105 protein-coding genes and 1 tRNA gene (2 of these 106 cut by a window edge) are annotated in these 115,343 nt (G+C 62.2%); 47 read left to right on the top strand and 59 right to left on the bottom strand.

The features are described from left to right. The 3 genes from leuA to LDN85_RS11875 form a co-directional block, all read left to right on the top strand. Nucleotides 1-902 carry the 3' portion of a 2-isopropylmalate synthase gene (leuA, locus tag LDN85_RS11885; protein WP_026540766.1) on the top strand. It extends 838 nt beyond the left edge of the window, so the window shows 902 of its 1,740 coding nt (coding positions 839-1,740); the start codon falls outside the window, past its left edge; the stop codon is at nt 900-902. Between the two features lie 87 nt (nt 903-989). After that, nucleotides 990-1,742: a DNA repair protein RecO gene (gene recO / locus LDN85_RS11880; protein WP_026540765.1), complete on the top strand. Its 753-nt coding sequence runs from the start codon at nt 990-992 to the stop codon at nt 1,740-1,742. Nucleotides 1,743-1,744: 2 nt separating this feature from the next. Then, entirely contained in the window at nt 1,745-2,569 is an 825-nt protein-coding gene (locus LDN85_RS11875) for an isoprenyl transferase (protein ID WP_026546861.1), read from the top strand. A 15-nt stretch (nt 2,570-2,584) separates the two neighbouring features. Here LDN85_RS11875 and LDN85_RS11870 read toward each other — a convergent pair whose 3' ends face one another. The 3 genes from LDN85_RS11870 to LDN85_RS11860 are packed head-to-tail and all read right to left on the bottom strand — an operon-like array spanning nt 2,585 to nt 6,381. Next, the gene (locus LDN85_RS11870) at nt 2,585-3,658 is read right to left on the bottom strand and encodes an alpha/beta hydrolase (RefSeq protein ID WP_223943177.1); all 1,074 of its coding nucleotides are present in this window, start codon (nt 3,656-3,658) and stop codon (nt 2,585-2,587) included. Continuing rightward, nucleotides 3,655-4,674 carry an alpha/beta hydrolase gene (locus LDN85_RS11865; protein ID WP_026546859.1) on the bottom strand — a complete coding sequence of 340 codons (1,020 nt, stop codon included), beginning with the start codon at nt 4,672-4,674 and terminating at the stop codon, nt 3,655-3,657. Before LDN85_RS11865 ends, LDN85_RS11870 begins: the two co-directional genes overlap by 4 nt. A 9-nt stretch (nt 4,675-4,683) precedes the next feature. Next, nucleotides 4,684-6,381 (bottom strand): FAD-binding dehydrogenase, encoded by a 1,698-nt coding sequence (locus LDN85_RS11860; RefSeq protein ID WP_223943176.1) that lies wholly within the window; start codon nt 6,379-6,381, stop codon nt 4,684-4,686. A 68-nt stretch (nt 6,382-6,449) separates the two neighbouring features. On the opposite strand from LDN85_RS11860, the gene LDN85_RS11855 reads away from it, so the two are divergent. Next, nucleotides 6,450-7,529, top strand: coding sequence for a quinone-dependent dihydroorotate dehydrogenase (locus tag LDN85_RS11855; protein ID WP_223943175.1), 1,080 nt, complete (start codon nt 6,450-6,452; stop codon nt 7,527-7,529). Between the two features lie 135 nt (nt 7,530-7,664). Here the strand turns inward: LDN85_RS11855 and LDN85_RS11850 are convergent, their stop codons facing one another. Further along, nucleotides 7,665-8,258 carry a DUF3043 domain-containing protein gene (locus tag LDN85_RS11850; RefSeq protein ID WP_026540759.1) on the bottom strand — a complete coding sequence of 198 codons (594 nt, stop codon included), beginning with the start codon at nt 8,256-8,258 and terminating at the stop codon, nt 7,665-7,667. A gap of 115 nt (nt 8,259-8,373) precedes the next feature. Here LDN85_RS11850 and LDN85_RS11845 point away from each other — a divergent pair, with 115 nt between their 5' ends. The 5 genes from LDN85_RS11845 (at nt 8,374) to LDN85_RS11825 (ending at nt 13,561) form a co-directional block, all read left to right on the top strand. Continuing rightward, on the top strand, nt 8,374-9,807 hold the full coding sequence (locus LDN85_RS11845) for a dipeptidase (RefSeq protein ID WP_223943174.1): 1,434 nt from the start codon (nt 8,374-8,376) through the stop codon (nt 9,805-9,807). A 175-nt stretch (nt 9,808-9,982) separates the two neighbouring features. Next, entirely contained in the window at nt 9,983-10,372 is a 390-nt protein-coding gene (locus tag LDN85_RS11840) for an iron-sulfur cluster assembly accessory protein (RefSeq protein ID WP_026540757.1), read from the top strand. A gap of 183 nt (nt 10,373-10,555) precedes the next feature. Continuing rightward, nucleotides 10,556-11,428, top strand: a complete 873-nt coding sequence (gene coxB, locus LDN85_RS11835; RefSeq protein WP_026540756.1) for a cytochrome c oxidase subunit II — start codon at nt 10,556-10,558, stop codon at nt 11,426-11,428. A gap of 10 nt (nt 11,429-11,438) precedes the next feature. Continuing rightward, nucleotides 11,439-13,163 (top strand): cytochrome c oxidase subunit I, encoded by a 1,725-nt coding sequence (ctaD, locus tag LDN85_RS11830; protein WP_011774899.1) that lies wholly within the window; start codon nt 11,439-11,441, stop codon nt 13,161-13,163. Further along, nucleotides 13,160-13,561 carry a cytochrome c oxidase subunit 4 gene (locus LDN85_RS11825; protein WP_026540755.1) on the top strand — a complete coding sequence of 134 codons (402 nt, stop codon included), beginning with the start codon at nt 13,160-13,162 and terminating at the stop codon, nt 13,559-13,561. Before ctaD ends, LDN85_RS11825 begins: the two co-directional genes overlap by 4 nt. Before the next feature lie 99 nt (nt 13,562-13,660). On the opposite strand, the gene LDN85_RS11820 is transcribed toward LDN85_RS11825, so the two are convergent. Continuing rightward, nucleotides 13,661-13,954, bottom strand: coding sequence for an HPr family phosphocarrier protein (locus LDN85_RS11820; protein WP_026546854.1), 294 nt, complete (start codon nt 13,952-13,954; stop codon nt 13,661-13,663). Nucleotides 13,955-14,112: 158 nt separating this feature from the next. On the opposite strand from LDN85_RS11820, the gene LDN85_RS11815 reads away from it, so the two are divergent. Further along, entirely contained in the window at nt 14,113-14,904 is a 792-nt protein-coding gene (locus LDN85_RS11815; protein WP_026540753.1) for a GntR family transcriptional regulator, read from the top strand. A 150-nt stretch (nt 14,905-15,054) separates the two neighbouring features. Here the strand turns inward: LDN85_RS11815 and LDN85_RS11810 are convergent, their stop codons facing one another. From LDN85_RS11810 to LDN85_RS11795, 4 genes are all read right to left on the bottom strand, one after another. Continuing rightward, the gene (locus LDN85_RS11810; protein WP_026540752.1) at nt 15,055-16,728 is read right to left on the bottom strand and encodes a ubiquinol-cytochrome c reductase cytochrome b subunit; all 1,674 of its coding nucleotides are present in this window, start codon (nt 16,726-16,728) and stop codon (nt 15,055-15,057) included. Beyond that, nucleotides 16,706-17,776 (bottom strand): Rieske 2Fe-2S domain-containing protein, encoded by a 1,071-nt coding sequence (locus tag LDN85_RS11805; RefSeq protein ID WP_026540751.1) that lies wholly within the window; start codon nt 17,774-17,776, stop codon nt 16,706-16,708. The genes LDN85_RS11810 and LDN85_RS11805 overlap by 23 nt, the downstream gene beginning before the upstream one ends. 97 nt (nt 17,777-17,873) lie before the next feature. Beyond that, nucleotides 17,874-18,662 carry a c-type cytochrome gene (locus LDN85_RS11800; protein WP_026540750.1) on the bottom strand — a complete coding sequence of 263 codons (789 nt, stop codon included), beginning with the start codon at nt 18,660-18,662 and terminating at the stop codon, nt 17,874-17,876. A gap of 88 nt (nt 18,663-18,750) precedes the next feature. Further along, nucleotides 18,751-19,389, bottom strand: a complete 639-nt coding sequence (locus tag LDN85_RS11795) for a heme-copper oxidase subunit III (RefSeq protein WP_035760670.1) — start codon at nt 19,387-19,389, stop codon at nt 18,751-18,753. A gap of 148 nt (nt 19,390-19,537) precedes the next feature. On the opposite strand from LDN85_RS11795, the gene trpD reads away from it, so the two are divergent. Next, entirely contained in the window at nt 19,538-20,602 is a 1,065-nt protein-coding gene (gene trpD, locus LDN85_RS11790; protein ID WP_026540748.1) for an anthranilate phosphoribosyltransferase, read from the top strand. Between the two features lie 12 nt (nt 20,603-20,614). Here the strand turns inward: trpD and LDN85_RS11785 are convergent, their stop codons facing one another. After that, the gene (locus LDN85_RS11785; protein WP_026540747.1) at nt 20,615-20,893 is read right to left on the bottom strand and encodes an Lrp/AsnC ligand binding domain-containing protein; all 279 of its coding nucleotides are present in this window, start codon (nt 20,891-20,893) and stop codon (nt 20,615-20,617) included. A gap of 71 nt (nt 20,894-20,964) precedes the next feature. Further along, nucleotides 20,965-21,354, bottom strand: a complete 390-nt coding sequence (locus LDN85_RS11780) for a DUF3054 domain-containing protein (protein ID WP_026540746.1) — start codon at nt 21,352-21,354, stop codon at nt 20,965-20,967. Between the two features lie 191 nt (nt 21,355-21,545). Here LDN85_RS11780 and LDN85_RS11775 point away from each other — a divergent pair, with 191 nt between their 5' ends. After that, entirely contained in the window at nt 21,546-21,986 is a 441-nt protein-coding gene (locus LDN85_RS11775; RefSeq protein WP_026540745.1) for a VOC family protein, read from the top strand. 64 nt (nt 21,987-22,050) lie between these two features. Here the strand turns inward: LDN85_RS11775 and LDN85_RS11770 are convergent, their stop codons facing one another. Continuing rightward, nucleotides 22,051-23,034 (bottom strand): Lrp/AsnC family transcriptional regulator, encoded by a 984-nt coding sequence (locus LDN85_RS11770; protein ID WP_091551870.1) that lies wholly within the window; start codon nt 23,032-23,034, stop codon nt 22,051-22,053. 227 nt (nt 23,035-23,261) lie between these two features. Between LDN85_RS11770 and LDN85_RS11765 the strand changes: the two genes are divergently transcribed. The 16 genes from LDN85_RS11765 (at nt 23,262) to LDN85_RS11690 (ending at nt 41,110) form a co-directional block, all read left to right on the top strand. Further along, nucleotides 23,262-23,981, top strand: coding sequence for a sigma-70 family RNA polymerase sigma factor (locus LDN85_RS11765; RefSeq protein WP_175493421.1), 720 nt, complete (start codon nt 23,262-23,264; stop codon nt 23,979-23,981). A gap of 78 nt (nt 23,982-24,059) precedes the next feature. Continuing rightward, on the top strand, nt 24,060-24,464 hold the full coding sequence (locus LDN85_RS11760) for a tautomerase family protein (RefSeq protein WP_026540743.1): 405 nt from the start codon (nt 24,060-24,062) through the stop codon (nt 24,462-24,464). Between the two features lie 233 nt (nt 24,465-24,697). Next, nucleotides 24,698-25,714, top strand: a complete 1,017-nt coding sequence (gene iolC, locus LDN85_RS11755) for a 5-dehydro-2-deoxygluconokinase (protein ID WP_026540742.1) — start codon at nt 24,698-24,700, stop codon at nt 25,712-25,714. After that, on the top strand, nt 25,711-26,673 hold the full coding sequence (locus LDN85_RS11750) for a deoxyribose-phosphate aldolase (RefSeq protein WP_091551865.1): 963 nt from the start codon (nt 25,711-25,713) through the stop codon (nt 26,671-26,673). Before iolC ends, LDN85_RS11750 begins: the two co-directional genes overlap by 4 nt. A gap of 6 nt (nt 26,674-26,679) precedes the next feature. Next, nucleotides 26,680-28,626 carry a 3D-(3,5/4)-trihydroxycyclohexane-1,2-dione acylhydrolase (decyclizing) gene (gene iolD / locus LDN85_RS11745; protein ID WP_223943173.1) on the top strand — a complete coding sequence of 649 codons (1,947 nt, stop codon included), beginning with the start codon at nt 26,680-26,682 and terminating at the stop codon, nt 28,624-28,626. Between the two features lie 40 nt (nt 28,627-28,666). After that, entirely contained in the window at nt 28,667-30,178 is a 1,512-nt protein-coding gene (locus LDN85_RS11740) for a CoA-acylating methylmalonate-semialdehyde dehydrogenase (RefSeq protein ID WP_223943172.1), read from the top strand. Between the two features lie 87 nt (nt 30,179-30,265). Beyond that, nucleotides 30,266-31,183, top strand: a complete 918-nt coding sequence (locus tag LDN85_RS11735) for a sugar phosphate isomerase/epimerase (protein WP_223943171.1) — start codon at nt 30,266-30,268, stop codon at nt 31,181-31,183. A gap of 88 nt (nt 31,184-31,271) precedes the next feature. Next, a complete protein-coding gene (locus LDN85_RS11730) occupies nt 31,272-32,285 on the top strand; it encodes a Gfo/Idh/MocA family oxidoreductase (RefSeq protein WP_026540737.1) in 1,014 nt (337 codons plus the stop codon). A gap of 9 nt (nt 32,286-32,294) precedes the next feature. Continuing rightward, entirely contained in the window at nt 32,295-33,170 is an 876-nt protein-coding gene (locus LDN85_RS11725) for a sugar phosphate isomerase/epimerase family protein (protein ID WP_223943170.1), read from the top strand. Continuing rightward, complete coding sequence (locus tag LDN85_RS11720) at nt 33,167-34,603, top strand: sugar porter family MFS transporter (RefSeq protein WP_223943169.1); 1,437 nt, start codon at nt 33,167-33,169, stop codon at nt 34,601-34,603. Before LDN85_RS11725 ends, LDN85_RS11720 begins: the two co-directional genes overlap by 4 nt. Before the next feature lie 236 nt (nt 34,604-34,839). Beyond that, nucleotides 34,840-35,841: a substrate-binding domain-containing protein gene (locus tag LDN85_RS11715; RefSeq protein WP_026540734.1), complete on the top strand. Its 1,002-nt coding sequence runs from the start codon at nt 34,840-34,842 to the stop codon at nt 35,839-35,841. 61 nt (nt 35,842-35,902) lie between these two features. Beyond that, nucleotides 35,903-36,952, top strand: a complete 1,050-nt coding sequence (locus LDN85_RS11710; protein ID WP_026540733.1) for an ABC transporter permease — start codon at nt 35,903-35,905, stop codon at nt 36,950-36,952. A 13-nt stretch (nt 36,953-36,965) separates the two neighbouring features. Further along, nucleotides 36,966-37,892 carry an ATP-binding cassette domain-containing protein gene (locus tag LDN85_RS11705; protein WP_026540732.1) on the top strand — a complete coding sequence of 309 codons (927 nt, stop codon included), beginning with the start codon at nt 36,966-36,968 and terminating at the stop codon, nt 37,890-37,892. A 100-nt stretch (nt 37,893-37,992) separates the two neighbouring features. Then, nucleotides 37,993-38,991: a Gfo/Idh/MocA family oxidoreductase gene (locus LDN85_RS11700; protein ID WP_223943168.1), complete on the top strand. Its 999-nt coding sequence runs from the start codon at nt 37,993-37,995 to the stop codon at nt 38,989-38,991. Continuing rightward, entirely contained in the window at nt 38,988-40,025 is a 1,038-nt protein-coding gene (locus tag LDN85_RS11695) for a Gfo/Idh/MocA family oxidoreductase (protein WP_091551859.1), read from the top strand. The genes LDN85_RS11700 and LDN85_RS11695 overlap by 4 nt, the downstream gene beginning before the upstream one ends. Nucleotides 40,026-40,075: 50 nt before the next feature. Further along, nucleotides 40,076-41,110, top strand: coding sequence for a Gfo/Idh/MocA family oxidoreductase (locus tag LDN85_RS11690; protein WP_223943167.1), 1,035 nt, complete (start codon nt 40,076-40,078; stop codon nt 41,108-41,110). Nucleotides 41,111-41,189: 79 nt separating this feature from the next. Here the strand turns inward: LDN85_RS11690 and iolB are convergent, their stop codons facing one another. From iolB to LDN85_RS11675, 3 genes are all read right to left on the bottom strand, one after another. Beyond that, nucleotides 41,190-42,083: a 5-deoxy-glucuronate isomerase gene (gene iolB / locus LDN85_RS11685; protein ID WP_026540728.1), complete on the bottom strand. Its 894-nt coding sequence runs from the start codon at nt 42,081-42,083 to the stop codon at nt 41,190-41,192. Nucleotides 42,084-42,103: 20 nt separating this feature from the next. Further along, nucleotides 42,104-42,844: a GntR family transcriptional regulator gene (locus tag LDN85_RS11680; RefSeq protein ID WP_026540727.1), complete on the bottom strand. Its 741-nt coding sequence runs from the start codon at nt 42,842-42,844 to the stop codon at nt 42,104-42,106. A 442-nt stretch (nt 42,845-43,286) separates the two neighbouring features. Then, nucleotides 43,287-43,769 (bottom strand): MarR family transcriptional regulator, encoded by a 483-nt coding sequence (locus LDN85_RS11675; protein ID WP_026540726.1) that lies wholly within the window; start codon nt 43,767-43,769, stop codon nt 43,287-43,289. Nucleotides 43,770-43,872: 103 nt separating this feature from the next. Between LDN85_RS11675 and LDN85_RS11670 the strand changes: the two genes are divergently transcribed. Continuing rightward, the gene (locus tag LDN85_RS11670) at nt 43,873-44,859 is read left to right on the top strand and encodes an NAD(P)/FAD-dependent oxidoreductase (protein ID WP_223943166.1); all 987 of its coding nucleotides are present in this window, start codon (nt 43,873-43,875) and stop codon (nt 44,857-44,859) included. Between the two features lie 57 nt (nt 44,860-44,916). After that, nucleotides 44,917-45,093 carry a hypothetical protein gene (locus LDN85_RS11665; protein WP_223943165.1) on the top strand — a complete coding sequence of 59 codons (177 nt, stop codon included), beginning with the start codon at nt 44,917-44,919 and terminating at the stop codon, nt 45,091-45,093. Nucleotides 45,094-45,173: 80 nt separating this feature from the next. Here LDN85_RS11665 and LDN85_RS11660 read toward each other — a convergent pair whose 3' ends face one another. Further along, nucleotides 45,174-47,567 (bottom strand): excinuclease ABC subunit UvrA, encoded by a 2,394-nt coding sequence (locus LDN85_RS11660; RefSeq protein WP_223945462.1) that lies wholly within the window; start codon nt 47,565-47,567, stop codon nt 45,174-45,176. Nucleotides 47,568-47,698: 131 nt separating this feature from the next. Between LDN85_RS11660 and LDN85_RS11655 the strand changes: the two genes are divergently transcribed. From LDN85_RS11655 to LDN85_RS11645, 3 genes are read left to right on the top strand one after another with little or no spacing between them, the layout of a single operon-like run. Further along, nucleotides 47,699-48,835 (top strand): type III polyketide synthase, encoded by a 1,137-nt coding sequence (locus LDN85_RS11655; protein WP_223943164.1) that lies wholly within the window; start codon nt 47,699-47,701, stop codon nt 48,833-48,835. Beyond that, nucleotides 48,832-49,539, top strand: a complete 708-nt coding sequence (locus LDN85_RS11650) for a class I SAM-dependent methyltransferase (RefSeq protein WP_223943163.1) — start codon at nt 48,832-48,834, stop codon at nt 49,537-49,539. Before LDN85_RS11655 ends, LDN85_RS11650 begins: the two co-directional genes overlap by 4 nt. Before the next feature lie 14 nt (nt 49,540-49,553). Continuing rightward, on the top strand, nt 49,554-50,684 hold the full coding sequence (locus LDN85_RS11645; RefSeq protein ID WP_223943162.1) for an NAD(P)/FAD-dependent oxidoreductase: 1,131 nt from the start codon (nt 49,554-49,556) through the stop codon (nt 50,682-50,684). Here the strand turns inward: LDN85_RS11645 and LDN85_RS11640 are convergent, their stop codons facing one another. Continuing rightward, nucleotides 50,685-51,092: a nuclear transport factor 2 family protein gene (locus LDN85_RS11640; protein ID WP_223943161.1), complete on the bottom strand. Its 408-nt coding sequence runs from the start codon at nt 51,090-51,092 to the stop codon at nt 50,685-50,687. 51 nt (nt 51,093-51,143) lie between these two features. Here LDN85_RS11640 and LDN85_RS11635 point away from each other — a divergent pair, with 51 nt between their 5' ends. Next, nucleotides 51,144-51,818, top strand: a complete 675-nt coding sequence (locus tag LDN85_RS11635; protein ID WP_091551849.1) for a peptide deformylase — start codon at nt 51,144-51,146, stop codon at nt 51,816-51,818. A 33-nt stretch (nt 51,819-51,851) separates the two neighbouring features. Here LDN85_RS11635 and LDN85_RS11630 read toward each other — a convergent pair whose 3' ends face one another. After that, nucleotides 51,852-53,867 carry a S9 family peptidase gene (locus LDN85_RS11630; RefSeq protein ID WP_223943160.1) on the bottom strand — a complete coding sequence of 672 codons (2,016 nt, stop codon included), beginning with the start codon at nt 53,865-53,867 and terminating at the stop codon, nt 51,852-51,854. Between the two features lie 69 nt (nt 53,868-53,936). Here LDN85_RS11630 and LDN85_RS11625 point away from each other — a divergent pair, with 69 nt between their 5' ends. From LDN85_RS11625 to LDN85_RS11610, 4 genes are all read left to right on the top strand, one after another. Next, entirely contained in the window at nt 53,937-54,773 is an 837-nt protein-coding gene (locus tag LDN85_RS11625) for a methyltransferase domain-containing protein (RefSeq protein ID WP_026546834.1), read from the top strand. Between the two features lie 80 nt (nt 54,774-54,853). Beyond that, entirely contained in the window at nt 54,854-55,315 is a 462-nt protein-coding gene (locus LDN85_RS11620) for an NfeD family protein (protein ID WP_026540716.1), read from the top strand. Between the two features lie 82 nt (nt 55,316-55,397). After that, nucleotides 55,398-56,372, top strand: a complete 975-nt coding sequence (locus LDN85_RS11615; protein ID WP_223943159.1) for an SPFH domain-containing protein — start codon at nt 55,398-55,400, stop codon at nt 56,370-56,372. A 255-nt stretch (nt 56,373-56,627) separates the two neighbouring features. Continuing rightward, nucleotides 56,628-56,975, top strand: coding sequence for an RNA polymerase-binding protein RbpA (locus tag LDN85_RS11610; RefSeq protein ID WP_011774875.1), 348 nt, complete (start codon nt 56,628-56,630; stop codon nt 56,973-56,975). Nucleotides 56,976-57,118: 143 nt separating this feature from the next. On the opposite strand, the gene LDN85_RS11605 is transcribed toward LDN85_RS11610, so the two are convergent. The 18 genes from LDN85_RS11605 to LDN85_RS11520 form a co-directional block, all read right to left on the bottom strand. After that, on the bottom strand, nt 57,119-57,862 hold the full coding sequence (locus LDN85_RS11605; RefSeq protein ID WP_223943158.1) for a polyprenol monophosphomannose synthase: 744 nt from the start codon (nt 57,860-57,862) through the stop codon (nt 57,119-57,121). Nucleotides 57,863-58,299: 437 nt separating this feature from the next. Beyond that, on the bottom strand, nt 58,300-59,958 hold the full coding sequence (locus LDN85_RS11600) for an amidohydrolase family protein (protein ID WP_223943157.1): 1,659 nt from the start codon (nt 59,956-59,958) through the stop codon (nt 58,300-58,302). A 48-nt stretch (nt 59,959-60,006) separates the two neighbouring features. Continuing rightward, entirely contained in the window at nt 60,007-62,982 is a 2,976-nt protein-coding gene (locus LDN85_RS11595; protein WP_223943156.1) for a DEAD/DEAH box helicase, read from the bottom strand. A 24-nt stretch (nt 62,983-63,006) separates the two neighbouring features. After that, nucleotides 63,007-63,843: a twin-arginine translocase subunit TatC gene (tatC, locus tag LDN85_RS11590; RefSeq protein ID WP_035760665.1), complete on the bottom strand. Its 837-nt coding sequence runs from the start codon at nt 63,841-63,843 to the stop codon at nt 63,007-63,009. 6 nt (nt 63,844-63,849) lie between these two features. Next, nucleotides 63,850-64,119, bottom strand: a complete 270-nt coding sequence (tatA, locus tag LDN85_RS11585; RefSeq protein WP_026540710.1) for a Sec-independent protein translocase subunit TatA — start codon at nt 64,117-64,119, stop codon at nt 63,850-63,852. 36 nt (nt 64,120-64,155) lie between these two features. Further along, nucleotides 64,156-64,506 carry a hypothetical protein gene (locus LDN85_RS11580; protein WP_026540709.1) on the bottom strand — a complete coding sequence of 117 codons (351 nt, stop codon included), beginning with the start codon at nt 64,504-64,506 and terminating at the stop codon, nt 64,156-64,158. A 9-nt stretch (nt 64,507-64,515) separates the two neighbouring features. Further along, nucleotides 64,516-66,528 (bottom strand): WYL domain-containing protein, encoded by a 2,013-nt coding sequence (locus LDN85_RS11575; protein ID WP_223943155.1) that lies wholly within the window; start codon nt 66,526-66,528, stop codon nt 64,516-64,518. A gap of 94 nt (nt 66,529-66,622) precedes the next feature. After that, nucleotides 66,623-67,018, bottom strand: a complete 396-nt coding sequence (locus tag LDN85_RS11570; RefSeq protein ID WP_011774867.1) for an FKBP-type peptidyl-prolyl cis-trans isomerase — start codon at nt 67,016-67,018, stop codon at nt 66,623-66,625. Nucleotides 67,019-67,102: 84 nt separating this feature from the next. Next, entirely contained in the window at nt 67,103-68,029 is a 927-nt protein-coding gene (locus tag LDN85_RS11565; RefSeq protein ID WP_223943154.1) for an FKBP-type peptidyl-prolyl cis-trans isomerase, read from the bottom strand. A 112-nt stretch (nt 68,030-68,141) separates the two neighbouring features. Next, nucleotides 68,142-69,506: a Pup--protein ligase gene (pafA, locus tag LDN85_RS11560; protein WP_026540705.1), complete on the bottom strand. Its 1,365-nt coding sequence runs from the start codon at nt 69,504-69,506 to the stop codon at nt 68,142-68,144. 1 nt (nt 69,507) lies between these two features. Beyond that, nucleotides 69,508-70,215: a proteasome subunit alpha gene (gene prcA, locus LDN85_RS11555; RefSeq protein ID WP_026540704.1), complete on the bottom strand. Its 708-nt coding sequence runs from the start codon at nt 70,213-70,215 to the stop codon at nt 69,508-69,510. A gap of 1 nt (nt 70,216) precedes the next feature. Next, entirely contained in the window at nt 70,217-71,026 is an 810-nt protein-coding gene (gene prcB / locus LDN85_RS11550; protein ID WP_026540703.1) for a proteasome subunit beta, read from the bottom strand. 81 nt (nt 71,027-71,107) lie between these two features. Further along, nucleotides 71,108-71,311, bottom strand: coding sequence for a ubiquitin-like protein Pup (locus tag LDN85_RS11545; RefSeq protein WP_026540702.1), 204 nt, complete (start codon nt 71,309-71,311; stop codon nt 71,108-71,110). Nucleotides 71,312-71,430: 119 nt separating this feature from the next. After that, nucleotides 71,431-73,104: a depupylase/deamidase Dop gene (gene dop, locus LDN85_RS11540; RefSeq protein ID WP_223943153.1), complete on the bottom strand. Its 1,674-nt coding sequence runs from the start codon at nt 73,102-73,104 to the stop codon at nt 71,431-71,433. Then, nucleotides 73,101-74,909, bottom strand: a complete 1,809-nt coding sequence (gene arc, locus LDN85_RS11535; protein WP_223943152.1) for a proteasome ATPase — start codon at nt 74,907-74,909, stop codon at nt 73,101-73,103. The genes dop and arc overlap by 4 nt, the downstream gene beginning before the upstream one ends. Before the next feature lie 97 nt (nt 74,910-75,006). Further along, nucleotides 75,007-76,101 carry a tRNA (adenine-N1)-methyltransferase gene (locus LDN85_RS11530; protein WP_223943151.1) on the bottom strand — a complete coding sequence of 365 codons (1,095 nt, stop codon included), beginning with the start codon at nt 76,099-76,101 and terminating at the stop codon, nt 75,007-75,009. 116 nt (nt 76,102-76,217) lie between these two features. Next, nucleotides 76,218-77,381 (bottom strand): site-2 protease family protein, encoded by a 1,164-nt coding sequence (locus LDN85_RS11525; RefSeq protein WP_223943150.1) that lies wholly within the window; start codon nt 77,379-77,381, stop codon nt 76,218-76,220. Beyond that, the gene (locus LDN85_RS11520) at nt 77,382-78,194 is read right to left on the bottom strand and encodes an HAD family phosphatase (RefSeq protein WP_223943149.1); all 813 of its coding nucleotides are present in this window, start codon (nt 78,192-78,194) and stop codon (nt 77,382-77,384) included. A gap of 30 nt (nt 78,195-78,224) precedes the next feature. Between LDN85_RS11520 and LDN85_RS11515 the strand changes: the two genes are divergently transcribed. Continuing rightward, a complete protein-coding gene (locus LDN85_RS11515; protein ID WP_026540696.1) occupies nt 78,225-79,130 on the top strand; it encodes a PAC2 family protein in 906 nt (301 codons plus the stop codon). 82 nt (nt 79,131-79,212) lie between these two features. Here the strand turns inward: LDN85_RS11515 and mshC are convergent, their stop codons facing one another. After that, a complete protein-coding gene (gene mshC / locus LDN85_RS11510) occupies nt 79,213-80,490 on the bottom strand; it encodes a cysteine--1-D-myo-inosityl 2-amino-2-deoxy-alpha-D-glucopyranoside ligase (RefSeq protein ID WP_223943148.1) in 1,278 nt (425 codons plus the stop codon). Between the two features lie 15 nt (nt 80,491-80,505). After that, nucleotides 80,506-81,339, bottom strand: a complete 834-nt coding sequence (locus LDN85_RS11505; RefSeq protein ID WP_026540694.1) for an undecaprenyl-diphosphate phosphatase — start codon at nt 81,337-81,339, stop codon at nt 80,506-80,508. A 52-nt stretch (nt 81,340-81,391) separates the two neighbouring features. Between LDN85_RS11505 and LDN85_RS11500 the strand changes: the two genes are divergently transcribed. Further along, nucleotides 81,392-82,324, top strand: coding sequence for an aldo/keto reductase (locus tag LDN85_RS11500; RefSeq protein ID WP_026546820.1), 933 nt, complete (start codon nt 81,392-81,394; stop codon nt 82,322-82,324). A 7-nt stretch (nt 82,325-82,331) separates the two neighbouring features. On the opposite strand, the gene rfbA is transcribed toward LDN85_RS11500, so the two are convergent. Beyond that, complete coding sequence (gene rfbA, locus LDN85_RS11495) at nt 82,332-83,198, bottom strand: glucose-1-phosphate thymidylyltransferase RfbA (protein ID WP_026540692.1); 867 nt, start codon at nt 83,196-83,198, stop codon at nt 82,332-82,334. A gap of 53 nt (nt 83,199-83,251) precedes the next feature. Here rfbA and rfbB point away from each other — a divergent pair, with 53 nt between their 5' ends. From rfbB to LDN85_RS11480, 3 genes are all read left to right on the top strand, one after another. After that, nucleotides 83,252-84,250: a dTDP-glucose 4,6-dehydratase gene (rfbB, locus tag LDN85_RS11490; RefSeq protein ID WP_026540691.1), complete on the top strand. Its 999-nt coding sequence runs from the start codon at nt 83,252-83,254 to the stop codon at nt 84,248-84,250. Nucleotides 84,251-84,253: 3 nt separating this feature from the next. Continuing rightward, on the top strand, nt 84,254-85,663 hold the full coding sequence (locus LDN85_RS11485) for a bifunctional dTDP-4-dehydrorhamnose 3,5-epimerase family protein/NAD(P)-dependent oxidoreductase (RefSeq protein WP_026540690.1): 1,410 nt from the start codon (nt 84,254-84,256) through the stop codon (nt 85,661-85,663). 189 nt (nt 85,664-85,852) lie between these two features. Then, the gene (locus LDN85_RS11480; protein ID WP_223943147.1) at nt 85,853-88,705 is read left to right on the top strand and encodes a WecB/TagA/CpsF family glycosyltransferase; all 2,853 of its coding nucleotides are present in this window, start codon (nt 85,853-85,855) and stop codon (nt 88,703-88,705) included. Here LDN85_RS11480 and LDN85_RS11475 read toward each other — a convergent pair whose 3' ends face one another. The 14 genes from LDN85_RS11475 to LDN85_RS11410 form a co-directional block, all read right to left on the bottom strand. After that, nucleotides 88,706-90,046, bottom strand: a complete 1,341-nt coding sequence (locus tag LDN85_RS11475; protein WP_223943146.1) for a hypothetical protein — start codon at nt 90,044-90,046, stop codon at nt 88,706-88,708. Continuing rightward, the gene (gene epsE, locus LDN85_RS11470; protein ID WP_223943145.1) at nt 90,043-91,284 is read right to left on the bottom strand and encodes an exopolysaccharide biosynthesis GT4 family glycosyltransferase EpsE; all 1,242 of its coding nucleotides are present in this window, start codon (nt 91,282-91,284) and stop codon (nt 90,043-90,045) included. Before epsE ends, LDN85_RS11475 begins: the two co-directional genes overlap by 4 nt. Nucleotides 91,285-91,304: 20 nt before the next feature. Continuing rightward, nucleotides 91,305-92,144, bottom strand: a complete 840-nt coding sequence (locus tag LDN85_RS11465; protein WP_223943144.1) for a chain-length determining protein — start codon at nt 92,142-92,144, stop codon at nt 91,305-91,307. Beyond that, entirely contained in the window at nt 92,132-93,580 is a 1,449-nt protein-coding gene (locus tag LDN85_RS11460) for an O-antigen ligase family protein (protein ID WP_223943143.1), read from the bottom strand. The genes LDN85_RS11465 and LDN85_RS11460 overlap by 13 nt, the downstream gene beginning before the upstream one ends. After that, a complete protein-coding gene (locus LDN85_RS11455; protein WP_223943142.1) occupies nt 93,577-94,818 on the bottom strand; it encodes a glycosyltransferase family 1 protein in 1,242 nt (413 codons plus the stop codon). The genes LDN85_RS11460 and LDN85_RS11455 overlap by 4 nt, the downstream gene beginning before the upstream one ends. Beyond that, nucleotides 94,815-95,750: a DUF6492 family protein gene (locus tag LDN85_RS11450; protein ID WP_223943141.1), complete on the bottom strand. Its 936-nt coding sequence runs from the start codon at nt 95,748-95,750 to the stop codon at nt 94,815-94,817. The genes LDN85_RS11455 and LDN85_RS11450 overlap by 4 nt, the downstream gene beginning before the upstream one ends. Then, nucleotides 95,747-97,243: an oligosaccharide flippase family protein gene (locus tag LDN85_RS11445; protein ID WP_223943140.1), complete on the bottom strand. Its 1,497-nt coding sequence runs from the start codon at nt 97,241-97,243 to the stop codon at nt 95,747-95,749. The genes LDN85_RS11450 and LDN85_RS11445 overlap by 4 nt, the downstream gene beginning before the upstream one ends. Then, a complete protein-coding gene (locus tag LDN85_RS11440; RefSeq protein WP_223945461.1) occupies nt 97,240-98,304 on the bottom strand; it encodes a glycosyltransferase in 1,065 nt (354 codons plus the stop codon). Before LDN85_RS11440 ends, LDN85_RS11445 begins: the two co-directional genes overlap by 4 nt. A 5-nt stretch (nt 98,305-98,309) precedes the next feature. Continuing rightward, nucleotides 98,310-98,972 carry an acetyltransferase gene (locus tag LDN85_RS11435; protein ID WP_026540685.1) on the bottom strand — a complete coding sequence of 221 codons (663 nt, stop codon included), beginning with the start codon at nt 98,970-98,972 and terminating at the stop codon, nt 98,310-98,312. Then, nucleotides 98,969-100,135 carry a DegT/DnrJ/EryC1/StrS family aminotransferase gene (locus tag LDN85_RS11430; protein ID WP_223943139.1) on the bottom strand — a complete coding sequence of 389 codons (1,167 nt, stop codon included), beginning with the start codon at nt 100,133-100,135 and terminating at the stop codon, nt 98,969-98,971. Before LDN85_RS11430 ends, LDN85_RS11435 begins: the two co-directional genes overlap by 4 nt. Continuing rightward, nucleotides 100,132-101,151, bottom strand: coding sequence for an NAD-dependent epimerase/dehydratase family protein (locus LDN85_RS11425; RefSeq protein WP_026540683.1), 1,020 nt, complete (start codon nt 101,149-101,151; stop codon nt 100,132-100,134). Before LDN85_RS11425 ends, LDN85_RS11430 begins: the two co-directional genes overlap by 4 nt. After that, entirely contained in the window at nt 101,148-102,257 is a 1,110-nt protein-coding gene (locus tag LDN85_RS11420; RefSeq protein WP_026546810.1) for a Gfo/Idh/MocA family oxidoreductase, read from the bottom strand. Before LDN85_RS11420 ends, LDN85_RS11425 begins: the two co-directional genes overlap by 4 nt. 58 nt (nt 102,258-102,315) lie before the next feature. Beyond that, nucleotides 102,316-104,010 (bottom strand): sugar transferase, encoded by a 1,695-nt coding sequence (locus LDN85_RS11415; protein WP_026540681.1) that lies wholly within the window; start codon nt 104,008-104,010, stop codon nt 102,316-102,318. A 253-nt stretch (nt 104,011-104,263) separates the two neighbouring features. Beyond that, entirely contained in the window at nt 104,264-104,521 is a 258-nt protein-coding gene (locus LDN85_RS11410) for a hypothetical protein (RefSeq protein ID WP_026546808.1), read from the bottom strand. A 39-nt stretch (nt 104,522-104,560) separates the two neighbouring features. Between LDN85_RS11410 and LDN85_RS11405 the strand changes: the two genes are divergently transcribed. Next, complete coding sequence (locus LDN85_RS11405; protein ID WP_223943138.1) at nt 104,561-104,794, top strand: DUF5703 family protein; 234 nt, start codon at nt 104,561-104,563, stop codon at nt 104,792-104,794. A gap of 4 nt (nt 104,795-104,798) precedes the next feature. On the opposite strand, the gene LDN85_RS11400 is transcribed toward LDN85_RS11405, so the two are convergent. Beyond that, the gene (locus LDN85_RS11400) at nt 104,799-105,962 is read right to left on the bottom strand and encodes an acyl-CoA dehydrogenase family protein (protein WP_223943137.1); all 1,164 of its coding nucleotides are present in this window, start codon (nt 105,960-105,962) and stop codon (nt 104,799-104,801) included. A 25-nt stretch (nt 105,963-105,987) separates the two neighbouring features. Beyond that, nucleotides 105,988-107,292 carry a M20/M25/M40 family metallo-hydrolase gene (locus LDN85_RS11395; protein WP_026546806.1) on the bottom strand — a complete coding sequence of 435 codons (1,305 nt, stop codon included), beginning with the start codon at nt 107,290-107,292 and terminating at the stop codon, nt 105,988-105,990. A gap of 268 nt (nt 107,293-107,560) precedes the next feature. Between LDN85_RS11395 and LDN85_RS11390 the strand changes: the two genes are divergently transcribed. Beyond that, nucleotides 107,561-107,646 (top strand) — tRNA-Leu (locus LDN85_RS11390). Nucleotides 107,647-107,846: 200 nt separating this feature from the next. Here the strand turns inward: LDN85_RS11390 and LDN85_RS11385 are convergent. The 3 genes from LDN85_RS11385 to LDN85_RS11375 are packed head-to-tail and all read right to left on the bottom strand — an operon-like array spanning nt 107,847 to nt 111,472. Beyond that, the gene (locus LDN85_RS11385; protein WP_026540677.1) at nt 107,847-108,773 is read right to left on the bottom strand and encodes a MaoC/PaaZ C-terminal domain-containing protein; all 927 of its coding nucleotides are present in this window, start codon (nt 108,771-108,773) and stop codon (nt 107,847-107,849) included. Beyond that, nucleotides 108,770-110,110: a 3-oxoacyl-ACP reductase gene (locus tag LDN85_RS11380; protein WP_026540676.1), complete on the bottom strand. Its 1,341-nt coding sequence runs from the start codon at nt 110,108-110,110 to the stop codon at nt 108,770-108,772. Before LDN85_RS11380 ends, LDN85_RS11385 begins: the two co-directional genes overlap by 4 nt. Before the next feature lie 9 nt (nt 110,111-110,119). Further along, nucleotides 110,120-111,472 (bottom strand): acetyl-CoA C-acetyltransferase, encoded by a 1,353-nt coding sequence (locus LDN85_RS11375; protein ID WP_026546804.1) that lies wholly within the window; start codon nt 111,470-111,472, stop codon nt 110,120-110,122. On the opposite strand from LDN85_RS11375, the gene LDN85_RS11370 reads away from it, so the two are divergent. Both LDN85_RS11370 and LDN85_RS11365 read left to right on the top strand, forming a co-directional pair. Further along, the gene (locus LDN85_RS11370; protein WP_026546803.1) at nt 111,471-112,226 is read left to right on the top strand and encodes a TetR/AcrR family transcriptional regulator; all 756 of its coding nucleotides are present in this window, start codon (nt 111,471-111,473) and stop codon (nt 112,224-112,226) included. The genes LDN85_RS11375 and LDN85_RS11370 overlap by 2 nt on opposite strands. A gap of 46 nt (nt 112,227-112,272) precedes the next feature. Further along, nucleotides 112,273-114,375, top strand: coding sequence for an acyl-CoA dehydrogenase (locus LDN85_RS11365; RefSeq protein ID WP_223943136.1), 2,103 nt, complete (start codon nt 112,273-112,275; stop codon nt 114,373-114,375). A gap of 114 nt (nt 114,376-114,489) precedes the next feature. Here LDN85_RS11365 and glgA read toward each other — a convergent pair whose 3' ends face one another. Further along, on the bottom strand, nt 114,490-115,343 hold the 3' portion of the coding sequence (gene glgA / locus LDN85_RS11360; RefSeq protein WP_035760663.1) for a glycogen synthase. It continues 343 nt past the right edge of the window; the window shows 854 of its 1,197 coding nt (coding positions 344-1,197); its start codon lies off the right edge, out of view; the stop codon is at nt 114,490-114,492.

The raw sequence follows: 115,343 nt of genomic DNA, 5'->3' as shown, positions 1-115,343 counted from the left end.
TGTTCGGCAACGGTGAGCGCACCGGCAACGTTGACCTGGTAACGCTGGGCTTGAACATGTTCGTCCAGGGCGTGGACCCCATGATCGATTTCTCCGACATCGATGAAGTCCGCCGTACGGTGGAGTACTGCAACCAGTTGCCGGTTCCGGAACGTTCGCCATACGGTGGCGACCTAGTCTTCACCGCGTTCTCCGGTTCTCACCAGGACGCCATCAAGAAGGGTTTTGAGGCCCTGGAGAAAGACGCCGCTGCAGCCGGCAAAACCGTGGATGAGTTCACCTGGCAGGTCCCGTACCTGCCCGTTGATCCCAAGGACCTCGGACGCAGCTACGAAGCCGTTATCCGTGTCAACTCGCAATCAGGCAAGGGCGGGGTTGCCTACCTGTTGAAGAATGAGCACAACCTGGACCTGCCGCGACGGGCCCAGATTGAATTTTCCGGAGTCATCCAGCGGCGCACCGATGCCGTGGGTGGCGAAGTCAGCGGCGCGCAACTGTGGCAGGTCTTCCAGGATGAATACCTGCCCTCCGATGAGGAACAGGCCCAGTGGGGCCGTTACGCGTTGGGCAGCGTGAGCACCGAGACCGATGAATCCGGCGCCATGACAATGAACGCCAGCCTGCGGATCGACGGTGTGGAGGTTCGACGGACCGGGCACGGCAATGGTCCCATCGCTGCACTGCTGGACATCCTCCACCATGACGGCGTTGATGTCCGAGTGCTGGATTACAGCGAACACGCGCTGTCCGAAGGCGGCAGTGCCAGCGCCGCAGCCTACGTTGAGTGTGCCGTTGGCGAACGGGTCCTGTGGGGTGTGGGTATCGACCCCAGCACCACCACTTCGTCCCTCAAGGCCCTGATTTCGGCCGTGAACCGGGCTGTGCGGGACGCCCGGGCGTAAGGTATCCCACCGTGTGGTGACGGGAAATACCGTCACCACACGGTTCGGCAGTCGCCCAGCGGTCCAGTCATAGTGCGAAGATTAGTTGTGGCCAATCCGTCGTTTGCAGCACGGTCCTACAGGGACGATGCCGTGGTGCTCCGCACCCACAAGCTGGGCGAGGCGGATCGCATCATCACCCTCCTGACCAAACACCATGGGCAAGTGCGTGCCGTTGCCAAGGGCGTGCGGAGGACCAGCAGCCGTTTCGGAGCCCGCCTTGAGCCTTTCATGGTGGCGGATCTGCAGCTTGTCTCAGGACGCACTCTGGACATCGTCACGCAGGCCGTGGCCAAGGGTGCGTACGGCAGCAGTATTGCTGCCGACTATGGCCGGTTCACCGTAGCTGCAGCCATGACGGAAACCGCCGAGAAACTCACCGATGCCGATACCGAATCCGGGACCGCGCAGTACAACCTGCTGGTGGGCGCACTGGCCGCTTTGAGCCGTTCAGACCATCCACCCGAACTGATCCTGGACTCGTACCTGCTCAGGGCTTTGGCCACTGGAGGTTGGGCTCCCAGCTTTACTGATTGCGCCCGGTGCGGCCGGCCGGGTCCGCACACCGCCTTTGCCGCTCCTGTTGGTGGCATGGTGTGCAGCGACTGCCGCCCGCCGGGCTCGCCGGCGCCGGCTGCGGAGACTGTGGTGTTGCTTGGTGCTTTGCTGACCGGCAACTGGGGGGTTGCCGATGCCTCCGATCCGCGGCATCGACGCGAAGCTGCCGGACTGGTGGCCTCCTATCTGCAATGGCATTTGGAACGGGCGTTGAAATCACTCAAACACGTGGAGCGAAGCTGACAGTGGCACTTGGAAAGAAGAGCACGACGACGACGGCCAGGACGGCACCGGTTCTGGCCCCATACAAGCATTCCTCCGGTGCGGTGCCGCCCCGTATCCCGGAAGAACTCATTCCGCAGCACGTGGCAATTGTCATGGACGGCAACGGGCGCTGGGCAAACCAGCGCGGGCTGCCACGCATTGAGGGGCACAAAGCCGGAGAGCCGGCACTTCTTGATGTGATGGCCGGCGCGATCGAACTCGGAATCAAGTATGTCAGCGTGTATGCCTTTTCAACCGAGAATTGGAGGCGTTCGCCCGAGGAAATCCGTTTCCTGATGGGATTTAACAAAGATGTACTAAGACGCCAGCGAAACCAGCTTGACGAGTGGGGAGTGCGCATCCGTTGGGCCGGCCGGCGTCCAAAACTGTGGGGGTCGGTCATCAAGGAACTCGAGGAAGCCGAGGAATATACCAAGGCCAACGACACCTGCACGTTGACCATGTGTGTTAATTACGGCGGACGCGCCGAGATTGCCGATGCCGTCTCCGCCATCGCCCACGATGTCGCAGCGGGTCGCTTGAAACCAGGATCGGTGTCGGAGAAAACCATCCAGAAATACCTGGATGAGCCTGACCTGCCTGATGTTGACCTTTTCCTCCGCAGTTCCGGAGAGCAGCGGCTCTCCAATTTCCTGCTGTGGCAGTCGGCCTACGCTGAGTTCGTCTTCATGGACACGTTGTGGCCGGATGTCGACCGGCGGACGTTGTGGGACGCCGTCGAGATTTATGCCAAGCGCGACAGGCGCTATGGCGGTGCCGTGGATGCCGCCGCCGCGGGCAAGTAGCACGCCCCTGCTACATCAATAGGGGTACGCGGCCAGCCAGACAGCTACATCGCGATACGCCTGCTGCCGCACAGTGCGCCTTGACAGGAACACATCATGGAGTGCCCCCGGGTACCGGAAGACGGCGGTGCGGCGGGCCAAACCAAGCGCCCTCCGCGAGGTTTCCTCGACGTCGATGACCGCATCGGCACGCATCAAGTCAGGCGTCCATTCAGCTTGGATGCGTGTCCGGCCTGACAACAGGACCAAGACGGGTGCGTCGATATTGAGCTTTCGTTCCACGGCAGCGTGCCCGGCCAGGACGGCCTTGGTCCACCCGGCACGAATAGGGAACGAAGCCCGCGGGCGCCACAGGGGATCCAGGATCCATTCGCCATGTGCTTCATTGCTGACGCTCTCCCAATAAGCCGGCATCTCAGGAAAGCGGAACGGGCGCTTGGGGTCGGTGCGTGCAAATGGTTCCACCAAGTGCATTGCGATGCTGCGGACAAGGCTGCTGCCCTGAAGCTCAAGCCATGGCGAATTCAAGACCAAAGTACCCAGACGGCCCGGGTTGCGATCAGCCCAGAGCGCCGCTATGAGTCCGCCCAGGGAATGGGCCAGCATGTGGATGGTCGGCGGCGTGGCGTTGCCGGTCCGAACAGCTACGTCCCTTTCAACCTCCAGCAGCCCCGCAGCCAGGTCCTCGTCGTAGGCATTGAGGTCCGTGACGTAGCCCGGGGTCTGCCCGGGCAAAAGGCTGCGGCCGAATTTCCGAAGGTCCAGTGCGTAGAAGTGAAAGCCCGACGCCGTGAGGTACTCCGCCAGCTCGGTCTGGAGGAAGTAGTCCGCCCAACCGTGCAGATAGAGGACAACCCGGGGTGCTCCGCCTGGGTCGGCCGCAACTGCCCGGCGCTTTCTTTTGGTGAAAGTTGACAGGAAGTCCAGGATGCCATTCTGGGAAGCCTGGGGTGCGGGTGGGGCGTACCGGATGAGGGTGGCATGGACGGGGCCTTCGTCGTCAGGCTTCAGTGGAAGGTCAAGGCATTCGTAACCGTGGCCCAGGACGTCCCGTCGCCATTGGGTCGGGCTCTCCTCTGTGGTGTTCATTCGTCCCCCTGATGAATGTCCGCCGGCACATCGGCCTGCATGAAACCTTTGATCCAGCGCGCGAGCCTGGCGTACGCGTCCTTCCGCACAGCAGGTGCCGAAAGGAAAACGTCGTGGAGGCCGCCGTCGATGCGTTCCAAAGTTACGCTCCGGCCCAGTGCCATGGCCCTGAGCGCAATGACGCTGACATCCAGCACGGCATCCGAACGGCGCATGGATTCGCGCCACACCATTCCATTGGCGCTGGCCGAAGATGTCAGGACAAGGACCGGAATATCCAGGTTCAGCCCGCGGGCAACCTGTGCATGCCCGGCGAATACGGCGCTGAGCCAGCCGGCGCGGACCGGGAAAGCCAGCGGCGGACGGTACTTTTCATCCAACGCCCATTCACCCTCCGCAGTGCTGCTGATGCTCCGGAAGTAAAAACCCCTCTCCGGCAGCCTCAGGACGGTTTCGGGCCGTAGTTTGGCAAGGGGAGCCACCATTGCCTGCGCCGTCCGCCGCACCAGCGAACTGCCGTGCATTTCCAACCAAGGGCTGTCAAGGATCAGGAACTGGACGGACTTCGGATGGCGGCTGGCCCACAGTGCGGCTATCAGTCCCCCCGTCGAGTGCCCCATCAGGGTCACTTTGCCCGAAAGCGAAGAACCGGCGTCGGCCTTGATGACGGCAAGCGCCTGGTCAATTTCGGCATCGTAGTCCATCAGGTTTGCCACGTAGCCGCCGGGCATGTCGCTCTGCAGGCTTCGGCCGTGATTGTGCATGTCCAGGGCGTAGAAATCGTAGCCTTGCCCGGCCCAGAACCTGGCAAGTTCGGTGTTGAAGAAGTAGTCGCTCCAGCCATGCAGAAACAGGACGGCGCCGTAGGAACGCGGAACGATGTCAGTTGGTTCAGTTGGGTGTTCTTCGGCCCTGTGCCGGATCAGGGTGGCATGGCGGATCACACCGTCAGGTCCTGAGGCATCAATGCCGCAGGATTGGAAGTCTGTTCCCAGGATGTCAGCCGTCCACTCCATGGCTTTAGCTTAGACACTGGCGGCCGCGTCCCGCCCGGCTGCCCTCCCTGTGAACAGGCAGCCGCCAAGGAACGTGCCTTCAAGTGCCCTGTAACCGTGGATGCCACCACCGCCGAACCCTGCGGCCTCACCTGCCGCATAAAGCCCCGGGATGGGCAGTCCGTCGGCATCAAGGACCCGGGAGCGCAAGTCAGTTGCGAGGCCGCCCAGGCTCTTCCTCGTCACCACGGAAAGCCGGATTGCCATAAGGGGGCCATGGGAAGGGTCTGTGAGGCGATGAGGGGGAGCGACCCGCATCAGTTTGTCCGTGGCGAACCGGCGTGCTGCCCGGATCGCGGCAAGTTGGGGATCTTTACCAAGGCCGCTGGTAACTTGGCGGTCGCGGGCTTCGATCAATGATTCGAGCTTCGTCGCTTCAATGAAGGAGTTTCCCGCGAGGTGGTTCATTCGGGAGGCCAGTTCCGCCGGCGATGATGCCTGGATGAAGTCGATGCCTTGATCGATGAAGCGCTGTATGGGCGTGTCGCTTGTTGGTCGTAAACGGGATGCGAGCAGCCGGAGGTCTTTTCCTGTGAGATCGGGGTTCTGTTCCGACCCGGAGAGCGCAAGTTCCTTCAACGCGATGGTTCGGTTCAAGACGAACCATGAATATCCATGTCCCGTTCCCACGATGTGGCGCAGTGCTCCCAGTGAGTCAAAGCCAGGGAAGAGCGGCGCCGGCAATTGGCGGCCTTGGGCATCCAGCCACAGGGACGAAGGCCCGGGCAATATCCGGATTCCGTGCGCGGGCCAGACGGGGTCATAGTTGTAGATGCCTTCGGGGTAGTGCCACATTCGGTCGCCATTTATCAGGGCAGCTCCAACGGCCTCGACTTCCGGGAGGAACCGGCCGTCAACGGAGGCGGGCACTCCGCTCAACATGTCAGCAGGGGCGTTGCCACCGGGCCATTGGCGGCGGACCGCTTCGTGGTTGCCGCCGATGCCTCCCGTGGTGACCACCACAGCTCCGCCATGTGCCGTGAAGGCACCGACAGGCAGCCGCGAGGATGCCTGGCCCCGCACCGCCGTCGAGCTTTCAAGAATCTCGCCCGTCACGCCGGTGACCCGGCCTGCGGTCATGTCCACGGCAAGGGCGCGGTGCCTGAAGTGCAGGCTGATGCGGCCGGCTCGAACGCCCTCCATCACCTTCGCGAGGAAGGGTTCCACCAACGCCGGGCCCGTTCCCCAGGTGACATGGAAGCGGGGGACAGTGTTGCCATGGCCCTGGGCTCCATAGCCTCCGCGTTCAGCCCACTGGACCAAGGGAAAGATACCCACTCCAAGGCTCTTGAGCCAGGCCCGCTTCTCGCCCGCTGCGAAGTGGACATAAGACTCTGCCCACTGGCGGGCATTATTGTCCTGAACCCGGTCGAAGGCAGCTGAGGCAAACCAATCGGAGAGGGCAAGCTCGGCGCTGTCCCTTACGCCAAGCCGCCGTTGTTCGGGGGTGTCCACCAAGAAAAGGCCTCCGAAGGACCAATGGGCCTGGCCTCCCACTGAGGCCTCGGGTTCCTGGTCCAGCACGGCCACCGTCTTGCCGGCGGCATAGGCTGTGGCTGCGGACACCAGGCCCGATAAACCGGCACCCACCACCACGACATCGGCGGTGATGCCGGCAGTGGTCCTGTTGCTGCTCACATGATCTGCGTCACTATTAGTCGGCGGCATGCGTACATGCTAGCGGCATCGTCGGTCACGGGTTTGGTGAGTCGTCCGGAAACCGGAAAACTAGGACCATGCGTGTTTACCCCACATTCTTCAAGCTGGCCTTCTCCTGGATGGATGCCGAAAAGGCCCACAAAATCGGCTTCCAAGGGATCCGGGCGGCCCACCGCTCCGGCGCAGGCCGAATCCTTGCCCGGCTGACGGCACCTGAAGCCTCACTCCGGACAGAGGCGTTGGGCCTGACCTTTCCCTCGCCGTTCGGCCTGGCAGCAGGCTTTGACAAGGAGGGCCACGGCATCGAGGCCCTGGCTGAGCTCGGTTTTGGACACGTAGAGGTGGGCACCATCACCGGGCAGGCGCAGCCGGGCAACGAGCAGCCCCGGTTGTTCCGCCTTATTGAGGACCGCGCAGTGGTGAACCGCATGGGATTCAACAACGACGGCGCCGCGGCCGTTGCGCCGCGGCTCAAGTCCGCGCGGGCCGCCCTGCAAAGAAAACACCCGGACATCCGCCCGGTCATCGGTGTCAACATCGGCAAGACCAAAGCGGTTGAGCTCGAGGACGCCATTGAGGACTACCTCGTAAGTGCGCGCACCCTGGCACCCGCGGCCGACTACCTGGTAGTCAATGTCAGCTCTCCCAACACCCCTGGTCTCCGCCTGCTGCAGAACGTGGAAACCCTCCGCCCCCTCCTGCGGGCCGTGGGAGACGCCGCGGATGAAGCCGCAGGGCGGCACATTCCGTTGCTGGTGAAGATCGCCCCTGACCTGTCCAACGAGGACATTGACGACGTCGCCCGGCTGGCGCTGGATCTTAGGCTGGACGGAATCATCGCCACGAACACCACCATTTCACGCGAGGGACTTGTTTCGGATGCGGCCAAGGTTCAGTCGCTGGGTGCCGGTGGCTTGTCGGGCGCTCCCCTTAAGCAGCGTTCCCTCGAGGTACTGCGCAGGCTCAAGGACGCGGTCGGTGATCAGCTTGTTCTCATCGCGGTAGGGGGAGTGGAGAGCGCCGCTGACGTCCAGGATCGCCTGAATGCAGGCGCGACCCTCGTCCAGGGCTACACAGCCTTCCTTTACGAGGGCCCCTTCTGGGCGTCCCGCATCAACAAGGGCCTCGCTAAAATCCGTTCGAACGCGGGACGGTAGGTCCCCGTGTACGGGCCGGCGGGTCCCTAACGCGGCGGCGAACGTCCACGCGTCCCTGCAGAGCAGGAGCCCAACGTAAAGGAAGACCCCGGACCAATGGTCCGGGGTCTTCCTGTTTCTGTTGGAGTGGGGGCGCTAGGCCGGGTATTGCCCGCGTTTCACCTGGGGCTTGGGAAGCCGGAGCTTACGGAACTGAAGGGCGCGCATGCAGCCGTACCAGACGGACCCGCGTTCCACCTCGCCGAACTTCGCGGTGAGCCGCTTCCGCAGCTGACGGGAAAGAATGAAGACGTCAACGAAGACCGCCAGGAACATGATCCAGAACCCAATGAGGACGTAGCTGATGCCGGCGCTCGTGGGAGGAATGATCAGGGAAATCACCACGAACAGCAATGCCCCGAACATGAGGTACTCGCCCAGGCTGAACCGTGCGTCTACGTAGTCACGTGTGTAACGCTTCTGGGGTCCCTTGTCGCGAAGGGGCAGGAATTTCTCGTCGCCTGTATCCAAGGCCTGCCGCATTTTCTGGCGCTGGTCCTGGATGGCTACCCGCTCCGCAGCCTTGGAGGCCTTGCGGTCATTGGGAACCAGCGGGCGCTTGCGTGCTGCTTCCTGGTCCTTCCGCTTGGGGGTGGGGGTGCCCTTTCCGGCACCTGCCTCCGTGGCGGTGGCGTAGGCCTGGTCTACTACTGATTGAGCGCTGGGCTCTTCCTTTTTGCGTCCGAACACCCCTACAGAATACCCCTCGCGGAGGTGGCGCAGGTTACGTGGACCGCTTGCCCGGACCGACGGCGGCTGGCCGCGCCTGCCATCGCCGCCGAAACCACGGCGGTAAAGTGTGGCCATGACTTCAGCACATGCGGAGATCCCGCAGAACAAGCAAGGGCACGCCGGCACTACTGAAGTGGAGGCACTTACCGTAGCGGTCAACGATTCCTTCAACACCACTTTGGAATCCCTGAAACACCTCGTCAGCATTCCGGGCATTGCCTGGGCAAGCTTCGACCCCAAGGAACTGGACCGCAGCGCCGAGGCTGTGGCCGCATTGGTCAAAGCGACGGGCATGGACGACGTCCGGGTACTGCGTTGCAACAAGGCCGACGGCACCCCAGGTGGCCCGGCCGTCGTCGCGCGCCGTCCGGCCGCGGAGGGTAAGCCGACCATCCTGCTGTATGCCCACCACGATGTCCAGCCTCCGGGGGACAGCAGCCTGTGGAACTCCGAGCCCTTTGTGGCCGAGGAGCGTGAGGGCAGGCTGTACGGTCGCGGTGCGGCAGATGACAAGGCTGGAATCATGGCGCATCTGGCTGCCTACAGTGCCGTGACCAAAGTCCTGGGCGACGGATTTGGGCTGGGTGTGACTTTCTTCTTCGAAGGTGAAGAAGAAGCCGGCTCGCCCACCTTCCGGACCTTCCTGGAGGAACACCAGGAGCTTCTGCGTGCCGATGTCATCGTGGTGGCGGACTCCAGCAACTGGAAAGTCGGTGTTCCCGCGCTGACAACCAGCCTCCGGGGGCTCGTGGATGGCACCTTCGAGGTACGTGTCCTGGACCACGCAGTCCATTCCGGAATGTTCGGCGGACCCGTGCTCGATGCTCCGACCTTGATCTCGCGGCTTATCGCCACCCTGCATGATGACGACGGCAATGTTGCAGTTGATGGCCTGGTGGCCCGCGACGACGTAGCAGTGGATCTGGCCGAAGAGGACTACCGCGCGGACGCTTCAGTGCTCGACGGCGTGAAGCTCGCCGGCAGCGGGACCATCGCTTCCCGCCTGTGGACCAAGCCTGCTCTGTCCATCATCGGCATGGACGTACCGTCAGTCGATGTTGCCTCCAATACCCTGATTCCGGCCGCGCGGGCAAAGTTCAGCATGCGCTTGGCTCCGGGCCAGGATCCGGAGCTTGCCATGGAGGCGCTTAAGGCACACCTTGAGTCCCATGCGCCATTTGGGGCCAAAGTGACGTTCACTCCGGGGGAGCGGGGGAATGCCTTCTCCACCGATACTTCCTCGGCAGCTGCAAAGGTAGCCCTGTGGGCACTTGGCGAGTCATGGGGTGTCCAGCCTGTGGAAATGGGCATTGGCGGTTCCATTCCGTTCATTTCAGATCTCACGGACCTCTATCCGGACGTCCAGATTCTGGTGACGGGAGTGGAAGATCCCGATTCCCGGGCACACAGCGCCAACGAGTCCCTGCACATCGGAGACTTCCGGCACGCAGTACTGGCTGAAGCGTTGATGCTGGCCAGGCTTAATGCTGAGGGACTCGGGGACTGACCACTGCTCTCCCAAGGGAGGCAGGCAGGGAACAACACAATGCTGGGCGTGGTTACGTCAAGAGTTATAGCTAAGCGTCTGTGCGACGTAGCATTAGGTATAACCCGTATGTAATTGGGTAAGGGCGTGCAGCGTTCCGGCGCCGCCGCCAGGAGCTTCATAAGAAGGTAGGCCAATGAGCACTGCAACCAACGAAAACAGCACCGGAGAACAGCTCGTCGCCAACGACGAACTGGCCACGCACGAGGTCAATCTGACCGACGTCGCCGCAGGCAAGGTCCGCAGCCTCCTGGAACAGGAAGGGCGCACCGACCTTCGGCTGCGCGTTGCAGTCCAGCCTGGCGGTTGCTCCGGTCTGATCTACCAGCTCTACTTCGATGAGCGACTGCTTGATGGAGACGCTGTACGTGACTACGACGGCGTTGAGGTCGTAGTGGACAAGATGAGCGTTCCCTACCTCAGTGGTGCCAGCATCGACTTCGAGGACACCATTTCGAAGCAGGGCTTCACCATCGACAACCCGAATGCCGGCGGGTCTTGCGCCTGCGGTGATTCGTTCCACTGATGTGAGCCATCGCCGCATGTCGGCGCCACTTCGGATGGGTTTAAAACCATTCGGAGCCACGGCGCTGACATGTGCGCGAAAACCGCCTGATAGCGGTAAGCTCTACATCGGGTAGTAAAACTTTTAGTGTGCCCGGTGAGCCTTCGGCCTGCCGGGAGACAGCAACAAGAGGAAGGGCCGTCTGTGAGTTCGCAGAACCGAACCGGCAGCCGACGCATAAAGATCACATCGATCACTGGCTTGGCACTAGCCGGCGCGTTGGTTTTGACCGGATGTTCACCAGAGGTAGAGAAGGGTTGGCTGCCTACAGAGCGCGGCACGACCAACCACACTGACCGGATCATGGACCTCTGGGTCAACTCATGGATCGCCGCCTTGGCAGTCGGTATTATCACGTGGGGCCTCCTGGTCTGGTGCATCATCGCTTACCGTCGCCGCAAGGGCACCACGGGATTCCCGAAGCAGCTCAGCTACAACCTGCCGCTTGAGGTCTTCTACTTGACCATCCCGCTGTTCATGGTGCTGGTGTTCTTCTACTTCACCGACCAGGACCAGCGTGCGATCGATGACCGCTCCCAGCCGGCCGACGTCGTTGTTGACGTCCGCGGCAAGCAGTGGGCCTGGGACTTCAACTACAAAAAGGGTGAGGTCGTCAACGAGGACCTCCACGAAGCCGGCGTTCAGGCCCACCTGACCGGCAACGAGGTCGACAAGGAACTGCTCCCCACGCTGTACTTGCCTGTTGGCAAGTCCGTGGACCTGGAGCTGAACTCCCGCGACGTCATCCACTCATTCTGGGTTCCCGCCTTCCTTCAGAAGCGCGACATGATCCCCGGCAAGACGAACTACATCAGGTTCACCCCCACTAAGGAGGGCACCTTCGATGGCAAGTGTGCCGAACTCTGTGGCGAGTACCACTCCGAAATGCTTTTCCGCGTCAAGGTTGTCTCCGAGTCTGAGTTCCAGGCACACATGGACAAGCTTCGCCAGGAAGGCAACACGGGCCTCCTCGGTGCGGAATACGACCGCAACCCGAACCTGAACGAAACCAAGTAAGGGGAGCGACGTGGCTACGTACACTCAATCCGCACCGGGGGTCCTAGAAGCTCCCGTAGTTCCTAAATCCAAGGGACGCATTGTCGTCAACTGGATTACCTCCACCGACCACAAGACCATCGGGTACATGTACCTGATCGCGTCCTTCGTGTTCTTCTGCCTCGGTGGCGTCATGGCGCTGCTGATCCGCGCTGAACTGTTCGAACCCGGAATGCAGATCCTGCAGACCAAAGAGCAGTACAACCAGATGTTCACCATGCACGGCACCGTGATGCTCCTGATGTTTGCGACACCGCTGTTTGCCGGCTTCGCCAACGTGATCATGCCGCTCCAGATCGGTGCCCCCGATGTCGCCTTCCCGCGACTGAACGCCTTGGCCTTCTGGTTCTTCCTGTTCGGTTCCACCATCGCGGTGTCCGGTTTCATCACCCCGCAGGGTGCAGCCTCCTTTGGCTGGTTCGCCTATGCGCCGTTGTCGAATACCACATTCAGCCCAGGAGTCGGTGGAGACCTTTGGGTGTTCGGCCTGGCGCTGTCCGGCTTTGGCACCATCCTTGGTGCTGTCAACTTCATCACCACCATCATCTGCATGCGTGCCCCTGGCATGACCATGTGGCGCATGCCGATCTTCACCTGGAACACGCTTGTTACCGCGATCCTGGTGCTGATGGCCTTCCCGCCGCTGGCCGCCGCACTGTTCGCACTTGGTGCAGACCGCCGCTTTGGTGCCCACATCTTCGATCCCGAGAATGGCGGTGCAGTCCTCTGGCAGCACCTGTTCTGGTTCTTCGGCCACCCCGAGGTGTACATCATCGCCCTGCCGTTCTTCGGCATCGTTTCGGAGATCTTCCCGGTCTTCAGCCGTAAGCCGATCTTCGGTTACAAGGGTCTTGTATACGCGACCATTGCCATCGCGGCGCTGTCCGTCACCGTATGGGCACACCACATGTATGTGACCGGCTCCGTACTGCTGCCGTTCTTCGCCTTCATGACCATGCTGATCGCAGTGCCTACCGGCGTGAAGTTCTTCAACTGGATCGGTACGTTGTGGCAGGGTTCCATCACCTTTGAGACCCCCATGCTCTGGAGCATCGGCTTCCTGGTGACGTTCCTCTTCGGTGGCTTGACGGGTATCATCCTGGCCTCGCCCCCGCTGGACTTCCACGTTTCGGACTCCTACTTCGTGGTGGCCCACTTCCACTACGTGGTCTTCGGCACGGTGGTCTTCGCGATGTTCGCTGGGTTCTACTTCTGGTGGCCCAAATGGACTGGAAAGATGCTCAACGAGCGACTTGGCAAGATCCACTTCTGGCTGCTGTTCCTCGGCTTCCACGGCACCTTCCTGATCCAGCACTGGTTGGGTGTAGAGGGCATGCCGCGCCGTTACGCCGACTACATGCCACAGGACAACTTCACCTGGATGAACCAGTTCTCCACGATTTCCTCCTTCGTTCTGGGAGCTTCGCTCCTGCCGTTCTTCTGGAACGTCTACATCACCTGGCGCAGCAACAAGAAGGTAGAAGTGGATGACCCGTGGGGCTTCGGTGCTTCCCTGGAATGGGCAACATCCTGCCCGCCGCCGCGCCACAACTTCACCTCCTTGCCCCGCATCCGCTCTGAGCGCCCGGCACTGGACCTTCACCACCCTGAGTTGGCCCAGGTCCACACCGCCGAGGCCCCGTCACCCGCAGCAGCTGTTTTGGGTAATGCCGACCAAAGGGACGTCAGCAAATGAAAATTGAATCGTGGCTCTTCGGAGCCGGAGTCTTCTTCTTCGTCCCGGTAGCCATCGCTTACGGCTTCCTGACGGAATGGAACGAATGGGTTGGTGTCCTTGGCATCCTCCTGGTCGGTGGCCTTGCCGGCATGATCGGCGCCTACCTGGGCTTCACTGGCAAGAGGATTGGGCTGCGTCCTGAAGACCGCCCTGACGCAGAGGTGCACGAAGGTGCCGGAGAGCAGGGACACTTCAGCCCCTGGAGCTGGTGGCCCTTGGTTCTTGGTCTGGCGTGTGCCGGTGGATTCCTCGGCCTCGCAATTGGTTTCTGGGTGACCTACGTCGCGGGCGGCCTTGCCATCGTGGCATTGATTGGTTGGGTCTTCGAATACAGCCGTGGAGACCACGCGCACTAGTTCGCATCAGCACCAGTAAGTTTTATAAGAAATGGGCCCCGCCATCCGGCGGGGCCCATTTTGCATACCTGCGATCGACTGCGGCTGCCAGATACGAGCTCAGCGGGCTTCTGTGGCCTCCAGGACGGCCGAAAGAGCTGTCAGTGCGTTCTCGGCTGCTGCAACGCTTTGCCCCGCTGCGAGGGAGTCTGGGGCGACCTCGAGTAGGACCTCACACCCGTGCCCGAAGTCCTCAGTCATGACTTCCAGCAGGGAACGCGCGTCAACCGGCCGACCATCGTGTTTGCGTATGGTGACCGCCAGCCCCGTGTCAGTCACAGCACGCACGAACACTGCTGCTGCCCGGGCATGTAATCCAACTTCCGCGGCAACGATGGCCCTCGACTCCGGCAACCTGGCTCCTTTGGTGAGTTGACGGATGGTCCGTCGCAAAATTGTCCATCCAAGCCTAGCTTCCAAGAACCGCCTGCTCCATACAGGGCTTACGTGGTCTAGACCTGAAGCACCGCTGAATTATCCTTGAAGCATGACTCAATTGTCGGACTGCTGCAGTGCCTGAGGCAGCAAGCATCGCGGGCGAGATTGATCGAACCAGCGGTACTCCAATTTATGTTCAGCTCCGTGAAATCCTTCGGGCGTTCATCGCGCAATCCTGCCCTCCGGGTTCTGCGCTCCCATCAGAGCGGGATCTCTCGGACCGTTTCGGTCTGGCACGGATGACGGTGCGTCAAGCCATTGACGCCCTCGTGGGTGAGGAGGTCCTCGAACGCGTAGTGGGGTTGGGAACTTTCGTCAGGAAGCCAAAACTGGACCTCCAAGTAAAACTGACATCATACAGCGAGGAAATGCAGCGGCGTGGCATGGTCCCTGCGGCGAAAGTCCTGAGCTTCGAGCAGATCTCGGCGAGTGCATTTCTTGCCCGGGAGCTTCAGCTGGAGGAAGGCACCCCACTGGTCCGGTTCAGGAGATTGCTGCTTGCAGACAATGAACCGATGAGCGTGGATGAGAATTTTATTCCGGCGCACCGGGTTCCGGGCCTGTTGGACGAAGCACCTCCAACGTCCCTCTACAACGTACTGAGCGAACGCTTTGGTTTGGTGATGGAGTGGGGCGAAGACATGATCGAGGCCACGGCGGCCTCCCCTTCCACTGCACGGCTGCTCAACGTCGACGTCGGAGCTCCCTTGTTGAAGATCCAACGCCATGCATTCGTGGCACGGGCGATGGTGGACTATTCCGTGTCCTACTACCGGGCCGACCGATACAAGCTCTGGGTGCCCCTGCAGCGCCCAGGCGTCAGGCCCACCCGCAATTACTCCTCCGGGTACCGTACACAGCCCTAGCAGGCACCGGAACGTTCCCAGGGCAAAACCAAGGCCGCGTTAGAGATCCTGACTGCAGTAACACGATGGCTATAAAGAACACCATGGCTATAAAGCAAATGGGAAGGGCCCGGTCCAATGGACCGGGCCCTTCCCATATTTACCCAAGCGTTAGTGGCTCAGGCTCTTTTGGTCTTCGCCAGCTTCAATGGCTTCATGGTGGCCATGCGCGTGGGCGGCTTCGAGCTCTGCCGGTGTTGCCGGAGCAACACGGTCCTCGAAGAACCACTTGGACAGCGCCGCACGCCGTTTTTCCTTGCGGGTGACAACGCCATGCTCGTTCGGTTCTGCCGGCAAGGGAGCCGGTGACTCGAACCCAACAAGCTTGTAGCGCTTGTACTCGTCCAGCGGAGCGTGGACCTCAATGAACTCACCGTGGGGGAGACGGACAATGCGTCCCGTTTCCCGGCCGTGCAGGGCAATCTCACGGTCCTTGCGCTGGAGAGCGAGGGCGATGCGCTTGGTCACTACGAAGGCGATGATCGGGCCAATGAAGAACAGTGTCCGCAGCCAGTAGGTCACATCGTTGAGCGAGACGTGGAAGTGCGTGGCGATGAGGTCCGAACCAGCAGCCGCCCACATCACGCAGTACCAGGTGAAACCTGCAACGCCGATCGCCGTACGGGTGGGGGCGTTGCGGGGACGGTCGAGAACGTGGTGCTCGCGGTTGTCCTTGGTGATCCAACGTTCGATCCACGGGTACATGAACAGAACGGTGAAGATGATGCCTGCGGGTACAAGGGCAGGAAGGAGGACGTTCAAGGTCAGCACACGGCCGAAGATGATCCATTCGAAGTGGAAGTCATTGACGACGCCAGGCATCAAGCGCAGAGCACCGTCAACGAAACCGATGTACCAGTCAGGCTGGGTACCTGCCGACACAGGGGAGGGATCGTAAGGGCCGTAGTTCCAGATCGGGTTGATCGTGAACGCCGCAGCCATCAGTGCCAGAACGCCGAAGACGATGAAGAAGAATCCACCGGCTTTGGCAGCGTAAACCGGGCCAAGCGGGTAGCCCACGACGTTGCCGTCGTTGCGTCCCGGGCCGGGGTACTGGGTGTGCTTGTGGACAACCACCATGAACAGGTGGATCACGATCATCAGGAGGATGAGCGCAGGAACAAGCAGGATGTGCAGCACGTAGAGACGGCCAATGATGGCTGTGCCGGGGAATTCGCCTCCAAAGAGGAAGAACGAGATGTACGTTCCGATCACCGGAATGGACTTGATAACGCCATCGATGATGCGCAGGCCGTTGCCGGAAAGCAGGTCATCGGGGAGCGAGTAGCCAGTGAAGCCGGCTGCCATTGCCAGGATGAGCAGCACACCGCCGACTACCCAGTTCATTTCACGCGGCTTGCGGAAAGCACCCGTAAAGAACACGCGCAGCATGTGGACACCCAGGGAGGCCACGAACAGCAGTGCCGCCCAGTGGTGTACCTGACGCATGAACAGACCGCCGCGGACATCGAAGGAGATGTTCAGGGACGAGCTGTATGCCACGGACATTTCTACGTTGTACAGCGGAGTGTACGAACCCTGGTAGTGGGTTTCCGCCATGGACGGATCGAAGAAGAAGGTCAGGAAGGTACCTGACATCAGCAAGATGACGAAGGAGTACAGCGCCACCTCACCGAACATGAATGACCAGTGGTCGGGGAAGACCTTCCGGCCGAACTCACGCAGGATGCCGGAGCCACCCACACGCTCGTCCACGAAGTTGGTGAAACTACCAACCTTGGTCTTCGGAACGAAGGGGGCTTCAGCTGTTGATGAGGCGCTCATGCTCGTCACGCTCCCAGTAACTCGGTCCTACAGGTTCTCTGAAGTCGCTGGTGGCGACGAGGTAGCCCTCTGCGTCAACTGCGATCGGCAGCTGGGGGAGCGGACGGCTGGCCGGCCCAAAGATGACCTTGCATTCCTGCGTGAGGTCAAATGTGGACTGGTGGCACGGGCACAGAAGGTGGTGCGTCTGCTGCTCGTAGAGAGCAACGGGGCAGCCAACGTGCGTGCAGATCTTGGAGTAGGCAACGATTCCGTTGTAGCTCCAGTTTTCGCGGCCCTCGGAGGGGTTCAAGGAGTTCGGGTCAAGGCGCATCAGCAGGACGACGGCCTTGGCCTTTTCGTTCAGCTTGCCCTCGTGGAGCTCGTTGAGACCTTCAGGGATGACGTGGAACGCTGAACCAATGGTGACATCGGAGGCCTTGATGGGGGTGCCATCAGGGTCGCGGGTCAGGCGCTTGAGCTTTCCGCCCTCCGGAGCCCACATGGTGTGTGCCAAAGCGTCGTCCGGGCGGGGGCCCAGGTCGCCGAAAATGGCGAGAGCAGGCAGCGGGGCAAGCGCAACGGCACCAAGAAGGGTGTTGCGGATCAGCGGGCGGCGCTTGATGCCGGTTTCCTCGACGATGTCGTCGACGATCCGGACAGCTGCCTGGCGATCCTCTTCCGTACGAATGGCGTGGCGTTCTTCAGAGACTTCGTGATCGGGCATGAGGGCCTTGGCCCAGTGCACGATGCCGGTGCCGATGCCAAGCATGGCAAAGGCCGTACCCAGTCCCAGAAGAAGGTTCTGGGTACGGATGGTCGCAATGGTGGTGTCGTCGCCCAGGTCGATGGCGAAATACGCCACCAGGAAGACCAGCGTGCCAATGACGGAGGTGCCAAACAGAATGGCTACCTGACGCTCGGCTCGCTTTGCGGCTACCGGGTCCGTGTCAGCCAGGCGCAAACGATGCGGAGGAAGCCCAGGATCCTGGAACTTCTCCACCTCATTCTGACCAGCCGTAGCTACGGTGCCCGAGTGGTTCGGACTGCCGTCACTATGGTTGCCCATAATTCGCCTCATCCTTCTCTCGTTGTCTCGGCCGGGGCCGAGTTATTTTCAGTTTCAAACTGCTGACAGTGCAGCAGAAGTTTTTGTCGTGTCCGGATCAGGACGTGCGGGACGTCAACCAGATGGTGAATGCGATGATGACACCCAGGCCGGCAATCCAGACGAACAAACCTTCGGATACGGGACCAAGCGATCCAAGATCCGCTCCACCGGGAGAACCGTTGGCTTCGATGGTCGTCAGGAAGGTGATGATGTCGCGCTTGTCTTCAGGGGTGATGTTGGAGTCATTGAAGACAGGCATGTTCTGCGGGCCGGTGACCATGGCCTCGTAGATGTGCTCCGGGCTGACACCTGCAAGTGCAGGAGCGAACTTGCCTCGGGTCAAGGCACCGCCGGCAGCGGCTGCGTTGTGGCACATGGCGCAGTTCACGCGGAAGAGTTCGCCACCGTTGGCGGCATCTCCCTTGCCGTCGAGAAGGTGCTCTTCGGGAATGGCCGGTCCGGCGCCAAGGGAAGCAACGTAAGCGGACAGCTGCTTGGTCTGCTCTGCGTTGAACTGGGCGGGCTTCTGCTGGGCCTGCGGTCCACTCATCTGCATGGGCATACGACCGGTGCCAACCTGGAAGTCAACGGCTGCAGCACCCACGCCGACCAGCGAGGGGCCGTCCTGGGTTCCGGACGCACCCATGCCGTGGCAGGTGGCGCAGTTGGCGGCAAAGAGCTTGCCGCCTTCTTCTACGTCACTGGCGCTGAAGCTTGTGGTGTCGGCCTTGGCCTGATTGACAGTTGTGGCAACGGCGTAGAGCCCACCAGTGAGGAGGAGGCCCATCAACAGCAGCGCAATGGCTGCCAGTGGGTGACGTCGCTTCTGCGATAGTGCCTTCACGTGGTGGTTCCTTTATTCGATCCTGCGTCGGCTCCGCGAGCCGCTTCTTGAAATTCTGCCTCTTGTAGAAAAAGAGTCAAAGCCGGGCTTACTTGAGGACGTAGATGACCAGGAAGAGGCCGATCCACACAACGTCGACAAAGTGCCAGTAGTACGAGGTGACGATCGCCGACGTCGCTTCAAAGTGTCCGAACTTCTTGGCTGCGAATGCGCGTCCAATGATGAACAGGAAGGCGATCAGGCCGCCAATGACGTGCAGGCCGTGGAAGCCCGTCGTCATGTAGAAGGCGGAGCCGTAGGCGTTGGAGGACAGGGATACGTGCTCGGAGACGAGCATGGCGTATTCCGTGGTCTGTCCGGCCACGAAGAAGGCACCCATAATGAAGGTCAGGACAAACCATTCAGACATGCCCCAGCGGGTGAATTGGAGTGGCCGTCCGGTGCGGCGCGGCTCCAGCCGCTCGGCGGCAAAAACGCCCATCTGGCAAGTAAACGAACTTGCCACAAGGACGATCGTGTTGACGAGCGCAAACGGGAAGTTGAGCTTGGCCGTCTCCTCGGCCCACATCAGTCCGGATGTGGAGCGCAGGGTGAAGTACATGGCAAAGAGGCCGGCGAAGAACATCAACTCACTGGACAGCCAAACAACGGTTCCAACAGAAACCAGGTTGGGGCGGTTCAGCGTCGGGTGCGCCGGGGTACTGGGGGCATGGGTCGCAGATGTCACAAGGACATTATGTCTGTAAAAGTCCAGAGTTCCCAATGCAAACCACCGATTCGGGAGACTTTTTCTACAAAGACGCGAAATCGCGCGGAAAAGTTCCCGGCTGTGTTCACATTGGTCATCGGCGTGGCAGGGTCGATAGCATCAGTGGGTGACTTCTCCGGCATCGGCACCTGCAGCCAGCAATACCTGGCCAGGGCTCATCTCAGCATTGATCAATGGCGACGACCTTGCTGCGGGCAATACAGAGTGGGCCATGAACATGATCATGTCCGGGGAAGCGACTCCGGCACAGATTGCAGGCTTCCTTGTGGCCCTGAGATCCAAGGGCGAAACAGTCGAAGAACTCGCCGGCCTGGTCGAAGCCATGGTCCAGCACGCCAACCCCATTGGGATTTCCGGGGAGAAACTGGACATCGTAGGGACTGGTGGCGACCGGCTCAATACCGTCAACATCTCCACGATGGCAGCGCTTGTTGCGGCAGGTGCCGGCGCCAAGGTGGTCAAGCACGGAAACAGGGCAGCATCCTCGACCTCCGGTTCGGCCGATGTGTTGGAGGCCCTGGGCGTTCGCCTGGATCTTTCCATCGAGCAGGTCGCCCGGAACGCAGAAGAGGCAGGAATCACATTCTGCTTCGCGCAGGTTTTCCATCCTTCTTTCCGGCACACAGCTGTGCCGCGCCGCGAGTTGGCCGTACCAACGGCCTTTAACTTCTTGGGACCCTTGACCAACCCCGCGCACGTTCAGGCCTCGGCCGTCGGAGTGGCAAATGTGCGGATGGCTCCGCTGGTGGCCGGCGTGCTGGCCCGCCGGGGGAGCCGTGGACTGGTGTTCCGTGGTGATGACGGGCTCGATGAACTCACACCAACCGGGCCGTCCACTGTATGGGAAATCCGGAACGGCGTCGTCACGGAACAGGTATTTTATCCAGCCGACCTTGGCATCGGCCCTTCCACGGTTGCCGATCTGCGCGGAGGCGATGCTGCGGCGAACGCCGGAGTTGTCCGCGACATCCTTGAGGGAAAGACAGGTCCTGTGCGGGACGCCGTGCTCCTCAACGCGGCCGCGGGCTTGGTTTCCTTTGACCTGCAGGCCGAGGGGACACTCACCGAGCGCATGCGCAAGGCCTTCGCCAGTGCTGCTGAGTCGGTTGACTCCGGCAAGGCTTCCGAAGTCCTCGCACAATGGACTGAACTCAGCCGGAGTGAAGGCTAGGCAGGCGCGCGCCTACTCGAACCCGAGGGCAAACGCCGCGTCGAGGTCGTGCTGCGAATACGCCCGGAAGGCGATGTGGGTGGTGGTGTGGACCACGGAACCCACTTTGGACAGTTTGTCCGCGATAACGTCCGCCAACTCTTCGTGCTTGGTAACTCTGGCCACGGCTATGAGGTCCCATTCGCCCGTGACGGAGTAGACCTCACTGATGCCTTGGATGGCAGAGATCTGCTCGGCGGTCTCCGGGATGCGTGAGGCATCTGTTTTGATCAGGACGAAAGCGGTGATCACGTGGGGCCTTTCCGAAAATGCATCATTGCGGACTGCTTCAGCCTAGTGCATTTGCAGGTGGCAGGCCCTGTTCAGGGGCGGCGTTGCCGCGTTCGGGCCACCCTCGCCGCGAAAGCCACGATGAGCCGGTAGCCGAGCAGGAAAACCGCAAGGCTGACCAACGCGACGAGCACGAAAGGCAGCACCACCGTTTGGCCGGTCACAGCCCTGAGCAGCATTCCCACCAGTACTGTACTGACCCACACCAGGACGCCAGTCGGCCATGCGGCCAAGGGTGAGCGCCAGGCGCGGGCTGCGAGCCAGGCCAGCGCTGCTCCGGCCAGGAAGGGCCACGCTGTGGTGAAGGCGCCGGCAAGAATATCCCCGCGCGCATGCGCGTCCCTGCCAATGGCTGCGAAGACAAGGATCAACAGGACGTCTGCAATGGCCGCGGGAATCCACAGCCGTGATGGTGAGAGCATGCCTATGACATTATCCGGGCTTGCACCCGGGAGCGAAGCCGGGCCCGTTTGCGTGGTGCGGGCATTTACCCCCCTGTAAATGGTGTACGACGGCGGCTGAAGGATTTGGGGGACAGGTGCCACCTGCCGCTGTTAGCATTGCGGCACTGTGACCAAACCAACACCATCAGCCGTCCAGAAGGAGACCGTCCATGACAACCCGACTCAATCCCTACATCTCATTCCGGGATAACGCCCGGGAAGCGATCACCTTTTATGAATCCGTTTTCGGTGGCGAACTGAATATCAGCACCTTCGGCGACTACCAGGCGAGCCAGGATCCTGCCGAAGCCGACAAAGTCATGCATGCCATGTTGGAAACCCCGGGCGGATTGACCCTCATGGCGGCAGACACACCCAACGGCATGTCTTTCAATCCTGGAGACAACATCTCAGTGTCATTGAGCGGCGAAGCGTCTGACGAAGGTGAACTCCGGGGCTTCTGGGACAAGCTGGTCGACGGCGGCACTGTCACTGTTCCCCTTGAGGCGGCGCCCTGGGGCGATACGTTCGGGATGTGTATCGACAAATTCGGTATCGGCTGGCTGGTCAACATTGCCGGCACCCAGCAGGGGGAGCCGCAGACTGCATAGTGTCCGGTGGGGCAAAAATGCTTGCCCCACCCACCGCGGGGAGCCGGGCATGTTGCCGAACAGTTCATGCGGTCCGCTTCCCGCTGGGATCAAGCCGGTGGCCCATGTGTTTTGGGGTCCGAAGGACGATTGACCGGTCCATGATTTCGGCAAAGGGCAGTCGCTCTCCCAATTGCCGCTCAAGAAGGGTCATGTCTTCGACCCGGCGAAGCCACACCGTCATGATGATGGAGTACATACCGCCCGTAGTTGTGACCATCCGCACCTCTTCCAGGGTCGACAACCTCCGGGCCACTACTTCCACCTTGGTGGCGGGGACCCGCATGAAGTACCACACGTTCACTGGCCAAGGGGTGTAGGACCTGGCGACTTCCAGCCGCAAGGTCAAGCGGTTTTCGGCAACGACCGCGGCCAGGGCGTTCCTCGCCTTCGCAGGACTTATCCCAAGCGTGTTGGAAATGTCTGCAACGGGAATGCGGCCATCGAGCTTGAGAAGCAGTGCCAATTGTTTCTCGTGTTCGGCAGTGATCCCGCGGCCCGTCGATGTGGGCTCCGGGAGGTTACGTTCCAACAGCCGGGATTCCGTGTCGTGGAGTGACCGGAGCCGCCACTGCTTGGCGTCGGACAAAAGCTTGATGGCCCTGTGCGTCCGGGTGCTGCGGATCCCCTCAACGGTGCAAAGCCGTTCGAGCAGAAAGTAGCTCAGCTCGGCCTCTGTGGAGCACAGCAAGGTAACAAGCAGGTCCCTTCCCCCGGCGGTTTGGTGGATGGTCATCACCTGTGGATCGCCGGCAAGTTCTTCTGTGGCGCGGAGGATGCTGGCTGGCGCACAGTCGATCTCTACGACGGCCCCGGAGTATTTGGTCCCCAATCCAGGGTAGGACGTCACCCACGCCAATCCGGCGTCCTTCAGTGCGGTCCACCGCCTCGAAAGCGTTGCGGCATCGGCCCCGACTATAGGAGCAAGCGCTGCCCATGGGGCGCGGGGACGGATCTGCAGTGCGTGCAACAAGCGGAAATCCCGCTCGTCGAGTTCATATTCCTGCATTGACTCCCTAATTCTCGCTAGAAACGTGCATTCTGTGCGTATCTAATCATTGACTGCCTAGTTTGGGTGCGCTCAACACTCCATTCCGAAAGGCAGAAATGTCGCACCAACCCGCAACTCCGGCAGTGCAACCCCCAGCGCCGGGGGTTGGTACATCCGCCGGGCGGGTTGGACGGGCAGGCCGGACTGCGACGACGCCACATCGCGGGGATCCGCATGAGTTTCACTTGGTTGACCTGGTCCGCCGCGGGGATCTCGCCGCGTTCAGCGAACTGTATGAATCCCATCTTGCGGTGGCCGGCTATGTAGCTCGTGCGGAGACTGACAACGCCAGCGACGCGGAGGATGTGGTGGCCGAGGCGTTCGCCTCGGTACTGGAGGCTTTGCTCGCCGGCAAAGGGCCAAGGGAGTCCTTTCAGGCCTACCTGACCACTACGGTCAGGCGGATGGCCCACCGCAGGAATGTCCGCAGCAGGCGGAATGCGACCCTGGGCTACGGCAGCGCCATGGATGATCTGGTCCTGGACGACAACTCGACCATCAGGGCCTTTGAGGCTACCGTCCTGATGCGCGCATTCCGTTCCCTGCCCACGCGCTGGCAGGCCGTTCTCTGGTGCGTCGAAGTTGAAGGCCTGAAACCTGCGGCTACCGGCCGGGTGATGGAGTTGAGCCCCAACGGAGTTTCCTCATTGCTGATCAGGGCAAGGGAGGGTTTGCGCCAGGCGTACCTGCAGGAACACGTGGCACAGACTCCCGATGACCCCTGCATCGATTATTCCCGGCACTTCGGCAAATACGTGCGGAACGCAGTCCGTAAGGCCGCGCGGCAACGCATAGCCAGTCACGTGGTTGCGTGTGCCCGCTGTGCTGATGTTCTGGTTTACCTCAAAGAGATCGACGAAGCCATGAACGAGCGGCCCAAGGGTGATGCCGCGACGGTGAGCTGACGCGGGAGAAAGCAACGCATCTTGTCCCACCCTTCGTAGTTTGTTAGTATGACAGGACAAACTTCCAGAGGGGTAAAAATGCCATTGGTTCGAATCGACCTCAACGCCGGCAGGAGCCCGGAAGAGCTGGGGCAAATCAGTAGAAGCATCCATGAGGCAATACTCGCCGAGTATCGCATTCCGGAGCGCGACTACTTCCATATCGTCACCGAGCATGCGCCGGGTCAAATTTTCGCCCAGGATGCGGGGCTCGGGTTTGAGCGTTCGTCGAATGTCGTCATGATCCAGATCTTCACCCAGGAAGGCCGCAGCCGTGAGGCCAAGCAGTCCCTTTTTGCGGCCATAGCGGCGCGATTGGGTGAGGTTGGCGTTGCGGGCGAGGATGTCTTCCTTGGCTATGTCGAAAACACGGCTGGTGATTGGTCCTTCGGCTTTGGCCGCGCCCAGTACCTCACGGGGGAGCTTGCGGTTCCCGCCAAATAGCCGGCCCACCCAAGCCAGGCCGCCGGAACCATATTCCGGGGGTCGGGGGGTTTGGCCTGCGGTCACTTTATGGAGCGACCAGGTTTCGTTGTAAATATGTCAGTACAAACCTTTGACAGGACATAAAATCTGGTGCAAAGTAGTCATGTGGCCCCGCTCACTGAGGGGTGGCAAGGCATTGGGGCCCAGCGCTCAAAGGTTCAGAGCTCACAAGAGAAAGGTCAACGATCATCGTGACCCACGAACTGCTTACGATCGGGCGCATCAGCGTTGATATCTACCCGAACGACATTGGCGTCGACCTGGAGGATGTTACGTCCTTCGGCAAATACCTTGGGGGGTCACCTTCCAACGTGGCCGTCGCCGCCGCACGTCATGGTCGCCGGGCGGGAATCATCACCCGAACCGGCGATGACGCTTTCGGCAACTACCTTCACAGGGAGCTGCATAAGTTCAAGGTGGATGATTCCTTCGTCTCGCCGGTCAAGGAGTACCCCACGGCCGTCACGTTCTGTGCAATCAAGCCGCCGGAAGACTTTCCCCTCTACTTCTACGGCCGATTTCCCACGGCTCCGGACCTGCAGATCAAAGCTGATGAGCTTGATCTCCAGGCCATCCGGGATGCCGGGATTTTCTGGTCAACCGTCACAGGGCTGTGCCAGGAGCCAAGCCGCGGGGCGCACCTGGCAGCGCACCAGGCCCGCCCGCGGGCAGGACTCAAGGATGGCCAATTCACCATCCTGGATCTTGACTACCGTCCCATGTTCTGGGCCTCGGAAGAGGAGGCCCGGGCGGAGGTTTCCAAGATTCTTCCGCACGTCACCGTTGCTATCGGTAACGACAAGGAATGTGCTGTTGCCGTGGGAGAAGGCACCCCCGATGAGCAAGCCGACCGCCTGTTGGCGGCCGGCGTCGAAATTGCCGTGGTCAAGCTTGGGCCGGAGGGTGTTATGGCCAAGACGCGCACCGAACGCGTCGTTTCGGCTCCTGTCCCCGTGGAAACCCTGAACGGCCTGGGCGCAGGCGATTCCTTCGGGGGCGCTTTCTGCCATGGATTGTTGTCAGGCTGGCCGCTTTCGGAAGTCCTGGATTATGCCAATGCCTCGGGCGCGATCGTGGCATCACGCCTTTCCTGTGCCGATGCCATGCCGACGCCGGATGAAGTCACCTCGCTGCTGGCCGACCGTGGCCGGCCTGTACCCGGCACAGGTCTTTCGGCGTCCAGCCTTGCAGAAGGAGCAGTGCGATGAGCCTGAATGAGGACCCCCGCCGTTATGAACACTTGAGCCGTGTCCGGTTGGAAGATCCGGAGGCGGTAGCCCGGGCTGCGGCCACCCGACGCAGACACCCAGGCCTCAAGCACGGTAAGCAGAATTTCATCGTTGCCGCTGATCACCCGGCCCGGGGTGCCTTGGCCGTTGGTACCCAGCCTATGGCCATGGCCGATCGGCGCGATCTGTTGGATCGGCTGCAGGTTGCCCTGGCGAACCCTGCCGTTGATGGCATTTTGGCCTCACCTGACATCATGGATGACCTCCTGCTGCTCGGCGCTTTGGAGGGAAAACTCGTCTTCGGGTCCATGAACCGCGGGGGACTGGCCGGACTGGTCAATGAATTTGATGACCGCTTTACCGGGCATACCGCTGCAGCGCTGGAAGCACTCGGAGCCGATGGCGGCAAAATGCTGACACGCATCTGCCTGGGTGACCCGGACACCGTGGCCACCTTGGAAGCAACGGCCAAGGCGATCGACTCTTTGGCTGAGCGGAAGCTCATTGCCATGGTTGAGCCCTTCCTTTCGGTGCGTGATTCCCATGGCAAAGTACGTAACGACCTCCGCGCAGATGCGGTTATCAAGTCAGTGGGCATAGCAGAAGGATTGGGTTCAACCAGCGCCTATACCTGGATGAAGCTGCCTGTGGTCGATGAGATGGAACGCGTCATGGCCTCCACCACGCTGCCCACCGTGCTTTTGGGCGGGGACCCTGCGGGAACGCAGGACGAGATTTTCGCCAGTTGGCAGGCTGCCCTCGCCCTGCCAGGCGTTCAGGGGCTCACCGTTGGGCGGACACTTCTCTACCCGGCCGACGGCGACGTCGCCGGTGCCGTGGCGACGGCCGCCTCGCTGCTGAACCACAGCGGGGCAGAGGCCAGCGCCCCAGGAGATCGAGGCATATCAGACCGTATCCCAGTGAAAGTATCGGAGTAGCCAGCAATGGGTACAGCAACCCGTCGAATGACTGTGGCGCAGGCCGTAGTCGAATTCCTGTCCAAGCAATACACCGTGGATTCCATTAACGGCGTGGAGTACCGTGAGCGGCTCATTCCGGGAACGTTCGGCATTTTCGGCCACGGCAATGTGGCTGGTGTGGGCCAGGCATTGAAGCAGTACCAGGCTGCGGACCCTGGAATCATGCCTTACTACCAAGGCCGTAATGAGCAGGCCCAGGTACACCAGGCTGTCGGCTACGCCCGGCATACGCGCCGCCGCCAGACGTTCGCGATCAGCACCTCGATTGGTCCGGGGTCTTCAAACCTTTTGACCGGTGCTGCATTGGCTACCACCAACCGCCTTCCCGTGCTGTTGTTGCCGAGCGACACCTTCGCAACCCGCGCGGCAGACCCGGTTTTGCAGCAGCTCGAGCTCCCGTATGCGTACGACATCACTGTCAACGATGCCTTCCGTCCACTGTCCAGGTTCTTTGACAGGGTTTCCCGCCCGGAGCAGTTGTTTTCTGCATTCCACCACGGCCTGCGCGTCCTGACGGACCCGGCTGAGACCGGCGCAGTGACCATTTCGTTGCCGCAGGATGTCCAGGCCGAGGCGTTCGAGGTCCCTGAGGAATTCCTGTCCGAGCGCGAATGGCGGATACGCCGCCCCGAAGCGGAGGATGACGATATCAGCCGTGCGATGGAGGCTATCCGCGCCGCCAAGCGCCCGCTGATCATTGCCGGCGGTGGTGTCCTTTACGCCTACGCCAACGAGGAACTTGCCAAATTCGCCGAGTTGACGGGTATTCCCGTAGGAAACACTCAAGCCGGTGTCGGCGTCCTTCCGTGGGACCACAAACAATCTGTCGGTGCAATCGGTTCCACCGGTACGACGGCGGCCAACGCCATTGCAGCCGAGGCGGACCTCGTCATTGGCATCGGCACGCGTTACGAGGACTTCACCACCGCGTCCCGCACCGCGTTCCAGAACCCTGACGTGAAGTTCGTGAACATCAACGTGGCGCCGATCGACGCCTACAAGCACGGCACCACGCTGCCGATCGTCGCTGACGCCCGCAAGGCCCTGGTTAAGCTCAACAGTGCCCTGGGCGGTTACCGGGTCGGTGCCGATCTCGAAGAAAAAACGGCAAGCGAAAAGAAGCGCTGGAACGCAATCGTGGACGAGGCTTTCGAAACCCGGCACACGCCGTTGCCGGCCCAAAACGAAATCATCGGGGCCACCAACAACGCCATGGACGACCACGACGTAGTCATCTGCGCCGCGGGTTCGTTGCCCGGTGACCTGCACAAGATGTGGCGCGTCCGGGACCCGTTCGGGTACCACGTGGAATACGCCTATTCCTGCATGGGCTACGAGATTCCAGGCGGCCTGGGCGTCAAGCGCGCAGCGCTGGCCGAAGCTGCAGCGGGCGGCGTCGACAGGGATGTGGTGGTCATGGTGGGGGACGGTTCCTACCTGATGATGCATACCGAACTGGTTACCGCCGTCGCCGAACGCATCAAGCTGATTGTCGTGCTCATCCAGAACCACGGCTATGCCTCCATCGGTTCGCTCTCCGAGTCCCTCGGCTCGCAGCGTTTCGGCACGCAGTACCGCGTCCTGGACGCTGAGCAACACAGCTTCGACGCCGGTGAGAAGCTTCCCATCGACCTCGCCACGAACGCCGAGTCCCTCGGCGCGAAGGTCATCCGTATCGAACCGGGGGAGCACGTCATCGAAGCCCTCGGCGCCGCCATCAAGGAAGCCAAGGCTGCCCCGGAAACGGGCCCGATCGTGATCCACATTGAGTCCGATCCTCTGCTGGACGCGCCGGACTCCGAGTCATGGTGGGACGTTCCGGTCTCAGCTGTTTCTGATCTCGAATCCACCCAGCAGGCCTACCAGACCTACACCCAGCACAAGAACCGCCAGCGCAAGCTGCTCGGCTAACCGCAGCTCTTAGAGCCACAGACCATTAGGAAGTCCGCACATGTCGACGACGACCACATTGACCACCATCCACCACTTCATCAACGGCGCCGAAACCACCGGCGAAGGGGACCGCACCCAGCCGGTCTACAACCCCGCGACGGGCCAGGTATCCGCGGAACTGCGCCTGGCCAACGAGGCAGACCTGAATGCCACCGTCGCAGCGGCCCGCAAGGCAGCTGACTCTTGGGGCGACATTTCCCTGGCGAAGCGCACCGCAGTGCTGTTCAAATTCCGCGAGCTCGTCGCAGCGCACGTGGATGAGCTCGCCGAGCTGATCACCGCCGAGCACGGCAAGGTCCTCTCCGATGCCAAGGGCGAGATTGGCCGCGGCCTGGAAGTGATCGAGTTTGCCTGCGGCATCCCGCAGCTGCTCAAGGGTGACTACTCGGACCAGGTCTCCACCGGGATCGATGTCTTCTCCTTCCGCGAGCCCCTGGGCGTCGTCGCCGGCATCACGCCGTTCAACTTCCCCGTCATGGTCCCGCTGTGGATGGCACCCATGGCAATCGCCACCGGTAACGCCTTCATCCTCAAGCCCTCCGAGCGTGATCCGTCCGCCTCGATGCTTCTGGCTAAGCTGTGGAAGCAGGCAGGGCTGCCCGATGGCGTATTCCAGGTTCTTCATGGCGGCAAGGAAACCGTGGACGGATTGCTGACACACCCGGACGTGGACGGCATCTCCTTTGTCGGCTCCACCCCGATTGCCCAGTACGTTCACGAGACCGCCACCAAGCACGGCAAGCGCGTCCAAGCCCTGGGCGGGGCGAAGAACCATGCAATCGTGATGCCCGACGCCGACCTCGACAACGCCGCCGACCACCTGGCCGCTGCCGCCTTCGGTTCCGCGGGGGAGCGCTGCATGGCTATCTCAGTCGCCGTCGCCGTCGGCGATGCTGCAGACTTGATCGTCAAGAAGGTCGAAGAACGCGCCCTGGCAGTGAAGGTCAAGAACGGGACTGAACCCGACGCCGAAATGGGTCCGGTCATCACCCCGGCCTCCAAGGAACGGATCGTCAAGATCGTCACCGAAGCCGAAACCTCAGGTGCCGCCATGGTGGTGGATGGCCGCGATCTGGTAGTCCCCGGCCATGAAGACGGTTTTTGGGTGGGTCCCACGGTGATCGACCACGTGAAGACCGAAATGACCGCCTACACCGAGGAAATCTTCGGGCCGGTCCTGGTGGTGGTGCGCGTCGCCGACCTTGAAGAAGGCATCGCGCTGATCAACTCCAACCCCTACGGCAATGGAACTGCGATCTTCACCTCTTCGGGTGCGAACGCGCGGAAATTCCAGCGTTCGGTGACTGTGGGCATGGTGGGCATCAACGTGCCCCTGCCAGTCCCGGTGGCGTACCACTCCTTCGGTGGTTGGAAGAACTCCCTCTTCGGAGACAAGCACATTTACGGACCCGAAGGCGTGTCGTTCTACACCCGCGGCAAAGTCATCACCTCGCGCTGGCCTGAACCGACCCACGCCTCCGGCGCGTCCTACAACTTCCCGTCCAACTAAAAACATCCAGCCCCTCCGCCACCCCGCCGCGCAACAGCGGCAGGGACCCTGGCGGCCCGGCTCCAAGAAGAGGAAGACAACGTTGTCATGACTGATGTCGAGAACAAGCTGATCATCGGTACTGCCCCCGACTCGTGGGGTGTCTGGTTCCCGGACGATCCCCAGCAGACTCCGTGGGAGCGGTTCCTGGATGAAGTTGCCGAGTCCGGCTACAAATGGATTGAACTGGGGCCGTATGGCTATTTGCCCAATGACCCGAGCCGGCTTGCTGATGAATTGAAGCAGCGCGACCTCAAAGTCACGGCGGGTACGGTCTTCACGGCATTCCACCGTGGTGCCAAGCAATACGACGATGCGTGGGAGCCGGCCCGCAAGGTGGCCGAACTCACTGCTGCCATGGGCGGTGAACACATTGTGGTCATCCCCGCGATGTGGCGGGACGACGTCACCGGCGAAGCAGTGGAGAACGGCGAGCTCACGGACGAGCAATGGGCTGACCTGTTTGCAGGCCACAACCGCATGGGCAAGGTCCTGTTGGAGGACTTCGGACTGCACCAACAGTTCCACTCCCACGCCGACTCCCATGTTGGCGCCCAGAAGGACATTGAAACCTTGCTGGAGGCCACGGATCCCCGGTACCTGAATCTTTGCCTGGACACGGGGCACGCTGAGTACTGCGGCGCGTCCAGCCTTGAACTCATCAAGAACCACCCGGACCGCATCGGATACCTGCACCTGAAGCAGATCAATCCCGAGGTCCTGGCCGAGGTCAATGAAAAGAACATGACGTGGGCAGCGGCCAACCTGGCCGGTGTCATGACCGAGCCGCCGAACGGCTTGCCTGATTTGCGTGCTGTCATCGAAGCTGTCGAAGCCCTGGACCGTCCGATCTTTGGCATCGTGGAACAGGACATGTACCCCGTAGCCTTCGACGTACCGATGCCGATCGCCAAAAGAACCCGCAATTACCTGCTGTCCTGTGGATCCCGCACCCGCGTCCAGTAGCACGGTCAAGTAACAGCGGCCAGCAACAGCGACCGCTGACAGCGTCCAGCAACAGCCACCCAAGAAGAACTTCACGAAGGAAAATACAGTGACCAAGACTCTCCGCGTTGCCGTTATCGGTGCGGGCCGCATGGGTGCGGACCACATCAAGCGCCTCAGCACACGTATCCATGGCGCTGAAGTCGCCGCCGTCGTCGACGTCGACCTCGCACGGGCGCAGTCTGCAATTGAAGGCATTGACGGTGCCGTTGCGCTGGCCAGCGCTGAGGAGGCACTGAACAACGGCGACGTGAACGCCGTCCTGATCGCGACCCCGGGGTTCCTCCACGAGGAAATCCTCTACAAGGCTTTGGAGAAGAACTTCCCGATTCTCTGCGAGAAGCCCCTCACCCCTGACGCCGAAAGCGCCTGGAAAGTTGTCCAAGCGGAACAAGCCCTGGGCCACAAGCTCATCCAGGTCGGCTTCATGCGCCGTTTTGATGCTGAGTACTCGGCTTTGGGTGCGATGGTCCGGAACGGCGGGTTGGGGGAGTTGCTGATGCTCCACCACCAGCACCGCAACCCCAGCACGCCCGAGGGCTTCACCAACGAAATGCTCATCAACGACTCCGTGGTCCACGAGTTCGACGCGATCCGCTACTTCACGGGTGAGGAAATCACCTCTGTGCAGGTCCGTCTTGGCAAGCCCACGCGCAGTGCGCCCAACGGACAGCACGATCCCCAGCACGTGCTGCTGGAGACCGAGTCCGGTGTGTTGGCCGACGTCGAGATCTATGTCAACGCCAAGTTCGGCTACCAAGTAGCCACACAAGCCTCTTTCGAAGACGGAATCGTCAGCATCGGCGGGGACGCCGGACCCTACATCCAAACCGCGGGCAAGTGGGGCGGCAACGTCACACCAGGTTTTGAAGACCGCTTCGGGGCGGCGTACGACGTCGAGGTGCAGTCATGGGTTGACTCCGCCCTCCGCGGAGAAATCGGCGGCCCCACCGCCTGGGACGGATACGCCACCGCTGCCTGCTGTGAGGCCGGCGTGGAGGCCCAGAAGTCCGGCGAGAAGGTCAAGGTCCGCTTGAACACCAAGCCGGATCTCTACAAGTAGGGATGGACCATGAAAATTGCCCTTGATCCCACACCGTTTCACCATAGCCACGGCCTGCTGGATTTCCCGCGGGTAGCTGCCGACCTTGGCTACAAGTACCTTCAGATGACTCCCCATGCGGACCTCATTCCGTTCTACAACCACCCCAAAGCGGATGATGAGTTGGTGGCCAAGCTGAAGGCCGCGTGCAAGGACGCCGGCGTCGAAATCGCCTCCGTCCTGCCCGTTCTGCGCTGGTCCGGACCCGACGAGGACGCACGGGAAGCAGCCGTCCGCTACTGGAAGCGGGCCATCCAGATTGCAGTGGACCTCGGTGTCCAGACCATGAACACCGAATTCAGCGGCCGTCCGGAGAAAGCAGAAGAGTCCGAGCGGGCGTTTTACCGCTCCATGGAAGAGTTGCTGCCGATCATTGAACGCGAAGACATGGACGTACTCATAGATCCGCATCCTGATGACTTCGTGGAGGACGGGTTGGCGGCACTGCGCGTCATCCGGGGCGTCAACTCACCGAACATCGGCATGGTGTACGTGGCTTCGCATTCTTTCCACATGGGCAACAAGCCCCTGGAGATCATGCGGGCGGCCGGCGACAAGCTGCGCCTGGTCCACGTCTCGGACACCATGAACCACCATGCCTCCCACGGACTTCGCTACATCACCAACCCACCAGGCAACGCAGTCCGCGTCCACCAGCACCTGAAAATCGGCGACGGCGACGTGAACTGGGATGAGTTCTTTGGCGGGCTGAAGGAGATCGGCTTCCTGGACAAGGAGAACACCGTCATGGTTTCCTCAGTCTTCGCCGAGGATGAGAATGCGGAAGAAGTCTCCCTCTACCAATTGGAGACAATGAAGCAGCATATTCAAAAGGTCAGCGCGTGAGCGCTCCATTGCCTTCGGAGACCGCTGCGAAGCCGGTAAACCACCGGAGGGCACTCCGGACCGTGACGATCATCTCCACTTTTGGAGGGCTCCTCTTCGGCTACGACACCGGCGTCATCAACGGCGCCTTGCCGTACATGCAGGAGGACCTGGGCCTCACGCCCTTGACCGAAGGACTGGTGACCTCTTCACTGCTGTTTGGTGCCGCGTTTGGAGCCCTTTTGGGTGGAAGGCTCGCCGACCGGCACGGACGGCGCAGGATGATTATGGTCCTTGCCATGATCTTCCTGCTGGGAACACTTGCCTGTACTTTCGCTCCGAGCACGGAAATCATGGTGGCTGCCCGGTTCATTCTTGGCCTGGCCGTCGGTGGTGCCTCGGTTACGGTGCCGGTCTACCTTGCTGAAGTTTCTCCCAGTGCCCGCCGTGGCAGGATTGTCACCCAGAACGAGCTCATGATTGTCACTGGGCAACTGCTGGCTTTTATCTTCAATGCCTACCTGGGGAACACGTTCGGGGAAGCGGGCGGAATCTGGCGTTGGATGCTGGTGATCGCAACGCTGCCGGCGATCGCCCTTTGGGTTGGCATGAACTTCATGCCCGAGAGCCCGCGGTGGCTTGCTTCCATAGGGAACTTCGGGGAGACCCTGAGCGTCCTTCGGCGGATTCGGTCACAGGAAGAGGCCAGAGTTGAATTCGAGGACGTCAAAGCCATGGCCGTGGAGGACTACAAGTCCAAAATGGGTTCATGGAAGGACCTGGGCATTCCTTGGCTCCGCAGGATTTTCGTGGTGGGCCTTGGCTTGGCTGTGATCCAGCAAATTACCGGCGTGAACTCGATCATGTACTACGGCACCCAGATACTGGCGGAATCAGGATTTGGGCGGGAGGCTGCCCTGACGGCGAATATTGCCAACGGCGTCATCTCCGTCCTGGCAACATTTGCAGGGATCTGGCTCCTGGGGAAGGTCGGCCGGCGGAAAATGCTCATTACCGGGCAGATCGGCACTACAACTGCCCTCCTGCTCATTGGGATCTTCTCCTTGGTGCTTCCTGAAGGGACTGCGCGCGGGTTTGTCATCCTGGCCTTGACGGTCACCTTCCTCGCGTTCCAGCAGGGTGCGATTTCCCCGGTTACGTGGCTGATGCTCTCGGAAATCTTCCCCCTCAAGATCCGAGGTCTGGGCATGGGAGCTTCTGCCTTTGTTTTGTGGATAGTCAACTTCCTGGTGGGCTTTGGCTTCCCCCAGCTCCTGGCGGCTATTGGTCTTTCGAATACCTTCTTCGTCTTTGCGGTGCTCGGCGTCGCTGCCATCACCTTTGCCGCGAAGTTCATCCCGGAAACCAAGGACAAGACTCTTGAGGACCTGGAGCACTATTTCAAGAACGTCGCCGGCAAGGCATCAGTGCCGGCGGCTCCTACGGGCCCCTGAGCACAACAACCAAGTCTTCAAACAAGCCACGAAAGGGCAGCACCGCTGGGATCAGCGGTGCTGCCCTTTTTGTCGAACGAGGCCACTATTCAATGGAGTAACTGGATATTACGTGATTACATCCTAATGTCAGGACAAACTATTGACTTATGTGCCGTGGATCACCATGATCAATGTAGGCGCAATCCGGTGGCTGCAAGGTGGCAGCCCGGAGCTGAAATCAAAGGAGATTCATCGTGGGAAAGTTTTCCTGGCGTAAAGCGGCCGTGGTGGCCGCAGTAGTCCCGCTGCTGGCTCTTAGCGCGTGTTCGAGCACGGGCGGCAAAACTGACTCAACCGGCGGCGGTGCCGGTGGGGGACAGGTCGCCTCGACGGAGCGCATCAAAGTAGCGCTCATTACCCACGCCGCCCCCGGCGACACTTTCTGGGACATTCTCCGCAAAGGCGCCGAGGAAGCTGCTGCAAAGGACAATGTGGAACTTCTCTACACGTCGGATCCCGAAGGCGGGCGGCAGGCCCAACTGATTCAGCAGGCCATCGACCAGAAAGTGGCCGGTATCGCTGTCACCCTGGCCAAGCCGGACGCCCTGAAGGATGTGCTCAAGAAGGCGGCCGATGCTGGTATCCCCGTGGTCAGCCTCAACTCCGGTGCAGATGTGTGGAAGCAGGTGGGAGCTTTCACCCACTTCGGCTCCGACGAGAACCTGGCCGGCGCGGCGGTGGGAGAAAAGCTCACTTCCCTCGGGGTGAAGCATCCAATTTGCGTGATTATGGAGCAAGGCAACGTCGCTCTTGATTCACGGTGCGCAGGCGTCAAGTCGAAAGTCCCGGGCACCGAAAACCTCTTCGTGCAGGGCACGGACATGACCCAGGTTTCCTCCACAGTAACGGCCAAGCTTCAGGCAACACCGGACGCAGACGCCATCATCGGCCTGGGTGCACCCTTTACCCTGACCATCAACAAGGCAGTGGAATCGCTCGGCCTGCAAAGCAAAGTCAAGGTTGCATCATTTGACATGAACGGCGAGCTCGCGCAGGCCATCATCGATGGCAAAGTGGCGTTCACCGTTGACCAGCAGCCGTGGCTTCAGGGCTACGGCGCCGTTGACGCGCTGTGGCAGGTCAAGCGCGGCGGATTCCATGTTGGCGGCGGCCTTCCTGTTCTGACGGGTCCCTCGATCATCGATCAGTCCTCGGCCCCCGACGTCCTCAAGTTCGCCAAGGAAGGTATCCGCTAAGGATTCCCCCAAGCAGGTTCCCGGGCTTTCGTCCGGGGACCTGCCCTAGCAGGAGAAAGCCATGACACAGACCTTATCCAAAACCCCCCTTCCCCTTCGTGATGAACGTATCGGCAGGCGCAATCCACTTCAAAAGCTGTTGGGCCGGCCGGAAGTGGGCGCCCTTGTGGGGGCAATAGTCCTCTTCATCTTCTTTGCATTGGTTTCGCCCACATTCCTGCAACCCGCATCATTTGCCACAGTCCTCTATGGAAGCTCCACCATTGGAATCATGGCTGTAGGTGTTTCCCTGCTGATGATTGGCGGAGAATTCGACCTTTCCACCGGTGTTGCGGTCATTAGCTCAGCCCTCACGGCATCCATGTTCAGTTGGTACTTCAGTACCAACGTCTGGGTCGGTGTGGGCCTGGCCTTGGTGGTGTCGCTGGCCATCGGCTTCATCAACGGCTGGATCCTGATGAAGACCAAACTTCCAAGCTTCATCGTCACCTTGGCCACGTTCCTGATGCTGACCGGCCTGAACCTGGGGCTGACAAGGATGATCGGCGGTGGAGTTTCATCGCCCTCTATCTCAGACATGGATGGCTTTTCCTCAGCTCAAGCTGTCTTTGCCTCCTCCGTCAACCTTGGTGGAGTCGAAGTCAAGATCACCGTCTTCATGTGGGTTGCCCTCGTCGCTGTCGCCACCTGGGTTCTCATGCGGACGCGCGTAGGTAACTGGATCTTTGCCGTCGGTGGAGATGCAAATGCTGCCCGTGCGGTAGGTGTTCCGGTCAAGGCCACGAAGATCGGACTCTTCATGGGCGTTGGCTTCTGTGGCTGGATCCTGGGCATGCACAACCTCTTCGCCTTTGACTCAGTACAGTCCGGCGAAGGTGTGGGCAACGAGTTCCTTTACATCATCGCCGCAGTCATCGGCGGTTGCCTCCTGACCGGTGGCTACGGCTCGGCCGTGGGCGGCGCTATCGGCGCGTTTATCTTCGGCATGGCCAACAAGGGCATCGTGTATGCGCAGTGGAACCCGGACTGGTTCAAGTTCTTTCTGGGCCTGATGCTGCTTCTCGCCACGATCGTCAACCTCATCGTCAAACGCCGCGCTGAATTGAAGTAAGGGGCACACGGAAATGAATGCCAAAGCAATCGACCAGGAAACGCTGCTGCAAAATGAGCGTGATCCACTCACCCACACACCCGTCCACCTCCTGTCCTTGGATGGGGTGGGCAAGCACTACGGCAACATCATCGCGCTCAGTGAAGTAACCATGGCCGTGGACAACGGCCGCGTGACCTGTGTGTTGGGCGATAACGGTGCAGGCAAGTCCACACTGATCAAAATCATCGCCGGACTCCACCAGCACGACGAGGGCGTCCTGAACATCATGGGCGAGGAACGGAAGTTCAGTTCCCCCCGTGATGCCTTGGACGCAGGCATCGCCACTGTCTACCAAGACCTTGCAGTGGTACCGCTGATGCCGATCTGGCGCAATTTCTTCCTCGGATCAGAGCTCACTAAAGGCTTCGGGCCGTTCAAGTCCATGGACGTCGAGCAAATGAAAGCCATCACGCTCAAGGAACTGGCCGAGATGGGTATTGACCTGCGTGACGTGGAGCAACCCATCGGGCAGCTCTCCGGCGGCGAACGCCAATGTGTCGCCATCGCCCGGGCCGTGTACTTCGGTGCAAAAGTCCTCATTCTGGACGAACCCACCGCAGCATTGGGCGTCAAGCAGTCGGGCGTGGTGTTGCGCTACATCCTCCAGGCCCGCGACCGCGGCCTCGGCGTCATCTTCATTACCCACAACCCGCACCATGCTTTCCCGGTGGGAGACCGCTTTCTACTGCTCAAACGCGGCAAGTCCATTGGCTACTACGACAAGAAGGACATCACCCTGGACGAGCTCACCGCCCAGATGGCCGGTGGCGCGGAGCTTGCCGAACTCGCCCACGAGCTGGAGCAGCTGGGCGGGCACGGGGATGTGGTCAAGGCAGTCAAGGCAGAGGTGGCCGACGTCGATGTCACAGTAAGTTCCGGCGGCCCGAAACACGGGTAATGCCGGCAGGCGGCGGGGTGTTCCGGAGCTGGTGCGGAACACCCCGCGCTGCTGTGCGCATCACCTGTACCCACTACTCCCACCATCAGAAGGGAACACCATGCCAATCCGGGTAGGCGTCATTGGCGCTGGAATCATGGGTGCTGACCACATCAGAAACCTCTCAACCACCATCGGCGGAGCCGAAGTCACTTTTGTTGCAGACCTCGACGCCGGTCGCGCGGCTGCAGCTTCCCCCGCCTCAGCACGCATCACGACGGACCCGTCGGAACTGATCAACTCCAGTGAGGTGGACGCCGTCGTTGTTGCCTCACATGATTCCACGCACGCCGGTTTGGTCCTGGAATGCTTCGAGGCGATGACGCCGGTGCTGTGTGAAAAGCCGCTGGCACCCACGCTTCTGGAAAGCCTGGAAGTGGTGGCTGCCGACGCCGACATGGTTGCCGCCACAGGTACCTCACTCCTGTCCCTGGGCTTCATGCGCCGCTTTGATCCTGGCTACGTGGCTCTCCGAAGTGCTGTGGAAACAAGGTCCCAAGGGGAGCCCCTGATGGTCCATTGCGTCAGCCGGAATGCTGCGGCGGCTCCGGGCGCCACCTCGGAGTCAGCCATCACCAATTCGGCAATTCATGAGCTGGATATCATTCCATGGCTTTTGGGGTCCCCGGTTACCGAGGTGTCGTGGCAGGCAGGCAAGAGCACCCGAAATGGTGGAGACGGCTTGCAGGACCCATCGTTCATGACACTCCGGGCCGCGGACGGAACACTCACTACGCTGGAGCTCTACCTCAACGCCCGGTACGGCTACACCACGCGCTGTGAGGTGGTCTCCGAGCTGGGGACGACCAGTTTGCAGGAGCACACCCTTCTCAGCATCGAACAGGACGGGACCAGGCAACAGATCATCCCCCCTGACTGGCGCCCCCGCTTTGCCGATGCCTACCGCCTCCAGTTGCAGGCATGGATCTCAGCCTTGGCCCGTGGAGAACAGCCGCCCCTCGCCGGAGCGCAGGACGGACTGAATGCGGCCCTTGTTGCCCAAGCCATGATCCAGTCCCTCCACAGCAATGGCGCGTCGACCAAAGTCAGCTACTCATGACCACGGCTTCACTTCCGCTGTCCCGTGTTCCGGACCCCAAAGATGCGCCGGCGCTTCGCTGGGGAATTATGGGGCCGGGGTGGATAGCTGAACGGTTCGCCCAATCGGTCCAGGCGCATACCGGGCAGGTGATCACCGCCGTCGGGTCCCGTTCGCTGAAGCGGTCCAAAGCGTTCGCGGAGAAGTTCAACCTTCCTGCTGCATACGGCAACTATCAGGACCTTGTTGCAGCACCGGAGGTGGACATTGTGTATGTCTGCACACCACACACCGCCCATCACGCTTCCGCCCTGCTGGCAATCGACGCCGGAAAGCATGTCCTGATCGAGAAACCTTTGGGCCTCAATGCCAGCCAGGCACGGGACATTGCCCTGAAGGCAGAGTCAGCGGGGGTATTCGCTGCCGAGGCCATGTGGACCTTTTTCCTGCCGAAGTTTGATGTGATCCGGCAAATCCTGCAAGCCGGCATGCTGGGAACCATCACCACTGTTGTTGCCGAATATGGCGAGCACTTTGACCCCTCCCATCGCATCTTCCGTCCCGAACTGGCCGGAGGGCCCCTGCTTGATCTCGGCACATACCCGCTGGCCCTCGTCACAGAGGTGCTGGGGAGTCCGCGGGAGTTGCACGCCCTCGGTCAGCCCCACAGGACAGGCGTAAACGCCCAGTTGTCGGCCATCATGACGTTCGACGGCGGTGCACAGGCGACCGTGAACACCCACCTGCACAACTTCACCCCGACAACCGCAACGATCGTTGGTACCGAAGCCACCCTGGTGATCGAAGGCCCGTTCAACATGCCGGGCGCATTCGAAGTCAGATTCCCTGACGGGTCCAAGCTCCGCTATGACGAAGCATCGGCCGGCCATTTCGAAGGCCTGCACTATGAGGCGGCAGCGGTAGCGCGCTCCATTTCCAGTGGCGACTTCCAAGCGAGCCAAAGAACGCTGGAAGCATCCATCCGAACTCTCGACGTCGCGGACGAAATCCGGCGCCAGCTGGGGATTGTGTTCCCGGGCGATCACGATCAGTAAGCCACGGCCACCCCGAGCCACCACCCATAATTTTCTCCGGAAGGAACATCATGAAAGACATCACACTCGGCTTGGTCGGCGTGGGGCGCATTGGCGTCATGCATGCGAAGAACATCACCGCTTTGAATCCGGAACTGCATCGCCGGGGAGTAAACGTACGGCTACGCCTCACTGACGTCGCCGCTGACCATGCGAGGACGGTCGCGGAGGAACTTGGGGCAGAGTTCGTGGAGTCGGTGGCGGAACTGGTCGGCTCCGGGGTGGACGGCTTGGTCATAGCCACCGGAACGGGCACCCACCCCGAGCTCATTCGGGTTGGTGTGGACGCCGGGATTCCGGTCTTCTGCGAGAAGCCGGTGGCCATGAACGTTGGTGACGCGTTGCCGGTGCTCGAGTACATCAGGGCCAATAACGGCGTGGTGCAGATCGGTCATCAGCGTCGCTTCGATGCAGGCTACCTCGAAGCACGACGGGCTTATCAGGCCGGCGAGCTTGGTTGGATACATTCCCTGCGTGCCGTCACGTGCGATATGACGCCGCCGCCGGTGGAATTCCTCGCCTCATCCGGCGGCTTGTTCCGTGATTGCTCGGTCCATGACTTTGACATCCTCCGGTGGCTGACGGGGAGGGAAATCGTTGAGGTGTATTCCAAGGGCTCGAACAACGGGGACCCGGCCATTGGTGGAGTGGGAGATGTCGATACGGCCCTGGCCGTTGTAACTTTCGACGACGGCACTGTAGGAACGGTCTCGGCCAGCCGTTACAACGGGGCTGGGCACGATGTCCGGTTGGAGATCCAGGGTTCCAACAATTCGGTCATGGTGGGCCTGGACCCGAAGACCGCCATGGTTTCTGCTGAACCGGGCATCACCTTCCCGGATGGGCACCCGCACCAGACCTTCGCCGAGCGTTTTGAGGCGGCGTACCACTCCGAAATGGCGGCGTTCGTTGAGTTGATACTGGGGGAGCGGGAGAATCCCTGCACACCCGAAGACGCTGTAGCGGCATCGCGGGTAGCGGATGCAGCGCAGGAATCGCTGGTGACGGGAGCGCCGGTCAGAGTGGCGCTGGCAGTCAAGCTCTGACCAAAGAGAAGAGCCTCCGCCTGAATCTAAGGGATTCAGGTGGAGGCTTCTCTTTTTTGCAGGGCGGGACCGGGCCGGATCAGACGCCGAACGGCAGGCGCGGGTCGATGTCCTGGCCATCCCAGCTCTGCCGTACCCAGCCATGGTGCGGGTCATCGCTGATGAGCCACTCGCGGACAGGGCCCGGCCCGGCCATCACGTTGAGGTAGTACAGGTCATAGCCCGGGGCGGCCATGGCGGGGCCATGCCAGCCATAGGGGACCAGGACCACATCACCGGTGCGGACCTCCGCCGCGACGTCAATGGGACGGTCGTCAGAGGCGTAGACCCGCTGGTAGCCAATGGCGTCGGCATCCGAAGGTGCCCCGGAGCCGGCGGCAACCTGCGTCTCGAAGTAATAGATTTCCTCGAGGTGGGTTTCGCCATCCTTTTCTTCATCGTGCTTGTGCGGGGGATAGGAGGACCAGTTTCCAGCGGGGGTAATGACCTCGCAGACAATGAAACGGTCCGCTTCCAGTGCCGCAGGCGTGCCGAAATTGTGGACCTGCCGTGAGCAGTTGCCGGCCCCACGCAATTCGACCGGTGTCTCGGCGGCGGCAATAAGCCGTGTGGGGTACGAGGCCTGTGCCGGCGCAGTCGCCACGGCAACCCGGCCGCCGTCGACCGTTGTAATGGAAACGGCCTTGCCGGTGCCCGAATACAGGACGTCACTGGGGCCGCTGAAGACGGAGGGCCGTCCTGCGAGGGCGTGGTCGACGCCGTCCACGGTCACAGTGAAGGATCCGTTGAGGGGGACCACAATCCGCTCTTCATTGGCAGCTGGAAGCTCGACGGCGGAGCCCGCGGCCAGTGTGGCGACCTTCAGTCCTGTATGCGCCCAGCCGTCCACTGTTGTTGTGGAATCCGATGTTCCAAGGGAAATGTCCCAGTTGCCCTGGGCTGCAGTGCCCAGGGGGTAGACCCAATTGGTCATGGTAGGGGAGTCCTTTGCGGTTAGCGCTGTACGAGGGTCATTTCAAAGCTGTAGGAGTCGGCGCGGTAGACGTGATGGCCCGTCTCCACGCGCCGCCCCGTGTCATCCACTGCCGTACGTTCCATGGTCACCAGGGCGGAGTTGACGTCCGTATCCAGGAGGGGTGCCTGGTAGTCATTGGCGATCATCGCGCCAATTCGCTGCGTGGCCAAGCGGAAGTTCACGCCGCCCCTTCGGAGAATCGCGTAAAGGCCTTCGCTGGCCAACATGGCTTCATCCATGGCGGCAATGTCATCCCGCACCCAGTTCTCCATCAACGCCAGGGGCTTTCCGCCCACTTTGCGCAGGCGGGTGAAGTGGTAGACCTTTGAACCCGCCGGAAGTTGCAGCGTGGCCAAAGTGGGAGCGTCTGCCTCCATGTGGGAGAAGCTTAGAACTTCCGTGGTGGGCTTCTTGCCGTTGTTGGTGAGGTCATCGAACAAGCTGGACAGTTCCAGCGGCCGGCGTACCTGGCTGGAAACCACTTGGGTCCCCACGCCACGTTTACGGACCAGCAGGCCGGATCTGACCAACTCGTCCATGGCTTTGCGCATGGTTGGCCGGGACAGGTTCAGCTGCGCCGCGAGGTCGATCTCGTTGTCCAGCCGGCTCCCGGGCTCCAGGACACCGCTGTGGATGGCTGCCTCGATGCCCTGGACCACCTGGTGATAAAGGGGCACGGGGGAGGAGCGGTCGATGTTAAGACCAAGTTGATTCGCCACTGAATGTTCCCCACGTTCCAGGTTCCCGCCGCTGCGCCGGTGCCTGCGGCGTTCGCGGTATGTCACCCTTTGTTCTTTTGATAGGACATGCTGTTCTTTTTTCGATACTAGCAGGCGTGCGTGGAGGGTCAAGTGAGTTCGTCGCTCGGTCTGCGGACAAGGAAGAACCGCCATGTCCTGACGTCAGCCCAGTAAACGGCATGCGGAACAAGCCGCTTCTTATGTTCATCATGCGCCCGTGAATTTGTTGTGCGGAAATTGTTGTGCGAAACGTCAGGGGGCTTCAGGCCAGTGCGTCGTGGACGGGGTGATTCAGGGCGTTCTGCATGAGCCGATGGGCGGTGAATGCCTGGTCCGCGGGGAGGGCCTCTTCCGCTTTACTTTACATAATGTAGATTATCGGCGTTATGGAAGAACGTCCGGGAGGGGTGGCGGTTTCGCGTCAGAGTCCTTCGCGCCCCAAGCGTGCGGCCGCGTTCTTTTGGATCTCGGCGGCCTTCGCTGAGTAGTCGGCAATAACGCGCAGTTCCTGATCGCCGTAACCCTCAAGCAGGGCGGCCAGTCCGTTCATGAAGTCCAGGAAATATGGCGTCGCGGCTGTCACTTGGTCGCCGACCAGTTCTATCAGGACCTTCCGCTTGTCCTCGTCATGCCTGACCCGGCGGGCTATTCCCTTGCTTTCCAAGCGCTGCATCAGGCCGGTCACCGATGCCGGCGCCAGGCCTGAGTGCTGACCGAATTCGCCCGCTGTCATTGGCCCGAGCCGCAGCAGGATGTCAATGGCTTTGCCTTCGGTTGCGGATAATCCGCGAAGTTCGGAGAGCTTCGTGTGGAACATGACGGCCGCCGTCGAAAGCTCCCGCCCGGAGGCGTAAACCGCTTCGAGCAGGGCTTTTCGGGCATCCGGGTCGCTGTCTGACTGCATGCACCGAGGCTAGCAAGGTATTTCGCAATTCCGAAAGGATTGACGGCCCACGGTCACAGCGATATATTTCGTTCGACCGAACGAAATAACTTTGGAGGCCCTGATGTTCAATTGCATGGTTATAGGCGCCGGCATTGCCGGCCTCTCAAGTGGCATAGCGCTGCACAAGGCCGGCCACCGGCCAGTCATCTTCGAAGCCTACGGAGTGCCCTCCGATGGCATCGGCGGCTTCCTGACGGTGGCCGTCAATGGTTTTGATGCCCTGGACACCCTTGGGCTCAAAGGCGCGGCGGGCCGGTTGGGTTTCAGCACTCCCCTGATGTCCATGTACTTGGGAAGCAGCGGCAAGCACCTTATCGACTTCGACTACGGCGGGTCCCTGCCTGACGGCACCACCGCCCGCACCATGACCCGCTCCGAGCTGTACGGCATGCTGCGGGAAGAAGCCGGCCGGCGGGGCATCGGCATTGTTTACGGTAAAAGGCTGACCGCAGTGGAGGAAACGCGCGAGGGCGTGAGCGCCGGTTTTCACGACGGAACCACTGCGCATGGAGACATCCTGGTTGGTGCCGATGGCCTTCACTCACGGGTCAGAACGCTGATTGACCCCGAAGCGCCGGAACCAAGGAACATTCCGTTGCTCAACACGGGCGGCATAGTCCCGGCCGGGGTTCTGCCGCCCGGGCTGGTTGACATCGAAGCCGGGCGAATGAAGATGGTCTTCGGCAAGCGCTGCTTCAATTGCTACATGCAGGATCCCGACGGCCGGACCTGGTGGTTTGCCAACCCCCTGCAACGGTCCTCTGAAGATCCCGCCACATTGGACTCAGGCGCCCGTAAGGAGTGGCTGACCAAGCTCGTCGCCGGAGACCGCACCATCATGGCGGCCATCATTACCGCCACGGATGACATCATCAGGCCTTACACCACCTCGGACTTTCCAAGTATTCCCCGCTGGCAGCGCGACAGGCTTGTCCTGGTGGGCGATGCCGCCCACGCAGCTTCGCCGTCGTCGGGGCAGGGAGCTTCGATGGCCATCGAAGACGCAGTCACCCTGGGCCGTTCCCTTCAAGGCCAGGAGCAGGGTTGACTCCCGGAGGCGCTGGCTCGATATGAGAACGAGCGCCGGTCGCGGGCGGAATCGGTAGTGGAATGGGGACGCCGAAATGCGGCGCCGAAAATCCGAGGCCAGTTCAAGCGCGTCTTCGAGGACCTGGTCCTTCCGGCGGTCTTCCGGGGAATTGCCCGCAGATCGGAGGACACCTTCGATTGGGTGTATCGCCATCACATCCAATGGGACACCGCGACGTCGGACATCGCCTGAGCGGAAAGGGGTCAGCAAATGCGGGCGCGGCTGCGCTTCGGGCCGGGACGGACCGGGCCGGCCCGAAGCGCTTGGAGTTCTCAGGCGCCTACGTAAGCGGCCAAGTGCTTGCCCGTCAGGGTCGACTTCCCAGCCACAAGCTCTGCCGGTGTTCCAGCGAAGACGATGTTGCCGCCGTCGTGACCTGCACCTGGCCCGAGGTCGATAATCCAGTCAGCGTGAGCCATGACGGCTTGGTGGTGCTCGATCACGATGACGGACTTGCCAGATTCGACCAGGCGATCCAGCATTCCGAGGAGGTTCTGGACGTCAGCCAGGTGCAAGCCGGTAGTTGGCTCATCCAGGATATAGATATCGCCCTTCTCGGACATCTGCGTGGCCAGCTTCAGCCGTTGCCGCTCACCGCCGGACAGGGTTGTCAGCGGTTGCCCCAGCGTGAGGTAGCCGAGGCCAACATCTGCCAAGCGGACCAGCACTTTGTGCGCCGCAGGAGTTTTGGCTTCCCCCTCGCTGAAGAAGGCTTCTGCTTCATTCACGGACATTGCAAGCACTTCTGCAATATTGCGATCCCCCAGCTTATATTCGAGAACCGAAGCCTGGAAGCGCCGTCCCTCGCACTCTTCACAGGGCGACTCCACAGTGGCCATCACGCCCAGATCCGTGTAGATCACCCCGGCGCCGTTACAGGTGGGGCAGGCGCCTTCGGAGTTGGAACTGAACAACGCCGGCTTCACACCGTTGGCCTTGGCGAAGGCCTTCCGGATGGGTTCCAGCAGTCCTGTGTAGGTGGCGGGGTTGCTTCTGCGCGACCCACGAATGGCGCCCTGGTCTATCACCAAAACGCCCTCGCGCGTCGCCACAGAGCCGTGGATCAGGGAACTCTTGCCGGAACCGGCCACACCGGTCAGGACACAAAGAACGCCGAGGGGAATGTCTACGTCGACGTTTTTGAGGTTGTTGGTGGAGGCTCCCCGAATCTCCAAGTGGGTGGATGAAGTGCGAACTTTCTCTTTGATGGAGGCACGGTCATCGAGGTGGCGTCCGGTGATGGTCGCACTCCCCCGCAGTCCGTCCAGATCTCCCTCGTAGCAGACGGAGCCGCCGCCTGTGCCTGCTCCGGGTCCAAGGTCAACCACGTGGTCGGCGATCGCAATTGTTTCCGGTTTGTGTTCCACCACCAGAACCGTGTTGCCCTTGTCCCGCAATTGCAGCAACAGCTGGTTCATCCTTTCGATGTCGTGCGGATGGAGTCCAATGGTGGGTTCATCAAAAACGTAGGTTACGTCGGTGAGGGATGATCCAAGATGCCGGATCATCTTGGTCCGTTGCGCCTCTCCCCCGGACAAGGTGCCGGCGGGACGGTCGAGGGAGAGATACCCCAGGCCGATCTCCTTGAAGGAATCCAGGAGGTGCTGGAGGCCCTTCAGGAGCGGTGCCACCGAGGGCTCATGGAGTTCGCGGATCCAGTCGGCGAGGTCGCTGATCTGCATGGTGCAGACATCTGCGATGCTCTTGCCCTTGATCCTGGACGAGCGTGCCTCGGGGCTCAACCGCGTCCCCTCGCACTCAGGGCACGTGGTGAAGGTGATGGCCCGCTCAACGAACGCCCGGATGTGCGGCTGTAAAGCGTCCACATCCTTGCTGAGCATCGACTTCTGGATCTTGGGAATCACGCCTTCGTAGGTGAGGTTGATGCCTTCCACCTTGATTTTGGTGGGTTCGCGGTACAGGAGGTCGTGGAGCTCCTTCTTGGTGAACTTGGCGATGGGTTTATCCATGTTGAAGAAACCGGAACCGCTGAAGATCCGTCCGTACCAACCATCCATGGTGTAGCCGGGAATGGTGAGCGCACCCTCGCTAAGGGACTTGGTGTCGTCATAGAGTGCCGTGAGGTCGAAGTCGTTGACGGAGCCCATCCCTTCACACCGTGAGCACATACCGCCCAAGCGGCTGAAGGTGGCTTTTTCCGTCTTCGTTTTGCCCTCGCCCCGCTCAACGGTGATGGCGCCACTGGCCTTCACTGTGGGGACGTTGAAGGAGTAGGCGTTGGGTGATCCGATGTGTGGCTGGGCGAGGCGGCTGAAGAGGATCCGCAGCATGGCGTTGGCGTCCGTGGCGGTGCCCACGGTTGACCGCGGATTTGAGCCCATGCGTTCCTGGTCAACGATGATCGCCGTCGTCAGGCCTTCGAGCATATCCACGTCCGGGCGGGCCAGCGAGGGCATGAATCCCTGCACGAATGCGCTGTAGGTCTCGTTGATCATGCGCTGCGACTCTGCGGCGATGGTTGCAAAAACCAGCGAACTTTTTCCCGAACCGGAGACACCCGTGAACACCGTGAGCCGGCGCTTGGGAATCTCGATGCTGACGTCCTTCAGGTTGTTCTCGCGCGCACCCTGGACCCTGATGAGATCGTGGGTGTCAGCGACATGCGACGCGGGAGAATCCGTGTCAGTACTCGCAGCAATAGTCATCATCTCTCCATCTGTGGGGCGGCGCTGCCCAACAGTCCCCCGTCGGCGTCGCCTGGCTATCCGTGACCAACCTCGGTCAGTTAGTTCGATTCTGCCATTGTCTTCCACCGTTTACTCGCTAAGAATGAAGCATGCCGGTATACGTGAGGTCCCTTGAAACCGCAGTTCCGCCAACCATCCTCGTCCAGCAGCAGGCCCGTGAAGTCTTCGCTTCCCAACCAGGCCTGACACGGCTGGGAACGCGCCTTGTCGGCACGTGCTTTGACTCAGCAGCCATCGATACCCGTTACACGGCGGTTGCCGAACTCAGCCTTGATGCCCATTCGGAGAATCCGCAGTTCTTCGACCCCGCGACCAACAGGGTCCTCAGCCCGAGCACCAAGGTACGCAACGAAATCTTCGCAACCGAAGCAACCAAGTTGTTCGTGGAGGCAGGAAAGACGGCAGTAGCCCAGGCTTCGGGTATTGACCTCGATGACATCACCCACGTCATCACCGTCTCCTGTACAGGCTTTTTCAACCCCGGACCCGACTACAAAGTTGTCAGGGCGTTGGGCTTGAACCCGGCGGTTCAGCGCTACCACCTCGGTTTCATGGGTTGTTACGCAGCATTCCCCGCCCTCAAAGCTGCCAAGCAGTTCTGCGTTGCCGATCCTGAGGCAGTGGTCCTGGTCATCTGCGTGGAACTCTGTTCCCTCCATGTACGCACCTCAAACGATCCCGACACCATCATGGGATCAGCCATCTTCGGTGATGGCGCGGCAGCGGCCATCGTGACGGCGAAAGAACCGGAAGGACCCGAACCGGTCATCAGGCTGGACCACTTCGAGACCGTACTCACACCCGTAGGTGAGGAAGCCATGGCGTGGAACATCGGCGATGAAGGGTTCGAAATGGTGTTGGGCTCCTACGTCCCGCACATTATCGAGGAACACATCACCGGTGCCCTGGAACCGCTCCTCGCCAAGGAACCGGAGTTGGCCGGACTTCCTTACCGCGAAATTACCCATTGGGCCATCCATCCAGGAGGCCGCAGCATCCTGGACAAGGTGGAGTCCAAGCTGGAACTGACACAGGAGCAGTTGGTCCCGGCCCGGGAAATACTGCGTGAGTACGGGAACATGAGCAGCGCCACGGTGCTCTTTGTCCTGAAGTACATGCTGGGCGTTCCCGCCAGCGAACGTGAGGAGCGGATCTGTTCCATGGCGTTCGGCCCGGGCCTGACGGTGGAGACGGGCCTCTTTACGCTTCTCTCCCCCGATCTGTGAGTCCTTGGGGGTCCCTTCGAGAACGGGATCGGTACGCGATTGAGGAGATGGACAAGACTGACTGCGACCCCCAACGGCTCACCCGGACCTATGCCAGGTTTCCGGTGGTCAACAGGCTGCTTTCCGGGTGGCGCCGAACCTACGTCCGCAGAATCCGGCCTGTGTTGGCGGCGCAGGGGTCGGCGTCCCTCCTGGATATTGGTTGCGGCAGTGGTGACGTTGCGCGCAGCCTCGCACACTGGGCCCGGAAAGACGGTTTCCTCCTCACTGTGACAGCGATCGATCCTGATGCCAGGGCCTTCGCCTTTGCTACCGGAACCGGCTCGGCCCAGGGTGTCACCTACCGTCAGGCCCACAGTTCCGAATTGGTGGCCGAGGGCAAGGTCTTTGACTTCGTCATCTCCAACCACATCCTCCACCACCTCGATTCCGGGCAACTCGCCGGTGTCCTGAGCGATTCCGAAGCCCTCAGCCGAGGCCTGGTGCTCCATAACGACCTCAAACGAAGCAACCTCTCCTACGTACTGTTCATGATCGGCTTCTGGCCCTTGGGACCAGGCTCCTACATCTGGGGCGACGGCTTGGTGTCCATCAAACGCAGTTACACAGCACAGGAGCTGGAATCCACCGTTCCGGAGACCTGGAGCGTCGAGGCAAACGGTCCTTGGCACCACCTGCTGGTCCATGGGCCGGAGCGGCCTTGAGCCAGAGGGGGAAGATGTTTGACGTCGTGATCGTCGGTGCCGGTCCGGTGGGCCTGTTCATGGGGGCACTGTTGTTGCAGCGGGGTCACCGGGTGCGGATCCTGGAACGGAGGACCAGCCGCAGCGGGAGTTCGCGCGCCATCGGCATCCACCCTCCGGCGTTGGCGGAACTGGCACGCGCGGGGGTTGCCGGGGAGCTGATTGCCGCCGGAGTCCATATCCGGAGGGGCGTTGCCTACAGCCGGCGTCGCTTGGTGGCCCAGCTGGCGTTCGGCGGCGATCCCGCCTTCCCCTTCATCCTTGCGGTACCGCAGGCGGTGACCGAGAGGGTCCTGGAGGAGGCAGTTCTTGACCTGGATGCCGAGGCAATTGTCCGGGGCGCGGACGTCCAGGAAGTAGTGGACGACTTCAGGTCGGTTCGGGTCGCAGCGGATTCCGCCGCTGGTGCCCTGGAGTTCCGCGCCCGCCTGGTGGTGGCCGCTGATGGAGCCCATTCAGCGGTCCGCCAACGGATCCTTCCACACCTGCCTGCACGGAGCTATCCGGATAGCTACATCATGGGAGATTTCGCTGATGCCACCGGTCACGGTACCGACGCTGTCCTGTACCTGGAGCCCGCTGGGATTGTTGAATCCTTTCCGCTGCCGGGCGGGGTGCGCAGATGGGTGGTCAGGTTGGGGTCACCGGACCAAGGCACGACGGCGGCCGGGCTGGCTGAGCTGATCGGCGCCAGAACCGGCGAGTTCCCGGATGCGGGCAGCAACACCATGGTGAGCGCCTTCGAAGTCCGGTCGCGGCTGGCAGACCGAATGGTCCACGGTCGGCTGGTTTTGCTCGGCGACGCAGCCCACGAAATCAGCCCGATCGGGGGCCAGGGCATGAACCTTGGCTGGTTGGATGCTGCAGCATTGGCGCCCATCATGGATGCTTCGTTCGGTGGTTCGGACGTAGGCCGGTTGCTGGCGGGCTTTGAAAGATCCCGCAGGAAAGCAGCCCGGCGTGCATCGCGTCAGGCTGGACTGAATATGGCTTTGGGCAGGCCGTTGGCGCCGGCTGCCATGGAAGCCCGGAACAAACTCTTTGCCCAAGTGCTTGGGCTTCCGGCAGTGGCCGGGCTGGTGGAACGGCGCTTCACCATGCGCTAGCTATTCCGGCGTCGTGTAATAGCAGTCGTACGTATCCTGGCTGACGATCAAGCCGTCCCGGAGCTCAAAAACGGCTGTACTCCTGGCCCGGATGGTGTCGCCGCGGTCCCAGTGCGGAAGATCGAGCAACAGCGTGGCCGACCAGTTCATTTCAAGGACAACCCGGGTGTCCTGGGCGGTGGTTCTCACCACTTCGAATCGCTGATCGGCAACAATGTCCTTGCTGTGGTCGGCGCCGGCCAAAGTTTCCTGCAGGTTCCTGGTGGAGCCGGTTTTGGACAGGGCATGGGGCCACTCAGTCAGCTGGAAGTCCGGGGCAAGGAAGGGCCGCAGCTCAGCAGCTCCGCCGCCGGCTTCAACAGTCCGGACGAATCCGAGCACACGGTCCAATGAAGATGAATCGCTCATTCGTAGAGCCTAGCCCAACTCAACGGCGACCCTTGGGGATAGGCTCTTGCCATGAACCATCAACCCCATCCTGAGGCCGTGGGCCCGGCTACGGACTTCAACTCCACGCAGATCAGGGACGCCGTCCGCAGGTTGCTTGATGCTGATGGACTCCCGCCGATTGTCCAGGCCGGACACCCCGTGCTGCGACAGTTGGCGGCGCCCTATGACGGCCAATTGGACGACGTTGAACTCGCAGCACTGGTGGACCGCATGCGCGAGGTCATGCATGACGCGCCCGGTGTGGGTCTGGCTGCCCCGCAGCTGGGCATTCCCCTGCAACTCGCGGTGCTGGAGGATCAGTATGATCTTGACCCGGTTTCGGCCGCTGTCCGGCACCGGGAACATTTGGAGTTTCTTGCCATTGTGAACCCGCAGTACTTGCCGTTGGGTTCGGAGACGGCCTCCTTCTATGAGGGCTGCCTCTCCGTCAACGGCTACCAGGCGGTGGTGACCCGGCACCGGAATGTGGAGCTGAGATACCTCACACCCGCGGGTGTGCGCGTGGAGGAATGGTTCTCCGGCTGGCAGGCGCGCATTGTCCAGCACGAGACGGACCACCTCCATGGAACGCTGTACCTGGACCGCGCCGAAATCAGGTCCCTTTCCAGCAACGCGGAGCATTCTGCCCGTTGGGCCGCTCCGGACATTGATGATGCCCGCCGGAACCTGGGCTTCCTGCGCTGAAAGGATCAACCAACGAAGCGTGCCGCCGGCAGGTCAGTCCTCCACTTGGTTTGACGCGGTAGGCAGGTGCTGTGCCCACCAGCGAAGGATGTGCTCAAAGCGCTGCTTCCGGTGGTGTGGTGTCCCTGACCTGGACAATTCGTGGTCTTCACCCGGAAACACCAACAACGCGGTATCCACCCCTCGGGCCTTAAGTTCGGAGTAGTAGCGCTGCCCTTGTTCGATGGGGCACCGGAGGTCGTTTTCGCTGTGCACTACCAGGGTTGGAGTCTGGACGGAACCCACCACTGCCATGGGGCTCTGGGCAGTCATCTGTTCAAGGGTTCTACCGGTGTATTCGCCGCCGAAGAACCAGCCAATATCGGAAGAACCTGTGAAGCTGACCGGGTCCAGGAAGCCGCGTTCGACGATCGCTGCTTTGAAACGGTGATCGTGGGCGATGGTCCAGGCAGTCAGATAGCCACCATACGAGCCGCCCATGATGCCGATCCGGTCCTTGTCCAGGGCCTTGTGGGCGGCAATGGCTGCATCCAGGTACGCAAGCACATCCTGCATGTCCAGCGTGCCCATGCGCTCCTTGATGGCACGGCCATGTGATTGGCCGTAACCGGCCGATCCTCGGGGGTTGCACATCACTACCGCGTATCCTGCGGCAGCGTAGACCTGTGCTTCGTCGAAGAAGGCTCCGGTGTACTGGGCGAAAGGGCCGCCGTGGATCGTGAGCAGTACCGGATGGGGTCCGGGACCATCAGGGAGGACGAGCCAGCCATGGACGGGATGCCCATCGGAGGATTCGGCCTCGAAGTCCAAGGGCTCGCTGACCCGGGAATTGTTCCTGAGGCCGGCTGAGAAATCTGTCAGCAAACGCAGTTCCCCGCGTTCGAGGGAAGCGACATCGCCCACGGAGGAGGCATCGGCAAGACTCACCGCGATCTCTCCGTTGGCAGCTACCGTTGCGCCTATGACCACCCTTGCGCCGTGGACCAAGGGGGTGATCTCGCCCACCGCGTTGACATCAAGCATTTCAACGCTGCCCAGGGCCGTGTTCAGGACAAGGACGCTGGAAGGGCCGCTGGGTTCCAACGGTCCGGAAACGTCCAGATGTTCGACGTCGGTCAGGGCCGTTGCTTCTCCCCCACCGGTTGGCATGGCATACAGGACGCCGTTCCGGGCAACGAAGTCCCTGCCCGTAGTCCCGAGGTCCTGGGCAGTATAGAACAACCAACGACCATCCAGGGAGGCGCGGACGCCGGTGACCGTTTGTAGTTTGCCGTGGGAAGGCTCGACGGCGGACGGCTCGCCACCGGCGGCATCCACCCTGTAAACCGAGGTGACCAGATCGTCGTCGTGCCCTTCATGCAGGGCCGCCACGAAGAAAAGGTGCGAGCCGTCGGCAGAAAAACACGGGGACTCGTGGTCTGAGCCGCCAAACGTCAGTTGCGTCGCCGCGGGAATCCCCGGGGCGGCAGACTTTGGCTGTTCGTGGGCAGCCCGCCCACGGGGTGCCACTGCAGGCTCACCGCCCAACTCGGGAACCTCAACCACGAACACCTGCTGGGGCTGGTCGGCGGTGTATCCAACACCGTTCATCCGGTACTGGTTCGCCGTGATCAGGCGGGCGTCCTCACCGGCTGCGCCCACACCGTCCACCGTTCCGTACCGCCCTTGTTCCGGGACACGGGCCAAGAATGCAATCCGATGGGAGTCCGGCGCCCAGATGAAGCCGGTAACCCCTGAGTGTTGGGCAGTAATCCGTTGCGGTTCGCCGCCGGCGGCCTCCACAACGAACAACTGGGGTTTGCCGTCGGGATCACTTCGGAGAAACGCAAGGACCAGTCCATCGGGTGAGAAAGCAGGGGAACTGTCCCTGAAGCCGCGGGTAATGCGACGCGGGTGCTTGGTGGTGTCCAAGGGCACTGTCCACAGCTGGCCGACGTAGCTGTCGGCGTCAAAATCCGGCCTGGTGACTGATACCACCGCCTTGGTCCCATCAGGGTGGATGGCCGGGGCGGACACTGAGTTCAGCAGGGGCAGTTGCTCGGGTTTCACGAGGGTGAGCCTAGCCCGGGACCCCGGTGGGCGGCTCCAGACACTCCGTCCAGCCTTAGGATTGAAGCCATGTTCTCCGATGCCCTCGCCGCCCTTCGCTGTCCCCTGTGCCAAGGGACGCTCCAGGTGCGGGAAGATCCGCGGAGGGCACTTGCCTGTGGGTCGGGGCACCTTTTCGATGCCGCCAAACAGGGCTACTTCAACTTGCTCACGGGCAAGGGCACTGTTTTCGAAGCAGACACCGCCGATATGGTGGCCGCCCGCCACCGGTTCCTGGACGCTGGACACTATTCAGGTTTGGCCGCAACAGTTGCGAAGGAAGCTGCGGGAGCCCTCCAGGGTCCCGGCGCCCTGGTTCTCGACGCCGGCACGGGCACGGGGCACTACCTCAATGCAGTTGTTAACCAGTCCGGAGCGGCAGCGATCGGCCTGGACATCTCCAAGTTTGCACTCCGCAGGGCTGCCCGCCTCAATCCCCAAGCGGTGAACCTTGTGTGGGACATTTGGCGTCCCTTGCCGGTGGCCGATCATTCGGTGGACGTGGTCATGGTGGTTTTTGCCCCGCGAAACCCGGCCGAATTCGCGCGGGTGATCCGTCCCGGCGGAAAACTGATAGTGGTGACACCCAGGCAGGGACACCTTGCCGAGGCAGCAGCGGCCACCGGAATGCTGGGCATTGAAGAGGGCAAGGAGGAACGTTTGGCCGGGACGATGAAGGACTATTTCAGTCCTGCTGCCGCTTACGGCCTGGACATCCCCCTTGAGCTGACTGGCCCGCAGGTGCAGGACCTGGCCTACATGGGACCGGCCGGCCACCACCACCGGCGCCACGCGGAGCAAGGCGTCCCTGCCGGTGTGCTGGCCACCACGGCCAAGTTCCGGATCAGCGTATTTACCGCGTCCTGACGTGGGACGGCGCATCGGGCTAGGATGGAAGAACAGCGACTGTGATCCCGCCCGCGGGATCCGGGACCAAGGGGGAATCGATGTTCGAATGGCTCGGCGAGAATTGGTGGGCCCTCTGGCTCACAGCCTTCCTCGCGTTCGCAGTGGTGGAAATGCTCACCCTGGACCTCTTCTTCATCATGCTCGGCGGCGGAGCCTTGGCAGGCTTGGTGGCCGACTTTGCCGGCGCGGATTTCTGGCTGCAAATTGTCATCTTTTGCGTTGTTTCCCTCCTCATGATCGCGTTCGTTCGTCCCGTCGCCCTGAAGCACCTGCATAAGGGCCCCGAAGAACAACGGTCCAACATCGATCGCCTCATTGGCCAACCCGCTCTCGTCATCGAAGCCGTGAGCGGCACCAGTGGGCTTGTCAAAATCGGCGGCGACGTCTGGAGCGCCCGTAGCACCGCAGGGGTCATCGATCCCGGCGCAACAGTTCAGGTCACCAAAATCGACGGCGCGACGGCGGTAGTCGCCTCGCCCGCCGAAAACACCCCGCGCTGACGGCGCGCCTTACATTTATGCGGTTCGGCACTCTTGCCGGACCGCGGCATCAGACCACGCAATTGGGGAACGAAGGAGATGTATGGACGGCTTAGGAGGAACAGCAGCAGCAATCGTGCTGATTGTTCTCGTTATTTTTGTCATCATAGTGTTGGTCCGCTCGGTCAGGATCATCCCGCAGGCACGCGCCGGCGTCGTTGAACGGCTCGGGAAGTACCAGCGGACGCTGAATCCCGGGCTGACGATTCTGATTCCGTTCGTTGACCGGCTCCTGCCGCTCCTGGACCTCCGCGAACAAGTGGTGTCCTTCCCGCCGCAGCCCGTCATTACCGAAGACAACCTGGTGGTCTCGATTGACACCGTGGTTTACTTCCAGGTCACGGACCCCAGGGCAGCGACGTACGAAATCGCCAACTACATCCAGGCGGTCGAACAGTTGACCACCACCACGCTCCGTAACGTGGTGGGCGGGCTTAACCTCGAAGAAGCGCTCACCTCCCGCGACCAGATCAATGGTCAACTGCGCGGCGTTCTCGACGAAGCAACGGGCCGTTGGGGAATCCGCGTCTCGCGCGTGGAACTGAAGGCGATCGATCCGCCCCACTCCATCCAGGACTCGATGGAGAAGCAAATGCGCGCCGAGCGTGATCGCCGTGCAGCCATTTTGACAGCTGAGGGCACCAAGCAGTCCCAGATCCTTACTGCCGAAGGCCAACGGCAAGCTGCCATCCTTGCTGCCGAAGGTGATGCCAAGGCAGCCATCCTTCGTGCCGACGGTGAAGCCCAGGCAATCCAGAAGGTCTTTGATGCCATCCACAAGGGCAATCCGGACCAGAAGCTCCTTGCTTACCAGTACCTGCAGACCCTCCCGAAGATCGCTGAAGGAAGCTCCAACAAGCTGTGGATCATTCCCAGTGAAGTGGGCGAAGCGCTCAAGGGAATTGGCGGGGCCCTCGGTGGGAGCAACGGGGACTCTCCCCTAGGTCTTTTCGGTGGACATGACGGCACGGCCTCCGCCGGCACGGCCTCCGCGGAGCCCGCAAGGCCCGCCGAATAACTGGTACTACGTCGCTACGAGCGGTCAGCCACTCCGGCTGGCCGCTCGTTGCATGTGGGTGCTTTTAGGTAGTGGTGGTTGTTCTGCGTATAATGGGATATTTGTCCGGCTGGTTCAGTGCGGATGGAACATAAAAGCTTTGCCATGCGTTGCAATGAGTGATGCAAGGTGTGCAGAAGTAGTCCGTAAGGATCGTGAAAACGGCTTACGGCCAACGCGGGGTCCTTGCTCCGCGTACAGACAGAGGGAGTAATCATGAGCGATCGCAGCCTGCGGGGTATGCGTCTTGGCGCCCAAAGCATGGAAACTGAATCCGGCGTTGAACCGGCACCGCGCCAGCGGGTCGAGTACCGCTGCGAAGACGGCGAGCAGGTCTTCGTGACCTTCTCCTCCGAAGCTGAAATTCCCCCGGTATGGGTTTCCAAGACCGGCAAGGAAGCCCTCCTGGTCGATGGTGAGCGCCCGGTGGACGCTAACGAGAAAGCGGTCCGCACCCACTGGGACATGCTCCTGGAGCGCAGGAGCCTTCCTGAGCTGGAGCAGATCCTGGAGGATCGTTTGAACATTCTGCGTGAGCGCCGTGGAGAGCGCCGCTCCGCTTAGTCCGCACCTGTACTGGACCAACCGGCCTGTATGACCAGGCTGTGCGGACAGGCGGCTGAGCGACAGACGGTTGCGCGGACAGACGCAAAAAGGCCGGGTTCGGTTCCCACTGGGAACCGGACCCGGCCTTTTCTGTTAAAAAGTTACTTGGCCGTGGCCGAAGACTTGCGGGTCAGCTTGGCCCAACGGGCCGCCAATCCCCACTTGGTAACGTTGATCATGGCTTCCACCACGATGTTGCCGCTCATTTTCGAGGCACCCAGTTCACGTTCGACGAAGGTGATGGGACGTTCCTCGATGCGCAGGCCAAGCTTGGCTACCCTCCATGCGAGGTCCACCTGGAAACCGTAGCCAACCGACTCTACTTCATCCAGGTTCAGGGCTTCGAGGGTGCTGCGCTTAAAGGCGCGGTAGCCGCCGGTGACGTCCTTGATCTTGACCCCGAGCATGATGCGGGCATAAGTGCTGCCGATCCTGGAGATTGCCTGGCGGTAGAGCGGCCAGTTGACCACACTGCCACCGGGTACCCAGCGCGAGCCCATGGCCAGATCCGCTCCGTCTTTGACTGCATCCAGGAGCAGGGGCAACTGTTCGGGCTTATGCGAACCGTCCGCGTCCATTTCCACCAGGACGTCGTACCCCGCGGCGAGGCCCCACTTGAAGCCGGCAATGTATGCAGCGCCGAGACCTTCCTTGCCCTTCCGATGAAGCACATGCACCTGGTGGTCCGCAGCAGCGAAGTCATCTGCGAGCCGTCCCGTACCATCAGGGCTGTTGTCGTCAACCACCAGGACATCGGACTCGGGAACTGCTGCGCGCAGCCGCCCCAGGGTCACAGGGAGCGATTCGAGCTCGTTGTAGGTGGGAATGATCGTCAGGACACGCAAGTAGAGGCCTTTCCTTGATGGAGCGGTCAGTGTGCAGGATCAGCCATAGCGGCTGGAATTCCGGCGCAACTCTCCATTATAGGACGCCGGAAGGCACTGCCCCGGCGGCTGTGGCGTCCGACACAATCAAAAGTGCACTTTGGGGCGGGGCATGGCCCGCGGGCAGATCCGCAAGCCCAGGACCAGTGGCGACCGGGCAATGAGTCCCGGTCGGACTGTTTTCTGGGTCGTTGCGGACCTGCCCACCTGTTTGCCGCCACCATGAACGGGTTCCGGCCACGACCGGACCACCAAACCGCGGCTCTCGTACCCTGGATTGATCATCCGTAGAGCCCTAATGCTACGGACTCACCCCGGGCTGTCAACCGGTCGGTGACCTGCGGATCCGGGTGTCATCCCAGCTCAAAGGCACCTTGGATGATGCAGAAAATATGTGCCTAGACGCGGAGCGATTCGTGGGCGAACAGCTCCCGCCCCTCACGAACCGTCTGCAGGCAACGGGGGTCACTGCCGGTATCGAGTGCCGGCAGCAGCGGGGTCCGCGCCCGCGGATCCGTGCTCCACGACTGAACCCGGCTGTCTGCCACCTGGACCATGAGCTCTTCGACTTCCCACACAGCGAAACTCGCGGGCGCACCTGGCACCAGTTGTCCCATCAGGGGGTTGCGGTGCTTCGCGGCCCGCCAGCCGGCGCGGGTATGGCCAAGGAAGGCGGCCCTGGCGGAAATCCGTTGGTCCGGGTTGCTGTGTTCCAGGCACGCGCGCACGCTGGACCACGGCCGCAACGGGGTAACGGGGCTGTCGCTGCCAAAGGCAATGGGGACGCCACTGGCGTAGAAGGACGCAAACGGGTTCATGGCCTTGCTGCGACCACCCAGGCGCTGTTCATACAGCCCGCCCGTAGCACCCCAGGCCGCGTCGAAGCCAGGTTGGACACTGACGGTCATGGAATACTTGGCCAGTTTGTCGATGGCGGATTGATCGGCCAGTTCAACATGCTCAAGCCGGTGTCCGGCAGCCCGGATCCGCTGCTCCCCCACCTCGGCAGCAGCAACGTCCAACGCTTCCAGAACTGCGGCCAGGCCGGCATCGCCAATGACATGGAACCCTGCCTGGATGCCGAGCTGGGATGTGGCAACCAGATGCCGGGCTGCTTCATCGACCGAAAGGTACAGGCTGCCGCGGTTCCCGGGAGCGTCCGAATAGTCCTCCAGGAGGGCGGCCGTCCGGGAACCCAAGGAACCGTCCACGTTGAGGTCTCCGGCGAGACCCAGGACCTTGGTCCCAAGACCGGCCAGAATACTCTCGGCGTGTTCTGCGGAGGATGCCAGTTCACCCCAGTACGGAAGTATTTCAGGGCTGATGCCGTCCTCATTCCACGAGGCAGAGAGCTGCAGGTCCTCGGGGCCGCAGATATGGGGCGCCGACATCTCGGCCATAGCCACGTATCCGTTGGAAGCGGCTTCCTTAAGGGCACGTTCCTGGAGCGCGCGCCTTTGGGCTTCGGGGAAGCGTCGAGCGGCCAGGCGTGCTGCGGTGTGGGCTCCGCGTATCACCCGGGCGTCCCCGCCGAACCCGTCAAGGTTCCTGAGGCCGGCCGCTGCGGCCAAGGACGATGAGACCAGGGCGGAGTGGACATCGATGCGTGAGAGATAGACCTGTCGTCCGCCCGATGCCCGATCCAGCTCATCAAGCGTAGGCAGAGAGGGGTCGTTCCAGGCGGTTTCATCCCAGCCGTGGCCAATAATGGTGCCACTGCCACCCGCGCCGGCTACGGCGTCGAGCAGTTCCCGGGCGGAACGGACCCCGCCAAGGTCCAGGCCGGACAGGGCCAGGCCCGTTTCCGTCAGGTGTGCATGGGAGTCGACAAAGCCGGGAGCCAGGAGGGCGCCACGGAGGTCGATGATCTCCATTGAAGAGTCAGCGATGGACGTGGCGGCCTGCTCCGAGCCAACCCAGGCCACGGTATCGCCATCGACCACCATGGCGGTGGCAAAGGGATCAGCGGCTGTGTAGATGGACCCGTTGCGGTACATGGTGACCTTGCGGTCCGCTCCAGTGTGGTGCTGGCCGGCCGGCGCGCCTGGCTGATTCATGCGGTGTGCTCCTTGAGCTTTGAAAAATATCAATCGGTGGAGGTGGCGCTAAGCCACGGTGGAGTAGGCCACTACACCGCGGCGAACCAGGTCAATGGACTCGCGGCAAATCCGCGCCACCCTCGGGTCCAGCTGCGGGATCTTTGCCAGTTGGTCCAGCAGATCCACTACTTGCTTGGCCCAGCGCACGAAGTCCCCTGCTGCGAGGTCGGTGCCGCTGAGAACGTCCTGGAGATGGCGCCCCTTGGCCCACTTGTACATTGGCCACATCAGACCCAGCTCCGGCTCGCCGGTCAAGGGAAGTCGGTGGTGTTCTTCGGTGTCCTCCAGCTGGGACCATTCCCGGACGACGATATCCACCGCTGACTCCAGGGAAACGGACGGCATCCTTGGCCGCAAGCCACGGTCTTCGCGTTTGGCTTGATACACCAGCGTGCTGGCCAATGAGGCAAGTTCGGCGGCATCGAGATCATTGAGGGCTCCGCGCCGCACCGACTGGGAGATGAGCAGATCCTTTTCGCCATAAATCCGGCGAAGCCGCTGCCCATCGGCGCTGATGGTGACGTTGCCGGCGTCGTTCGTCTCCAGGTAGCCGTAGGCGGAGAGAAGATCGCACACGCGGTCGAACGTCTTTGCGATCGTGTTGGTGCGGCCCTGGATCTGGCGGACCAGGCCGTCGGTTTCCCTGCGCAACTTCCACCAGCGCTCCGACCACCGGGCGTGGTCTTCCCGCTCGCTGCATCCGTGGCAGGGGTGCGCCCTGAGGGCACGCCTCAGATCCGCGATCTTCTTCTCCTGGTCCGGCAGCCGCGCGCCCAGGCCGAAGTCTTCGTGCCGGCTGTTACGGCGGCTGTGCGGTGCGTCTTCGCTGATGGCGTGGCGCATGGAGGATGCGAGGTCGCGGCGTGACTTGGGTACTTTTGCATTGAAGGACTTGGGAATCCGGATCCTGGTTACCGGAGAAACAGGTCCTTCGAGATCGTGCACGCCAATCCGACGAAGCTGGTTATCGGAGGTCAGCACTGATGGCCGGGGCTCACGGGCGTTCGGATCCACGTCAAGAACCACCGCATGTCCGGCAAGCCTGCCGCTGTAAATGCTGATGACATCGCCGGGGATCAACCTGGCCAGGGAATCAGCAACGTGCGACTTACGGGCACGCTGGTGGTCCCGGGCCGCGAAGTTCTCGGCATCGCTGAGTTCGCGCCGGAGTTTTGCGTACTCGGTGAAGTCACCCAGATGGCATTGCATGGACTTGGCATAGCCGGCCAGTGACTCTTCCCGCCCCCGCACCTGCCGGGCAAGGCCCACCACGGAACGGTCAGCTTGGAACTGCGCGAAGGAGGACTCCAGGATTTCGCGCGCCCGGACGCGGCCAAACTGGGCGATCAGGTTAATGCTCATGTTGTAGGTGGGCCGGAAGCTGGAGTTCAAGGGATACGTGCGGCGTGAGGCCAGGCCGGCCACGGCAGCGGGGTCCGTCCCCGGCTGCCACAGCACCACGGCATGCCCTTCGACGTCGATGCCCCGGCGTCCTGCCCGGCCTGTCAGCTGGGTGTACTCCCCCGCAGTGATGTTGACGTGGGCTTCACCGTTGAACTTTTCCAGTTTTTCCAGGACCACGCAGCGGGCCGGCATGTTGACGCCCAAGGCCAGTGTTTCCGTGGCGAAGACAGCCTTGACCAAGCCGTCGGCAAAGAGCTTTTCCACCACCTCCTTGAAGGTGGGCAGCATGCCTGCGTGGTGGGCGGCAAAGCCCCTCATGAGTCCGTCACGCCAGCCCCAGAAGCCCAGGACGTCGAGGTCATCGGCTGGAATCTCGTGGCTGGCTTCGTCCACGCGCTGGGCGATGACCTGCTGTTCACGCTCGGTTGTCAGCCACAGCCCTGAGGCGGCACACTGTGCGACTGCAGCGTCGCAGCCTGCCCTCGAGAAAATGAAAGTAATGGCAGGCAGAAGATCCTGGCGCCTCAGGCTCTCAATGACTTGTGGCCGGCTGGCCTTGCGCACAGGACTGCGCTGCTCGGATTGCTGCCGTTCGTCGCGGTGACGGTCCTGACGACGGCGGCTGCGTCCGCCGTGGCCGTAGCGGCCACTCATGTTCATGCGGCTCTCGGAACGGGCCATGGCCAGGAGGTCCGGATTGACCTCAAACTCGGGCCCGGTCACCGCTTGACGGACTTTGGCTGCGGACGAACGCTTCGCGTGGACCTTCCGGCGTTCCGCGGAGGTGGGTTCGGAGGCTTCCTCTGCGGCCTCGGAGATCTCGGGCACCTCGGTTTCCGGCGCGCCAGTGGCTTGTGGCGCAATTTCATCAAAGGTGGTGTCGCCGGCGAAGAGGTCGACTATTTCGCGGCCCACCATGACGTGCTGCCACAATGGCACCGGCCGGTGCTCGGACACGATGACATCGGTATCGCCCCGGACAGTGTCCAGCCAGGCGCCAAACTCCTCAGCATTGGACACCGTGGCGCTCAGGGAGGCCACTTGTACCTCGCTGGGCAGGTGGATTATGACTTCTTCCCAGACGGCACCGCGGAAGCGGTCGGCCAGGTAATGGACCTCGTCCATCACCACGAACCCCAGGTCACCAAGGGTTTCCGAGTCCGCATACAACATGTTGCGCAGGACCTCGGTGGTCATGACCACTACAGGGGCGTCCCCGTTGATGGTGGTGTCACCTGTCAGGAGCCCAACATTGGCAGCGCCGTACTTTGATGCCAGCTCCGAGAACTTCTGGTTGCTGAGCGCTTTGATGGGGGTGGTGTAGAAAGCCTTGAGGCCGCGTTCCAGGGCCAGGTAGATCGCGAATTCACCAACGATCGTCTTGCCTGCTCCCGTGGGTGCTGCAACCAGCACGCCACGGCCTTCCTGCAGCGACCTGCACGCCTCACGTTGGAAGTCGTCCAGTTCAAAATCCAGGGAACGGCTGAAAGCGCCCAGATAGGTTTTGGACTCAGCAGCCCGCTGCGCTGCAGCCTGGTAGCTCTCTGACGGTGAAGGAGACCCGGAAATAGAGGACATGCATCAAGCCTAGTGGCCCACGGTCTAGAGATTCTCCAGATCCGTGGCCGGCGTCGCAATGTCCGCAGTGGCTTCAGTCTCAGCTGCCCTCTTGATGGCGCGGCGTTCGCGGCGGCGGTCATTGAGGACGCAGACTCCAATGGCCGCGAAGAACAGGAGCAACATGGGTGCTGCGAGATAGAACATGCTCATGGCATCAGCGCCGGGAGCAGCCATGGCAGCGAACAAGCAAACCAGGAAGATGGTGATGCGCCAACTCTTGATGAGTTGCTTGCCTTTGACAATGCCGGCGAGGTTCAGCCCAACCAGCACCACGGGAACCAGGAAGGCAATGCCGAACGCCAGCAGGAGCCTAAGCACGAATGCCAGGTAGATTTCGGCACTGATGAAGTTGGACCCACCCTGCGGCGTGAAGTCGGTCAGTACGCGGACGGCGTTGGGCAGGACCAGCCAGGCGAGCAGTACGCCGCCGATGAAGAGCGGCACGGCCGCGGCCACGAAGGACAACGCCAGCCGCCGCTCCTTCTTGTGGAGGCCCGGCACGATGAACGCCCAGAGCTGGTAGATCCACACCGGGCTTGCCAGGAGCACGCCAAGGAACACCGAGACCTGGACCATGAGGTCAAAAGAACTGGCCACTCCATCAAAGTTCAGGGTGGCGGCACGCCCCTCCTTCTCGTTGAGGTCCTTGATCGGTTTGATCAGGGCCTCCAGGAGCGGCTGGTAGACGATGAAGCCCACCACGGTGCCCAGGATGATGCCGATTGCAGCCTTGAAGAGCCGGTTCTTCAGCTCCTTGAGGTGGTCAAGGAGCGCCATCCGGGCTTCGGGGTTGGCCTTGCGCCCCTTCGTTTCTACCACTTCTCTTTAGACGCGGTTGGAGGGCGGAACGTCAGTCTCGCCGTTGTTCCTGGCCTTGGCGTCGGGGTGGCCTACTACCTTGCCTTCAACGGCGTCGGAAGCCTCCGCGGAGTCCTTCGTTTCAGAAGAACCGTCCTTCTTCATTTCCCGGACTTCCGACTTGAAAATGCGCATCGACTGCCCAATGCTGCGCGCCATGGACGGCAGCTTCGGCGCTGCGAAGAGCACCAGAGCCAGGACGATGATGATGATGAGATGCCAGCCTTCGAGCCTCATGTGGGGAGGTCCTTTCCTTTTGGATACATCCTACGTCTATCTGAATTCAATGTCGTGCAGGGATTGGGGCTGACCCCGCTCTGCTTTGCGCTTGACGCGCTTCTGGCGACGAACTTCCTGGCGGAAGGCTTTGGCCGTCAGGTAATCATGACGCATCTGATCCGGTGAGGCAAAAATTGCGGACCCCGGCACGGGGCTGTCTTCCGGCGTTTCAACATCGGAGGTTTCGGGCGCAGGTGAAAGGTTGCTGAAACGTTTACCCGCGTCGCCCAGTTCATGAACAGTTGACATGAATTTCCTGAACAAGCGATACCCAAGCGTCAGGTGAAGCAGCAACGAAAGGGCTATGAGCGCGATCCACAACAGGATCCAGAACCACCAAGGCATCTGAGTAGTCTAGCCAGCCGTGCCGTCAGAAAGGGAGTCGTACTGATTCGCCGCCGCGTTCAGCCATACCCGTGTTTCCTCCCGCAAGGCCTGCGGGTCCAGTATCCGGACCGCTCCGCCGTGTTGCGAAACGAACATGGGCAGCCAGTCTGCGGTGCCGAACCGTACTTCAGCGAGGAGGCCGCCGTCGGGCAGTTGTGCCGTGCGTTCAGCGTAGTAGTCATCCGCCAGCCCGGAACCTTGCCTGGTCAGCTGGAGCACCACCAGGACGTCGTCGTCGCTGGGCGTAAACAGCCGTGCAGGGTAATCCTGCTCTGCAGTAGCCAGTCCCGATGCCGGAAGTCCGTTCGGTTCAACGATTTCCACCCTGTCCAGGCGGAAGTTCCTGATTCCGGCCTTGCTGTGGCAGTACGCCTCGAAGTACCACGTATTATCCAGCGAATAGAGCCGCAACGGATCAACATCGCGTTCGGTCAGTTCATCGCGTTGCCGGGAAAAGTACTTCAGATGCAGTTGGCGTCCTTCCCGGATCGCCTGGGTGATGACGGCGAAGGCCTGCGATTGTTCAGGCTCTATGGATTGCCCCGCGACGGCACCGGCCAAGCGTCCGGCCTGCCCCGCCGCGCCGGTCAGCTTGATGGTGACAGACTCCAGGGCGCTCCCCGGCTGGTCTTCGGAGACGCCGGCCAGTGATGGCAGATCGCCCAGCATGGCCAGGCCGGTCAGCAATGCAGCGGCTTCGTCTTCGTTGAAACGCACCGGACGGTTCAGCTCCAAATGCTCGGAGATGTACACATGGTCGTTTTCCCACTGGATATCCAGGAGGTCATCCGGGTATCCCTCCGGTAGTCCGGAGCAGATGAGGATCTTGAGGTCGTCAATCAGCGCCTTGCGCGTAATACCGAAATGATCTGCCACTTCCTGGATGTGCAGACCTTGGTGGTGTACCAGGAAAGGGACCAACTGAAGCATCCTGGCCAGTTGGTCTTCCGAGGTACGTTTGCGGGCCCGCTGCGCCCGTGCGGCCTCAGGAAACTCCACCGGAACAGGCGGTTCAGCGTCGAATTCCAAGGCAGCCCTGAGCCGGCGTACGACGGCGTCACGCAGCTCGGCGGGACCCTCCACTTTGACGTGGGGGCCGTAGGAGGCCAGTTCTTCAGCAAAAGCCTCCGGGTCGCGGAACTCAACGGTGACCCGATCACGGCCGCGGTCATCCGGAGCCGTTTCGACGGCCTTTTTCCGCAAGGCAAGCAGCCGGTCCCTGTCGACAACCAGCACCGCCCGCTGCTCGGGCAACTCGTGCAGGGCATCCAGCTCAGCCCGGGCATTGAAACCGGCCGGAGGTTCGAAAATGCTCCCGGGCACCACGGTTACCGCGGTTGTCATCCGCGAAAGGCGGAACAGCCTCTTCGCTCCCCTCCCCCGGTCAAAGCCCACGAGGTACCACTGGCCAAAGCGGCTGCCCAGGCCCCAGGGCTCAACCTCGCGCACCTCTTCACGCCCGGTACTGACCGCGAGGTAGCCGAAGCGGACCGGATGGTTTCCATGCATGGCTGCTACGACGTCGTCGAAGGCCTGGCCCGCAGGCTTGATGCGGGGCTGGACCCCGGCAGGAAGGTCAACGTCCGCGAAACCTCCCGCGGCCTGAAGTTTTCGGACCGCATTCGCAGCGGCCGAACCAAGTGCTGCCCGTTCCCACAGTTGCGCCGCGAGCAACAGAACGGTGCATTCTGCAGGCGTCAGGCTTACATCAGGGAGCCGGTTGGAGTCCTTGCCGATGCGGTAGCGCGTTGACGCCGGGTCATCGACACCGAAGTGCCGGGGGTCGGTGAGGGTCTCGATGTCAAAGCCGAACTGCTTCAAATCCACTTTGTCGCGCTCGAACATGCGCCCAAAGGCAACGTCGTTCTCTGCGGAGTCGTGATAGACCTTCTCGCGGAGGACGGAGCGTGGAAGGCCCACCCTGGTATTGAGCAAAGCCAGGAGAAGGTTCAGGAGTCGTTCAGTGCGGGATGCGGACACGTTGCTACGTTACTAAAGACCGGCGGGAAAGCAGCAAGGCGCGTCACCAACCGGGAAAACCGGAAGGTGACGCGCCTTGGCTCAGAGCTCAGTCCTAGCGGACAGCCACGAGGTCGACAACGAAGATCAGGGCTTCGTTGGGCTTGATCGCTCCACCGGCGCCACGGGAGCCGTACGCGAGTTCGGAGGGGATCTCCAGGCGGCGGCGGCCACCGACCTTCATGCCCAGCAGGCCCTGGTCCCAGCCCTGGATGACCTGGCCTACGCCAACACGGAAGTCCAGCGGAGCGCCACGGCCCCAGGAAGCGTCAAATTCTTCGCCGGTCGACCAGGCAACGCCGACGTAGTGGGTGGAAACGGTGTCTCCGGCTTTGGCTTCCGTGCCGGTGCCTTCGATGAGGTCCGTGATGACGAGGTCAGTGGGGACGTCGCCTTCCGGGAAGTCGATTTCGGGCTTGGTGCGGTCGAAATCACGCTGTCCAAATGACATGGTTGCTCCTTGGTGTGAGGGACGGATTGTGTCAGGAACCAGCTTAAACCAGCACCCTTGCAGTCCGTGTACGTTCTGGTGTGGTTACTTGACGCCGAGGATGTCGACGACGAAGACGAGGTCGCCCTTGGCTTTACCCTGGCCGGCTTCACCGTAGGCCAGGTCCTGAGGGATGACCAGCAGGACGCGCGAGCCAACAGTCTTGCCTTCCAGGCCCTGGGTCCAGCCCTTGATGACTCCGGTAAGGGGGAAACTGGTGGGCTCTCCTCTGTCGAAGCTGGAGTCGAACTTGGTGCCGTCCGAGAGGTTAACACCCACGTAGTTGACCGTGAGGGTATCAGTGGTCTTGACAGCAGCTCCGGAGCCCTTGATGAGGTCCTGGGCGATGAGTTCCTTGGGGGCGGCCACGCCGTCCACGGAGATCTGGGGAATGCCCTTGTCGTCTTCCTTCACGGTGGGCAGGCCGGCGGGAGGAGTCACAGCTTCACCTTCGGGCTTCTCCAGGACAGGAGCGGCATCCTTGGCAGAGACAATCTTGAAGACCACCAGTTGCGTCGCGGCGGGAGTACCACCGGAGGAATTGCCGGGAGCGGCAATGGCAACGTGGCTGCCGACCTTGGCACCGATGATGGCGTTGTAGATCAGTTCATTGCTGGACTTGATCTGGTCCGTCAGGTCGATCGGCTGGGGGCCGTTTGCGTAGCCGTCTTCCAGGGTCTTGCCATCGTTGCCGTCCACGGCAACGTAGGCCAGTTCGGCTGTTTGTCCGGCCTTGACCCGCTCTCCGTCGCCTTCACTGACGACGTCGACTGTGGGTTCGGCCACCGTCAGGGGCTTGGAGAACTCGATACCCGGCGCTTTGTCGTTTCCGTTGTCCGTCACCTTCACGGAGTCGAGCTTGGAAACGTCGCCAACGGATTTGCTGGTGGGCTCGGCGGCCGGCGTGCCCGAACCACCGCAAGCGGTGATGAGCAGAAGGGCGGGCAGGAGGATTGCTAGGAGTCGGCGCACAAAAAAGACACTTTCGTCGGGGCAAGGGAAGCTCGGAAAGGCACATTGCGCCTCCAAGCAGGTTGGGTCCCGGGAAGAGACCACTATCCAGAATAGCCCGTGAAGCTGGGAGTCAGCTCATAGAGTCCAGCAGCGCATCCACCCGCTCATCGACGCTGCGGAAAGGGTCTTTGCAAAGGATTGTCTGGTGGGCCCGGTCGTTGAGCTTCAAATGGACCCAGTCGACGGTGTAGTCGCGGCCAAGTTCCTGTGCCCGGCGGACAAAATCTCCCCGCAGCTTCGCCCTCGTGGTCTGCGGAGGTGCATCCACGGCATCCTTGACATCTGTTTCCGTCACCAGCCGGCGTGCGGCGCCCCGAGCCTGCAGAAGGAAGAAGAGTCCCCGCTGCCGGGAAATATCGTGGTAAGTGAGGTCGAGCTGGGCAATTCGCGGCGAATCCAGGCTGAGGTCGTGACGACGCATGTACCCGTCCATCAACTTCTTCTTGATAGCCCAGTCCACCTCGGTATCAATGGTGGACGTGTCACCGCTGTCGATCGCGTCCAAGGTGCGCTTCCACAGGTCCAGGATCAGCGGCACGTGGGCATTGTGCGCCCCGTTGGTGGCCACAAACTCAGTGACCTTGCCCAGATACTCGCGCTGGATGTCGAGGGCGGTCAGCTGCCTGCCGTTGGCAAGCCTGACCAGCGCACGGCCGGTCAGGTCGTGGGAGATTTCACGGATGCTCCGGATGGGGTTCTCCATCCGCATGTCGCGCATGATCACCCCGGACTCGATCATGCGGAGGATCAGGTCCACGGTTCCCACCTTGAGCAGCGCCGTGGTTTCGGACATGTTGCTGTCGCCCACAATGACGTGGAGGCGGCGGTAGAACTCCGCGTCCGCATGCGGCTCATCCCGGGTGTTGATGATGGGCCGGGACCGGGTGGTGGCTGAAGATACGCCTTCCCAGATGTGGTCGGCGCGCTGGGAGAACGCAAAGGTGGCGCCGTGGGGTGTTTTGAGGACCTTGCCTGCTCCCGCGATCAACTGCCGGGTCACCAGGAAGGGAATGAGGATCTCGGCCAGACGGGAAAACTCGCCGCGGCGCGGGATCAGGTAGTTCTCGTGGCTGCCGTAGGAGTTCCCTGCGGAGTCGGTGTTGTTCTTGAACAGGTACACAGTTCCGTTGAAGCCCTCGGCCGCCAGCCTTGCCTGCGCCTCGTCCACGAGGTCGTCCAGGATCAGTTCGCCGGCCCTGTCGTGGGCAATCAACTGGGCGAGGTCGTCGCACTCAGCAGTGGCATACTCCGGATGTGAGCCCACATCCAGGTAAAGGCGGGAGCCGTTGGTCAGGAACACGTTCGATGACCTGCCCCAGCTCACTACCTTCCGGAACAGGTAGCGGGCAACTTCCTCCGGAGCCAGCGGCCGTGAATCCGGGCTCGAATAGGAGATGCCGAATTCGGTCTCGATGCCAAATATTCTCTTATCCATCTCAAGACTCCTCTGTGAGCAACCGGGTCATGTCCTCCGGCAACAGCCTGCGGAACGCCCTCCGGGAGCCGCGGTGGCTTTCGGAGGCACGGTACAGGACCGCAGCTTCGACGGCGGTGGACGGAAGGGCGTCAGCGTCCTTGTCCGTGGAAAGGGCACGCAGGGCCAAACGCATGGCTCCGGCAAGGCTGAGGTCGGGCTCCCACGCACCGCTGACGACGTCGGAAATTTGATCGGCAAGACCGCCCATGACCACGAAGCCGTTCTCATCGGCGATGGAACCGTCAAAGGTCAACCGGTAAAGATGGTCCTGCTCCTGCGCCAAACCCACCTCGGCCACAGCGAGTTCCACTTCAAACGGCTTCTGTTCGGCGGTGAATACAGCTCCCAAACTCTGGGCGTAAACACTCGCCAGGCCGCGGGCGGTGACGTCTTCCCGGTCGTAGGAGTAACCCCTGACATCGGCGTACCGCACGCCGGCCTGCCGAAGGCTCTCGAACTCGTTGTACTTACCCACCGCGGCAAACGCGATTTTGTCGTAGATCTCACCAATCTTGTGCAGTGATGGCGAGGGATTCTCTGCGATGAGCGCAATGCCGTCAGCGCAACTGATCACCACTACCGAGCGGCCCCGTGCGATGCCTTTCCGTGCGAAATCCGCACGGTCCTTCATGAGTTGCTCAGGTGAAACATAGAACTGCTGGGTCATCTCAGGCCTCCCGTCCAGCGATGGCGCGGGATTCGACAATCTCCCCCGCTATGGCGGCCAGATCCCGTTCCGGAACCCTGCGGTTTCCGGCACGGTTGACGGTGTAGACCACAGGCCAGAGTTGGCGGACAGGATCAGGCCCGCCAGTAGCTGAGTCGTCGTCGGCGGCGTCGTACAGGGCCTCGACGGCCACAGCTACGGCCGCTTCTTCGGAAAGGTTTGGCTTCCACAACTTCTTCAGCGCTCCACGGGCAAACACTGAACCTGAACCCACGGAGTGGTGTTCCTGCTCTTCGTAGCGGCCACCCGTGACGTCATAGGAGAACAGCCTGCCGACCCCTGAGACCTGGTCAAAACCTGCAAACAATGGAATGACCGCCATCCCCTGCATGGCCATGGGCAGGTTTCCCCGGATCATGGCACCGAGGCGGTTGGCCTTGCCTACGAGGCTAAGCAACGTGCCCTCGATTTTCTCGTAGTGCTCCAGTTCAACTTGGAAAAGCCGGGTGATGTCAATGGCAAGACCAGCTGTTCCGGCAATTCCCAGGACGGAGTACTCATCCGCCGGGAACACCTTTTCGATATGCCTGCTTGCGATGATGTTGCCCATGGTGGCACGACGATCCCCCGCCATCAGCACACCGCCGGCATAAGTCAAAGCGACGATCGTGGTGGCATGCGGAGAGGCAGGTATGGTCCCGGCCGGCAAGGATTGGTTGAACGGCAGGAGTTCGGGGCGCGAGCGTTGGAGATGCTCCGTGAAAGAAGATGTTGCCTGGTTGGCCAGGGGGCCGGTTGACGGGTCCTGCATTGCTGCACTCCTTCGACTCTGCGTTCCGATGCCCGGCGGCCTCACGCCTGCCGGGCAGTACATCCTGTAGCGGGGGTCCTGTTACTGGCCACCCTTTTGGACAAACGCCCTGACGAACTCTTCAGCGTTCGACTCAAGAACGCCGTCGATTTCGTCGAGGAGGTCATCCACGCCTTGGGTCGCATCCGACGCCTGGGCCGCTGGTGCCGCGGGCGGGGCCTCGGGGACATCCACCTCGGTTTCGGTGTCCCTGGACTGCGGTTGTTGCTGCTCCTGTGCTGCCATTTTCTTTCTCCCTACTGTCAGTCTCCTGATGGTGGAGACTTCCTACTGCCATATTGCCACGCTGCGGGCTGCTGCGTATGGCTTTGACCAGGCCAGGATCCTCCCGTGGCGGGGCGTCCTCAACTCCTCGCCGGCGGAGTATTCCGGCCCATTAATTCGGACAGGAATGCGCCGGCTTCATGGTGCCGCTCAAACAGGGCACCGGTCAGTGCCTCAGTGCCACGCAGGGGTTCACGCGTGGGGACCCTTTGCAGCTTGCCCAGGCCCGGAACATCAAAAATGACCGAGTCCCAACTTGCCCCCACCACGTCCTTGGCGAACTTGGAAACACACCGGCCACGGAAGTAGGCGCGGGTGTCCGACGGCGGTTCGGTGACCGCCCGGGCGATGTCGGCGTCGTCGACGATCCGCATCATGCGGTCCTTGGACAGCAGCCTGTAGTAGAGGCCCTTCTCCGGCCGGATGTCAGACCACTGGAGATCCACCAAGCCCAGGCGGGCGTCGTTCCACGCCAGTCCGTCGCGGTTCCGGTATCCCTCCAGAAGCGATTTCTTGGCTACCCACTCCACGGAGGAAGCGGCCGCACCAAGATCAGTGCCCAGCGTTGTCAGGGTCGATTCCCAGCGTGCAAGGACGTCGTGGGTGTGGCCGTCTCCCGTGACGGAATCCGCCACTCCCGTTTCCTGGGAAAGTTTCGCGGCTGCCTCGTAGTACATCCATTGGATGTCCAGTGCTGTGACCCTGCGGCCATCGAGCAACCTGACTGTGGCTGCCAGAGTGGTGTCGTGGCTGATGGCCTGAAGCGCCTGCACAGGCTCGTGAACCTCAATTTTAGGAGCCTGGCCTGCCTCCACGAGGCTAAGGACCATAGCCGTGGTACCGAACTTGAGGTAGTTGGAGGCCTGGCTGAGGTTGGCGTCGCCAATGATGACGTGGAGCCGCCGGTACTTGTCGGCTGTCGCGTGCGGCTCATCGCGGGTGTTGATGATCGGGCGCCGGATGGTGGTTTCCAGGCCCACTTCCGCCTCGAAGAAGTCGGCCCTCTGGCTGATCTGGTAACCGGGGGTGGAACTGTCTTGCCCCAGTCCAACCCGTCCGGCCCCGCAGACCACCTGGCGGGAGACAAAGAACGGAGTCAGGCCACGGATGATGTCGCCGAAAGGCACCGAACGCGGCATGAGGTAGTTCTCATGTGAACCATAGGACACAGACTTGTTGTCCGTGTTGTTCTTGTAGAGGTTGATGGGAGGCAGGCCGGCATCAGCTGCCACTTTGCGCACGGTGGCCAAGGCAACCAGATCCCCTGCGGCATCCCAAGCCACAGCGTCACGCGGGTTGGTGACCTCAGGGCTGGAGTACTCAGGGTGCGCGTGGTCCACGTAAAGGCGTGCCCCGTTACCAAGGACCATGTTCATCAAGAGGGAACCGGACTCGTCCGCACCATCGAGTTCCAACTCCTGGCGGCCATAGGCCAACGCGACGGCCTCGGCGTCGAGCACTGGTGGCTGGTCCGTGAGTTGGCTGGGGTCCGCGGCAGCCCTGTCCAGGGTCCAGCCACGGGCGTCGTGCAAAGGTTCTTCGTCCGTATAGTCCCAGCGCGTTTCGGCGCCGCCGGCAGCCCGTTGCCGGGTAACCGTGGCGTACGCCTGAATGATCCTGGCGGACATCATGGTGGCGTTCGCCCCGGGGGCGGACGGTGCATGGATGCCGTATTCAGTTTCCGAGCCCATGACGCGCATGGCACCGCCGGCGGGCAACTTCTCAGCAGGCGTGCCGTCCGGTCTTGCCGTCATAGGTACTGGCCCGTGTTGGGGGTGGTTTCAATGGACTTGCCCGGTTCCTGTCCTGCCTTGCCTTGGACGATGGTGCGGATGTAGGTGATCCGTTCGCCCTTCTTGCCCGAGATCCGTGCCCAGTCGTCCGGATTGGTGGTGTTGGGCATGTCCTCGTGCTCGCGGAACTCATCCACCACTGCCCGCAGCAAGTGCTCGATCCGGAGCCCCTTCTGGTTGTTGGTCAGGAGGTCCTTGATGGCGTACTTCTTGGCACGGTCCACCACGTTCTGCACTACGGCCCCGGAGTTGAAGTCCTTGAAGTAGAGCATCTCCGTGTCGCCGTTTGCGTACGTGACCTCAAGGTACTCATTGGACTTTTCGGTGGAGTACATGGCTTCCACCGTGCGCTGGACCATGGCGTCGACGGTGGCTTGCACGTCTCCGCCGTACTCGGCCAGGTCCTGGGCATGGAATGGCAGGTCGGTAGTGATGTACTTGCCGAAGATGTCCGCTGCGGCCTCGGCATCGGGGCGCTGGATCTTGACCTTTACGTCCAGGCGGCCCGGCCGGAGGATGGCGGGATCGATCATGTCTTCACGGTTGGAGGCGCCAATGACAATGACGTTGTCCAAGCGCTCAACGCCATCGATCTCGCTGAGCAGCTGGGGAACAATGGTGGTTTCGACGTCGGAGGAAACGCCGGTGCCGCGGGTGCGGAACAGCGAATCCATCTCATCAAAGAAGACCACCACGGGGCTGCCGTCGGACGCCTTTTCCCGTGCGCGGGAGAAGATCAGCCGGATGTGGCGCTCTGTCTCGCCTACGTACTTATCCAGCAGCTCCGGGCCCTTGATGTTCAGGAAGTAACTCTTCAGGTCGGTATTGCCGGCGCGCTCTGCAGCGCGTGCAGCGAGCGAGTTGGCCACAGCTTTGGCAATAAGTGTCTTGCCGCAGCCCGGAGGGCCGTAAAGCAGGATACCCTTGGGTGCTTTCAGGCCATGCTCCCGGTAGAGGTCCGGATGAAGGAACGGCAATTCCACGGCGTCGCGGATCTGTTCAATCTGCGGGCCCAGGCCGCCGATGTCCTGGTACGTGATGTCCGGTACCTCTTCGAGGACGAGGTTCTCCACCTCTGCCCGAGGCACCTTTTCCAACGCGTAGCCGGTCCGTGAATCCAGGGAGAGGGCATCCCCGACTTTCAGGTGGACACTCTGCAGGGCCCCCGAGAGCCGGACCACACGTTCTTCATCGGCGCGGCCTACCACCAGGGCGCGGTCCTTGCCGAGCATTTCCTTCAGCGTCACCAGCTCGCCGGCGCGTTCGTAGCCAAGGCCCGCCACCACCAGCAGGGCCTCGTTCAGGAGGACCTCCTGCCCAACGGCAAGCTGGTTCACGTTCACCAGCGGGCTGACGCCCACCCGCATCTTCCGGCCGGCGTTGAAGATGTCCACGGACTCCTCCGTGGCGGCCTGGCTGGAACTGCCGGCTGTCGGCTGCTTCCGCGGATTGATCTGCACCACGGTCCCGAAACTGTAAGGCGGCTGGCCCTCTTGCTCCAGTGCACCCTTCAAACGGAGGATCTCGGCCTTCGCCGCCTCCAGCATGCTCACAAGCTTGCTGTTGTTCTGGGTCGCGGCTGCCAGCTGGCGGTCAATGTGGCGAAGCTTGTCCCGGAGGATATTGATCTGCCGTTCGGCAACAGTCAGATCGCTCGAGGGCTCGGGCGGTTGGACAGCGGCAAGCCTCCGGCTTGCTGCTTCTTCCGCTGCGGCGTGTGCTTCTTCCGGCGTCGGCCGTCCAAGGTCGTTGTTTGACGTATCCACGATTCATCAGCCCCTTCCTGCGCTTAAGAAGACCTTAGTCCCGAAAAGCTCAGGGTGCTGGGTGACATCCGGAATGCGAACCCTATTGTGACCTTCGTCAGTTTGTGACTGCGGGATCATCCTGGACGTTGGTCCCGGCGATGGCGTCGCGCGCGGCCCGGCGGAGTTTCTTGTCCGAAACGGACCTCTCCCCCACAGCGGCCGGTGTCCATGCGTTGAGGTCCTCTTCGCTGAACTCGGTCTTGGACGGGCGGCGCTTGACGGAAATTCCGGTCACGCCCTCGGCAAGCCGGCGGGTCACCAGGAGGAAGCCTGTGTGGGCCACCATGCGGTGGTCCGGCCGGACCGCCAGGCCTTCGAGGTGCCAACCGCGCACCATCGACTCCCATGCGTCAGGCTCGGTAAAGCGTCCATCAGCGCGGATGGCTTCCGCTGTGCGGGACAACTGGGTGACGGTTGCCACATAGTTGATCCAGACGCCGCCGGGAGCCAGGACCGTAGCCACGGCATCAAGGCACTCCCATGGAGCCAACATGTCCAGGACCACGCGGTCCACGGAGCCGGGGGCCTCGGCCTTGACCACTTCTTCCTGGAAGTCACCCAAGGAAATCTGCCACGCAGGGTGCGGTCCACCGAAGATGGTCTCCACGTTGCCGCGGGCGATGTCCGCGAATTCTTCACGACGCTCAAAGGAATGGAGGTAGCCGTTGTCGCCGACTGCCCGCAGGAGCGAGATGGAGAGGGCGCCGGAGCCGACGCCGGCTTCGACTACGCGTGCGCCCGGGAAGATGTCAGCCATGGTGACGATCTGGGCGGCGTCCTTCGGGTAGACCACTGCGGCGCCCCGGGGCATGGACAAGACGAAGTCCGAGAGCAGGGGCCGGAGGGTCTGGTACTGCTGGCCAACGTTGTTGCTGACCACGGAACCATCGACCTTGCCGATGATTTCGTCATGGTTGACGAAGCCCCGGTGGGTATGGAAGGCACCGCCCACTTCGAGGGAGATGGTGTTCATGCGGCCACGTTCGTCAGTGAGCTGGACACGCTCGCCTACGCGGAAAGGCCCGCGCCGACGTGCGGCACCCGTGGGCTGCGGGGCCTGGCCGGGGACTGCCTGGCTGGCGGCTGCCTGGTCGGCGGTTGCCTCGTCGTTGCCTGCGTTGGCTTCGGGGGCGGCGGTTTCGCTGCTCATGTACTGTTCCTCGCTCCTGTACGGCCGGGCCGCAACATCATGCTGGCGGTTGGGCGCCAAAAATTCACTGGGTTCTTCGGTAAAACCGCCGGCATGCAACTCTACCGGCAAGGATGTCAGGCGCGCCCGCTGCGGCGGGCTTCCTTACCTGTAATGGCTGTCACTACTGCCTGCTGGCGCAGAAGGCCGGTGACGATTCCGTTGTGGTCCACCACAGCGTATTCGCCGCCCTCCAGCCGTGCCAAGTACTGGATCAGTTCCTGGCCCTTGGACCATTCCGGGACATATGCGCCGGCGCCCAGGGCATGGGCCACTGCGGTGACGGGCGTCGTCGTCGTTGATTGGGGAGGAACTGCCGCCGCTGCGCCGAAGTCGACAACGCCCTGCGGTTTGCCATCAGGTCCGCAAATTACGACGGCGGGACTTCCGGCCGGTGATATGTCCAGGACGTCGGCCACGGTGGCCGAGTTCGGCACGCCGACGGCGCGCTCCGCCAGGCCCGCAGCACTTACAAGGTAGAGGCGGCTGCGGAGCTTCGCGTGATGGATGGAGCTTGAGGCGCCCATCCACAGGAAACCGCAGACGAGGACGGTAACGACGAGGATATTGAGGTTGGGCCAGTCCCCAATGATCATGGGGCGGCCGATGAACCACATCAGTAGCGCAACGACAATGACCCGGCCAGACCAGCCGGCAGCGATCGTGCCTTTGTCCTGGCTCCCCGTGGCTTTCCAGACAGCAGATTCCACCAAACGGCCCCCATCGAGGGGCATGCCAGGAAGAACATTGAAGATGCCGATCAGGAGATTGGCCCACATCAAGAGGTCGGCCAGAGTTCCCGGTACGCCTTGAAGCGGGGTTACAGCGTCAACGGCCCAAATAACTCCGGCCACCACGAAGTTCGAGGCCGGGCCTGCCAGCGCGACGACAACAGACTTGCCCGGTGAAGAGGTGAAGTTCTCGAACTGTGTGTGGCCGCCCCAAAGGTTCAGCACGATCTTCTCTGTTGGCCAGTTAAAGGCCTTGGCACTGAGCGCGTGGGCAAGTTCATGGATCAAGACCGATATGGCGAGCAGCAATGCAACGGCAAATCCGACGAGGTATGCCCAGTTGCCAAGATAGGGCAAGAAGTCCATAAGGAAGGGGCCATAGAAGATGACGGTGATGGCTGCAATGACGAACCATGAGTAAGCCAGGTAGACGGGAATCCCTGCGATCTTCCCGAGGGGGATGCCGTCTTTCTTGGTGGTTGCATGGTTCGGTGTGGCGGAGCTGGTCACCTAGTTGGCCCCTTCAAGCTGGTTTGCTGCAGCGAAACGGTCTTCGACGAGTTGCTGCAGATCAGCTGGGGTCCGTCCCACCAGGGTGTCCCAGGCAACCATGCGGGAATCCTCCGGCAGCGGCACCTGGTGCGGAATGCCGACGGTGACAACACCGGAGGCGATCGCCGCGGTGGCACCCGGAACGGAATCCTCGAGTGCGACGCAGTGGTGGATCGTCAGGTCCGGATCATCAAGGCGCAGGCGTTCCACGGCCGTGAGGTAGGCCTCAGGGTGCGGTTTTCCATTGGCAACGGTATCGCCGGTAACCATGAACTCGAAGTAGGGCTTGGAAAGGCTCTCCACCACCACGCCGGCCAACGGGCCTTCTGACATGGTCACCAAGGCGCAGCGAATACCGTCCTGGTGGAGATCATCGAGCAGTTCACGGGCCCCGGGCCGCCAAGGAACCTCTTTGCGAACCTGCGCGATCACCTGTGCGCTCAAAGTATCCACGATCTCACGGGCCTCAAGCTCGACGCCGGCGGCCTGAAGGACAGCAGCGGAGTGAAGCAGGGACTGTCCCACCAATTGCATGGCCTGCTGGTGGGACCAGCTTCCGCCATGGGACTCCACCAGCCCACGCTCGGCTGCGATCCAATAGGGTTCGGTATCGACCAGTGTGCCATCCATATCCCAGAGCACGGCTTTGAGGAGGGGCTGGCTGGGTAACGAATGCATGGTTTCAAGTCTACGTGGAACCTGGCGGACGCCCGCGCGTGCATTGCGCTGTGGGCGAATAAGGGACACGCACCGGTGCCCAATGCCATGCATCCACGAGGGTCTTGGACGTAGGGTGAGTGGATGAACAGTGTGGACGGGACACCCGAAGGACAGGACATCACCGCGGAGCCCGAGCGTTTCCTCAAGGAACCTGCGGAAGGCCAGCGCGTCACTGTAATGCTTGCCGCCTTTGAGGGCTGGAACGATGCAGGCGAGGCCGCAAGTGATGCGCTGCACTACTTGAACAAACTGTGGGACGGCAAGAAGGTCGGCACAGTGGACGCCGAGGAATATTACGACTTCCAGTTCACCCGGCCCACCGTGCGGCGCACATCCTCCGGAGCGCGCAAGGTCAAATGGCCATCGACCCGGATCTACAAAGCAGCCGTACCGGACAGCAACGTGGATGTCGTGTTCGTCCTGGGTACCGAGCCTTCCTACCGATGGCGTGCCTACACCACTGAACTGCTGGTTCATGCCGAAGCGCTCAAGGTTGATTCGGTCATCCTGATTGGCGCGCTGCTCGCAGATGTTCCCCATAGCCGCCCGATCCCGGTCAGTACCACCACCGAGGACAGTTCCCTGCGGGAACGGCTGAACCTTGAGGCCTCGCAATATGAAGGGCCGGTGGGCATCGTAGGTGTGCTCGCTGAGTTTGCCATGCTGGCCGGACTTCCCACCGTTTCCCTCTGGGCGGCGGTCCCCCACTACGTGGCCCAGCCGCCGTCGCCAAAAGCCCAGCTTGCCATCCTGCACAAGGTGGAGGACCTCCTGCAGGTCCCCCTGGACAGCCAGGCCCTTGCCGAGGAATCGGAAGCCTGGGAGCGCGGCGTGGACGAACTTGCTACCGAAGACCCGGAGATCGCCGCTTACGTGCGGCAGTTGGAAGAAGCCAAGGACACCGCCGACCTCCCCGAAGCTTCCGGCGAATCCATTGCCCGGGAGTTCGAGAGGTACCTCAAGCGACGCGGCAAGGACCGCCCCTGAGGCGGCACGGACACAAGAACGGCAGCGGCCCCGCAGCATGGCGGTTTCTCGGGGCCGCTGCCGTTTGCTTGGGCTTGAGGGCTTAGAGTTCCACGCCCAGCAATGCGTTGATTGCGTCTGAGATCAGGGCACTGTCCTGTTCCGAAGCTGTGGCGTTGGCCCGGAGCGTGACCTCGGCCCACTCGTCGATCGCGGCAATGGCTCCCGGGGCGTTGAGGTCGTTGGCCAGCTCGCTGCGCATGGCGGTCACCAAAGGCCCTGCGGAACCTGCAGGGGCATGCCCGGCGGCATCACGCCACCGCGCCAGCCGCTTCTTCGCTGCGGCGAACTCTTCCTCGGTCCATGACCAGTCCGAGCGGTAATGGTTGGCCAGGATGGCCAGACGGATGGCTGCTGGTTCTTCACCGGCTGCGCGGAGCTTGGAGACAAGGACAAGGTTGCCCTTGGACTTGCTCATCTTTTCTCCGTCCAGGCCCACCATGCCCGCGTGGGAATAGTGCTGCGCCAACGGCACTCCGGACAGGGAGTAGGCGTGGCCGGCTCCCATTTCGTGGTGCGGGAAGACGAGGTCCGAGCCCCCACCTTGGACGGTGAAGGGTGCGGGGAGGTATTTCTGCGCGATGACCGTACATTCAATGTGCCAGCCAGGCCGTCCGTCTCCGAGCGTCGCGCCGGGCCAGCTGGGTTCACCGTCACGGGCGGCACGCCAGAGCAGCGGATCAAGTGCATGGCGTTTTCCGGGCCTTGCCGGGTCACCGCCGCGTTCGGCGAAGAGCGCCAGCATCTCTGCCTCACCGAGTCCGGAGACATCCCCCAGTGTCCAGGCGTCTGTTGCGTCCGAGCGCTTGCCGGCCATTTCGACGTCGTAATAGACATCGCCGTCAGGTTCGCCGTCGGTACCGGGCACCCGGTAGGCAACGCCGTCCGCAATAAGGCGCTCGATGGCCGGCACGATGTCCGGGATGGCCTCGACGGCGCCGATGTAGTGGTTCGGTGCCAGCACGTTCAGTGCGTCCATGTCGGTCTGGAACAGCTCGATCTGGCTCTGGGCCAATTCGCGCCAGTCCACGCCCGTGGCGGTGGCGCGCTCGAGCAGGGGGTCATCGATGTCCGTGACATTTTGGACGTAGGAGACGCGCAGGCCAGCGTCGCGCCAGGCCCGGTTCAGGAGGTCGAAGGCCACGTAGCTTGCTGCATGGCCCATATGGGTTGCGTCGTACGGCGTGATGCCGCAGACGTACATGGACTGTTCCGGTTGCCGCTCAACCTCCACTACACGGCCAAGGGCTGTGTCGAACAGGCGTAGTTGCGGCATGCTGCCGGGCAGCTCAGGAACAGGGCGGGAGGTCCACGATTTCACGACTCAACCTTAGTGCTAGGCACTGATGACACCGAAATAGAGGAGGACATACAACGCCAGTCCCAGCAGAATCCGGTACCAGACGAACAACCGGTAGCTGCGGGTGGAGACGAACTTCAGGAACCATCCAATGATGATGTAGCCCACCACGAAGGCGATGACGGTTGCCATTGCAGTCTCTGCCAGGCCATATGGACCGGCCAGTCCATCGTGGGAAACCGTCTTGTACAGCTGGTACAGGCCACTGCCGAATACTGCCGGGATGGCGAGCAGGAACGAATACCGCGCAGCGGCCTCACGGGTGTAGCCCATCAGCAGTCCGGCCGTGATGGTTCCGCCGGAGCGGGAGACTCCGGGAATCAAAGCCATGGCCTGGGCGAAGCCGTACAGGATGCCGTGCTTGTAGGTCAGCTGTGTGAGATCCCTCTCCTGCCGTCCGATCGCGTCCGCAACGGCGAGGATCATGCCGAAAACGATCAGCATGGTGGCGACGATCCACATGCTCCGAAGCACCGACTCGATCTGGTCCTGGAACAGCAAGCCCAGGACGATGATCGGAAGGCTGCCAAGGATGACGAGCCATCCCATGCGGGCATCGGGATTGTTGCGCTCCACTTTGCCTGTCAGGGATCCGAACCAGGCGCGGATGATCCTGACGATGTCGCGCCAGAAGTAGACGATCACGGCTGTCTCTGTTCCCAGCTGCGTGATGGCAGTAAACGCGGCACCGGGATCGGAGGCGTTCGGGAGGAACGAGCCGACGATCCGCAGGTGTGCGCTCGAAGAGATCGGGAGGAATTCGGTAAGGCCCTGCACCAGGCCCAGCAAGGCAGCTTCAATCCAGTTCACGTGAATAGACCCTACGTCATGAAGACTGGGAACTCCCCGTAAGCTAGCAGCTATGCAGCAGCGTTATGTCGGGAACAGTGGGTTCCGCGTGTCCGCCTTGTCCCTCGGAACCATGTCCTGGGCGCAAGAGACCGACGAGCAGGACGCTGCCGAAGTCCTGCAAGCATTCGTCGCTGCCGGCGGCACGGTGGTTGATACGGCGGCCTCCTATGCGCAGGGCCAGGCCGAGGCCATGCTCGGTTCCATGCTGGGCGATGTCGTGGCCCGCTCCGAGCTGGTCATCTCCACCAAAGCCGGCGTGTCGTTGTCGGACTCCCGGCGCAGCATCAACGCCTCGCGCGGGGCCATGCTTTCCGCGCTCGATGCCAGCTTGGCAAGGCTTGGAACCGACTACATCGACATCTGGTTCGCCCACGAGTGGGACCCCAACGTTCCCCTCGACGAGACCCTTTCGGCGTTGGAACTTGCCCAGCGGACGGGCCGTGCCCGTTACGTGGGAATTTCCAACTACAACGGCTGGCAGACCGCAAAAGCCGCTGCCGTGGCAGGCTTCACGCTGGTGGCCAACCAGTCGGAGTATTCCTTGGTCCAGCGCAAGGCTGAATCGGAACTGATTCCTGCCGTGGAGGACGCCGGACTGGGCCTCATGGCGTGGGCGCCGTTGGGCCGGGGCGTCCTGAGCGGAAAGTACCGGGGGCAGATACCAGCAGATTCACGTGCCGCCCAGAACCGCCTGGCTGCCTACGTGGAGCCGTACCTGGAGCCGAGGGCCTCGCGGGTGGTGGAAGCGGTGGCCATGGCCGCACGCGGATTGGGGCGCTCTCCGATGGATGTTTCCCTGAGCTGGCTGTTGTCGCGGCCAGGTGTGGCAACGGCAGTTGTCGGCGCGAGGAACGCCGTCCAGCTCAAGGAACTGCTGGACGCGCAGTTGACGGCCCTGCCGGCCGAGATTGGACGTGCGCTGGAGGACGTCTCAGCCGCGTAGCTGCTTCCTAGCGGCGGTCCAGAATATCCAGCAGGTAGCTGCCATACCCGCTCTTGGCCAGCTTGGCGGCTTGTTGACGCAGTTCGTCGTCGTTCAGGTATCCCATCCGCCAGGCAACTTCCTCCGGCGCTCCGATCTTCAGCCCCTGCCGGTTCTCAGTGGTGCGGACGTAGTTCGAAGCATCGTTGAGGTCGCTGAAGGTCCCGGTGTCCAGCCATGCGGTTCCGCGCGGGAATTTCTGCACATGCAGCCTGCCACGTTCCATGTACTTCCTGTTGATGTCCGTAATCTCCAGTTCCCCCCGGGGCGATGGCTCAAGGTCTTTGGCCATGGCGACTACCTCGTTGTCATAGAAGTACAAACCAGGAACCGCGTAGTTGCTTTTGGGCGCGGCCGGTTTCTCTTCGATGGATACCGCCAGGCCGTCGTCGTCGAACTCCACCACGCCGTAGGCGGAGGGATCCTTGACCCAATAGCCAAAGATGGCACCGCCGTCGACGTCCACGTAGTGGCGCAACTGGTTGCCCATGCCGGGACCGTTAAAGATGTTGTCCCCGAGGATGAGGGCCACTTTGCCGCTCCCGATGTGCTCCTCCCCCAGGATGAACGCCTGGGCCAGCCCGTCCGGCGTCGGCTGCTCTGCGTACGTGAGGTTGATGCCGAACTGTGAGCCGTCGCCCAAAAGCCGCTGGAATTGGGCGGCATCGCCGGGCGTGGTGATGATCAGGACATCCCGGATCCCGGCAAGCATCAGCGTGCACAGGGGGTAGTAGATCATGGGTTTATCGAACACCGGAACCAACTGCTTGCTGATTCCGAGCGTGATGGGATGAAGCCTTGAGCCAGTTCCACCTGCAAGAATAATTCCTCGCAAACCTGCCGTCCTCACCTGTGCCCAGTCCCGCCGCGGACGGCTACTCTAGGGCCATGCAGAGAATCCTTGTCACCGGCGGGGCCGGATTCATCGGATGCAACTTTGTCCACTACATCATGGAGCACACCGGCCTGCATGTCACGGTCTTGGATAAATTGACCTATGCAGGCAATGCCGGATCCCTGGCCGGTTTGCCGCCTGAACGGTTCACCTTTGTTCGCGGCGACATTTGCGATGCTGCAACGGTGGAGCCGCTGACTTCCGACGTGGACGCTGTGGTGCACTTTGCCGCAGAATCCCACAACGACAACTCCCTGGAAGAACCCCGGCCCTTCATCGACACCAACCTGCTGGGAACTTTCACCCTGATCGAGGCCGCACGAAAGTACGGGACCCGGTTCCATCACATCTCCACCGACGAGGTCTACGGCGACCTTGCCTTGGATGACCCCGCCCGGTTTACCGAGGAATCCCTCTACCGTCCCACCAGCCCGTACTCTGCCACGAAGGCGGGTTCGGACCTGCTGGTGAGGGCATGGGTCAGGTCCTTCGGCCTCAAAGCAACCATCAGCAATTGCTCCAACAACTACGGGCCCTACCAGCACGTCGAGAAGTTCATTCCGCGCCAGATTACCAACATCCTTGAAGGTTCCCGTCCGCGCCTCTACGGCAACGGGCGGAACGTCCGGGACTGGATCCATGTGGAAGACCATTCCTCTGCCGTGATGGCGATTCTTGAAGGTGGCCGCTTGGGCGAGACCTACCTGATCGGGGCAAACGGGGAACGGTCCAACCGGGAAGTGGTGGAGAAGCTGCTGGCCATCACGGGGCTGCCCGTCGACGCTTACGATCTGGTGACCGACCGCCCCGGACATGACCTCCGCTATGCCATTGATTCAACCAAGCTCCGAAGGGAGCTCGGTTGGTCGCCCCGTTACTCGGATTTCGACGCCGGTCTGGCTGACACCATCGATTGGTACCGGGAAAACGAAGCCTGGTGGCGGCCACAGAAAGCCTCCACGGAATCCAAATACGCCGGCCAGGGCCACTAAGCCGTGGAACCTTCACAGCAGCTCCGTTCGCGGACTACGACCATTCCCGGGCTGGTGCTGTTTGAGATGCCGGTTCACGGCGACGAGCGGGGGTGGTTCAAGGAAAACTGGCATCGGGAGAAGATGCTGGAGTTGGGGCTTCCGGATTTCGGGCCGGTGCAAAACAACATCTCCTTCAACGCCGTCCGGGGTACGACGCGCGGAATCCACGCCGAACCGTGGGACAAGTTCATTTCGTTGGCCACAGGGAAAATCTTCGGGGCCTGGGTGGACCTGCGGGAAGGACCCGGATTCGGCGCCATGTTCTGCGCCGAGATGACGGCAAAGGACGCAATTTATGTTCCCCGGGGCGTGGGGAATGCTTTCCAAACGCTGGAGGACAACACGGCGTACGCGTACCTGGTCAACGATCACTGGAGCGCGGAGGCGCAGAAGCATTACACCTTCCTCAATGCCGCCGATGAGCATGTGGCGGTACCGTGGCCAATTCCCCTCAACCAGGCCGTGTTGTCGCCCCAGGACCAAAAACACCCCCGCTTGAAGGACGTCAAGCCCATGCAACCGCGGCGAACCCTGGTCATCGGGGCGGACGGACAACTCGGCAAAGCCCTGCGCGCTGTGTACGCAGGAGACGGAAGCGTGGAATTCGCGGGCCGCGCGGACTTCGATCTGGTAGCCGGGAAACCGGATGGTGCCAGGGACTGGCGGGAGTACTCCACCATCATCAACGCAGCGGCTTTCACGGGAGTGGACGCTGCCGAAACACCGGAGGGCCGCGCAGCTGCCTGGGCCACCAACGCAGTTGCGGTGGCCCGCTTGGCGAGGACCGCCGTCGAACATTCACTGACGCTGGTCCACATCTCCAGCGACTACGTTTTCGATGGAACCGCAGACGTGCACCGGGAGGACGAAAGCCCCAGCCCTCTGGGGGTCTACGGCCAAAGCAAAGCCGCCGGAGACCTGGCAGCGGCCACAGTACCCAGGCATTACATCGTGCGGACCAGCTGGGTGGTGGGAGAGGGTCGAAACTTTGTTCGAACAATGGCCGCACTGGCAACGCAGGGTGCGTCGCCGTCGGTGGTTGAAGACCAGTGGGGCAGGCTCAGCTTCGCAGCTGACATTGCTGCAGCGATCCGCCACCTCCTGGACAGCGGCGCCCCCTACGGCACGTACAACGTCAGCAACAGCGGCGAACGGACATCATGGGCCGGCCTCGCCCGGGACGTTTTCCGGCACATCGGGGCTGATCCCGGGCTGGTCCAACCTGTCAGCACGGCAAACTACGCCGGACCAGGTACAGCCCCACGGCCCCGAAGCAGTGTTTTGGACTTATCCAAGATCCGGGCCACGGGATTCGATCCCGCGCCGGCAATGCAGCGCATGGCGGAATACCTGGACGGATTGGAAACCTAGCGGCGTCCGCAAAAAGGGCCTACAGTGGCCCTACGGCAGCCCATCCGAGGCAGGGCCGGGAGACAACTCAAGTGAACACGATGGACGGGCAGCCGTGGCTGTCCGCGGCGATCCAGGCAGTGCAGCAGCATGGATCGCCGGCTCATTTGTTGTGTCCTGAGCTGGACCCGGAAGCCTGGAGAGCCAAGAATGCTGCTGCCAAAGATTGCGCACCGACAAGTCGCACTCCCCCACCCTCCTTCGGCCATGCAGGTCAATGGCAGTGCGCTGCTGTTCAACCCCCACGGCCGAGGCTCCAAAGCCGGTCCCGGTCGGGTTCGGACCCGCGCAGCCCGGGCGGTACATGAGGAACTCCCTGACGAACGGTGGATCACCCTGGGTGGCGCCCCCGTGAAGTTGACGGACTTCGAACACGCCGTGGGATTGATCATGGACCGGGCACAGGCCGGTGGCGCCAAGCCCTTGGGCGTTTGTTCGGCCAACCTGGACCACTTGCGCCATTTCGGTACAGGGAGCCGGTGGAACGGAACGTTGGACCAGCCTGCCCTGGTGGACTGGCTGACATTGCTTGACGGGGCCCCTTTGGTGTCAGCGGCGGTCAGGATCACAGGCAAGCAGTGGCCGCGGCTTGCCGGCAGCGATCTGGTGGGACCCTTGCTGGACGACGCCGAACGCCGGGGCCTCCGGGTAGGTTTCCTTGGCGGCAGCCCGCAGGCGCAGGAGCTCATCCGGGACAGGTTTGCCCGGGAACGGCCCCGTTTGCACGTAGCAGGCTGGTGGGCCCCGGAGCGTCCGGTGCTCCATGACGTCAGCGCATCCCGGGAGCTGGCGGCGGACATCGCTGCCTCGGCCGTGGACCTGCTGGTGGTTGGCTTGGGAAAGCCCCGGCAGGAGCTCTGGATTGCCGAATATGGTCAGCTGACAGGGGCCAACGTCATTCTGGCCTTCGGTGCGGTTGTTGATTTCCTGGCCGGCAGGATTATGCGCGCTCCTGCGTGGGTCAGCAGCCATTCACTGGAATGGGCATGGCGGCTGATGCTCGAACCGCGGCGGCTGGCGCGCCGGTACCTTCTGGAAGGACCGGGGGCTTACCTCACGCTGCGCACGTCCAGCAGCGCGGCCACGCCGGTGGCGGTGCCAGCGCCAGGTCCGGGGACGGTCCCGCCTTTGAGTGCAATGACAATTCCCGGCACCCCGGAGGACGGGCCCAGCCGTGCTCCGGGGCTGTTCGTCCCGGCCGGGGCCAGGGCCGACGTCGCCGTACTGGTGGTGACGTACAACAATGCCGACGACGTCGCGACGCTGATTGCCGGCTTACGGGAAGAAACGGCGGAACAGTCCATCAGGGTTGTGGTGGCGGACAACTCCCCCGATGACCTCACCATGGCCGAGGTGAAGCTGCATCCGGACGTCGTAGCGGTGCCTACCGGAGGAAACCTCGGGTACGCCGGCGGCATCAATGCCGCCATGCGTGTAGCCGGAGATGCGGACGCGTACCTGATCCTCAACCCGGACTTGCGGGTGGAGCGAGGGGCGGTAGCAGCGCTGCGTCGAAGGATGGCCCTGTCCAACGCCGGGGTGGTGGTTCCGGTCCTGCTGGATGACGACGGCACCGTGTACCCGTCGTTGCGCCGGGAGCCGGGCCTTCTGCGAGCGCTGGGTGACGCGGCCCTGGGTGGCCGGGTGCAGGGCAGGCCGGGGTGGTTGTCCGAGATGGACTTTGATTCGGAGAGTTACCTTCATGCGCACCGCGTTGATTGGGCCACGGGGGCGGCGTTGCTGATCAGTGCTGATACTGCCAGGGCGGTGGGTGGCTGGGATGAGCAGTTCTTCCTGTACTCGGAGGAGACGGACTATTGCCGGAGGGTGCGTGACTCGGGCCGTTCGATTTGGTTTGAGCCGCTGGCGCGGATGTGGCATGAGCGTGGGGGTTCCGGGAGTTCGCCTCAGTTGACGGCGTTGATGTCGGTGAATCGTGTCCGGTACGCGGCGAAGTATGGTGGCCGGGGCGCGGTGGCCGCGTTTACGGCGGTGGCGTTGGTTGCGGAGCTTCTCCGGTTCCACAAGCCTGGGCATCGGGAGGCCGCCTTGGCTTTGGTCGACCACAGGCGGTGGAGGGCGTTGCCGCGGGCAACCAGGGGTGTCTCCGTTGCGGGGACGGATCCCCTTGCTGGAATGGCTCCGCCTGCCGGGACGGATCCCCTTGCTGGAATGGCTCCGCCTGCCGGGGCGGTGATCATTCCTGCCCACAATGAGGCATCCGTTATCGGTAGGACGCTGCGGTCCTTGGAGGAAGTGCTTGCTTGGGGCACTGTGGAGGTCATTGTGGCGTGCAACGGGTGCACGGATGGGACGGAGGACGTTGCTGCAGGGTTTCCCGGGGTCCGGGTCCTTCGGGTGGAGGCGGCGTCAAAAGCGGCTGCGTTGAATGCGGCGGACCAGGAAGCAAGGCTGTGGCCCCGCCTTTACCTTGATGCGGACATAGAGGTCAATACGGAGGCGGTTGCTGCCGTCCTGATGTCCCTTGCTAGCGGTCCGGTGCTGGCTGCGCGGCCGGCTTTCCGCTATGAGACGGCCGGAGCGTCGCCCTTGGTGCGTTCCTACTACCGGGCGCGGGCGAGGATCCCTTCCACTGCGCAGGGTCTTTGGGGTGCGGGGGCTTATGCCCTGGGCAGGGTGGGGCATGAGCGTCTGGGCAGCTTCCCGGCGTTGACGGGCGATGACTACTACGTTGATCGGCTTTTCAGTGGGCTGGAGAAGGCTGTGCTGCCTGCCGCGCCTGTGGTGGTGAGGACTCCACGGACGCGTTCTGCCCTGTTGGCTGTGCTGCGCCGGGGTTACCGTGGCAATGCCGAACAGGACGGGCAGGAGGCCGGAGCGTCGACGTCCCGGACTGTCCGGGAGCTGCTGGGCTCGATCACCGGGCCGTTTTCGGCGATTGACGCCATGGTCTACGGTGCCTTCGCCGTGGCCGGCCGCCGTCGTCTGCTGTTGGAGCGCAAGGCGGCACACGGCTGGGAGCGGGACGAGACCAGCCGGTAGTCAGAAGCCGCAGCTCCCGCCGCCTTCGATGCGGTAGAGGTGGACGGCGTTGCCGTCGGCGAAAGTGTCGGTGAAGGTGCCCTCGATCACCGGGATGGTGCGGTTTTCGTCAATCACGACGGCGGTGCTGCCGCCGCATTGGAGGCGGAAGCTTGCCGGACCGCCGGTGTTCTTGTTGGCCCCGGCGAACACGTAGACCTTTCCGTCATGGAGTTTGGTGGTGACATCCACCGGACCTGCTGCGGTGGTGGCGCCGTCGAGGAAGGGGGCGTTCAGTACTGGGGCGAGTGTGGTGATTTGGTGGTTGACGGCGGTCAGTGTCGGCACGATGTTCCGGCCGCAGTCCCTTATTACGTGTTGGGTGACGCACTCACCGCCGAAATTGTGGTTGAAATAGATGATTCCCCTGGCACCGTGGATGAGGCTGCTCCACACGGCGGCCCTGAGTTCGGGGCCGGTGATGGTGGTGGTGTTGGGGACGTCCCCTGACGGGTGGCCGTTCTCCACGAACGCCCACACAGGAATTCCGGCGCCGGGGTCCTGGAGTTTTCGCAGTCTGTCGATCGTCCAGCCGTAGTTGGCGGCGAGCCGGCATTCCTCACGGGTCAGGTCCCTCGTGTATCCGATGATCGCACCGCCTTCACCTTTGCCGCAGATGTTGGGATCGGTAAACCAGTAGTTGTCGGCGGAAACCACGTCCTGGACTCCCCGGATGAATCCGTGCGCTTCCTCGTCGGATTCCCAAAAGGTGACGCCCTTGCCGTAGTTGGAATAGAGCAGGGCGCCCTGTGGCGCGGTCGCGCGCCGTTCCTTTTGTATGGTGTATCCGCACGGTGTGCCGGCAGGGAAACACGGTGCACCTTCACCGGGGTATTTTCCTGTCCAACGGGCATCCCCCGGTCCGGCCCACATGTCCACTTCATCGCTGAGGACGAATCCGGCGGCAGCGTCGTGCCTGAAAGTGGGCAGCGCGTACATGCCGGCGTCCTTGATCAACTGAACGTCTGAGTTCCCTGTCAGTTCAACGTAGGTGTTTAAGCCCGCTGCGGCGTCCATGGCAGTGTTGCCTCGATCCAGGACGCTTTCGAGCCATACGCCGATAGGAAAGAAGGATGGGTCCGTGGGGAGGCTGTTGGTGAACTTGCCGTAGTAGTCCGGGCCTCCGTCCACGTCCCTCAGGACCGGGGAGGAAGCCGGGGCGGCGGGGCGGCTGTTGGAGGTTTCAGGAGCCGGGGACGCCGGGGTACCTGGCGCCGGGCTTGAACCGACGACGGCGATCAGGCTGACTGCCGCGATGGCGAGCGTTGAGCCGGCCAAGAGTCCCAGTGTTTTGCCCTTCATTGTTGCCCTGCCGTCTGGATGCGGGCGGCCAGGATGCGGGCGCTCTTGGAGACGTCAAAGGATTCGGCCAGGGTTCTCCGTGCCCGGTGTCCCATGGTTGTGGAGAGTGAGGGGTGGTGGAGAGTGTGGAGGATTGCCTCTGCGAGGGTTTCCGGGTTTCCCGGGGCCACCAGGGTGCCTGAGTGTCCGGTGGTGATCAGGTCCGGGACACCGCCTGCGGATGTTGCCACTATGGGGAGTTCCATGGCCATGGCTTCCATGATGGCCACGCCCAGGGGTTCCTGGTGGCTGGCCAGGGTGAAGACGTGTGCTGTCTCGAGCTCTTCCTTGATCCGGGCTTCGGAGACGGCGCCCAGGAGCCTTACCCGGTGGGTTAGGTCCAGTTCCTTGATGATGTTCTCCACTGTTCCCCTGTAACCTCTGCCTCCGAGCTCGTCCTCTCCGGCGATGGTCAACTCCACATCTGTTCCGGTGTTGGCGATGATGCGGACCGCTGCGAGGAGTTCCGCGTAACCTTTGCTGGGGTTGAGCCGGCCGCAGCAGAACAGCCGTGCCGTCCCGATGCCATCCCACGGAATGTAGGGGTTGGTGCGCCTGAAGGTGGACAGTTCCACACCCATGGGCGCCACGCTGAGGTCCTCAGGCATGAAGCCTTCCAGTTGTTGCCGCACTTCAGTCAACAGCCGCTCAGTGATGGCGATGGAGAATTTAGCGTTGGTCCATTTCTGATGCTGGTTTGGACCGTAGTCACTGAGGGGCCCATGGAGGGTCAGGCTGTAGCTGATTCCGGAGAGCATATGGGCGAACAGGGCTGCCTGGGCTGCGTGGGCGCAGGAATGGACATGGATGTGTGACCACCCCCTTGCTTGTGCGTGCCGGGCAAGCGCGGCTCCTGCCCAAAACAGTCCGGCCGTTCGAAGGACGTCTGGAATTTTCGCCGTGGTACCGGAGGTGCGGCGCAACAGCCCGGACGCCGCTGCAAGGGCGTCCATGTTCCCCAGCCCGGCGAGGGCGGATGTCGCTGTGCCCCCGATATCCGCCATGCGTGGTGGCGTGAGGTAGTGGATTTCGGGTAGGTGGTTCCCGGCCCACGGAGGAATGGAGCCCTCCTGTTTTGGGCGTCGAGTGGAAACGGGCTCCGGTTGATGGCCGAGCTCGATCAGTGCTTTGAGTTCACGCCAGAAGAATGCGTGCGTTTGACCCGGGAATTCCGGCACCAGGTAACCGAATCTGGTCATTGCTGCATCTTCCCTGGCCGTTATCGGCTGTTGGTTGGTTGAACAGGGGCGGTGGGTCTCCTGCTTTCCCGGGGTTTCAGCTGGGGGTGGAGGCCTACAAGAATTTCCGAAGGCGGCAGCGCGTTGTTGTCGTTGATTGCGTCCTTGCCTGGAAGGACCAGGGCGGAGGTAGCAGTTTCGGCGCTGCCGCGGTCCCTGCGTTTGCTGGAATCGTCCTTCGGTTTCCTTCCGCGGTTCCTGGCGGCCTCGACGGAACGAGCCAGTGAAACCGAGCCCAAGGTGAGAACGAGACCGGCAACAACAACGACTATGACCGACCTCAACCTGCTGGAAAATTGCTCCGTGGCCTTACCGGGCGAGGCTACGGCGAGCGCCGTAAACAGGTACCTATCGGAGGCTCCGTTGATGGTCTGGATGGTTCGAAGGTCTTGTTCCAGGCGTTCCCCCAGTGCTTTGGCTGTATTGATGGCCTGTGTCTTGTCATCTGAGATTCCGGAGATGTCGATCAGGAAGGCATCCGAGGGCCGTTCCACTTTGTAGTCGGTGCTCAGGCCTTGTGCGGCCAGGAGATCGCCGGTGGCAACATCGTTCAACCGGGTCACGGCAACCTGGGCCACGAGGGAGGTATCGGCGGACCGCAAGTAGGGATTGTCGCTGTTGAGCAAGCCCAGGGCCGGATCCTTTTCGATTTGCTCCGAGGTTGGTACTTGCGGGGTGACGATGGCGAAGGTTGTACGGGCTTCGTAGGTTCGTGGGGCGTAGGAGAACATGTATACCGCCGCCACGGCCGTCAGTAACAGGACGGGGAGTACGAAGACTTTGTATCGCCACAGGGTTTTGAGGACGGCTACGGGGTCCATGATTCCTCCTTGGGGAGTAGTTGCTTGGTGTTCTCTGGTGAATGGTTTTTGCTCCCCAGTTCGGCACCGTTGTTGTCAAGGCCGAGTTCCTGACGGACCATGTTCCAGGTTCCGCCGGCCAGTCCAACGATGAAGGGATAGGTGAGGGCGAAGACCGGGAAGGACATGGAGTCGAAGGTCAGGGAGCAGATGGCGGCCACGATTCCTGCCGCAGCGATCGCCCCCGCCAGGCAGCGCAGTGCCGGGAGGCGCGAAGCCCGGGCTGCGAGGAGGGCGGACAGGCCCGGAAAAGTCAGGTAGGCGATCAAACCCACCAGTCCCACCAGTCCGATGGTGACAGTTGCATTCAGGTATTGGTTGTCAAGGATGTGTATGGCGTTCGTTGGCATGTAGTTTCCCGGGCCGACACCGAACAGGGGATGCTCCTGGACCATGGCAGCGACCCGCGGATAGTTGTTGGTCCGGGTCGTGATGGAGGGATCGCTGTCTCCGGCTGTCAGGGAGGATGCCAGGGTGCCGACCAGGCCGGGTACGCCAAGGAACAGGGCGGCAACAATGACAGGGGCGGCAACAAAGGCCCAACGCCGTGCCAGCCGGGGCAGGAACGGCAGGAACACTGCCATCCCAGCCAACAGGCCCAGGATCCCCGACCGTGAGACTGTGGAGGCGATGGCGAAGACCAAAAGCGCTGTGATGGTCCAGTGCACCCACTTTTTGCCTCGGGGGTCATACAGGCTCCTCCATATGGACAGTGGGAGGAGCATGGCGCAGATGACGGCCATCTCGATGGAATGGAAAGTGCTGCCCGAGACCCGCATCAGCGAGCCTCGTATCTGGAACGTTGTGTTTCCCCCGTTGTTGGTGAACCCCGGCATAGCCATTTGCAGCCATTGCATGGGATCAACCCGGAAGAAGAATTGAACTGCGGCCACCACGCAGCAAAATGCCGCTCCGGCCAACAGTGCCCGGGTCAACGCCATGGCAGCGTTCAAGGTCCTGACAGCCTCGGCAGTGACGAGTATGATTCCTGCACTGGCCAGCAGGAGAATCAGCCATCGGTCAGCGGCTGCGCGTGCAGGGCTTTCGCTGCCCCCTGTGTAGCCCGAGTACATGGCCGCATAGGAAGCACAGGTCCCCACCCAGAGGAGGACGAAGCCCATCCGCCCGGGGTGCCGGGTATCCAAAGGGTTGGTCAATCCAAACAGGACCGAACACATCCACACAGCCAACAGCAGCAGTGCGATCAACAGCGGCACCGTCCCCACGGCTCCCAGCGGTTTCAGGACCATGTTGGAGGGAAAGAAGAAGATTCCGAAGGCGGCGAACTTCAACAGCAAGGGCACGTGCGGACCCGCCGTTGATCGGCCGGCAGCGAGGTCATCCAGCACGGGAGGTGAAGGGCGCCGGAGGCTTGGGAGGGTCCTTGAAATCTTCATGGCAGCCCCGGGCTTCCCGGTTCCCTGGCACAGACCGATTCAAGGATCGTGGCGAAGTTTTCGCAGGAAACCGACCAGTCCAGCCGCCGACGCTGCGCGATCGCCGCGGCCCGTGCGGAAATATCGGGTGCCTCCACAGCTTGTGCGAGTGCTTCTGCCAGCTTGCGGGGCGCGGCAGGTGCCCACAGAACATCGGGGTCCCTCATCACCTGTGCCGCGAAGGACGATTCATTGAGCACCGGTACGTTGCCTGCGGCCAGCAGTTCTTCTGGCACGAGCGAAATGTTGGTAAAGGAGATGGCCAGCCCCGCGATGGTGCGGTTGTAGAGATCATTCAGTGCTGCCGGGCTGAGGTTGCCATGGTTTGTCACCGGGATGGACCACCCCGTGATCTTGTCTCCGTAAACGTGTATTTCCTGCTCCGGATGCAACGTGTGGAAGTGCTCCAACGCCAGTTTGGCCAAAAGGTAGCCGCGTCGATCCACTGCACGCTTGGCGTAGTAGACCACCCCTTGGCGGGAGGCCCGGCTCTCTGGCCTGTCCAGGAGGCGGTAGGTAGCTGTGTCGCAGGCGAACGGGACCGTGGCGTCGGGAGCCTGCCCGGTTTCTGCCTTCATCACAGCGGCGATCATCTCTCCGAGGCCGATGGTGGTGAATCCCAGTCTGTAACTGTTCTCTGCCAGCCAATACAACGTTCCGCGGGGATAGAAGTAGGGCTCGTAATCCTGGATGAAGTAGAAGCTGTGTAGGTCCGGCCCCCGCCGGGCCGCTGCCGCGTACGCGGTTGGCCATGAACTGGCAACCACCGCGTCCATACCTTCGAAGCCGTCGGCCACACTCCGAATCCGGGCGTTGACTTCAGGCCAGTATTGCCGGATGACCGAGGTATGCCGGGACACGTCGTCGTTGTTGCGATCGTAGAGGAAGAGCGTGCATCGATGGCCACGCTCGGCCAAGGCCTGCACCATGCGGAAAAACGTGGTGTGGCCCCCGGAACCGGGCCCAGGCGGTGTGCAGACCCAGCCGATGTTAAGGCTGCCCGTTCTGGGACGGGCGCCGGCGGCCGCACGTCCCCTGTCCAGGTCCACGATGTCCTCGGGCCGAACAGGAAGCGTGGGCTCCGCCCAGGCCAGGTTTTCCAGCGCTTTGACAGCTGTCCTTTGCAACACCTTGGTGGCGACCGAACCCCAGCCATCCTGCCTCGCCTGGCTGATGACCCTTCCTGCAAGGCCTCTCACCGCGCATCCCCCCTTTCAGGGCCAAGGGAGGCGTGGCGGAACGAATGAAGTGCCTGCCTGCGCACCTCCAGGGGTATCCCCGCTTTGGCGGAGAGCATCAACAAGCTTTTGTCCTGGGGTGCCTCGCGCAGGAGATGCTCGATCTCCTCCTGGCCAAGGGGCACTTCGGCGGAGTGGACGATCCCCTGCATTTCGCTGACGGTGGCCTCCGGGCCACCGGCAACTTCATCGACATAGAGGCCGTAGAGCATCATTTCAGAGAAGTGAAGCTGCCCGCCGACAGCGGTGGACCAGTCCCGGCCCGTGACGTCCTCGACGTGCCCGAGCATGTCCCTCACTACCGAAGGCTCCCACAAGCACGGCCAGCAAATGTAGTCGGCCAAGTCTCCAGCCGGAGGAGGCGCAAGGCCCAGCAGCCGCCTGGCCGAGACATGCCAGAGCCTGTGCCCTGGAAGGGTCGCGTCAACGGCGCCTGGCGCTCGGTAAAGGGGAATGCGTCCGTTCCGGCGGAACGTATCAAGGGTTGTATGGCGGATGAGCACACTGTCGGAGTCCAGGAGCAGGGCCCCGGCGACATCCAGCCGCGCCACAACAGCCAGTTTGATGATCTGCTGGGCGATCCACCCGCGGACCGGTGGCCAAGGGCGGGCTGCGTTGATCCAAACGTTGAAACCCGGGGACCTGAAAAACGAGGCCGGAAGGAAGTCCCGTGCTGCGTGCACTGCTGTCCGGGGCCCTCGCAGGCCGCTGAAGGCAGGAAAATCGCGGTCCGGCACCACTATGTGGTGCACCACGCCGGGATCAGTCATCTCAAGCACTGAGTTGTTGAGGTCCCCGCACAACTCCCGATCCGGCAAATAGCTCGGAGTCACCACTGCCAGCTCGCCGCTGCCCAAGGTGCCCCGATTCGTGGCCAGGTGCTTCCCCATCATGCCGGCCCTTCCATTTCATGCGCCCGCAAAGGAAGGGATGGCCCCTGCCCGAGCAAGCCACGCACAGTCCCCGCCAGTTGTTTCCCCTGCCGGAACGTCAGCAGCACATAAACGGCTGCGCCCAGGAAACTTCCCAGCACAACCGCCATCCAAGGTTCCGTGATGCCCATCGTGGCAAGCCGGGCAACATATCCGGCCGCTATTGCCGCCAACAGGGGAGCAATACTTCCACGCAACAGATCCCAAGCCCGGACACCCAACACAGAGCTCAGAACCTTGAGGTACAACGGGATGACAACCAGGCAGGCGGCGGCAGCATGCGCCATTCCTGCCCCCGCTATCCCCCACTGCCGGATCGAAAAATAAAGGGCCGGTACCAGGACTGCGAGCCACGCCACTTGAACCCAGAACAGCCACGCTGTCCGGCCCGCCCCGACGGAAAGGTCAGCGAACAGTTCAACCAGAATCCTCGCCGCCCCGAAGACCCCCAAAGTGGCCAAGGCGACCGACGCCGGCTCCCACCTGGATCCAAAAAAGGCCAGGACCATCGGGTGGGCCAAACCAACAACCAACGCCGAAATCGGAAAAGCGACGTAGGCAACCCCAGCCACGAACCGGCCAGCCAGCAGCCCCAGCCTGCCCTCGGTATACAGGCGGCCGAAGACCGGAACGGCAGTGGCCCTTATCACCGATGTGATGACGGCGCTCGGCAACCCCGCCAGATTGAAAGCGAGCAGATATAAGCCAAGCGCTGTCGGATCCAGCATCCGGCCAATCAGGAGGTAGTCAACGTTCAGCGTCACGAACACCACCAGGTTGGCCATGGCCAGCGGCATGCCCAGCCGCAGAACTTCCACAGCAACCGTCCGGTCAAACCCCGGCGCGAACCTCTTGGGCGTAATGATCCAATAGCCGGCCAGGGCAACCAACTGCCCACCTACCCTGGACCATGCGAGCGCCATTGCTCCCCAACCGTCCAACGCCATGGGCACCACGAGGACCAGCACGCTGAGCACGCTGCAAACATCAACCACCACCCGTGGCTTCTGCAGGAACTCCCGCCACACCATGGTCGAAGGTACGGCACCGGCACCTTGCAACAGGATGGTCAGCGAGAGCACTTGGATCACCGGCGTCGCAGCAGGATCATCAAACGCTGCTGCCAGGGCGGGCGCGAAGACGATGGCTGCCGACGTCATGATGGCACTGGTAGCCAGGGCAATGGAGAAGACTGTAGGGGCAATCCTGTCCGGATCCCCTGTGCCGCGCGCCAGGGCGGCGGTGGCGCCCAACTCGGCCATGTTCGTGGCGATGGTCTGGACCACAATGGCCACCGCGAGCGCCCCGAAGTGCTCCGGCGCGAGCATCCGGGCAACAATGATGGTGGTGGCAAACTGGACAATCCTGCCCAAGGCCATGTTGAGGCCACCCCACAGCGTGGCGCTCGCAGCCCTGTTGCCCAGGGTACGGTCCTGGCCGCTGACGGTGGTCATGAAATTCCCGTCATGGCCCATAGCCGCCAACGGACGCGGTCCAGTTGGCTCCGCACAAACCCGGTGAGCAGCCGGCCGGCCCCGGGTCTCCGACCACGGGCGGCTTGGGTGATCCTGGCCTGCAACGCATTGGCCCGGTGGATGTTCCCGGGAACTTCGTGGAGGCTCTCAAGGAATTTGCGGAGTTCAACGGCCGCTTCCACCGACCCCCGATTGTTGATTTCCTTGAACCCTGACTGTGCAGCTTCCCTGCTGAGGGCGCGCTTGGCCCGCTGCATCTGCCGCACCCGAGTTTTCGGATCCCCCGGGAACCTTGGGTCTTCGAGGACCCGGAAGGCTTCGAGACGGTGCTTGAGGTCGACGGCGGCCGCCGCAAATTCGGTTTGGTGCATGTTGGCCCCGTGGACCCGGTAGAAAGCCTGGACCGGCCCGTTGATCCTTCCCACGTCCCAGGAACCCGCAGCCCGAAGCCAATACTCAAGGTCCCCCGAGTGCGGCAAGGTGGTGCTGTAAGCGCCCACACTGAGCACGGCAGCGGTCCTCATGACCACTTCGGGCGAGAGGATGAAGTTCCTCCCGCGTGCACATGCCAAGGAAACCCACTCCTTGCCCTCCCACACAGTCCACGTGGTGTGTTCGTGCGAAGAGGGTCCCGGAGGCCTGTCGGTGAAGTCCCGGGGAAGGCCGTACACCATTCCCACCTTCGGATTGGCTTCCATCAGTGCCGCAGCCCGGGCCAGTGCCCCGGGGGCTATCAAGTCATCCGCGGACAGCAGCGTCACGTACCGGCCCCGCGCCCTGGAGAGGCCGTCGTTGTACGTTGCGATGTGCCCCAGGTTTCTTTCGTGAAGCACCACGCTGATCCGGGAGTCCTCGGACGCCAACCTCCAAGCCACGGCGGCGCTGCCATCAGTGGAGGCATCATCGACCACAATGACCTCAACGTCCACACCCTCCTGCCCAACGGCACTGGCAACAGCCTCAGGCAGGAACCGTCCATAGTTGTAGCACGGCACCACCACGGAAACGTCCACGGGTTGCTGCAGGGGAACGGGCCGCATCAATTTCACAGGATGCCCTCCAGTGCAGGAGAATTTCCCCGCCGGATCACCCGTGCCGGAACCCCGGCCCATGTCTCCTCCGCCGGAACATCGGTCAATACGGCAGCTCCCATGCCGATCGTTGCATTGGCGCCGATCGAGGTGCGCTCGCGGACACTGGCGTTCATGCCGACGTAGGCGGCGCGGCCAATGTGGACGTTGCCGCCCAGTGAGACCCCGGAGGCGAAGGTGGCAAAGTCGCTGATGTCGTCGTCGTGGGTGAAGGTGACTCCCGGCATGGCCACTACGTGGTTGCCGATGGTCACCGAGGCCGTCATGCTGACGTGGGCCAGGAGGATGCTGCCTTTGCCGATCATGCAGCCTTCGGGTACCTGGACGGAGGGATCTATTGCTGTGGCATAGCGTTCCTCATCCAGCCCCAGGGTCCTGAGCCGCATGACCACAGCTTCCCGCCCCGCGCCGGATCCGATGCACACCAGCAACAGTGCATGCGGGAATTTCAGGGCGTCCCGGATGGGGCCAAGAACGTGGGCGCCGTCAACCACCCGCCCGAGTTTGTCTTCGTCGTCATCGAGGATCCCGATCACGTCGAATGGCCCGTTGCTGCGGACCATGGCCAGGACCTCCCTGGCGAGGCCGCTTGCCGCTATGAGGAGAAGTTCGCTCATCCCAGGCGCCTTGCTGCCCGCAGGACCGAATCGATGACCCGGACCTGGTCGTGAAGGGAAAGCTGGTGGTAGAGCGGCAGGATGAGCGTGTGGTCGGTCAGCCATTCGGTGGCATCCAAGGACGCAGCGCCGGTGTCTTTGCCGGCGTAGGCCGGTTGACGATGGGCTGCCATGATTCCGCGTCGGGCGGAGATTCCGTCCTCGGCCAGGACGGACATCAGCCCGTCGCGCCCCACGGGGAACTCCGGCCCCACTTCAAGCCAGCAGGACTGGAAATTGCTGGTCCCGTAGTCCGGGTCGCCCACCAGGCGGAGGCCCTCAATTCCGGCGAAGGCGTTGGTGTAGGTGGCGGCGAGTTCGCGTCGTCGCTGGATGGCTTCGCGGAGCCGGCCCAGTTGGACGAGTCCGACGGCGGCCTGAAGATCGGTCATGCGGTAGTTGAACCCGATCTCGAGGTACTCCTCCGGGGGAGCAAGGATGCTGGCGTGCCGATCGGCAGCGGAGACACTCATGGCGTGTTCCCGCAGGCGCCTTGAGGTATCAGCGAAGTCCTCCCGTGAGGTGGAAAGCATGCCGCCTTCTCCTGTGGTGAGGATCTTCCTGGGGTGGAAGGACCAGGCTGCTACCTCCGCTCCCGCCCCCACGGGCAGGCCGTGATAGCGGGAGCCAATGGCGCAGGCAGCATCTTCCACAACGGTGATTCCCAGGGGATCGCACAGGGTGCGGATGGGATCCAGGTCAACAGGCACCCCGCCCTGGTCAACAGCGATCACGGCCTTTGTGGCCGGGGTCAGCGCCGCTTTCAGTGTCTCGGCGGTGACGCAGCCGGTAGCGGGGTCGACGTCGGCAAACACCGGCCGCGCTCCAACGTATGTTGCGGCATTCGCTGTTGCGATGAAGGAGAACGATGGCACCACCACGTCATCGCCTGGCCCCACCCCGGCCACCACAAGTGCCAGATGCAGGGCTGTGGTGCAACTGGAGGTCGCCACGGCGAAGCCGGCCTGTTGCACCTGGCAGAACGCTTCCTCGAACTGCCGGACTTTGGGCCCTTGTGCCACCCAACCGGAGGCAATCACCTCGGCCACAGCCTGGGCCTCCTCTTCACCCAGCCATGGCTTCATGACATCAATGCGGGCCAGGTGCAGCGCCGAGGCAGTCATCTCGCACCAGCTACAGGAGCTTCAGGACCAATGGTGCTCCGGGCTGCGGCGATCTCCCCGCGCAACGGCCGCCACCAGGTCACCAGCGAGCGCAGTCCATCCTCCAGGCCGACGGCGGCCTCGAATCCGAGGTCGGCCCGCGCTGCCGAGGTGTCGGCCAAGCGGCGCGCCACCCCGTTGACTGCCCTTTCCGGCCCGTGCTCCAGGTGCAGCGGGGACTCCATGACATCGAGCAGCGTTTGGGCCAATCCCGCGAGGCTGGTTTCAGTTCCACTGGCAATGTTGTAGACGCCCTCGGTGCGATCGCTCACTGCTGCCAGGACGTTTGCCCTGGCCACGTCTGCAGTGTGGATGAAATCCATCGTCTGTCCGCCGCTGCCGAAGATCAACGGCGGCCGGCCATCGACAATCCGTTCCATCCAGCGCACCAGCACCTCGGTATAGAGCCCGTGAACATCCATCCGCGGACCATAGACGTTGAAGTACCGCAGGGCCACGTAATTCAGGCCTGACATCGCGCGGAAGCTTCGGGCCATGCCTTCGTTGAAGGACTTGGCTGCGCCGTAGAACGTGTCGTTGTTGTGATGGTGGTGGCGTTCGGTAGTGGGAAAGTGCTCTGCCATGCCGTAAACCGATGCACTGGAGGCCAGTATCAGCTTCTCCACCGGGTTTTGGGCGGCGGCCTCAAGCACGTTGAAGGTTCCATCCACCAGGACTTCAAGGGCCAGCCGGGGTTCCTCGGCGCACTGGGTGATGCGGATGGCTGCCTGGTGGAATACCAGGTCCTTGCCGCGGGTAAGGTCATGCACCAGGTCACGGTCCCGAAGATCGCCCTGGACCAAGTCCACCCGGCCACTGGCCAGGGCAGCATCGAGGTTCGCAAGGCGTCCCCGCACGAGGTTGTCAAGGACGTGAACGTGCGCCGCACCGGCGTCGAGCAGTTGGTCAACCAGGGTGGATCCTATGGTTCCGGCGCCACCGGTGACCAGGACGTTGGCGCCGAGGATATTTTTCACCGTGCAACCTGGAGATTGACCTCGTTGCCGGCCACCACGGTGGACTGGCCGTCGGTACTGAGGCTTTGGGTGACGGCTTCGAGGACCGACAGGACCCGAAGTCCGGATTCGCCGCTGGTGCGGGGCATGGTGTGGTTCCGGATGGAAGAAGCGAGTTCAGCCACTACTTGGCCAAGGGGTTCCCGTTCCTGCAGGGCCGGTGACCATGTGTCGCCCAGGCGGTAGGAAATAGCGGAGGTCCTCTTGTCCGCAGCTGAGCGTGGCTGGTGTTCAAGGCTGACACCGCGGTCGTAGACGCTCAGGCGTTGCTGTGGGTTCAGGTCATCCCACACAAGGGTCCTCTTTGACCCTCCGATGATCATTTGACGGATCTTGGTGGGGCTGAGCCAGTTCACATGGATGTGCACCATGGCATCGTTGGGAAGGCCGAACGTCAGGTGTCCCACACAGTCGCGGCCCGTTCCCAAGGGATCCGCCCCATGTGCGGCGATCTCCGTGGGATGGAGGCCACCGGGCAGGACGAAGTCCAAAATGGAAAGGTCATGGGGAGCCAGGTCCCAGAAGACGTTGACATCCGGTTGGACCAGGCCAAGGTTGATGCGTACCGAATCAACGTAGAGGATGTCGCCCAAGGCGCCGGTGGCGACGAGTTCCTGGATTTTCAGGACTGCAGGGGTGAAACAGTAGGTGTGGTCCGCCATCAGCACCAAGCCCCTGGCTTTGGCTTCTTCGACCATTTCCAGGCCTTTTGCCCGACTGTCCGCCAGTGGCTTTTCCACCAGGACATGCTTGCCTGCGCGCAATGCCGTCATCACCACTCCGTGATGGGTGTGTGCAGGCGTTGCTACCGCAACGGCATCGAGGTTGTACGTGTCCAGCAGTTCATCCAAAGACTCGACGACGGCCACCCCGCCTACCGTCTCAGCGAGCTTGAGGCCCCGCTCGACGTCGAGGTCGCAAATGGCCACCAGATCCCAGTCGGGGCTGGCTTTGAGGTTTCGGGCAAGGTTGGGACCCCAGTAGCCTGCCCCTACCACTGCAATGCGGAGTTTTGGCCGCAACGCGTGCCCGTTCAGTTGTCCTGATGGAATAGTTCTTATGCTCATTTCCCACTCGACTTCTGTGTTGAAAGCGCGGTTCTTGTCAGGTGTTGCGTGATGTTCTTCAGTAGGCGCCGGAGGGCCGGGTCATGGCCCGGAAGGTCCGCCACATGATGATGAGGTCCCCTGCTATGGACCAGTTCTCCACGTAGTAGAGATCCAGCCGGACTGCTTCGTCCCAGGGGAGGTCGGAGCGTCCATTTATCTGCCACAACCCCGTGATTCCAGGTTTGATCAACAACCGGCGGTGCGTGTGGCGCTCATAGCCGCTGACCTCCTTGGACAGCGGAGGCCTTGGCCCAACCAGGCTCATATTGCCCACCAGGACGTTCCAGAACTGCGGAAGTTCGTCCAGGGAGTACTTGCGCATCCACCGTCCGCACCGGGTAATCCGCGGGTCGCCGCGGATCTTGAACAGGACTCCGGCGCCCTCGTCCTGGCTGCTGAGGGCATCCAGGTGTGCTTCAGCGTTCACCACCATGGAACGGAACTTCAGCATCTGGAAAGTAGTGCCGCGCTTGCCGATCCTCTCCTGTTTGAACAGGACAGGCCCGGGGCTGTCCGCCCGGACTATTGCGGCCAGGGTGAGCAGGACCGGCGCCAGGACCAGCAAAGCTGCTGCGGAAACCGTGATGTCCATCAGCCGTTTAAGCGTGTGTTTGCCGCCGGAGTAGTGCGGAATATCAACGTGCATCAGGGGAAGGCCTTCGACTGGCCGCCAGTGGATGCGCGGGCCGGCCACGTTGGTCAGGGTTGCGGCCAGGACCAGCTCAGCTGCATTTTCCTCCAGCTGCCATCCAAGCTCCTGGATGAACTGGTTTCCTCCGGGAACCGGGCCGGCCACTATCACTGCGTTGGCATTGGTGTGGCGGACGGTATGGGCCACACCGTAGATGGAGGACAGTACCGGCACCCGCAGGTGGTCCACTGAAAGGACGGCTCCGCGCCGGGCCCCGGGGAGGCAGGCACCGACGATGTCGTAGGCGGCGCCTGACTTTCGGTTGATCTGTTTGATGACGTAACGGACGTCCTGTGGTTCGCCCACCACGATCGCCCGCGAAAGGCAGCGGCCCCTGGACTTTTCGTGGCTTAGCCAGCGGCGGAAGCCCCATCTGCTTCCGGTCAGGGCCACCAGTCCCAGCGGCAAGGAGACCAGGACAAAGGAACTGACAGCCTCCAAACGGAAAACCACGGCGACGATGCCCAGGAATCCGAAGACCCGGAAACTGGCGGAAAGTACCCGTTTGTACTCCTCAGGTCCTACGCCGAGGACTTTGGGATCGCGGGTCCTGTACACCTCCAAGGCCACCAGCCACACCACGCCAAGAATCAAGCCCAACACCAGGTGCTGGGCATGCGGGGGGCTGCCCGGAGGCAGTGCCGTTCCATTGGTGTTCAATGCCAGCCCGGCAATGACAGCCGCGGCAACCAGCGCCGTGTCAGCCAGCCGGAGGCTGTTGGTCAGCAGGCGCGTCCACGTCAAACGGTCGTTGAACAGGTCGTTCAACAGGGCCTTGGTGCGGGCGGGACGGTGGGTGACTGGCGGCCGCGTGGAATCCAGGGTGACATCCGGGCCCGGGGCCGCCAGTCCCGCCTTTTCGGTCTGCTGTGCAGCAGCGGACCTGCCAATCCAGGGAGACAGAGGCGGATTGGCGTCGGCCACGGCAGGATGAACGGGGAAGGTTGACCCCGCTGGGGCATGGGCCGCACCGTGGGGTGCCGCTACCTTGCCTGATCGCAAGACTGGAACTCTAACCATGTCAGCCCTCTTTGCAGACCTGCCGTTGCCTTCCTATCAGTGAAGCCGCGGCACTTCCGGGGCGCACCAGTAGTCGATACTCAACTTTGCCCGGCATTACCTGTGACCCCTACGTGCAAGTACCTGACTTGGGGTGGCGGGACTACGTGCCACGGTGGGCGGGAATCCCGTAAATCCGGGCGTGAAAGGGCACAAACTTGTCCTGGACGGCACAAAAAACCGGCCACCCGAAGGGCGGCCGGTTGGCGGGCTATTAGTCTTCGACGATTTCGAGGTCTTCGTCGGGCACCTCGTCGTCTTCGTCGTCATCGTCCTCGAAAACCTGGAGCGGAGTAACCTCGGAATACGCCTCGTAGAGTGCGTCCTCGTACACTTCGAAGGCGTCGGCAACGGCGAAGAACGAGGCCTCGACGTTGGGGTCTCCCTCACCGCGGCGGGCGGATGCCGCGGCCAGGTGCTCTTCAAGGGCGGCGGTCAATGACTGAAGCGCGACACGCGGATCGATGCTCATGACTTCACGTTAGCCGGAAAAAGACGAAAATGGAGAGGGATGAGAGAACAATTTCCGGGTAGCTCCGTAGAGTGCCAAAGAGACTATGCACGTCAGTACGAGTACCTCGTTCTGACGGTGGGACCTGACGATTCACTGCCAGAGGCCCGGCGCCGGCTCGCCGAACATTCCGAGTACGGCAAATGGGAACTCGAACGCAGCGTGCTCTATCTTGGCGGGGGTCGCCGGTTTTGGCTGCGCCGCAAGGTCTATTCAGTACAGCGGACCGTGTAGGCGCCTAACCTTCCAATGGCCCCAACCAGGCGTTGGCGACCGTGCTGTGCGCGGATTCGTCGTTGGAGGGGTGGAATATGCCGGCCAGGACGTCGCGGTAAAGGCGTTCCATCTCCGAACCCCTGAAGTAACTGGAGCCTCCCGTGACCCTGATGGCAAGGTCCACCACGTAGCGTGCGTTTTCCGTGGCCCGGGATTTGAGGCCCACCAGCTTGGGGAACCACTGGGCTCCGTGATCCACCCGGTTGTCAACATCGCGGGCAATGCTGGAGATCTGGGGCGCGATTCCGTCCATGGCCAGCGCGGCGTCAGCTACCTTCCACCGGATGTCCGGATCCTGGGCGAAGCTGCGTCCGCCGTGCTTGGCAGAGACCCGGCGCTTTACGTTCTGCACTCCCAGTGTGAAGGCCCGTTGCGCCACCCCCGTGTAGACCGCTGCGAGGAGTGTTTCAAAGCAAGCGAAGATGGCGAAGATGAGCAGGTCCTGGTTGGGCCCCACCGGCAGTTTCCGGAAGATCCGCTCCGGCGGGACCACGGCGCCATGCAGCAACGTGGTGTTCGAAGCACTGGCCCGCATGCCCAGGGTGTCCCAGTCGCTGAGTGTTTCGTGGCCGGGTTCGTCGCGGCGCAGGAAGCCGAAGACCAGCTCACCCTCTCCGGACCTGCCGGCGGGATCCTTGCCGAAAGTTCCCAGGCGCGTCCAGCCGCGTGAGAGGCTGGTGAAGATTTTCCTGCCCGTGAACTTGTAGCTTCCATCGGGCAGCGGTTCGGCGGTGGTGCCGGAGTCGAACAACATGGAATCGTTGCCTGCCTCGGAAATGCCGAAGGCGAAAACTTCCCCTCGCCCGGCCTCCTTCAGGACGAAGTCCAAGGAATCATCGCCGCGGGCAGCCATGACCTGGGCGACGCCGGTCCACACCAAGTGCATGTTGACGGCCAACGCCGTGGCGGGGGCGGCCGTGGCGAGCCGTTGCTGTACGGCAGCTACCGCTTCGAGACCGAGCCCAAATCCGCCGTCGGACTCCGGTACGAAGAGCTTGAGGTAGCCGGCGGCGGCCAGCTCCTCCAGGTCCTCGTGGAAGAATTCGTTGTTCTGGTCGTAGCCGGCTGCGCGGCCGCGCAGCCGTTCAAGCAGGGCGTCGGGAAGGATTTCCTCGGGCGTTTTCACCAGGGCTCTTTCTGTTGATCGCTGTCTAGTAGTTGCTCAGCAGCCGGTTCAGGACGCGGGCTCCGAACTGCAGGGATTCGGCGGGAACGCGCTCATCCACGCCGTGGAACATTCCGGTGAAGTCAAGCTCATCGGGGAGCATCAGTGGAGCGAAGCCGTAGCCCGTGATTCCAATCTTGCTCAATGACTTGTTGTCGGTGCCGCCGGAGAGTGTGTAGGGAAGGACCTTCGCGCCGGGATCCTCCGAGTGAAGGGCGTCGATCATGGAGTCCACCAGGTTGCCGGCAAACGGCACCTCCAGGGAGACGTCCTTGTTGACGTAGCTGATGTCGATGCCTTCGCCCGCAAGCTCCTTGATGGTCTCGAACACCAGTTCCTGCTGGCCTGGCAGGGTACGGCAGTCCACGAATGCCTCGGCGGATTCCGGAATGACGTTGTGCTTGTACCCGGACCGCAACAAGGTCGGATTGGAGGTGTTTTGCAGCGTCGCACCTACGAAGCGGGCCACCGTGCCCAGTTCCTTCAGGATGATGTCCGGGTTGTCGGGATCGAATTCGACGCCGGTCAGTTCGGTAACGCCGTCAAGGAACTGCCGCGTGGTGGGAGTCAGTTCCACCGGCCACTGGTACTCACCGATCCTGGTGACAGCCGCAGCAAGGCGGGTGACGGCGTTGTCGGTATTGATCTGGGACCCATGGCCTGCGCGGCCGTGCGCCACCAGCCGCAGCCAGGAGAGGCCCTTCTCCGCCGTCTGGAGCAGATAGGTCCGCTGCCCGCCGATGGTGGCCGAGAAACCGCCCACTTCCGAGATTGCCTCCGTGGCTCCATCAAAGAGCTCCCGGCGGTGTTCGATCGCGTAGCGGGCGCCGTAGGTACCCCCGGCCTCCTCATCGGCGAAGAACGCGAAGATGATGTCGCGTTTGGGTTTGCGGCCTGTCCTGGCGAAGTCGCGCATGACCGAGAGGATCATGGCATCCATGTCTTTCATGTCCACGGCACCGCGGCCCCAGACGAGACCGTCCTTCAACTCGCCGCTGAAGGGATCAACGCTCCACTGGTCCTTGAGTGCCGGCACAACGTCAAGGTGTCCGTGAACCACCAGGGCGTCGGCGGACGGGTCCTCCCCTGCCATCCGGGTCACGACGTTGGCCCGACCCGGCGCGGATTCGAAGATCTCCGCCTCGAGGCCCACCTCGGTAATGAGCCCGGCCGTGTATTCGGCAGCTGCGCGCTCCCCTGGTCCGGTGTCGTCACCGAAGTTGGAGGAGTCAATGCGGATCAGCTCCTGGCAGATCCGGACAACTTCATCTTCGGGGCGGATGACAGACATGGAAACTCTCCTTGCGTGGCTGGGCTGCAGGTTCCGGCAACGTGCGCAGCGGCTTCCGCAGCGCGACCGTCCCGTATCCCATCAGCCTACTCACCGGACAGGGCCCCCGTCAGGAATCCGTGGCGCCGGAAGACTCCGGGTGTCGGTCGACGCCGTCCTGACCAGCGTCGATTTTTACGCCACCGGAAACCGTGTTAGAGTTTTTCTCGCTGCTTCGGAGGAAAGTGAAGCACCGGAAGGTGTAAAACGGCCCATCTGAACACCACCTGCGCGGGTGGCGGAATGGCAGACGCGCTAGCTTGAGGTGCTAGTCCTCGAAAGGGGGTGGGGGTTCAAGTCCCCCTCCGCGCACCAACGCAAGGTCTGGAATCCATGGATTCCGGACCTTGTTTTGTTTTCCGGGCCAATTTGCTACCGGGCCTGGATCCCCGTTCTTCCTGTCGGCCCGGATATTCACCGTCGAGGGCTCCAACTGAGGATTAACGACGACGACGGCGGTCACCGGATGGTGACCGCCGCCGTTCACTTCCACGAGGGTGGCGTTAGTATCCCGCTCAACCCAGGGCAGCAACAGCGCCGGTGAAGTGGCGACGACCGCTTCGGGCATTCCACGCTACATACTCCGATCGCTCCCAGCCTCCAGATTCGGACTGGACCGTTGAGATATCCACGGCTACCCGGGCAGGGAGGAACACTGGGGCTTCGAAGGCAACGTCCCAGGTAAAGGAATCGGCTTTCACGGACCCGACGTCGGCCAGGGCCCGGGAGGCAAGGTACATGCCGTGGGCAATCGACCCGCGCAGGCCCAGCGCTTTGGCGGAAAGGACACTGAGATGGATGGGGTTGAAGTCACCGGAGACCGTGGCGTAATTCCGCCCGGTATCGAGCCCGAGTTGCCATAGGGCGGTGGGATTCGGGGGCGAAAAGCCGGCGGCCGCTGATGCTCCGTTCGCGCTGCCGGGTTTGTCAATGCCCGGCAGGAATACTCCCTTGGCCAAATAAGTGGAGACGCCACGCCAAAGCACTTCCTTGCTGGAAGCCGAACGGACTTCCGCCACAACATCTACCTTGGTTCCGGCTTTGTGGCCTGCGAGGTTCTCAGCCCAGGACCGGATGTCCAGGGCCTCGGCAAAGTTAATGGGAAACCGTTGCTCCACATGGTTTTGCAGATGGATCATTCCCAGGAGCGGCAACGGGAAATCATCCCGGTTCAGGACGCTTAAGGACACCGGGAACGCCAGGGCGTGGACATATCCGGCCGGCAAGGTGTCACTGGCCGTCTCCCCCACCAGGTGTTGGTATGCGGTGAGGTTTCCTACATCCGCCTTGACGTTCCTGACTTCGTGGCTGACCGATGGCAGGGTGTGCTGGTCCGCCGCTGCCCCCAACACCCTGCGGCGGGCGGCGGTGGCTGCTGCGTTGACGTAGAGCTTGGACAGCGAGGGAAGCTCGCCAAGGACCACCGGCTGGGAATTGGTCATGCTCCCACCAGTTGTTGGCCACACACCCGGAGGACCTGGCCGGAGATTCCGCCGGCGGCGTCACTGGCCAGGAAAGAGATGGTCTCGGCAACGTCCTGGGGTTGCCCTCCCTGTTTGAGGGAGTTGAGCCTGCGGGCAGCCTCACGGATGGCAAAGGGCATCCGTGCGGTCATTTCGGTTTCAATGAACCCGGGCGCCACTGCGTTGATGGTTCCATCGAAGGATTCCATCAGCGGGGCCGTGGACCTCACCATGCCAATGACGCCGCCTTTGGAGGCGCCGTAATTGGTTTGTCCCCTGTTCCCGGCAATGCCACTGGTGGAAGCCACCGACACGATGCGGGGGGCGTCCTTAAAATGCTCGGACGCGAGAAGAACCGCATTGATGCTCAGTTGGGCCGCAATATTGACAGCGATGACGGACTGCCAGCGGCTCTCGTCCATATTGGCGAGCAGCCTGTCGCGGGTGATTCCTGCGTTGTGGACCACGATGTCGAGCCGGCCGTGCCGTTCCACTGCGTGTTCGATGATCCGGTGTCCGGCATCCTCGCGACTGATATCGAGTTGAAGCGCTGTGCCCCGCACCTCGTTGGCCACCGTTGCCAAGTGGTCGCCGGCAGCCGGGATGTCCACCGCAACGATTGTGGCGCCGTCGCGGTGCAGTGTCCGGGCGATGGCAGCGCCGATGCCCCGGGCGGCTCCGGTGACTACGGCAACCTTTCCGGCCAAGGGCTTGTCCGGGTCACCGGACATGGTCCCCGACGTCGAGCCGACGGTGAGGAACTGTCCGTCCACGTAGGCAGAACGGCCCGAGAGGAAGAACCTGAGCGCGCCCAAAGCGGAAGGGCTTGTGGTCGCGAGGTCGTTCTCCAGCAGTATTCCATTGGCGGTGGCCCCGGCGCGGAGTTCCTTGGCGAGGGATCGCACCAGCCCGTCAATTCCCTGGCGCGCAGCAGCCACGGCAGGTGTTTGGGCTGACTGCGGGGTCCGGGAGATGGTGACCACCCGTGCGTTGGTACCAAGGTCCCGCAGTGATGTGCCCGCGGTCAACACGGGTTTGGCAAGGTCTTCAGGGTGCTGCACGGCATCGAGGACCACGACTATTGCGCCCAGCTTCTCCTTGGGCAACGCATTCCGCCGGACATCAAGACCCCATCCGAGCAGCGCGGTGGCGATGTCGTCAGCACCGGCGCTGTCTCCGTTGACCAGGACCGGGCCAGTGACCAGGGGGCTGCCGGGCTGGTAGCGGCGAAGTTCCACTGGCTGGGGCAGTCCGAGTCGTTTGGCGACATCCTTGCCCAATCCGTGACTGACCAGTTGTGTGTATTTATCCGTCATTGGGCTCCCCTATGCTGCTTCCAGAAGGGCAACGACGCCCTGGCCACCTGCTGCGCACACCGATATCAAACCACGGGCCGGACGTCCATCCACGGAGCCCTTCTCATGGAGCATTTTGGCAAGGGAGGCCACAATCCTGCCGCCCGTAGCAGCGAAGGGGTGCCCGGCGGCAAGGGAGGATCCGTTGACGTTGAGTTTGGCCCGGTCCACCTTGCCGAGCGCTCCATCGAGTCCGAGCCGCGTGCGGCCGAAGTCCTCGTCCTCCCAGGCGGCCAATGTGCTCAGGACCGTGCCTGCGAATGCCTCGTGGATTTCAAAGAAATCAATGTCCTCGAACGTCAACCCGTGGCGGGCGAGCAGGCGCGGCACTGCGAAAACCGGTGCCATGAGGAGGCCGTCCTTGCCGTGCACAAAGTCCACGGCTGCGGCTTCACCGTCCAGGACCGTCGCCAGCTTGGGCAGGCCATGGGCGTCAGCCCATTCCTCCGTGCCGAGCAGGACTGTGGATGCACCGTCGGTGAGTGGTGTCGAGTTGCCCGCCGTCATGGTTGCTTCCGCGCCGAGGTTCCTGCCGAACACGGGCTTGAGCGATCCGAGCTTTTCGATCGAGGTGTCGGCGCGCAAGTTGGAGTCGCGGTTCAGGCCGCGGTAGGGCGTGATGAGGTCATCGAAGAAACCACGGTCATAGGCCGCCGCCAGATTGCGGTGGCTGTTGAAGGCGAGCTCGTCCTGGGCCTCACGAGTGATCTTCCACTGGGCCGTGGTGAGTGCCTGGTGCTCCCCCATGGACAAGCCGGTGCGCGGCTCACCGGTATTCGGTGCATCCGGCGCCAGGTCCTTGGGGCGGATGCGGCCGATGATCTTCAGTTTCTGCACAGGGGTTTTGGCGCGGTTGAGGTCCAACAGGATCTCCCGCAATCCCTCGCTGACTGCAATGGGGGCATCCGATGCCGAGTCCACGCCGCCGGCAATGGCCGACTCGATCTGCCCGAGCTTGATCTTGTTGGACAAGCCGATCACGGTCTCGAGCCCGGTTGCGCAGGCCTGCTGCAGATCATAGGCGGGGGTTTCCGGTGACAGGGCTGAGCCAAGGACGGCTTCCCTTGTGAGGTTGAAGTCCCTTGAGTGCTTGAGGACCGCTCCGGCAGCTACCTCGCCGATGCGTTCGTCCTGCAATCCGAAGCGGGCGATCAGGCCTTCCAGTGCTGCGGTGAGCATGTCCTGGTTGGAGGACTTGACGTAGGCGCCTCCTGTGCGGGCAAACGGAATCCGGTTGCCGCCCACGATGACCGCCTTGCGGAGTGATTGGGGGGCGGAAGCGGATTCGCGTGTCCCGCCCGTGGTGACGTCTGCTGCAGCCATGCTGGTCTCCTTCGATCATTGCCAGTTACTGATACCCAGCGTACCTGATACGCTGGGTATCGTGAACAGTCGCCAGGAAGAATTCGCCAGTGCCGCAGCGGAGGCGCAAGGTGCCGCCGTCGATGGCCGTACAGCCCGTTGGCAGTCGCACCGCGAGGAGCGCCGTGGCGAACTCATCAGGCAAGCACGCAAGGCCGTTCATCGGCTCGGAAGCGACGCCTCCATGGAGGACATTGCAGGCGCTGCAGGCACGTCGAAGTCTGTCTTTTACCGCTATTTCGGTGATAAAGCCGGCCTCCAGCAGGCTATGGGCGAGGTAGTGCTGGGCCAGATGCAGCGCCGCATGCAGGAGGCCGCCCAGTCCGCGCAAACTCCCCGCGAAGGGCTCTTCGCCATGGTCTCCGCCTACCTGCAGATGGCCGAATCGAGCCCCAATGTCTATGCGTTCATTACCCGGCTCACGCCAGGTGAAGCCTCAGCGCAGGACGCCATCGCCGCTTCCGGGGCGCTGGGAAACTTCTTCGAGCAAATCACGGACATGATCGCCACTCCCATGCGGGAATACCTGGGTGAAGAGAAGGAAGCGGTGATCGTGTATTGGCCCACCGCAGCCATAGGACTGGTCAGGAACGCCGGGGAGATGTGGCTGGGAAGCCCGGCCGGCAATGCCAAGCCGGACCAGGAAACCATGGCCGCGCAGATCACCGACTGGTTGTGCCTCGGCATCGCTCCAGCACTCAAGACATCCACCTGACACCAGCAATGACTCATCAGTTGTCGGAACCAAAGAAGGAAGCAACATGACTGAAGTAGTGGACCGGAACGCATCCGTCCAGCACACCGCGGGCAGCAAGGGTGCCGCCGCCGCCGGCCCTGAACCCGTGGTGGACGTCGCCGCGCTTGGAGAACAGCTCCTTGGCAAGTGGGCGCATATCCGCCACGAGGCCCGCAAGGTTGCAGGCAATCCGGTGGTGCAGAAGATTGAAGGCCTGCACCACACCGAGCACCGCGCCCGTGTGTTCGAGCAACTGAAGTTCCTGGTGGACAACAACACCGTCCACCGTGCATTTCCCACGCGGTTGGGCGGTTCCGACGATCACGGCGGAAACATTGCCGGATTCGAAGAAATCGTTACCGCCGATCCCTCCCTCCAGATCAAGGCCGGGGTCCAGTGGGGCCTGTTCGGTTCTGCCGTGATGCACCTTGGAACTGTGGAGCACCAGGACAAGTGGCTCCCCGGCATCATGAGCCTTGAGATCCCGGGATGTTTCGCCATGACCGAAACCGGCCACGGCTCGGACGTCGCCAGCATCGCCACGACGGCTACTTACGACGACGCCAGCCAGGAATTCGTCATCAACACTCCGTTCCGTGCTGCTTGGAAGGACTACATCGGCAATGCAGCCAATGACGGCCTCGCCGCGGTGGTGTTTGCCCAGCTGATTACCAGGAACGTGAACCATGGCGTCCACGCGTTCTACGTCGAACTCAGGGACCCGGCCACCAAGGAATTCCTTCCGGGGATCGGCGGCGAGGATGACGGCATCAAGGGCGGACTTAACGGCATCGACAACGGCCGCCTGCATTTCACCAATGTCCGCATCCCCCGCACCAACCTGCTCAACCGCTACGGCGACGTAGCCGTGGACGGCACCTACTCCTCGCCCATCGAGAGCCCCGGCCGGCGCTTCTTCACCATGCTGGGCACCCTGGTCCAGGGGCGGGTTTCCCTGGACGGAGCAGCCGTAGCCGCCAGCAAGTTGGCCTTGAAGACCGCCATCCAGTACGCCACCGAGCGGCGACAGTTCAACGCTTCCTCGGCAACCGATGAGGAAACCCTGCTGGACTACCAGCGTCACCAGCGCCGGTTGTTCTCCAGGCTGGCTACCACCTACGCGGCCAGCTTCGCCCATGAGCAACTTCTTCAGAAGTTCGACGACGTCTTCTCAGGCGCCCACGACACCGACGCCGACCGCCAGGACCTCGAAACGTTGGCCGCAGCCCTGAAGCCATTGAGCACCTGGCATGCCCTGGACACGCTGCAGGAATGCCGGGAAGCCTGCGGCGGCGCCGGTTTCCTGATCGAGAACCGCTTTGCTTCCCTGCGCGCGGACCTTGATGTCTATGTCACGTTCGAAGGTGACAACACCGTTCTGCTGCAGTTGGTGGCCAAGAGGCTCCTTGCCGATTACGCCAAGGAATTCCGCAGCGCCGATTTTGGTGTCCTTGCACGCTACGTGGTGGACCAGGCGGCCGGTGTGGCCCTTCACCGCACAGGCCTTCGCCAAGTGGCGCAGTTCGTGGCCGATACCGGCTCCGTGCAGAAGGCCGCTTTGGCGTTGCGGGACGAGGAAGGCCAGCGGACGCTGCTGGCGGACCGTGTGCAGTCCATGGTTGCCGAGGTAGGTGCAGCCCTGAAGGGCGCCAACAAGCTTCCCCAGCACCAGGCCGCGGCACTGTTCAACCAGCACCAGCACGAACTCATCGAAGCAGCCCAGGCGCACGCCGAACTGCTGCAGTGGGAAGCCTTCACGGAGGGCCTGAACCAGGTCACGGACGAGGGAACCAAACGCGTGCTGACCTGGCTGCGCGATCTGTTCGGCCTGTCCCTGATTGAAAAGCATCTCTCCTGGTACCTGATGAACGGCCGGCTCTCCATGCAGCGCGGCCGGACCGTGGGCACCTACATCAACCGGCTCCTGGTCAAGATCCGCCCTCATGCCGTGGACCTTGTGGACGCCTTCGGTTATGGTCCCGAGCACTTGAGGGCCTCCATCGCAACCGGTGCCGAGGCTGAGCGGCAGGATGCTGCACGCAAGCACTTCCGTGAGCAGCGTGCCAGCGGCAGCGCTCCGGCTGATGAGAAGACGCTCCTGGCCCTCAAGGCCTCCAAGGCCCGTTAGCAGCGGCCTGTTGCCTTGCAGTGAACAGTTGCGGAACTGTTGAAAAACGACGACGGCGCCGTCCCCACCAAGGGGGCGGCGCCGTCGTCGTTGGACTGCTGGAGCGCGGGAGGATCAGCGCAGTACGGAGCGGTAAACCTCCAGTGTTGTTTCCGTGATGGATTCCCAGGAGAAGTGTTCCTCCGCGCGGCGGCGACCGGCAATGCCCATTTCGCGGGCGCGTGCGGGATCAGCCACCACCTCATTCAAGGCCGCGGCGAAGTCGCTGACGAACTTCTCCGGATCCAACGGTGTGCCCGTTCCGTCGGTGACCTGCTCAAGTTCGACCAGGAGCCCGGTTTCGCCGTGCTGGACCACCTCGGGAATTCCGCCCGTGGCACTGGCCACCACGGCTGCGCCGCAGGCCATGGCTTCGAGGTTCACGATGCCCAGGGGTTCGTAAATGGACGGGCAGGCGAAGGCCGTGGCGTGGCTGAGCACCTGGATCAGTTCCTTGCGCGGGAGCATCCGCTCAATGAGGACCACACCTTGGCGCTTGGACTGAAGTTCCTCGATGAGGCGGGCAGTTTCGGCTGCAAGCTCGGGCGTGTCGGCCGCTCCGAGGCACAGGACCAGCTGGACGTCCTCCGGCAGGCTTGAGGCGGCACGAAGCAGATACGGCACACCCTTCTGCCGGGTGTTGCGTCCAACAAAGACCACGCTCGGCTTGGCGGGGTCGATGCCCAGCGCACGGATGGCGTCATCTTCTTCATCGCGTTCCCAGAGGGAAACATCGATCCCGTTATGGACCACGCGGACCTTATCGGGATCAACATCGGGGTAACTGCGCAGGATGTCCTGGCGCATGCCGTCTGAAACGGCAATGATCGCCGCTGCTGCCTCATAGGCTGTTTTCTCCACCCAGGAGGACAGGGCATAGCCTCCCCCAAGCTGCTCGGCCTTCCACGGCCGGAGAGGTTCAAGGCTGT

It is taken from the genome of Arthrobacter sp. StoSoilB20, from assembly GCF_019977295.1.
Lineage (GTDB): Bacteria > Actinomycetota > Actinomycetes > Actinomycetales > Micrococcaceae > Arthrobacter > Arthrobacter nicotinovorans_A.
Note: the sequence above shows the minus strand (reverse complement) of the source record. Positions and strands in the feature narration are given on the sequence as shown.

Coding starts and splice junctions, on each gene's coding strand:
- LDN85_RS11870 (WP_223943177.1), bottom strand. CDS start 3,658: ATGAACACCACAGAGGAGAGCCCGACCCAATGGCGACGGGACGTCCTG.
- LDN85_RS11865 (WP_026546859.1), bottom strand. CDS start 4,674: ATGGAGTGGACGGCTGACATCCTGGGAACAGACTTCCAATCCTGCGGC.
- LDN85_RS11860 (WP_223943176.1), bottom strand. CDS start 6,381: ATGCCGCCGACTAATAGTGACGCAGATCATGTGAGCAGCAACAGGACC.
- LDN85_RS11855 (WP_223943175.1), top strand. CDS start 6,450: ATGCGTGTTTACCCCACATTCTTCAAGCTGGCCTTCTCCTGGATGGAT.
- LDN85_RS11845 (WP_223943174.1), top strand. CDS start 8,374: ATGACTTCAGCACATGCGGAGATCCCGCAGAACAAGCAAGGGCACGCC.
- LDN85_RS11840 (WP_026540757.1), top strand. CDS start 9,983: ATGAGCACTGCAACCAACGAAAACAGCACCGGAGAACAGCTCGTCGCC.
- LDN85_RS11825 (WP_026540755.1), top strand. CDS start 13,160: ATGAAAATTGAATCGTGGCTCTTCGGAGCCGGAGTCTTCTTCTTCGTC.
- LDN85_RS11810 (WP_026540752.1), bottom strand. CDS start 16,728: ATGAGCGCCTCATCAACAGCTGAAGCCCCCTTCGTTCCGAAGACCAAG.
- LDN85_RS11805 (WP_026540751.1), bottom strand. CDS start 17,776: ATGGGCAACCATAGTGACGGCAGTCCGAACCACTCGGGCACCGTAGCT.
- LDN85_RS11780 (WP_026540746.1), bottom strand. CDS start 21,354: ATGCTCTCACCATCACGGCTGTGGATTCCCGCGGCCATTGCAGACGTC.
- LDN85_RS11775 (WP_026540745.1), top strand. CDS start 21,546: ATGACAACCCGACTCAATCCCTACATCTCATTCCGGGATAACGCCCGG.
- LDN85_RS11770 (WP_091551870.1), bottom strand. CDS start 23,034: ATGCAGGAATATGAACTCGACGAGCGGGATTTCCGCTTGTTGCACGCA.
- LDN85_RS11760 (WP_026540743.1), top strand. CDS start 24,060: ATGCCATTGGTTCGAATCGACCTCAACGCCGGCAGGAGCCCGGAAGAG.
- LDN85_RS11750 (WP_091551865.1), top strand. CDS start 25,711: ATGAGCCTGAATGAGGACCCCCGCCGTTATGAACACTTGAGCCGTGTC.
- iolD (WP_223943173.1), top strand. CDS start 26,680: ATGGGTACAGCAACCCGTCGAATGACTGTGGCGCAGGCCGTAGTCGAA.
- LDN85_RS11740 (WP_223943172.1), top strand. CDS start 28,667: ATGTCGACGACGACCACATTGACCACCATCCACCACTTCATCAACGGC.
- LDN85_RS11735 (WP_223943171.1), top strand. CDS start 30,266: ATGACTGATGTCGAGAACAAGCTGATCATCGGTACTGCCCCCGACTCG.
- LDN85_RS11725 (WP_223943170.1), top strand. CDS start 32,295: ATGAAAATTGCCCTTGATCCCACACCGTTTCACCATAGCCACGGCCTG.
- LDN85_RS11710 (WP_026540733.1), top strand. CDS start 35,903: ATGACACAGACCTTATCCAAAACCCCCCTTCCCCTTCGTGATGAACGT.
- LDN85_RS11705 (WP_026540732.1), top strand. CDS start 36,966: ATGAATGCCAAAGCAATCGACCAGGAAACGCTGCTGCAAAATGAGCGT.
- LDN85_RS11700 (WP_223943168.1), top strand. CDS start 37,993: ATGCCAATCCGGGTAGGCGTCATTGGCGCTGGAATCATGGGTGCTGAC.
- LDN85_RS11695 (WP_091551859.1), top strand. CDS start 38,988: ATGACCACGGCTTCACTTCCGCTGTCCCGTGTTCCGGACCCCAAAGAT.
- LDN85_RS11690 (WP_223943167.1), top strand. CDS start 40,076: ATGAAAGACATCACACTCGGCTTGGTCGGCGTGGGGCGCATTGGCGTC.
- iolB (WP_026540728.1), bottom strand. CDS start 42,083: ATGACCAATTGGGTCTACCCCCTGGGCACTGCAGCCCAGGGCAACTGG.
- LDN85_RS11675 (WP_026540726.1), bottom strand. CDS start 43,769: ATGCAGTCAGACAGCGACCCGGATGCCCGAAAAGCCCTGCTCGAAGCG.
- LDN85_RS11670 (WP_223943166.1), top strand. CDS start 43,873: ATGTTCAATTGCATGGTTATAGGCGCCGGCATTGCCGGCCTCTCAAGT.
- LDN85_RS11660 (WP_223945462.1), bottom strand. CDS start 47,567: ATGACTATTGCTGCGAGTACTGACACGGATTCTCCCGCGTCGCATGTC.
- LDN85_RS11655 (WP_223943164.1), top strand. CDS start 47,699: ATGCCGGTATACGTGAGGTCCCTTGAAACCGCAGTTCCGCCAACCATC.
- LDN85_RS11645 (WP_223943162.1), top strand. CDS start 49,554: ATGTTTGACGTCGTGATCGTCGGTGCCGGTCCGGTGGGCCTGTTCATG.
- LDN85_RS11640 (WP_223943161.1), bottom strand. CDS start 51,092: ATGAGCGATTCATCTTCATTGGACCGTGTGCTCGGATTCGTCCGGACT.
- LDN85_RS11635 (WP_091551849.1), top strand. CDS start 51,144: ATGAACCATCAACCCCATCCTGAGGCCGTGGGCCCGGCTACGGACTTC.
- LDN85_RS11625 (WP_026546834.1), top strand. CDS start 53,937: ATGTTCTCCGATGCCCTCGCCGCCCTTCGCTGTCCCCTGTGCCAAGGG.
- LDN85_RS11620 (WP_026540716.1), top strand. CDS start 54,854: ATGTTCGAATGGCTCGGCGAGAATTGGTGGGCCCTCTGGCTCACAGCC.
- LDN85_RS11615 (WP_223943159.1), top strand. CDS start 55,398: ATGGACGGCTTAGGAGGAACAGCAGCAGCAATCGTGCTGATTGTTCTC.
- LDN85_RS11610 (WP_011774875.1), top strand. CDS start 56,628: ATGAGCGATCGCAGCCTGCGGGGTATGCGTCTTGGCGCCCAAAGCATG.
- LDN85_RS11600 (WP_223943157.1), bottom strand. CDS start 59,958: ATGAATCAGCCAGGCGCGCCGGCCGGCCAGCACCACACTGGAGCGGAC.
- LDN85_RS11595 (WP_223943156.1), bottom strand. CDS start 62,982: ATGTCCTCTATTTCCGGGTCTCCTTCACCGTCAGAGAGCTACCAGGCT.
- tatA (WP_026540710.1), bottom strand. CDS start 64,119: ATGAGGCTCGAAGGCTGGCATCTCATCATCATCATCGTCCTGGCTCTG.
- LDN85_RS11580 (WP_026540709.1), bottom strand. CDS start 64,506: ATGCCTTGGTGGTTCTGGATCCTGTTGTGGATCGCGCTCATAGCCCTT.
- LDN85_RS11570 (WP_011774867.1), bottom strand. CDS start 67,018: ATGTCATTTGGACAGCGTGATTTCGACCGCACCAAGCCCGAAATCGAC.
- pafA (WP_026540705.1), bottom strand. CDS start 69,506: ATGGATAAGAGAATATTTGGCATCGAGACCGAATTCGGCATCTCCTAT.
- prcA (WP_026540704.1), bottom strand. CDS start 70,215: ATGACCCAGCAGTTCTATGTTTCACCTGAGCAACTCATGAAGGACCGT.
- prcB (WP_026540703.1), bottom strand. CDS start 71,026: ATGCAGGACCCGTCAACCGGCCCCCTGGCCAACCAGGCAACATCTTCT.
- LDN85_RS11545 (WP_026540702.1), bottom strand. CDS start 71,311: ATGGCAGCACAGGAGCAGCAACAACCGCAGTCCAGGGACACCGAAACC.
- dop (WP_223943153.1), bottom strand. CDS start 73,104: ATGACGGCAAGACCGGACGGCACGCCTGCTGAGAAGTTGCCCGCCGGC.
- LDN85_RS11530 (WP_223943151.1), bottom strand. CDS start 76,101: ATGAGCAGCGAAACCGCCGCCCCCGAAGCCAACGCAGGCAACGACGAG.
- LDN85_RS11520 (WP_223943149.1), bottom strand. CDS start 78,194: ATGCATGGCATTGGGCACCGGTGCGTGTCCCTTATTCGCCCACAGCGC.
- LDN85_RS11515 (WP_026540696.1), top strand. CDS start 78,225: ATGAACAGTGTGGACGGGACACCCGAAGGACAGGACATCACCGCGGAG.
- LDN85_RS11500 (WP_026546820.1), top strand. CDS start 81,392: ATGCAGCAGCGTTATGTCGGGAACAGTGGGTTCCGCGTGTCCGCCTTG.
- rfbB (WP_026540691.1), top strand. CDS start 83,252: ATGCAGAGAATCCTTGTCACCGGCGGGGCCGGATTCATCGGATGCAAC.
- LDN85_RS11480 (WP_223943147.1), top strand. CDS start 85,853: ATGCTGCTGCCAAAGATTGCGCACCGACAAGTCGCACTCCCCCACCCT.
- LDN85_RS11475 (WP_223943146.1), bottom strand. CDS start 90,046: ATGAAGGGCAAAACACTGGGACTCTTGGCCGGCTCAACGCTCGCCATC.
- epsE (WP_223943145.1), bottom strand. CDS start 91,284: ATGACCAGATTCGGTTACCTGGTGCCGGAATTCCCGGGTCAAACGCAC.
- LDN85_RS11465 (WP_223943144.1), bottom strand. CDS start 92,144: ATGGACCCCGTAGCCGTCCTCAAAACCCTGTGGCGATACAAAGTCTTC.
- LDN85_RS11460 (WP_223943143.1), bottom strand. CDS start 93,580: ATGAAGATTTCAAGGACCCTCCCAAGCCTCCGGCGCCCTTCACCTCCC.
- LDN85_RS11450 (WP_223943141.1), bottom strand. CDS start 95,750: ATGATGGGGAAGCACCTGGCCACGAATCGGGGCACCTTGGGCAGCGGC.
- LDN85_RS11445 (WP_223943140.1), bottom strand. CDS start 97,243: ATGACCACCGTCAGCGGCCAGGACCGTACCCTGGGCAACAGGGCTGCG.
- LDN85_RS11440 (WP_223945461.1), bottom strand. CDS start 98,304: ATGCGGCCCGTTCCCCTGCAGCAACCCGTGGACGTTTCCGTGGTGGTG.
- LDN85_RS11435 (WP_026540685.1), bottom strand. CDS start 98,972: ATGAGCGAACTTCTCCTCATAGCGGCAAGCGGCCTCGCCAGGGAGGTC.
- LDN85_RS11430 (WP_223943139.1), bottom strand. CDS start 100,135: ATGACTGCCTCGGCGCTGCACCTGGCCCGCATTGATGTCATGAAGCCA.
- LDN85_RS11420 (WP_026546810.1), bottom strand. CDS start 102,257: ATGAGCATAAGAACTATTCCATCAGGACAACTGAACGGGCACGCGTTG.
- LDN85_RS11415 (WP_026540681.1), bottom strand. CDS start 104,010: ATGGTTAGAGTTCCAGTCTTGCGATCAGGCAAGGTAGCGGCACCCCAC.
- LDN85_RS11410 (WP_026546808.1), bottom strand. CDS start 104,521: ATGAGCATCGATCCGCGTGTCGCGCTTCAGTCATTGACCGCCGCCCTT.
- LDN85_RS11405 (WP_223943138.1), top strand. CDS start 104,561: ATGAGAGAACAATTTCCGGGTAGCTCCGTAGAGTGCCAAAGAGACTAT.
- LDN85_RS11395 (WP_026546806.1), bottom strand. CDS start 107,292: ATGTCTGTCATCCGCCCCGAAGATGAAGTTGTCCGGATCTGCCAGGAG.
- LDN85_RS11385 (WP_026540677.1), bottom strand. CDS start 108,773: ATGACCAATTCCCAGCCGGTGGTCCTTGGCGAGCTTCCCTCGCTGTCC.
- LDN85_RS11380 (WP_026540676.1), bottom strand. CDS start 110,110: ATGACGGATAAATACACACAACTGGTCAGTCACGGATTGGGCAAGGAT.
- LDN85_RS11370 (WP_026546803.1), top strand. CDS start 111,471: ATGCTGGTCTCCTTCGATCATTGCCAGTTACTGATACCCAGCGTACCT.
- LDN85_RS11375 (WP_026546804.1), bottom strand. CDS start 111,472: ATGGCTGCAGCAGACGTCACCACGGGCGGGACACGCGAATCCGCTTCC.
- LDN85_RS11365 (WP_223943136.1), top strand. CDS start 112,273: ATGACTGAAGTAGTGGACCGGAACGCATCCGTCCAGCACACCGCGGGC.